Genomic DNA, 83592 nt, shown 5'->3' with positions numbered 1-83592 from the left:
GGGAAGAAATGACCTGCTTATTCGCACCTTCCATAGAATTAAAGAGAAATTAAAATGGTTCAGGTTTATTCTTTCGTCCAACTGACGCTATGATTTCATCATGGCGTAATACTTTTATATAAAAACGACTGGGAAGCGCGATGGTTGCGGGGGTTAAGGATGTACGCATACCTAAAAAATGGGGCTATCCTTCTGAAAGGGAAGTGTTAGTGTAGCGATACTTCTGCCGTGGAATCATCCCAAAAATCAAATTCTAAACTATTATAACCCTGTCAATCGTGTGTATTGGTACGTCACCACCGGCGCTTTATCTGCCATACCAGAAGCGTCACGATATTTTTAATATACCCAGAAAATAACAACAAACTTAATATGAAATTTTTAAAATCATGAGGTTATCAATGAACCATTATGATGATCTGCAGCGCTTTCAAGAAAAAACGCGGACGCAAAACCTCAAATTTCAGGATCTTTCTTCGCAAGCCGCCACGCGGGAACATGGGGATTGGGCGATCCTCAATCAGCTGAATCCCGACGCCGGGAAACCCGCTTCTCTGGCGCTGGGAGGGTCGGTCTCCGCGCCGCTGCCGCAGCCCGTGCCTGCGGATCTCTTCCAGCGTGTCGACCCTGTGGTCGCCGCGCCAGCATCACCTCCGGTTGCGCCAGTCCCCCCAGTTATTGCCGCGATCCCACTGCCGGTCGCAGAACCTGCAATGCCGGAACCTGTCGCTCCGGCGCCAGCGATGACGGCAGAGCCCTTGGCAGCGACGCCAGTACCTGAACCGGTGATGGCCCCGCCGCCGAGGATGGCCCCGCGGCCTGCGCCGGGCGCCGACAACTATGCCCACCTGTTCGCGGCAAAAACCGCGGAGCCGGTGGCGAAAAATAAAGACCAGCCTTTGAAATCTCTTCTGGAAAGGATCGCTACATGCCGTTGATTTGCGTCTGTTCACCGAAAGGTGGCGTGGGGAAAACGACCCTTGCGGCCAATTTAGCTTATTCGCTGGCGCGGACTGGCAGCAAAGTCCTGGCGCTGGATTTTGACGTCCAGAACGCGCTGCGTTTGCATTTTGGCGTGCCGCTGAGCGATGAGCGGGGCTACGTGGCGAAGGCGCTGGAACTGCATGACTGGAGCCAGTGTGTGCTGAGCGCCGGCAGCAATATTTTCGTCCTGCCTTACGGCGAAGTGAGCGAGGCGCAGCGTCAGGCGTTTGATGAGCAACTGACCCACAATGACCATTTTCTCCAGCGCGGTCTGTCGGCGCTGCTCAACTATCCCGGGCTTATCACCATCGCCGATATGCCGCCAGGGCCTTCACCGGCGCTGAAGGCCCTGACGGGGCTGGCGGACCTGCATCTGATCCCGCTGCTGGCGGATACCGCCTCGATGTCGACCCTGGCGCACGTGGAAAAACAGCGCCTGACCGGCGGGGCGCTGAATCATAAGCACGGGCACTATTTCGTCATAAACCAAAGCGATAGCCGTCGCCAGGTCAGCCGGGACGTCACCAGCCTGATGGAAGAGAAACTGGGCGAGCGACTGCTTGGCGTGATCCATCGTGATGAAAGCGTGGTAGAGGCTAATGCCTCGCAGAAGTCGATCCTGGACTTCAACGCCTCCTCCGCAGCGGCCTTTGATATTGAAATCATGGCTAAAAAAATATCTTCGCTGTTGGGTATCCACATTGGCGATGGCACGGTGCACAGCCAGCCACGCATGTCAGGGCTTTAACTTATTGCAGGGCTGCTGAATGAAAAAATCTCTTTTTTGGTTGCTGGCGCTGGTGCTGTCTCCCGTCGCCGTGCTGGTGGTGATCACGCCGATGGACAGCCAAAAGCAGTATATTTTTGGTCTGCTAAGTATCGGTATTCTCTTTCTGATGGGCTTCAGCAAGCGCCGCAGCGTATCGGTCATTATGGTCGTCACGTCGCTGCTGATGTCCACGCGTTATATGTATTTTCGCCTCACGCAGACCCTGCACTTCAACTCGTCCATTGAAGCCATTCTCGGAATGGGACTCTTTCTGGCGGAAGTTTATATCTGGGTGATGCTGCTGCTTAACTACCTGCAGACGGTCTGGCCGCTGAAGCGCGGCATTGTTCCGCTGCCGGATGATATGAGCAAGTGGCCGACGGTTGATATCTATATTCCGAGCTATAACGAACCGTTAGAGGTGGTGCGCGATACCGTCCTGGCGGCACAATGCATTGATTATCCAAAAGATAAAATGAAGATCTATCTTCTGGATGATGGCAAACGCAGTGAGTTTGCCGTGTTCGCCGCCGACGTCGGCGTGGGCTATATCACCCGTAACGACAACAAGCACGCCAAAGCGGGGAACCTTAACCATGCGCTGACCCTGACCCACGGGGAGCTTATCTGCGTTTTCGACTGCGACCACGTCGCCACGCGCGTCTTCCTGCAGGCCACCGTCGGCGGTTTCCTGAAAGATCCGATGCTGGCTCTGGTGCAGACGCCGCACTATTTCTATTCCCCGGACCCGTTTGAACGTAACCTCTCCGTCGGGCGCAACATCCCGAACGAAGGGATGTTGTTCTATGGCCCGATTCAGCAGGGGAACGACAACTGGAACGCCACCTTTTTCTGCGGCTCCTGCGCGGTGATCCGCCGCGAGGCGCTGGCGCAGATCGGCGGTTTCGCTGTCGAAACGGTGACCGAAGATGCCCATACGGCGCTGAAGTTTCAGCGTCTGGGATGGAAGTCGGCCTTTCTCGATATTCCGCTGGCGGCTGGTCTCGCCACCGAACGTCTGGTGGTGCACGTCATCCAGCGAACCCGCTGGGCGCGCGGGATGACGCAGATCTTTCGCGTCGATAATCCCCTGTTTGGTCGCGGCCTGACCTTCCAGCAGCGCTTGTGCTACCTGAGCGCCATGCTCTACTACCAGTTCGCGCTCCCGAGGGTGGTGTTTGTCACCGCCCCGCTGGCTTATCTGCTGTTTAACCTCAATATTATTTACTCTTCAGCGAGCCTGATTGTCTCCTATGCCCTGCCGCATCTGTTCCTCGCTATTTACGTTGGTTCGCGAATGAACGGCCGCTATCGCTACAGCTTCTGGGGGGAGATCTACGATATTGTGCTGGCCTTCCACCTGGTGCTGCCGACACTGGTGACGATGATTTTCCCCAAACGCGGCAAATTCAACGTTACCGATAAGGGCGGGCTGCTTGACGTCGGTTACTTCGATTTCACCGTGGTGCGGCCGCACCTGGTGGTGGCCTGCCTGCTGGCCCTGGGGGTGGTCGTCGGCATCGTCCGGGCGATAGGCCATGACTACTTTGGTTCGGATCCCAACGTTATCGCCCTCAACGTCGGGTGGGGGATCTACAGCCTGATCTTCCTGCTGGCGGCGATTGCCGTAGCGCGCGAAACGCGGCAGGTGCGAAAAACCATTCGTATCGATGTCGACATTCCGGTGGTGATCCATTACGCCAGCGGTATCGTTTCCCGCAGCCATACCGCGGACCTGTCGATGGGCGGCTGCCGCGTGGCCGCGCCGGATATGCGCCATCTGGAGGATGATATCGAAGAGATTGAGCTGATCCTGCAGTCCGGGGCTATCTCCATTCCGGCTCAGCTGGTCACCTCAGACGAGCGCTTCCTGCGCCTCAAGTTTGATGAAGATATTCCTCTCTCGCGCCGCCGTGAACTGGTGCGGGTGGTGCTGGCCCGCGCGGATGCCTGGATTAATCCGCCGCGCCCGCAGGATAACCCGTTCCGCTCCTTCTTCACCATTTTGCGCTGCGTGTTCGAACTGTTCTGGTTGACGTGGAAAACCCGTCGCAGCCAGCGCAGCCGGACGGCTGTGGCGAAAACGGCGCAGGAGGATGGGACGTTATGAAGCGATTAACGACGCTGGCGCTGCTGGCAGGGATGTTCTCTGCGCCTGCGCTGCACAGTGAAGAGCCGGCTACTGGCGCTTCAGTCCCGCTGAGTTTTCCGCAGCTCAACGGCGCGGCGGACAATGAGCCCGGTGACGAACCTCCGGCGGCCGCTCCGGAAGAGGCCACGCCAGCGGTAGCGCCCGCCCCCGCAGGCGATGCGGCGTTGACAACGCCTGTGCCTGAGATGCCCGCAGTAACCCCGCCGGTGAGCGACACGGTTGCGCCCGATGTCATCCCCGTTGCCCCGGTTTGGGGAGGCGATCTGAATCTGGCGCAAATGGGGATGCCGGACGGCATTATCCTCAGCGGCGGCCAGCGGCAGGGGGGCGTTAGCTTTACGCTGCCTTCCGACCAGGTGGTGATCCATTCCCAGCTCAGCCTTGCCGTCCGCGTATCGCCGGAAATGGCGAGCCGCAACGCCACCCTGCAGCTGATGCTCAACGGTCAGCCCCTCGGCACTCTGCCGCTGGGTGCCGATGGCGAGGATGTCTCCCATTATCAGCTGGATATTCCGCCCGCGCTGATGGTCTCCAGCAATAACCTGAGCGTGAAGATCAACGATGGCGATACCCTGCAGTGCCAGCGTGATATTCATGATTCGTCGCGGGTGACGGTGCTGCCCACGTCGCATTTCAGCTGGGAAAGCCAGCAACTGAACATCAGCGACGACCTGAGCCACTTCCCACGCCCCTTCTTTGACAGTATGCAGATGACCCCGGCGGACATCGCGGTCGCCTATGGGGCGAAGCCGTCGGCTGACGTCTTCAGCGCCGCGGCGCTGGTCTCTTCATGGCTGGGTATCCAGGCGGACTATCGCGGCATCGCCTTCAGCGCCCTGCGCGATCGCCTGCCGGAACGCCATGGTATTGTGATTGGCCATCCGGGCGAGCAGGTGGGCGGCATGACGCTGCCGGAAACCGATAAACCGCTGCTGCGCATCATCGCCAACCCCGCCAATCCGGCCTACAAACTGCTGCTGATTGTCGGTAAAAACGATACCGCGCTGCGCATGGCCGCCTGGCGGTTGACCCGCGGCAACTTCGCCCCGCAAACCGCGACGCTGGATGTCGAATCGCAGACCATCCCGGTTGGTAAAGCGTACGATGCGCCGCGCTGGATCCCCACCGATCGTCCGGTCAGGCTCAGCGAACTGTTGCGTAAGGATCAAAGCCCGACCGTCAGCGGCGTCTGGCATGAGCCTTTACGTATCGCCTTTCGCGCCGCGCCCGACCTCTATCTCTGGGATGGCGAGACGATCCCGCTGCAGGTTGGCTACCGCTTCCCGTCGGAAAGCTGGATTAATGAGGACAAGTCCCTGCTGAGCGTCACGCTCAACGGTACCTTCCTCAATAACCTGGCGATGAACAAGCAGGGGCCGCTGGAGAAAGTCTGGCGCCACCTCGGGGGCGATGCGCGCCAGGAGCGCTTTACCATCCCGCTGGCGCCCTATCTGATCTACGGCGATAACCAGCTGTCGATGTACTTCAATGTGGTGCCGAAGGATGATGTTCCGTGCTCGGTACTGCTGAATAACAATATCAAGAGCCGGATCACTGACGATTCCTGGATTGATTTGAGCAAAACGCGACACTTCTCGCTGCTGCCAAACCTCTCCTATTTCGTTGGCGCCTCATTCCCTTTCTCGCGACTGGCGGACTATTCGCAAACGACGCTTATGCTGCCGGCGGACCCGTCTGAGACCCAGGTGGCCACCCTGCTGAATCTGGCGGCGCGCTCCGGAAATGCGACCGGCACTGCGCTGGCGAATAACCGCGTCGTGCTCGGGATGCCGACCGGTGGCGCGGATCTGCAGTCGCTGCGCGAACGTGACGTGCTGGCAGTCACCGCTCTCGATCAGCAGGCCTTTAACCAGAGCCTGCTGGCTGATTCACCGTATCGTCCGGTGGATAACACACTGAGCGTCCGTGAGCCTGACCTGTGGCAAAAAGTGCAGCGTCGGCTCACCGGCGACTGGACCTCGGCCAGCCTCGATGCCGATCGCTACTTCTCGTCCAGCAGCGCCTGGCGCGGGTTCATCAGCTATCGTTCGCCGTGGAACGCGACTCGCCTGGTGGTGGTGGCGATGGCCAGCAATGATGACCAGCTGGCGCGATTGAAGACCGATCTGGACTCGCCGCGTATCAACGCCGGGATCCGTGGCGATACCGCGGTGATCACCAGTGATAACGGGGTGCGCAGCTTCCAGGTCAGCACGCCGTTCCCCAGCGGTCAGATGCCGTGGTACATGATGGCTGTCTGGTATGCCAGCCAGCATTCCGGTTTCCTGGCGGTGCTGGGGCTGATTGCCACCTCGATAATGGGACTGGCGCTGACCGCGATGTTTAAACGTCATGCCCGTAAGCGTCTGGGTTCGGGGGATAACTAATGAAAAGAAAGATAACAATAACGATGAAAACCTCCCGCCGGCTCACGACGTTCTGCCTCACCGGCGCGTTGACTCTCGGTGCTGCTGGCGGCGCGCTGGCGGCAGGTAACGACGCGGCGCTGCAGGCGCTGTTCGCCCAGGCCAACTACTGGCATGAGAAATCCCATGACGAACTGGCGATGGAGTCCCTGCAGAAGGTGCTTTCGGTCGATGCCAATAACACCCAGGCGCTGTATCTGATGGCGCTCTGGTCGCAGCAGGGTGGCGATATGCAGGCGGCGGCGCAGTGGCGCGCCCGGCTGGCGAAAGCGGCGCCGGACAGCCCGGGGCTGCAGGATTTAGACAACGCTAAAAAGATGTCGCAGGTGCCGCAGGGGCAGCTCAGTCTGGCCCGCCAGCAGGCGCGCGGCGGCAATATTCCCGGGGCGCTGGCGACCTGGCGCAGCATGTTTAATGGCAATACGCCGCCTGCCGGGCTGGCGGCGGAATATTACCTGACCATGGCCAGCGACAAATCGCTCTATCCGCAGGCCATCAGCGAACTGCGCCAGTACGTGGCCCAGCATCCGCAGGAAAATGCCCCGCGGGTGGCGCTGGGCAAAGCCTTAACCTGGCGGGAAGAGACCCGCCGGGAAGGGATCGCTCTGCTTGAGCCGATGGCCAGCGGCAACAAAGAGGCGGACAGCGGCTTGCGTCAGGCGCTGCTCTGGCTGGGCCCGCAGGCCGGCGATGAGCAGTATTATGATACCTGGATGCAGCGGCATCCGCAGGATAGCGAAGTCCAGAATTACTTTCGCGAACGGCGCAGTGGTCAGGCGCGTGGCCAGGGCTACGCCAATCTGAACAGCGGCAATACCGCCGCCGCGAAGCAGCAATTTGAAGAGGTGCTGCAGACCAACCCGCAGGATGCCGATGCGCTGGCGGGCATGGGTTATATCGCGCAGCGCAGCGGCGACTACCAGGCCGCGTCACAGTATTTGAGCCGGGCGGCGACGCCTCGGCGACCCGTCGTCAGCAGGCGGCCGATGCGCTGTTCTACGGCCAGCTGGCGCAGGCGCAGCAGGCCTATAAGCAGGGCAATATTAGTCAGGCGCTGGCGCTCTCCGCGCCGCTGGCGCAGCAGAGCGGGGCGCGGGGCGCCTCGGCGAAGCTGTTCCGCGCTGATGTACTGCGGCATAACAAAGATTTGCCCCAGGCGGAGCAAACGCTGCGCTCGCTGTTAAGCGACGATCCGCAGAACGCGGCGGGGCGGGAAAACCTCTATTACGTGCTGCGCGAGCAGAATAAATCCGCCGAGGCGCAGGCGATGCTGCAGACGCTCCCGCAGAGCCTGCAGCAAAAACTGCAGCCGCGGGTGGTGGCCGGTATGCCGGGCGATGCCGTGCGCCGTCAGGCCCAGGCGCAGGTCAGCAGCGGTAACCCAGGCGGCGCGATTGCCACTCTGCGCGAAGGCGTCGCCCGCTATCCGGACGATCCCTGGCTGCGCCTTGATCTGGCCCGGCTGTTGCAAAAATCGGGTAACGGCAGCGAGGCCTCTTCGCTGATGTCGGCGGCCTATCGCCCCGGCGCCAGCAACAATGCGCTGTATGCCGCCGCCCTGTTTGCCAGCGAAAACGGCGCATGGCAGCAGGCGCAGACGCTGCTGGCGCGCATTCCCGGCGGCAGCCAGACCAGCGACATGCGCGATTTACGCCAGCGGGTGAACTACAACCTGCAGCTGGCGACCGCCGAAAACTATCTGGCGCAGGGCAACCGCACTGCCGCCAGCAATACCCTGCGGGCGATGGCCTCCACGCCGCCGAAAGCCCCGGCGGACGCCGGCAAGCTGGCGCGGCTGCTGGCCGAGAGCGGCGATCTGACTACCGCGGTCTCGCTGGTGCGCAACAATATCAGCAGCGGGGTGTCCGGCAACGCCGGTGATTACGCCGATCAGATTGCGGTGCTGAACCAGGCCGGGCTGACCGGCGAGGCGCAGAACTTGCTCAGCAATCCACAGCTGCAGGCCAGCAGTACGCCGACGCAGCTGGCGAGTATTCGCAATGGCTATGTGATCAACGAAGCCGATCGCCTGCGCGAGCAGGGCAACTACGCCGCGGCGTATGACAAGCTGATCCGCGCCATGCAAAGCGACCCGCAGAATACCGATCTGATGTTCGCGATGGCGCGGTTGTACCAGAGCGGCAAAATGAATAAAGAGGCCGGGGTGGTTTATGACTACCTGATGACGCGTGATACGCCGAACCAGGATGCGCGCGCCGGGGCCATCGACGTGGCGCTGTCGGCGGGGAATAACGATCGCGCCGAACAGCTGGCCGGCGGCTTGCGTCAGGATAACTCCCCGGACCGCCTGCTGCTGCTGGCGAGAGTCGCAGAGGCGCAGGGCCATCATCAGCAGGCGATGACCTACCTGCGTAGCGCCCGCGGCAAACTGCTGGGTATGCAAAGCACCAACAGCAGCGAAACGCCAACCGTCGGCGGGGTGCTGGCGGCGGATAACCCCTTCATCGGCGTGTCGCAAACGTCGGCGCCGACGCGAACGGCCTCCGCCTACGGGCAGTATATGCCGTGGCAGGTCGCCCAGTCGGCCGCCGCGCCCGGTTCCACGCTGCCGGGGATCCAGCGCCCCGATCTGCCAGTGGACACCGCCGAGACGCGGATGCTGCGCCAGGTGGACACCATGATGGAGTCGCTGCAGGAGAAAACCGGCAGCTGGCTGCAGGGCGGTATGGACGTGCGCGGGCGCGACGGCGAATCGGGTACCAGCAAGCTGACGGAGCTCCGGACGCCGCTGACCTGGTCTTCTTCGCCATTTGGCGATTCGCGCTTTGACTTTACCGTCACCCCGGTGTCGTTGAACGCCGGAACCGCCAGCGGCGACGCCTGGCGTCGCTACGGCGCCAACCCGCTGGCTAACGCGGTCTCCAATATGGTGAGTACCGCCACCAGCGAGCAGGCGGCGATCGCCTCGATGACCGAGGCGGAGCGGACGGCCTATTTTGCCAGCAATCCGGGGGCCGAAGCCTTAAGCGGCCTGGGCACCCTGAATGCGGCAGATTTCAATCCGACCACCAGCAGCGGGATGGAAAATCTGGCGAAGCTCGGGAGCTATGATTCGGGACAGGTCGCCAGCTATCTGGCCTCTTCCAGCCGTAAGCCGAACGTTGACCAGACCAGCGGCTCAACTGATTCGCAGAAGGCTAACGGCGTCGAGTTGGCGCTGGCATTAAGCGGTGACGATTATCGCGTCGATATTGGCAGCACGCCGCTGGGCCAGGATCTCAATACCGTTGTCGGTGGGGTGAAATGGTCGCCTAAGCTGAGCAACTACCTGTCGCTGATCCTGACCGGCGAACGCCGCTCACTGACCGACAGCCTGCTTTCTTACGTTGGTCTGAAAGACGCCTATTCCGGTAAAACCTGGGGGCAGGTGACGAAAAACGGCGGCACCCTGCAGCTGAGCTATGACGACGGCGACGCGGGCTTCTATGTCGGCGGTGGCGGATACAGCTATCTGGGGCAGAACGTCGCCAGCAACACCAGCATTAACGCCAATGCCGGGGTCTATCTGCGGCCCTATCATGACGAATACCGCCAGTTACAGACCGGGTTGAGCATGAGCTATATGGATTATTCCAAGAACCTCAGCTACTTCACCTATGGCCAGGGGGGCTACTTTAGCCCGCAAAACTATGTCAGCGTGTCGCTGCCGGTCAGTCTGACGGAGAAATATGATAACTGGACCATGAAGCTTGGCGGCTCGGTGGGCTACCAGTCTTACAGTCAGGATAAGAGCGCCTATTTCCCGACCAATTCGGAGTGGCAGCAGACCCTGGAGACGGCGGTGAGCAATGGGTTTGCCAAGGAAGCCTACTATTCCGCGACCTCGAAGAGCGGCATCGGCTATACCCTGCGCGCCGGGGCGGACTACAAGGTTAACAAACAGATGACGCTGGGGGGCCAGATTGGCTATGACACCTTCGGGGATTATAACGAAAGTACCGCCGGGCTCTATATCCGCTATATGTTGGGAGATCATTGATGATGACGGAGAACAATAACCCGGTGGTCACGACCTGGTTCCAGCAACAGCAGACGCCTGCCGGATGGTTCGATCTGTTGGTGATTATGGTCGAAGGTATGTTAAATAATGCCGGCGAGCTGGAAAGCCAGCCCTTCCTGCGTCAGATGGGCGCCTCGCTGGCGGAGACCCATCCGCTGCCGGCGTCGGAGACGGTGGGAGAGCTGGAGGCGAATATCAACCGGCTGCTGACCCATTTCCACTGGGGCGTGGTGACGATTGATGTCGGTGAGGATGGCCTGCGCCTGCGCCATCAGGCGTTGCCGGTCAGCCGGGACGACGCGGGACGCGTGCGCTGGTGCAACGCGTTCTGTGCCATACTGGAGGGGTTATATTCTCGCTGGCTGCAGAGTCAGGGAGGCAGTGCTCATGTCGTTTTACAACGTGAGCGGGTGTTCTCTGTCTCTGACGTTCAGTTTCTTTACTACCATCCATAATGAGTGAATGTATGCCCCTGCGTGCTTTAGTGGCGGTGATAGTGACAACGGCAGTGATGCTGGTGCCCCGGGCGTGGGCGGATACGGCCTGGGAGCGCTATAAGGCCCGTTTTATGATGCCGGACGGCCGTATCATTGATACCGCCAATGGCAATGTGTCGCATACGGAAGGTCAGGGCTTTGCCATGCTCCTGGCGGTGGCGAATAACGATCGCCCGGCGTTCGACAAGCTGTGGCAGTGGACGGACAGCACCCTGCGCGATAAGTCTAACGGGATGTTTTACTGGCGTTATAACCCGGTGGCGCCGGACCCTATCGCCGATAAAAACAACGCCTCTGATGGCGATACGCTGATCGCCTGGGCGCTGTTGCGTGCGCAAAAGCAGTGGCAGGACAAGCGCTACGCGATTGCCTCGGATGCCATCACCGCCTCCCTGCTGAAATATACGGTGGTGACCTTCGCCGGTCGTCAGGTGATGCTCCCGGGCGTGAAAGGGTTCAATCTCAACGACCATCTGAACCTTAATCCCTCCTATTTCATCTTTCCGGCCTGGCGCGCCTTCGCGGAGCGGACGCATCTGACCGCCTGGCGGACATTGCAGACCGACGGACAGGCGCTGCTGGGGCAGATGGGGTGGGGGAAATCACACCTGCCCAGCGACTGGGTGGCGCTGCGGGCAGATGGCAAGATGCTGCCAGCCAAAGAGTGGCCGCCGCGGATGAGTTTCGATGCGATTCGTATCCCGCTGTATCTCTCGTGGGCCGATCCGCAAAGCGCTTTGCTCGCGCCGTGGAAGGCCTGGATGCAGAGTTACCCGCGTCTGCAAACCCCGGCGTGGATCAACGTCAGCACCAACGAGGTGGCCCCCTGGTATATGGCCGGCGGTCTGCTGGCGGTGCGCGATCTGACGCTGGGTGAACCGCAGGAGGCGCCGCAGATTGACGACAAGGATGATTATTACTCTGCCAGCCTCAAGCAGTTGGTCTGGCTGGCGAAACAGGATCAGCGTTAGAGACGGTGATTGATTTGCCGCCTTCCCCGCCCGTAGGCATGCGGGTGGGGAAGGGAGAATGGGAACGTCTCACGATGTAAGGCCGCCAGTTTGGGCGGCCTTGTCGCTTATTGCGGATAAGGCACCCAGCTACCGCCATTCAGCTGGACATAAGGCTTGCCCTGATACTGGATGACGATGGCGTTGGCGTTTTCGGACACCGCTGCGCTCTGCGGCAGGTTTGCGACATACTGCTGCCAGTTGACGCTGTCCTCGCTGAACATTTTGCCGTCGAGGGCACGCACCACCAGCTCCGACACCGCCAGGTAACTGCTGGGCTGATCGATGATAATCGGCGCCCCTTCATGCGGCGCTTTCATGCCGAAGAATTTTACCGCCGTCGGGACGTTAGTGATCGACGGGCTCGGGATATCCCGCAGGCCAGAGACCTGCATCTTATCGCCCTTCAGCGCGCCGCCGTGTTCCGGCACCACCACCACCATCACTTTCCGCCCCGATTTCTCCAGCTCGGTGAAGAAGTTATCCAGGTCATCAAACAGCTTCTGCGCCCGCACTTTGTAGTCTGCGGTTTTGCTTTGCCCCGGGAAGTGGTTGCCGTCATGCAGCGGCAGGGTGTTATAGAAGGTGGCGCTCCGCGGATTGCTGCTGGCCTCTTCGGTCTTCAGCCAGCGGTTGAGGACCGCCAGATCCTCATACACCGGGGAGCCGTCAAACGCCTGCAGGCTGACCGGCAATCCGGTCTGGTCCATCAGCGGGCTCTGCATGCCGCCCAGCGAACGCAGTTCTTTCAGGAAGTCGCCGAACAGACCGTTATGGCCGAGCATCAGCTGCTGGTTGAAGCCGAGTTTCGCCAGGTTTTCAAACAGGTAGCAATCGGCGCCGGACGGCTGATACAGGTTGGTATGCGACAGTTGGCCGCAGCTGGCGCGCAGCAGGCGCACCGCCGCCGGGCCGCTGTAGGAGGTCGCGGAGTTAAAGTTTTTGAAGACAATATCAAAATGCTTCCACAGCGGATGGTCCATCAGACCGGCGGCTTCAATATCCGACCAGGAGAGCGAGCAGATATTGATCACCAGCAGGTCAAACGGCTGGGCATCCGCCGGCAGCTGGTCCGGGAACGGCGTTTTGCGCTTCTGCTCGGCGGCATAGAAACCGTTCAGCCAGTTGGTGAGATTGGCTGACGTCGGCGGCTCGGTCTGCGGTGGAATATCGCTGCTGGCGGGGCTGGTCGCGGTGCCAGCGGCGGCGTTGGCCCCGGTATTGGCCGGCGCGGTCGTGGCGGCGGCCGTGGTGGGCTGACCGGCGGGCCACAGGGTAAAGGCCGGCAGCAGCGGGCTGACCGCCAGCCAGACGACCATCGCGGAGACAAACACAGTGACGCGCAGCCACTGACTGATAAACAGCCACAGGACCAGTAAAACAAAGAAGGCGCCGACCATGCTCCAGTTAATAAACCGGACGATCAGATCCCAGATATAGCTGGCGCTGAAGCCGGCGATTTGCGAACCCTGGCTAAGAAGCGTCTCCGGACCGGGCAGCCAGGTATCGTGCCAGAACAGCGCGAAGCCGAGCGGAATAGCGATCCAGTGGCGGATACGGTGCAGCTTTTCGCGCGGGATCGGCACCAGCAGAAAGGCGAGAAACACCAGGTTCAGCATCGGGTGGAAATTGAGATACCCGGCCCACAGCAGGGCAAATTTGACCAGAAAATATAAATTCCAGCCGCCAAGGCCGCGCCAGTACTGCCAGAGCGGAAGCGGTGTCGCGGTCGGTTTAGTGTTTGTCATTTGTTCGCTTTGCCTTGCTTAACCGTGGCTCCCCGGCGTAATACGCCTGCCGGTTTCACGTAACGGGGTTTAAAGAACATCAATCTTAACGTCGTGCGAATACGGCGCTGGTAATGGCGCGTCAGGTAACCCAGCGGGAAAAACAGCAGGGCGCAGAGCACCACCAGTTGCAGAATATCGGCGATAGACATCATCAGGCTTGCTCCTCGCGGGTGGTTAACCGGTGCGGCTCGGGGTAGCGTCGCCAGTGGCGTCCATCGTGGGTGGCGTTGATGGTCTCGTTTTTACCCACCGACAGCGGCAGCGGCGTGTTCCAGCGCGCCGGTTCGACGCCGCGCATGATCACGATTTCCGAGAGGATCTGCTTGTCTTCAAACCACACCATGCGGTTAGAAAAAATATCGCCGGTCGGCAGCGGGAAAATGTGGTTTAGCGCGGTATCGAGGTCATTAATCCGGCAAAACGACAAAAACAGCACCAGCCGGTTATTGCCGATGGTCATGATATCGCCCATCCGGTTGGGTTTGCATAACGTCAGCGCCTGCTCAACGCGCAGCCCTGGCGCCGGGCGCAGGGCCACCATCACGCCTTTGCTGTCGGCGGGCAGGAGGGTATTGGCCATCACGTTCTGTACCGCCTCGCAGAAAGCATCCCACTTCTGGTAGCCGCGCAGCTTTAACGGCTGGCTCCAGGTCAACAGCGTGGCGAAATCCTCCGGAATATGGCGGGAGAATTTTTGGTTCTGCACGCTTTCGATCAACGTCAGACAGCGGGAGAGCGACGCGCTGCTGGGGATCACCAGACTGGCGCCGCTGCTAAGCAGTAGCCGCTCATCCGTCGCGCGCAGGCTGGGCGTTTGTTCACGGACAATAATTTTCAGCGCCGTACCGCGCTGGCGACGCAGGGTATGAATATAGCGGCCCAGCTGTTCAATTTGCGTATTCTGGGTGATGGAGAAAAGTACCGTGGCCGCTTGTGCGGTGCGCCCGGCGTTGAAAACCTCGTCGTTGGTATCGAACAGGGTCCAGTATTCCGACAGCGGCGGGGCGCCTTCCAGCACGCGCATATTGCTGAGGATCACCTTCTCATCACTACGTGGCTGAACGCTGGTTTCCGTCTCCTGCGCCAGCCGCCAGCCGGCATCATCGTGTTGCACCATCAGCTGCTGCTGAGCGCTGATGCCTTTGTCGCTTCCCCACCAGGCAATATCAAAGAGATGCCGGTCGCCCTGGTAACGAATACTTGCCAGGCCGGAAAGGGAACGGTACTCGCGTAATAATGGGGTGAGCTGTCGATCGATATCCTGGGCGGAATTGATCGCCAGGAAAGCGCAACGGTGATATTGCGCCCAGCGGCTGGTCTTTTCCACCCACGCGCATAGCTTATCTTTATTTATATTTTGCCAGGTATTTTCAGCGCATAGCAGAATAAACAAGTAATTGCCAGGTTCGAGGGAGCAGACTAAATCACGATGTATTTCTTCCAGGGCTTCCGGACGATTCGGCAGGGTGAACAGCGCGATATTATCCGGGCCACCTTCATTATCTAATGAAATGATATTATTAGGTTTGTCTCCCATTACCAGCGCGGCGATCTTGCTGTTTTTCGCCTGCGCGGCCAGCGTCTGATTAAACAGACTGACGGCATCGGTATAACGGTCAACGTTGAGCCACCATACCCCACCGACCGGCATATGGCACACTTCATCCCATAATGATGAAATACCCAAAGTAAATACACTATCCACGGCATCCCTCGTGCGCCCTGATTGACACTGGATAAGTTTACTAGCGAAACCGGCAGAGTAAACCTAACATTGAAATTAAAGGTCATCAGTTTTAGCATGTACACCTGCTTTTAAGGATGCGCTGTATTCGTCCTCTGGTTTAATAATAAATTTCAAACGGACAGAGATATGCCAGCAAAAGATCCTGCAGTACCCACGGACGCCACGCTGGGGTACACCTTTCAAAATGATTTTCTGGCGCTAAGCCGGGCATTTTCCCTGCCGGATATTGATTATCATGATATTTCCCGGCGCGAGCAGCTGAATGCGGCGCTGAAGCGCTGGCCGTTACTGGCAGAGTTTGCAGAGAAAAAATAAGGAAGCCGGAGATGGCTATTCTGGGATTACAGGGCGTGCGCGGGGGGACTGGCGTCACGTCCATTACGGCTGCACTCGCCTGGGCGCTGCAATTGCTCGGTGAAACGGTGCTGGCGATCGACGCCAGCCCGGATAATATGCTGCGCTTTTTTTTCAATACCGATGTCCATCATCAGGACGGCTGGGCGCGGGCGCTGCTCGACGGCCGGGACTGGCGCGACGCGGGTCTGCGCTATACGCAACATATCGATCTGCTGCCGTTTGGCCAGCTCAGCGCCGGCGAAAGAGAAAATGCTGACCAGCTGCAGCCCGCGCTGGGGGCGATGGCGGAGGCTGTGCAGCAGCTGCAGAGCCAGTACCGCTGGCTGCTGCTGGATCTGCCGAACGGTTATTCGCCATTAACCCGCGAGCTGCTGACGCTGTGCGATCGCACACTGGTGGTGGTTCATCCCGACGCCAATAGCCATATCCGTCTACACCAGCAGCCCCTCCCGGCCAACAGCGACATTCTGATTAACGATCTGCGGGTCGGCAGCCAGCTACAGGAAGATCTCTACCAGCTGTGGCTGGAGAGCCAGCCGCGCATCCTGCCGGTGACGATTCACCGCGACGAGGCGATGGCCGAGTGCCTGGCGGCGAAACAACCTCTCGGGGAGTATCGTCAGGACTCCCTGGCGGCGGAAGAGGTGCTGACCCTGGCGAACTGGTGCCTGATCCACTATTCCGGCGGGAGGCCGGCATGATCCGCCTCAGCACGCTGCTGCTGGCTCCGCCGGTGGGGGAACGGCTGCGCGCGCGCTATGACGACTATCGGCAGCACGGGGCCTCCTGGCTTTCGGCGTCGCTTGGCTGTCTGTGGGCGTCGCTGGTCTGGGCGCTGATGCCGCTGGAGACGCCGCGCTGGCAGGCGATTCTGGCCCACCATGAAACCTATTTTCCCCATATTAATCCGCATCGCCCGCGTCCGCTGGATCCGCTGCGCTACCTGCTGCAATCCCTGTGGTTGCTGGCGACGCGCGTGCCGGAGCCGGAAAAAAAGGTCAACTGGCGCTCGCTGGCGGCTCTGGAAGGGGTGCACGGTCGCTATACGCAATGGCTGGAGAAACTGCCTGAACAGGTGAACGCCCGCACCGGCCATCTGGATAAACAGAAAGAGCTGGCGCACCTTAATCCAAAGCTGCGCCGGGTAATCCTTGGGGGGGTGACCTTCTGCTCGCTGGTGCTGGCGCTAATGTGTATTACGCAGCCCTTTAACCCGCTGTCGCAGTTTATCTTCCTGATGCTGCTGTGGGGCGTGGCGCTGCTGGTGCGGCGCATCCCGGGGCGTTTCTCGGCGCTGATGCTTATCGTGCTGTCGCTGACGGTGTCGTGCCGCTATATCTGGTGGCGCTACACCTCGACGCTGAACTGGAACGACCCGGTAAGCCTGGTGTGCGGGATCATTCTGCTGTTCGCAGAGACCTACGCCTGGGTGGTGCTGGTACTGGGCTACTTCCAGGTGGTCTGGCCGCTGAACCGCCAGCCGGTGCCGCTGCCGGAGGATATGGATCTGTGGCCAACCGTGGACATCTTCGTCCCTACCTACAACGAAGATCTCAACGTGGTGAAAAACACCATTTACGCCTCGCAGGGCATCGACTGGCCGAAGGACAAGCTGAACATCTGGATCCTCGACGATGGTGGACGGGAAGCGTTTCGCCAGTTTGCCAAAGATGTCGGGGTGCACTATATCGCCCGTACCAGCCACGAGCACGCCAAGGCCGGTAACATCAACAATGCGCTGAGATACGCTAAAGGGGAGTTCGTCTCGATCTTTGACTGCGACCATGTGCCAACGCGCTCGTTTCTGCAGATGACCATGGGCTGGTTCCTGAAAGAGAAAGAGCTGGCGATGATGCAGACCCCGCACCACTTCTTCTCGCCCGATCCCTTTGAGCGCAACCTTGGCCGCTTTCGCAAAACGCCGAACGAAGGGACGTTGTTCTACGGCCTGGTGCAGGACGGGAACGACATGTGGGACGCCACCTTCTTCTGCGGCTCCTGTGCCGTTATCCGTCGCGGCCCGCTGGATGAGATTGGCGGGATAGCCGTCGAAACGGTAACCGAAGATGCCCATACCTCTCTGCGTCTGCACCGGCGGGGACACACCTCAGCCTATATGCGGATCCCGCAGGCGGCGGGGCTGGCGACGGAGAGTTTGTCCGCGCATATCGGCCAGCGCATCCGCTGGGCGCGCGGGATGGTGCAGATTTTCCGGCTCGATAACCCGCTGTTTGGCAAAGGCCTGAAGCTGGCGCAGCGCGTCTGCTACGCCAACGCCATGCTCCACTTCCTCTCCGGTATTCCGCGCCTCATCTTCCTCACGGCGCCGCTGGCCTTTTTGCTGCTCCATGCCTATATCATTTATGCGCCCGCGCTGATGATCGCGCTGTTCGTGCTGCCGCACATGATCCACGCCAGCCTGACCAACTCGAAGATTCAGGGCAAATACCGCCATTCGTTCTGGAGTGAAATCTACGAGACGGTGCTGGCCTGGTATATCGCGCCGCCCACCTTTGTGGCGCTGATTAACCCGCATAAAGGTAAGTTCAACGTCACCGCGAAGGGCGGGCTGGTGGAAGAAGAGTATGTCGACTGGGTGATCTCCCGGCCCTATATCTACCTTGTACTGCTCAATCTGGTCGGCGTCGCGGTGGGGATCTGGCGATTTATGTATGGCCCGGAAAACGAAATTCTCACCGTCTGGGTGAGTATTGTCTGGGTGTTCTACAACCTGATTATTCTTGGCGGCGCGGTGGCGGTCTCGGTCGAAAGCAAGCAGGTTCGCCGTTCGCATCGTGTCGAAATGAGCATGCCGGCGGCGATTGCCCGCGAAGATGGCCATCTGTTCTCCTGCACGGTTCACGACTATTCCGACGGCGGGCTGGGGATCAAAATTCACGGCGACGCGCAGGTGCTGGAAGGCCAGAACGCCCGGCTGTTGCTCAAACGAGGACAGCAGGAATATGCCTTCCCGGTAAGGGTCGCGCGGGTCAACGGCAGCGAGGTGGGGCTCCAGCTACTGCCGTTGACCAACCAACAGCATATCGATTTTGTGCAGTGTACGTTTGCCCGCGCTGATACGTGGGCGCTTTGGCAGGATAGCTTCCCGGAAGACAAGCCGATGGAAAGCCTGCTGGATATCCTCAAGCTGGGCTTCCGTGGCTATCGTCACCTGGCGGAGTTTTCGCCGCCGTCGGTGAAGGTGGTTTTCCGCGCGCTCACTTCGCTGGTGGCCTGGATAGTGTCGTTTGTACCCCGACGCCCTGAACGCGCCGCGCCGACGCTCTCCGCAGACCCGGCAATGGCTCAACAATGATGATAATGCGATGAAAAGAAAACTTTCCTGGATGTGTGCAGTAGCGGTGGGCATGTGCAGCTGGTATCCGCTGGCCTCTTATGCGGCGCCGGCCGTCGTGGCGAACGCCGCCCCTGGCGTTCAGCCGCAGGTAGCGACCCCGGGCGCGCCGATCGTGGTGGGCGAGCCAACGGCGGCCCTTGCCGAACCGACCGCCCCGGCGGCGGTGGCCGAGAACGTCCCGCAGCGGGAGGTGAAGCTGACTTTTGCCACCATCGCGCCGCCGCCCGGCAGCATCGTGCTGCGCGGCTCACGGCCTGACGCGTCGGTCGAATTCGGCATGCGCAGCGATGAGCTGGTCGCCAACGCGCTGCTCAACCTGGAATACACCCCATCGCCTTCGCTGCTGCCCGTGCAGTCGCAGCTGAAAGTCTATCTCAACGATGAGCTGATGGGCGTCCTGCCCGTGACCAAAGAGCAGCTGGGGAAAAAGATCCGCGCGCAGTTGCCGATTGACCCGCTGTACATCACCGACTTCAACCGCGTACGGCTGGAGTTTGTCGGTCACTACCGCGATGTCTGCGAAAACCCCGCCAGCAGCACGCTGTGGCTGGACGTCGGGCGCGAAAGCTATCTGGATCTCACCTACCAGTCGCTGAAGGTGCATAACGATCTGTCACACTTCCCGGTGCCGTTCTACGATCCGCGCGATAACCGCCCGCTGACGCTACCGATGATTTTCCCGGGCTCGCCAGCGGTGGCCCAGCAGCAGGCGGCGGCGATTGTCGCCTCCTGGTTCGGCAGCAAGGCCGGCTGGCGCGGCCAGCAGTTCCCGGTCTATTTCAACGAACTGCCGGATCGTAACGCCATTGTCTTCGCCACCAACGACAAGCGCCCGGACTTCCTGCGCGATCATCCGCCGGTCAAGGCGCCGACCATCGAAATGATCGACAACCCGAACGATCCTTACGTCAAGCTGCTGGTAATTTTCGGCCGCGATGATAACGACCTGCTGCTGGCAGCGAAGGGGATTGCCCAGGGCAATATTCTGTTCCGCGGCAGCAGCGTCACCGTGGACGGCATCAAAACCCTGCAGCCGCGTCAGCCTTACGACGCACCGAACTGGGTGCGCACCGACCGCTCGGTCACCTTCGCTGAGCTGAAAACCTATGAGCAACAGCTGCAGTCCAGCGGGCTGGTGCCGGATGCCATCACCGTGGCGCTTAATCTGCCGCCGGATCTCTATCTGCTGCGGGCCAACGGCATCGATATGGATCTGAAATATCGCTACACCATGCCGCCGGTGAAGGACAGTTCGCGGATGGATATCAGCCTCAACGACCAGTTCCTGCAGTCGTTCAGCCTGAACAGCGCTCAGGACGTGAACAAACTGATCCTGCGCCTGCCGGTGCTGCAGGGGCTGCTGGACGGCAAATCAGAGGTCACCATCCCCGCGCTGCGTCTCGGGGCGGTCAACCAGCTGCGCTTTGACTTCCAGTACATGAACCCGATGCCGGGCGGCTCCATCGACAACTGTATTACCTTCCAGCCGGTGCAGAACCATGTGGTGATTGGCGACGATTCGACCATCGACTTCTCGAAGTATTATCACTTTATCGCCCTGCCGGACCTGCGCGTCTTCGCCAATGCGGGCTTCCCTTACAGCCGTATGGCCGACCTCTCCGACACGCTGGTGGTGGTGCCGAAAGCGCCGACCCAGGGCCAGGTGGCGACGCTGCTGCAGGCGCTGGGCGGTATCGGTTCGCAGACCGGTCTGGCGGCGATTAATCTGCAGATGACCGACGATGGCAACCAGATCAAGAACAAAGATGCGGATCTGCTGCTGATCGGCGCGATCCCGTCGTCCCTCAAGGACGACACCAAAATCAACCTGCTGGTCGAGGCGACCAAAAGCTGGGTGAAAATGCCGATGCGCCACTATGACCTGGCGAGCATTTATCCCGATGACGATGCCCGCACGCCCAATACCCGCACCGACATTACCTCTTCCGGGCCGATGGCGGCGGTGATTGGCTTCCAGTCGCCGTATAACGATCAGCGCAGCGTGGTGGCCCTGCTGGCCGACAGCCCGCGCGGTAATGAACTGCTGACCAACGCCCTCAACGACAGCGGTAAGCGGGCAGCAATGTTTGGCTCGGTAGCGGTGATCCGCGAGTCCGGCGTCAACAGTCTGCGGGTAGGGGATATCTACTACGTGGGTCATCTGCCCTGGTTCGAGCGCATCTGGTTCGCGCTCTCTAACCACCCGATACTGCTGGCGATCTTCGCCGCTATCAGTATTGTGCTGCTGGCGTGGGTGCTGTGGCGCATGCTGCGCATCATCAGTCGCCGCCGTCTTAGCCTGGATGATGAATAAACCATGATGAAAGTACTTTGTGGCGCGGTGCTCTCCGCGCTGCTGCTGGCGGCGGGCCCGGTGAGCGCCGCCTGCCAGTGGCCCGCCTGGGAGCAGTTTAAAAAAGCGTACGTCAGCCCTGAGGGACGGGTGATTGACCCCAGCGATGCGCGCAAAATCTCCACCTCGGAAGGACAGAGCTATGGCCTGTTTTTCGCCCTGGCCGCCAACGATCGCGCGGGGTTCGACAAACTGCTGACCTGGACGCAGAACAACCTGGCGGAAGGCGACCTGCGGCAACATCTGCCGGGCTGGCTGTGGGGCAAAAAGGACGATGAGCAGTGGACGTTGCTGGACAGCAACTCGGCCTCCGACTCGGATCTGTGGATAGCCTGGGCGCTGCTGGAGGCGGGCCGCCTGTGGCAGCAGCCGCAGTACACCGAGACCGGCAAAGCACTGCTGGCGCGGATTGTCGAGGAAGAGACGGTGGCGGTGCCCGGTCTTGGCACGATGCTGCTGCCGGGAAAAGTCGGTTTTGCCGATGACAGCGGCTGGCGGTTTAACCCCAGCTATCTTCCGCCGCAGCTGGCCACCTACTTTGTGCGTTTTGGCGCGCCGTGGCCTGCCCTGCGCGACAGTAACCTGCGCCTGCTGCTGGAAACCGCGCCGAAAGGCTTTACGCCGGACTGGGTGCGTTATGAGAAAGGGAAAGGCTGGCAGCTGAAAACCGAGAAACCGCTGATCGGTAGCTATGACGCGATTCGCGTCTACCTGTGGGTGGGCATGCTCCATGATGGCGATAAGCAGAAAGCGCGACTGCTGCAACGCTTCGCGCCGATGGCGGCGCAGACCACGGAGCAGGGGGTACCGCCGGAGAAAGTGAATATCGCCACCGGCAAAACCAGCGGCCAGGGGCCCGTGGGCTTCTCCGCGGTGATGCTACCGTTTTTACAGGACGACGAGGCCCGGTCGGTGCAACGCCAGCGCGTCGCCGATAACTATCCCGGCGCGGATGCCTACTACAGCGCAGTTCTGACGCTGTTCGGCCAGGGTTGGGATCAACACCGTTTTCGTTTCACTGCGGGTGGCGAATTACAACCTGACTGGAACCAGGAATGCGCAAGCTCTCACTAAGTTTACTCACGCTGTCCCTCGGCGTGGCGCTGCTGCCGTTAGCGCAGGCGGCGACGACGCCTGCCCAGGAGCATCTGCTGGAGCAGGTCCGCCTTGGCGAGGCCAGTAATCGTGAAGACCTGGTGCGCCAGTCGCTGTACCGCCTGGAGCTGATTGATCCCAACAACCCGGATCTGATTGCCGCGCGGATGCGCTACCTGCTGCGTCAGGGGGATGCCGCCGGGGCGCAAAAAGAGCTGGAACGACTGACAAAGCTGGCGCCGGACTCCCCGGAGCTGAAGGCGTCGCGCAATGAGATGAAAAGCAACACCGGCGAGGGCCGGCAGGCGCTGCAGCAGGCGCGACTGCTGGGCGTGGCCGGGAAGGTCGATGAAGCCATCGCCGCCTATGAAAAACTGTACGGCGGGGTGCCGGATGACGTTGACGTCGCCATTGAATACTGGACGCTGGTGGCGCGCCTGCCCGCTCGCCATAGCGAAGGCGTCAGCCAGTTGAAAAAACTGAACGCCAGCGCGCCGGGCAACGTCAGCCTGCTGACTTCGCTGGCGAAGCAGATGTTTGCCGATAACAAACCGCAGGAAGGGTTTGCCTATCTGGCGGAGATGGCCCGCTCGGCCTCAGGACGCGGCATCGCCGCCGACATGTGGTTCAGTGAAGTGAAAAGCATGCCGGTGAGCAAGGCCAGCGTGCAGGCGTTGCAGCAATTTCTCCTGCAGTTTCCCACCGGCTCGGTGGCGGCGAACGCCCGCGTTCTGCTCGACCAGCAGCAGGCGCAGCTGCAGGATCCGACCTTCCGCGCCCGCTCGGAAGGGCTGGCGGCGGTCAAGTCCGGGAATGCCTCGCAGGCGGTCGCGGATCTGCAGAAAGCCGTTCAGGCCGACAGCCGCGACAGCGATGCGGTGGGCGCCCTCGGCCAGGCCTATTCCCAGCGCGGCGATCGCGCGCGGGCAGTGGCGCAGCTCAATAAAGCGATTGCCATGGACCCCGACAGCCCGAACCGCGGCAAATGGGACAGCCTGCTGCAAACCAACCGTTACTGGCTACTGATCAAGCAGGGGGATAACGCCCTGAAAGCCGGCCAGCTTTCGCAGGCGCAGCACTATTATGCCCAGGCGCAGCGGGTCGATCGCACCGACAGTTATGCCGTGCTGGGATTGGGGGACGTCGCGGCGGCGCGCAAAGAGTCGGCAGCGGCGGAGCGCTATTACCAGCAGGCGTTGCGCCTGGATCGCGGTAATGATCTGGCGGTGCGCGGTCTGGCCAACCTCTATCGCGCCGAATCGCCGGAGAAAGCCAGCGCCTGGATCGCCGGCCTCCCTCCCGCTCAGCGGCGGAGCATCGATGATATTGAGCGCAGTCTGACCAACGACCGGCTGGAGAAACAGGCGCAGGCCCTGGAAAGTCAGGGCAACTGGGCGCAGGCGGCGGAAGTCCAGCGTCGGCGCCTGGCGCTGGATCCGGACAGCGTGTGGATAACCTACCGTCTGGCGCGCGATCTGGTTAGCGCCGGTGAACGCCAGGAGGCCGACGCGCTGATGCGGGCGATGGTCAACCGCCAGCCGCAGGATGCTGAACGGGTCTACGCCTCGGGGCTCTACCTGTCGGGAAACGACCAGGACGATCTGGCCCTGGCGCAAATCGCCGCTCTGCCGCGCAGCGCGTGGACGGATAATATTCGTGAGCTCGAAGCGCGTTTGCAAAGCGACCGGGTGCTGCGCCAGGCCAACCAGCTGCGCGACAGCGGTAACGAAGCGCAGGCGATCGCCCTTATCCAACAGCAGCCCGCCTCGGTGCGCTATGACCTGACGCTGGCCGACTGGGCGCAGCAGCGCGGCGACAGCCAGACGGCGATTGCCGACTATCAGCGGGTGCTGCGCCAGGAGGCCGACAATGGCGATGCGCGCCTCGGCCTTGCGGAAGTCTACCTGGCCGAGGGCGATAAACAGGCCGCCCGGGCGCAGGTCATGCAGTTGAAAGGCGCAGAGACCGAATCCATGAATATGCAGCGTCGGGTCGCGCTGGCGCGAGCCGGCCTTGGCGATACCGCTGATGCCCAACAGATTTTTAACCAGATTGTGCCGCAGGCGAAGGCGCAGCCGCCCTCGATGGAGAGCGCGTTGGTGCTGCGCGATGCCGCGCGCTTTGCCACCCAGACCGGGGCGCCGCAGCAGGCGCTGACGCACTACCGGGAGGCGATGGTGGCCTCCGGCATTACCCCCGCGCAGCCGCAGGATAACGATACTTTTACGCGGCTGACGCGCAACGACAGCCATGATGACTGGCTGAAGCGTGGGATCCGCAGCGATGCCGCCGACCTTTATCGTCAGCAGGATCTGAACGTCACCCTGGAACATGACTTCTGGGGTTCCAGCGGCACCGGCGGCTATTCCGACCTGAAGGCGCATACCACCATGCTGCAGGTGGATGCTCCGCTGGCGGATGGCCGGATGTTCTTCCGCACCGACCTGGTCAATATGGATGCCGGCAGCTTTTCCACCCACAGCGACGGGAGCTACTCGCCCAGCTGGGGCACCTGCGGGGAGATCGCCTGTACCAGCGGCAGTAAAAATCAGACCGACAGCGGGGCCAGCGTGGCGGTCGGCTGGAAGAATGACACCTGGAGCGGGGATATCGGCACCACCCCGATGGGCTTCAATGTCGTCGATGTGGTGGGGGGGCTGAGCTACAGCAGCGACGTCGGGCCGGTGGGGTACACGGTCAACGTCCACCGGCGGCCTATCTCCAGCTCGCTGCTCTCCTTTGGCGGGCAGAAAGACAGCAGCAGCCATACCGGCACCACCTGGGGCGGCGTCCGCGCCGACGGCGGCGGCCTGAGCCTCAGTTATGACCGGGGCGAAGCGCACGGCATCTGGTCCTCGCTGGGGGCCGATTCGCTGACCGGTAAAAACGTGGCGGATAACTGGCGCGTGCGCTGGATGACCGGGTACTACTACAAGGTCATCAACGAGAATAATCGTCGCGTCACCGTCGGCCTCAACAATATGATCTGGCACTACGACAAAGATCTCAGCGGTTACACCCTCGGCCAGGGCGGCTATTACAGCCCGCAGGAGTATCTCTCATTCGCCGTGCCGGTGACCTGGCGTCAGCGTACCGAGAACTGGTCCTGGGAGCTCGGCGGGTCGGTGTCATGGTCCCATTCGCGCACCCAGACGCAAGCCCGTTATCCGCTGCTGAACCTGATCCCGTCCGACTACCGCCAGCGCGCTAGCGAGCTGACGGAGGAGGGGAGCAGCAGTCAGGGATTCGGTTACACCGCCAGAGCGCTGGTGGAGCGGCGGGTGACCAGCAACTGGTTCGTCGGCGCCGCGGTCGATATTCAGCAGGCGAAGGATTACACCCCGAGCCATGCGCTGCTTTACGTCCGCTACTCGGCGGCCGGCTGGCAGGGGGATCTGGATATGCCGCCCCAGCCGCTGGTGCCCTACGCCGACTGGTAGCAGAATAGGCTGAATTACGTCACAGAGCGCCACTCCACGACGCGCTTCGCGTATACTCGTGAGGCATTGCCCACCGTCGGCCGCCGGGGCGATTTCCCCGGCGTCTGCGCCACCGCGCGGAAATATCCCGTCACTTCATCCCTCGCGGGCGTGGGCGAAGGATTTGAGTATATAATCAGCCTGAAACGACCGGCATTGAAGGATTGATACCGGGTATGCATTCAGTATCAGTGGAGAACACCGTTGCGCGTCAGCCGTTCACTTACAATCAAACAGATGGCGATGGTCGCGAGCGTGTCCATGGCCTTTGTATTGGTTTTTTGCACTATTTTGCTGTTTCACTTTGTGCAACAGAGTCGCTTTACCACGGCCACGCAGTTAGAAAGTATCGCGCGATCCGTTCGCGAACCGCTGTCTGCGGCTATTCTGAAAGCCGATATTCCGGAAGCGGAAGCCATTTTAAGCCGTATCCAGCCTGCTGGCATCGTCAGCCGGGCGGATGTGGTGTTGCCGAACCAGTTCCAGGCGCTGCGGATGCGATTTATCCCCGAGCGGCCGGTGCCGGTAACCGTCACCCGGCTGTTTGAGCTGCCGGTGCAGATTTCGCTGCCCATTTATTCGCTGGAGCGGCCGGCCAACCCGCAGCCGCTGGCCTATCTGGTGCTGCAGGCCGACTCCTATCGCATGTATAAATTCGTCATGAGCGCCCTTGCTACGTTAGTGACTGCTTACTTACTTCTGGTGCTGATGCTGACGGTGGCGCTCACCTGGTGCATCAACCGGCTGATGGTTCGCCCTCTGCGGCGTATCGCCCGCGAGCTGAACGATCTCTCCCAGCAGGAGCGTCTTGGCCATCAGCTGACCCTCCCGCGCCTGCACCATGACGACGAGATCGGTATGCTGGTGCGCAGCTATAACCGCAACCAGCAGAGCCTGGTCCGCCAGCATGATGAGCTGTCCATCCAGTCGACCCGCTTCCCGGTCTCCGAGCTGCCGAATAAAGCCTTTTTGCTGGCGATGCTGGAGCAGACGGTGGCCCGCCCGCAGAGCGCCGCGCTGATCGTCGTCGCCTGTGAAACCCTGCAGGACGCCGCCGGGGTCCTCAAGGAGAGTCAGCGCGAAATGCTGCTCCTGACGCTGGTGGAGAAGCTGCGGGCCGCGATCCCGCCGCAGATGGTGCTGGCTCAGGTGAGCGGGTATGACTTCGCGATTCTCGCCGATGGCCTTGCCGAACCGTGGCAGGCGGTGACGTTAAGTAAGCAAGTGCTCACTATTATTAATGAGCGTTTGCCGCTGCATGGGCTGCAGCTGCGGCCCTACGCCAGCGTCGGGATCGCCATGTTCCACGCCGGGCTCAGCGCCGAGCAGTTTTACCGGCGCGCGGTGTCGGCTGCCGTCACCGCACGACGTAAAGGCAAAAACCAGATTGAGTTCTTCGATCCCGAGCAGATGGAAAAGGCTCAGCGCCGTCTGATGGAAGAGCACGACATTATGACCGCCCTCGACAACCAGCAGTTCGCTATCTGGCTGCAGCCGCAGGTGGCCTGCGCCAGCGGCGAGATCTGCGGCGCCGAAGTACTGCTGCGCCAGCGGCAGGCGGATGGCAGCTGGTCGCTACCACCGTCGCTGATTGAGCGCATTGAGTCCTGCGGGCTGATTATCCCGGTCGGCTACTGGGTGATGGAAGAGGCCTGCCGCCAGCTGGCGGCCTGGCAAAGCCAGGGGATTATGCTGCCGCTGTCGGTCAATGTTTCCCTGCTCCAGCTGCTGGAACACGACCGTGGCGAGGAGATGCTAAAGCTGATCGCCCGCTACCGTATCGCCCCTGGCACCCTCATCCTCGAGGTGACGGAGAGCTGCCGGATGGACGATCCGCAGGATGTGATGGCGCGGTTGCGACCGCTGCGCGAGGCCGGGGTACAGATTGCGCTGGATGATTTTGGCATGGGTTATGCCGGGTTGCACCAGCTGCAGCAGATGAAAGCTCTGCCGGTGGATATTCTGAAAATCGATAAAGTATTCATCGATATGCTGCCGGAGGATGTCAGCATGGTGCCGGCGATGATCCAGCTCGCGCGCGGCCTGTCGCTGCGTATCGTGGCGGAAGGGGTGGAGAACGACGCCCAGTACCGCTGGTTGCAAGCCGCGGGCGTCGAGGTGCTCCAGGGCCATCTGTTCGGTTGCGCTTTGCCGCTGGAGGCATTCAGCGCGCGCTATCTCTCCCCGGTTCGTGAGGATGAAAATTTGTAAATGTTTTGTTGACTTGTGCGAGTCAGCTCAAAGATTTTAACAATTGCGTTGCACTTTCGGCGTTAGTTATTTCTGAAATGTTTCCAGGGTGTTATTTTTAAGCCACAGACGTCAAATATCCCTTCTTGCTCTGTGGTTATTCCCAAAGGACACCCTATGAAAACCTCTATCTTTAAAAGCCTCTATGTCCAGGTTCTGACGGCCATAGCGATCGGTATTCTGCTGGGCCATTTTTACCCGGAACTGGGCGCGCAAATGAAACCCTTCGGCGACGCCTTCGTTAAGCTGATTAAAATGGTGATTGCTCCGGTTATCTTCTGTACCGTCGTGACGGGGATCGCCGGGATGGAAAGCATGAAAGCCGTCGGCCGTACCGGGGCGGTGGCGCTGCTCTATTTCGAAGTGGTCAGCACCATCGCGCTGATTATCGGTCTGATTATCGTCAACGTGGTGCAGCCTGGCGCCGGGATGAACGTCGACCCGTCAACGCTCGATGCGAAAGCGGTGGCGGTGTACGCTGAGCAGGCGAAAGACCAGGGGGTGGTGGCCTTTTTACTGGATGTGATCCCGGGCAGCGTCATTGGCGCCTTCGCCAGCGGCAACATTCTGCAGGTGCTGCTGTTCGCCGTCCTGTTTGGTTTTGCCCTGCACCGTCTGGGCAGCAAGGGCCAGCTGATTTTCAACGTCATTGAAAGCTTCTCCCAGGTTATCTTCGGCATCATCAATATGATCATGCGCCTGGCGCCGATTGGCGCCTTCGGGGCCATGGCCTTTACCATCGGTAAATATGGCGTCGGCACCCTGGTGCAGTTGGGGCAGCTGATCATCTGCTTCTACATCACCTGTATTCTGTTCGTGGTGGTGGTGCTGGGGAGTATCGCCCGGGCTACCGGCTTCAGCATCTTCAAATTTATCCGCTATATCCGTGAGGAGCTGCTGATTGTGCTGGGAACCTCCTCGTCAGAATCAGCGCTGCCGAGAATGCTCGACAAGATGGAGAAGCTGGGCTGCCGCAAATCGGTGGTGGGCCTCGTGATCCCGACCGGCTATTCGTTCAACCTCGATGGCACCTCCATCTACCTGACGATGGCCGCGGTCTTTATCGCCCAGGCGACCAACAGCCATATGGATATTTTCCATCAGATCACCCTGCTGGTGGTGCTGCTGCTCTCCTCGAAAGGGGCGGCGGGGGTGACCGGCAGCGGCTTCATCGTGCTGGCGGCGACCATCTCCGCCGTCGGGCATTTGCCGGTGGCGGGCCTGGCGCTGATCCTCGGTATCGACCGCTTTATGTCCGAAGCCCGTGCGCTGACCAACCTGGTGGGTAACGGCGTCGCTACGGTGGTGGTGGCTAAATGGGTCAAAGAACTCGATGCCAAACAGATGGATGATGTTCTGAATAACCGTGTTCCAGCGAACAAATCGCACGAATTATCCTCTTAAATCCTCCTCTTAGGCCCGTACTCCCTTGCTGGAGTACGGGCTCCTGCGCATAATTAGAGGTCATTTCCGCTTGGCGGAAATGACACGAAATGATTATTTTGCGTTGTCATGCGACATTTTCGTCTCCGTGTGGTCTAACCGACGTATTTCACTCTCACTTTTTTTCGGCAGCCCGTCAGTGGGGTGCTGTTGTAACCAGGAATGTTCATCAGGGGTTCACATGCAGGGCACAACAATTAAACTCTTAACGGGCGGTTTGCTGATGGTAGCGGCGGCCGGTTATGTGCAGGCAGAAGCGCTCCAGCCTGATCCGGCCTGGCAACAAGGGACCTTAGCGAATGGTTTGACGTGGCAGGTGCTGGCCACGCCGCAGCGTCCCAGCGACCGTATTGAAGTCCGTCTGTCCGTGAATATTGGCTCGCTGAGCGAAAGCACTCAGCAGAGTGGTTTCAGCCGCTTTGTTCCTCGCCTGGCGTTGACGCAAAGCGGCAGCCTGCCGACGATGCAGGCGCGCTCTTTATGGCAGCAGAGTATTGACCCGAAGCGTCCTCTGCCGCCGGCCATCGTCTCCTACGATTACACAATGTTTAATCTCAGTCTGCCCAATAACCGCAACGATCTGCTGAAAGAGGCGCTGAGCTGGCTGGCGGACGCCAGCGGTAAGCTGACCATTACGCCTGAATCGATCAATCATGCGCTGCAGGGCAGCGACATGGTGGCGACGTGGCCGCTGGATACCAAAGAGGGCTGGTGGCGCTACCGCCTGAAAGGGTCCACCATGCTGGGCCATGATCCTGCCGCGCCGCTGAAGCAGCCGATAGACGTGGCGCAGCTGAAAGACTTTTATCATAAATGGTACACCCCCGACGCCATGACGCTGATTGTGGTCGGTAACGTCGACAGCCGCAGCGTCGCTGAGCAAATCAGCAAAACCTTCGGCGATCTGAAGGGCAAGCGGGAAACGCCCGCGGCGGTGCCGACCTTATCGCCACTGCCTACCGTGCCGGTCAGCATCATGACCAGCGCGGTGCGTCAGGACAAACTGTCCATCATGTGGGATGCGCCCTGGCAGCCAATCCGCGACTCCGCGGCGCTGCAGCGCTACTGGCGCGACGACCTCGCCCGCGAAGCGCTGTTCTGGCACGTGCAGCAGAGCCTGAGCAAAAATAACGTGAAGGATATTGGTCTTGGCTTTGACTGCCGGGTGCTCTATCAGCGCGCGCAGTGCGCGATCAACATCGAATCGCCGGGCGAGCGTCTGAACAACAACCTGAGCGTGGTCTCGCGCGAGCTGGCGAAAGTGCGGGACAACGGCCTGCCGCAGGAGGAGTTTGACGCGCTTATCGCCCAGAAAAGCCTCGAGCTGCAGAGGCTGTTTGCCACCTATGCGCGCACTGACACCGATATTCTGATGAGCCAGCGCATGCGCTCCCTGCAGAATCAGGTGGTGGATATCGCGCCGGAGCAGTATCAGAAGCTGCGCCAGGAGTTCCTCAACTCCCTGACGGTAGACATGCTGAACCAGTACCTGCGTCAGCAGCTGTCCCAGGATATGGCGCTGGTGCTACAGCAGCCGAAAGGCGAACCGGAATACAACATGAAGGAGCTGCAGGCCACGTGGGAAAAACTGATGGCGCCGAATCCGGCGGCCGCGGCGGTCAGCGGCAGCGCTGATACAGTTGACGCCCACAGCGAGGCCAGCGACATCCCGCCAGGGCAGTAACTAACGCCTCTCCGGCGCGCCAGCGGCGGCCGGAGAGCGCTTCCTGCGGAGAATTACTGCGGCATCGCTTCCCGCGGGATGATCGCCCCGCGATACTGGATCACCGTGCTGGCGGTCAGGTGTCCGCGTTTGGCGGCGGATTCAGCATCGCCGCCGGTCAGGCGAACGGCCAGGTAGCCGGCGCTGAAGGAGTCTCCGGCGGCGGTGGTATCCACCACCTTCTCTTTGGCCAGCCTGACAGCCGGCACTTCCTGTAGCGGTTGCCCGCTAACCGAGACCAGGCAGGCATCCGCCCCGCGCTTCACCACCACCTCTTCCACGCCGGCGGCATGCGTGCGGGCGATCACCTCAGCAACCGGTTTTTCCCCCCACAGCGCGTCTTCATCATCGAGCGTCAGAAACGCGATATCGGTGCAGGCAAGCATCTCCTGATAGACCTGCTGCGTCTCCGCCTGGCTGGCCCACAGGCGTGGACGATAGTTGTTGTCGAAGATCACCTTGCCGCCGTTGGCGCGGCACTCACGCAGCAGCGTGAACAGCTTGTCGCGGCTGGCCGGGCTGAGAATGGCGAGACTGATGCCGCTCAGATAGAGATAGTCGAAAGTGGCCAGCTCTTCGCAAATCGCCGCCGCGCGATCGCTCTCCAGCCAGAACTTTGCCGCCGCCTCGTTGCGCCAGTAGTAGAAGGTGCGCTCGCCGGTGTCATCGGTTTCAATGTAATACAGCCCCGGCAGGCGGTCGGCCATCCGCTGGATAAGATCGGTGTTGACGTTTTCCTGCTGCCAGCTGTCGAGCATCTGCTGGCTGAACGCATCGGTTCCCAGCGCGGTGACATAGTGGACGCTCAGTGCGCTGGCATCGGTCTGCCGCGCGATATAGACCGAGGTGTTTAAGGTATCGCCGCCAAAGCCGCGGTTAACGGCCCCGTTCTTCTCTGACAGCTCAATCATGCATTCGCCAATAACGGCAATTTTTTTAGACATAGCCAGAACCTGCAATGGAATCGATATAAGCGCTAGTGTGCGCTGCGCTGTTTTGCTGGTCAATCATATTAAAACATCGTTCCATTATTTTTTTGACCTGACGCGCGTAATGTGACGAAAAGCGCATTTCCAGGATAAACGCCGCGTTTTGACTATATTCAGGACTGACGTGATGCAAAAGGAGCGGAGTAGGGATGAGCAGAACCCGTAAAACGTTGGTTATCATCACAGGAACGATACTGTTGCTGATCGTTCTCTTCTTTATCGTGCTGGCCACCTTTGACTGGAACCGGCTGAAGCCGACGATCAATCAGAAAGTGTCCGCCGAACTTAACCGCCCGTTCGCCATCCGCGGCGATCTCGGCGTGGTCTGGGAGCGGCAGCCGGACGAGCGCGGCTGGCGCAGCTGGATCCCGTGGCCCCATGTGCACGCGGAAGATATCGTGCTGGGCAACCCGCCGGCCATCCCCCAGGTGACCATGATCCACCTGCCGCGGGTGGAGGCGACCCTCGCCCCGCTGGCGCTGCTGAGCAAAACGGTGTACCTGCCGTGGATCAAGCTGGAACAGCCCGACGTGCGGCTGATCCGCCTGGCGGAAGACAATAATAACTGGACCTTTCAGCTGGCTGGCGATCAGCGTACGTCGGGCGACAGCGCGCCCTCCAGCTGGTCCTTTCGCCTCGATAATATTCTCTTTGACCGCGGGACTATCGCCATTGATGACAAGATCACCCGCAGCGATATCACCATCCTTGTCGATCCCCTCGGCAAACCGCTGCCGTTCAGCGAAGTGACCGGCACGAAGGATCGGCATAGCGCGGCGAAAGTGGGCGATTACGTCTTTGGCCTGTCGCTGAAGGGCCGCTACAAGGACCAGCCGGTCACCGGTAACGGTAAAATCGGCGGCATGCTGGCCCTGCGCAGCGCAAGCACGCCTTTCCCGCTGCAGGGCGACTTCCACTCCGGCAACACCCGGGTGGCATTCAGCGGCACGGTCAGCGACCCGCTCAACGTCGGCGGTATTGACCTGCGGCTGAAATTCGCCGGCGACTCGCTGCGCGATCTCTACGACCTGACCGGTGTGCTGCTGCCGGAGACGCCATCGTTCTCTACCGATGGCCGCCTGCGCGCCGACTTTAAGCAGAAAAACCGCATGCGTTTTGACTACCAGGATTTTAATGGTCGGATCGGCGATAGCGACATTCATGGTTCCCTCACCTATACCACCGGCAAACCGCGGCCGAAACTCAGCGGCGATATGGAGTCGAAGCAGCTGCGGCTGGCGGATCTCGGGCCGTTAATCGGCGTCGATTCCGGCAAAGGGACGAAGAAAGGTGCTGCGCGCCAGGCGGGCGACCGACCGCAGCCGGCGGGTAAAGTGCTGCCGGCAGACCGTTTTGAAACCGATAAATGGCAGGTGATGGATGCCGATGTACGCTTTAAGGGCCGGAGAATTGAGCACGGCGGCACCCTGCCGATCAGCGATCTGTCGACCCATGTGATCCTGGAAGATGGCGACCTGCGCCTGCAGCCGGTGCGCTTTGGCCTGGCCAACGGGTCGATTGCCGGCAGCGTACACTTGCAGGGCGATAAAAAGCCGCTGCAGGGTGAGGCCAATCTGCAGGCGCGACGCCTGAAGCTGAAGGCGCTGATGCCGAACGTCGAGATGATGCAGAAAACCCTTGGCGAGATGAATGGCGATGTTCAGCTGCGCGGCAGCGGCAACTCGGTGGCGGCCCTGCTCGGCAACAGTAATGGCAACCTGAAACTGCTGATGAACGACGGCCTGATCAGTCGTAACCTGATGGAAATTCTCGGTCTTAACGTCGGCAACTACCTGATCGGCCAGATTTTTGGTGATGAGGAAGTTCGGGTGAACTGTGCGGCGGCCAATATCGACGTGACCAACGGCGTCGCCCGGCCGCAGATTTTTGCCTTCGATACGGAAAACGCGCTGATCAATGTGACCGGAACCGCCAGCTTCGCCTCCGAGCAGCTGGACCTGACCATCGATCCGGAAAGCAAAGGCTTCCGGGTGATCACCCTGCGTTCACCGCTGTATGTACGGGGCACCTTTAAATCGCCGCAGGCGGGAGTGAAGGCCGGGCCGCTGATTGTCCGCGGTGCGGTAGCGGCGGCGCTGGCGACCCTGGTGACGCCGGCTGCCGCGCTGCTGGCGCTGATCTCCCCGGCGGAGGGCGATAGCAACCAGTGCCGGACCATTTTGTCGCAGATGAAAAAGTAGGGGAGAGCCCTGACGCCAGCGGCGTCAGGGCGAAGGATCACAACGACTGGTGGCGGGTCTCGTGGGTCAGCAGCAGGGCGATCAGCGTCAGCGCCGCCATCGCCGCCAGATAGGTGCCGACCGCCGCCAGGCCGTAGTTGCCCTGCAGCCAGGCGGCAATGTACGGCGCGACCGAGGCGCCGAGAATCGACGACACGTTATAGGAGAACGACGCGCCGGTGTAGCGCACTTCCGTGGGGAACAGCTCCGGGAGCAGCGCGCCCATCGGGCCAAAAGTCAGTCCCATCAGGCTTAAGCCCAGCAGCAGGAAGGCGAAGACCAGCAGCGGGTTACCGGAACCCAGCAGCGGTTTAAAAGCGAACAGGGCGAACAAAATAATCATCGTGGTGATGACAATCATGCTCTTGCGACGGCCAAAGGCGTCCGCCAGCAGGCCGGCGACAGGCACCATCACGCCGAAGCCAATCACTGCCATCATCAGCATCCACAGCACTTCGTTACGCGGCAGGCCCAGGCCATTCGGCGCGGCGCCGGTGCTGAAGGTCATCGAGTAGACGGTCATGATGTAGAACAGGGTATAGGTTGCCAGCATGATGAAGGTGCCCAGCACCGTCACGCGGACGTGTTTGGTCAACAGGGTACCCAGCGGGATTTTGACCTGTTTTTTCGCCGCTGCCACTTTGGCGAAGACCGGCGTTTCGTGCAGCGAGACGCGCACGTACAGACCGATGATCACCAGCACCGCGGAGAAGATAAACGGCACGCGCCAGCCCCACTCCATAAACTGCTGATCGGTTAACAGCCAGGAGAGCAGCAGGAAGGTGCCGTTGGCGAAGAAGAAGCCGATCGGCGCGCCCAGCTGCGGGAAGGAGCCGTACAGGGCGCGCTTGCGCGCCGGGGCGTTTTCCGTTGCCAGCAGCGCTGCGCCGCCCCATTCCCCTCCGAGGCCAAGCCCCTGACCGAAGCGCGCCAGCGCCAGCAGCATCGGCGCGACAATGCCAATGCTTTCATAGCCGGGCAGCAGGCCGATCACCACGGTGGAGATCCCCATGGTTAACAGCGAGGCCACGAGAGTGACCTTGCGGCCGACGCGATCGCCAAAGTGACCAAACAGCGCGGAGCCGATCGGCCGGGCGACGAAGGCGATGGCGAAGGTGGCCAGCGACTGCAGGGTGGCCGCGGCGGCATCGCCCTGCGGGAAAAAGATATGCGGGAAGACGATGACCGCGGCAGTGGCATAGATGTAGAAGTCGAAAAACTCAATGGCGGTGCCAATGAGCGAGGCGACAACGACTTTGTTGCGTGAATTGACCGGGGCGGTTTCCTGCGAGTTTTCGAGTGTGGTGGCTGTGGCTTGCATAGATCTTTCTTATTTTTGCGCGAACGAAAAGCCATATAGCCACAGCCACAGGGACATTTCAATCTGTAACAAACGTGGAAAGTGGGTAAAAAACAGGCAAAAAGCGGATAATTTTTACACCAGTAAAAATGGTTCTATGAAATGCTTCACACAATTAAAAAGATAGAGGATAAAACCAGTTTTTGGTTAAATAAAAGTTAATGGGTGGATTTATCTACTGAAATAAAGCGCGAGGATGAATTTTGCCTCTTCAATTCATCCTCGCAATGCGTTAACGGTGGGTTTTGCCAGGCATCCGCCGGTCGTCTTTATACTCCGCGGTGGCGATCCATGCGGCGCAGAATAGCGTCAGGCGGGCAAAGAAATAGAAAAAAGCCATCAGCCCCAGCACCGAACCGAACGCCGCCCCGGAGGGGGATTTCACCAGCGCCGGCAGCGTCCAGGTCATGACGATTTTGATGATTTCAAAGCCAATCGCCGCGATAAGCGTGCCGCGAAACAGGGCTTTGCGCCGCGGACGATGGCGCGGCAGCCGCCAGAAGATCCAGAAAAAGAGCAGATAGTTGGCAAAAATCGAGATGGCGAGGCCGATCAGCCGCCAGGCGGGCTTCAGCCATTCAATGTTGTCGAGATACAGCGCGGAGATAATCAACTGCTGGGCGGAACCCGCGACAGAAGTGATGGACAGCGTAATAATCAGCGCCACCAGCAGACCGATCAGCGAGATAAGATCGCGGAAGTATTTTATCCAGATTTTCTCTTCGTCCTGCGGCCGGCGCTCCCAGACGTCGCGCGACTGGGCGCGGATCGCTTCGCGCAAATTGCCCATCCAGTTAATACCGGAATAGAGGGCGACCAGCAGGCCGACCAGACCGACGGCGGTGCGCTGCTGCACCGCGGTGTTGATGGTGTTTTTCAACGTCGCCGCCAGCGTCGGGTCGCTGACGTTTTGCAGAATCTTGTCGAAAATGTCCTGCAGCAGGGTCGGGTGCCAGGCCAGCACGAAACCGGCGGCGGCAAAGGAGACCATCAGGATTGGGATCATCGACAGGAACGAGAAGTAGGTGATGGCCGCGCCGAACTGATTGCCCAGCCGGTCATTGAAACGTTCTGCGGCGCGCAGTAAGTGGGCGATCACCGGGTTGCGCTGCACTTTGGCCGCCGTTCCGGTGACGGTCTTCAGCGCCTGGCTGGCTTTTTGCCCGACGGCCGTGTCATTGAGAGCGTCGAGGGGGCTTTTGTTTTTCTCCGGCTGAGTGTCCGGTTCCTGTGGTGGGCGTCGATCGTCGTTTTCCGGCGTCATACGTGATTTCTTCCTTTTTTACCGCGAGATTCAGCAAAAAGTATACCTTAAATGGCGTATCCTGCAGGAACGCACCTACCCGCCACCCGTTCACCATCCGCGGGGATCAATCGACATACGCTTTCATCAGCCCGCCCAGCCACTCCATAAACAGATGTACGCGACGGGAGAGATTGCGCCGATGGGGGTAGATAAGCGAGACCGGCAGCGGCTCGGCGCGGTACTGGGGCAGGATCTCCGTCAGGTCGCCGGCGCGTAACGCCTCGCGCACGCCGGTACGCGGCACCTGAATGATCCCCAGCCCGGCGATACAGGCTGCCTGATAGGTTTCCGTACTGTTGACTGTCAATATGCCGCCGGTTTTTACCCAGCGCACCGCGCCATCGATCACCACCTCAAAGCCGGGGGGACGGACCCCGAGGGTGCTGGCGTAGTGGATCAGGGCATGATCCGCCAGATCCTCAAGGGATTGCGGATAGCCAAATCGCGCAAGGTAGTCCGGGCTGGCGCAGTTAATTTGCGTCAGCTTGCCCAGTGGGCGGGCGATAAGCCCTGAGTCTTTGAGCGCGCCGACGCGTACCACGCAGTCAAACCCCTCGCGGATCACGTCCACCAGCCGGTCGCTGCTGCTCAGCTCCAGTTCGATGCCCGGATACTGCTGTAAAAAAGTCGGCAGATGAGGGATCACCAGTTTTTTAGCAAAACCGACCGGCATATCCACCCGCAGCCGGCCGCTGATGCTCGCCGGATCGTGCTGGAACATGCCGTCCAGTTCGTCGAGGTTGCTCAGCAGATCCTTCGCCCGCTCGTAGTAGACCATCCCATCCTGGGTGAGCTGAACCCGACGGGTGGTACGGTGCAGGAGCCGCACGCCAAGATGGCTTTCCAGGGCCTGAATCTGCCGCGAGACGCTGCCTTTCGGCAGCGCCAGGGTCTCGGCGGCGCGGGAAAAACTCTCCAGATCCGCTACGCGAATGAATAACTGCATTGCATGAATTTTATCCATGCCGATCGCCTATTGTTGTTATGAATGAAACAGTAAAACGTAATGTAGCGTATTTATTGTTTCACTGGCAGTTAATAAGCTAGAACACAATCACAACGCAACCTGAAAGGGGTTTTCTGATGACACAACGTATCGCTTTAGTGACCGGCGGCAGCCGCGGTCTGGGTAAAAACGCCGTGTTGAAGCTGGCGGCGAAGGGAACCGATATTCTTCTGACTTACCACAGCAACCGCCAGGCGGCCCTCGACGTGGTAGCAGAAATCGAGCAAAAAGGGGTCAAAGCGGCAGCATTAGCGCTGAACGTCGGGGATATCTCAAGTTTTGACGCTTTCGCCAGCGAGGTGGCACAGGTGCTGGCGCAGAAGTGGGGGCGAACCACCTTTGATTATTTACTGAACAACGCCGGGATCGGCCTTAACGTCCCCTTCGCCGAGACCAGCGAAGCGCAGTTTGACGAGCTGATGAACATCCAGTTCAAAGGGCCATTTTTCCTGACCCAGCGGCTGCTGCCCCTCCTGCAGGACGGGGGACGGATCCTCAACGTTTCCAGCGGCCTGGCGCGCTTTGCCCTGCCGGGCTATGCGGCCTACGCCGCGATGAAGGGGGCGATGGAGGTCCTGACCCGCTATCAGGCGAAAGAGCTGGGCGGGCGCGGTATTTCGGTGAATATCATTGCGCCGGGAGCCATCGAGACCGACTTTGGCGGCGGCGTGGTGCGCGATAACGCCGAGGTGAATCGGCATATCGCCGCCCAGACCGCGCTGGGGCGCGTCGGGCTGCCGGATGATATCGGCGACGCCATCGCCGCCCTGCTCAGCGATGAGCTGGCGTGGATGAACGCGCAGCGCGTGGAAGTCTCGGGCGGGATGTTCCTCTGAGCCAGACTGACGCCGGGCGGTGCGCTACGGCGCATCGCCCTCCCCACGCAGCCGACCGAACAGCCAGTCATTGTGCCAGCGGCCGTTCAGCCAGTAGTTCTCCCGCAGCTCCCCCTCCAGCCGGAAGCCGGCTTTGAGCAACAACTGCTTAGACGCCTCGTTGCCGGCGGTGACGCTGGCGGTCAGGCGGCGGACGCCGCCGGTGGTAAAGGCGTAGTCGCACAGCGCGCGCAGCGATTCGTAGCCGTAGCCCCGGCCCTGCGCCGCCGGAGCGAAGAGAAAGCCGACCTCGGCAATCTCGCGCCGATGATGCTGGTAACCGGTCAGGCCCAGCGGGGTATGGGTGAGCCTGTCGCGCACCACCAGGCACAGCCAGTGTTCATCCCCCGGCGCCCACGGCGGCAGCCGCGAATCGAACGCCTCGCGGATGGCCGCCTGCGGCCGGGGGTCGGCGACGTAGAGCATGACCTGCGGATCCTGCTGCAGGGAAAGAAAAAACGACCAGTCGTCCAGCTGCAGCGGTGAGCAGCGCAGGCGCGGCGTCAGGAGTTCAGGCATAAGCGTCATTCCAGGCAGGGCGAATCCTCTGAACATAGCAGGAGAAAGCCGCCGGGAACAGCCCGACTAGGTTGGCTCACCGTACAGGCCAATCAGTCGGCGCACCACGCCGTTGGTCCAGCCAAAGCCATCCTGCAGGGGATACTCCCCGCCGCCACCCTCATGCGGGACGCCGGTGGCAATATGGTATTTCTCAATCAGCTTGTGATGCTGCTTGTAAAAGTGATTGACCGTCTGCAGCCAGCTCCAGGCAATCTCATCCCCCAGCGGATCCTGGCCGTAACGTTTAAATCCCTGGATCGCCATCCACTGCAGCGGCGCCCAGCCGTTAGGTTTATCCCACTGCTCACCGCTTTCATATTCGGTGGCCATGATCCCCCCGGGGGTGAGCAGGCGGGCCCGCACCGCATCGGCAAGGCGTTCTGCCTGCTCGTGAGTCGCCAGGCCGACGTAAAGGGTGACAATGCTGGCCGCGGAAAACAGCGCCAGCTGTTCACGGCGCCAGTCATAATCGCGGAAACAGCCGTTCTCATCATCCCACAGATAGCGGTTGACCGCCGCCCGCCGATCCTGAGCCTTCTGGCGGAAGGCCGCCTCTGTCTCGCGATCGCCCTTCAGGCCGGAGAGATTGGCGATGGTCGTCTCCAGCTTGAACAGGAAGGCGTTCAGGTCGATGGGGATAAACTGCGTCGTGCGGATGCTGGCCAGCCGCGTGATATCCCGCAGCCAGCGGCTGGAGTAGTCCCAGCCGGACGCGGCGCCCGCCCGCAGGTCGCGGTACACTTCATTGGCGGGCCGCCCGGAGTGTCGGGCGGTCTCCACGTCCTCGCGCCAGGACTCATCCCGCGGCGTGTCCCGGTCGTCCCAGTAGCGATTGAGCAGGGAGCCATCCGGCATACGCACCACGTGGCGATACGCCTGGTGCGGGATCAACGACTCGGCGCCGTCCATCCAGAAGGCGTGCTCCATCTTCAGATGGTCCAGATAGCGCTTCGCGCCGCGCACGCCATCCTCTTCAAAGAGTTCGACCATCAGGGCAAACACCGGCGGCTGCGATCGGCTGAGGTAGTAGGTGCGGTTGCCGTTCGGAATGTGACCGTAGGTTTCAATCAGCCAGGCAAAGTTATCGGCCATGCATTTCAGCAGATCTTCCCGGCCGCTCTCCGCCAGCCCCAGCATGGTGAAATAAGAGTCCCAGTAATAGGTTTCGCTAAAGCGACCGCCAGGCACAATATAGGCCTGCGGCAGCGCCAGTAGCGACGACCAGGGGATATGATCCTGAGGCTCGCGGGTCAGCACCGGCCACAGCTTATCGATGTGCTCTTTCAGCGTCAGGCTGGGGTCCGAGGTGTAGACGTCGGTCTGGTTCTCCGGCAGCCAGAAGTTGTCTTCCACGAACTGTCGCAGGTCGAAGTCGGGCTGACGTTTGACCTTGCGGTAGTTGCGCAGGATGTCCAGCGGATCGTGTTTCGGCGCGCAGTCGGGGAAAGTTTTGCTGTCGGCAAAGATGCGTGATTTCTGCACGTTGGTAAACAGCTCAAGATAGCGATCCGCCGGGGTAAGGGCATCGGACGCCGGAAGCCCCTCGATCACCTCAGGCTCCGGTTCAGCGTCTATCATCTCATCCAGCTTTAATTCGTACGGATCGGCTTCGTAGCAGGGATCGATGTCGATCCTTAACTCGTCGTCTTCAACGTGGCGTAATTTCTGGCTGAACATAGCGATACGGACCTCCGGATAGCGTGAGTTCGGGGCCGGGCATACCCGGCCTTGTCTATTAAGCGTAGACAGTCGCTTCGGTGAGTGTGAAGCAAACTGTGCGTGAGATCACGCTTTTCCGCCGAGAAGAAAAGCTGTCATTTTAAAGTATGCTATTGATAAGTAATTAAAAATTGTACATCCTGGCACAGATGAAATTCGGAGCATTCATTATGCAACAAAATTTTATCCCGGCGCGCTCACTCCCACGCCGCCTCCAGCATCTCCAGCAGCTGTTCGCCGCTCAGGCTGACCGGATTGGCCTTCATTGATGAGGAGGTGCTGGCGGCCAGCGCCGCCGGTTCCAGGGCATCGCGCGCTACGCCGAGGTCGCGCAGGGTGCCAAGGCCGGCGCGATGGCTCCATTCCCGCAGACTGTCCCAGACCCGATCCACAGGGACGTCCAGCCCGTCGGCCAGCCAGCGGCGAACGTCGTTGAAGCGCTGGCGCAGGGCAGGGTCGCTTATCTGCGACTCATTGAGCGCCAGGCCAAACGGCAGCAGGCTGCCGCATAAAGCACCGTGCGAGGCGCAGCTCAGGCCGCCCAGCGGGCCGGCGAGGCCGTGGATCACCCCCAGCCCGGCGTTCGCCAGCGCCAGTCCACCGCACAGGCTGACCCAGGCCATCTCGTCGCGGCTGGTCGGACACTCTTGTTCCATCAGAATTTTCAGCGCGCGGATGCCCCGCGGGATCGCCTGCTGGCAGAGGGCATCGGTGAAGGGAGTGGCCCGGCTGCAGAGCCAGGGTTCGATCACCTGGGTCAGGGCATCGAGGCCGGAGCTCAGGGTGATGCTCCGCGGCGCGTTGTCGGTCAGCGCCGGGTCGACAATCGCCAGGTCAGGTAGCATTCGGTCGTCGCGCAGGCTCACTTTCCGCTGTCGTTCCGGGACGTTGATCACCGCATTTTTGGTGACCTCCGCGCCCGTCCCGGCGGTGGTCGGGATCGCCACGAACGGCAGCGGACTGGCTTCCAGCTGACGACCCGTTCCCACCACCTCCAGATAGTCGACCAGCGGGCCGGCGGCGGGGACCAGCGCCGCAATCGCCTTACCGGCGTCAATCACCGCGCCGCCGCCGAGGCTGACCACTGCCCGGACGCCTTTCTCGCGCGCCAGCTGGACGCCCTGCTCGATATCGATAAGCCAGGGTTCGCGGCTTATCGCCAGCATCGTGACCTCCAGCTGCAGCGCCTCCAGCTGATGGCGCAGAAACGCCGCCCGCTGCGGGCTGGCGCCATGCACCAGCAGAATGGGGCCGCCCTGCTGCGCCAGCCAGGGGGCAGCGCTCAGGGCCTGACCACGGCCAAAACGAATATTTGCGGGCATCAAAACGGTAAAAGGGGTCAACATGTCGGGTTCCTTTTCGGCAAACAGGCTGGAATCAACTATACACATTATCCACTACTCTGCCTTGTTGCTGGCTGGCAAGGCTGACAATAGAGTAGAGTGAAAGATCTCTCTTTTATGGCTGAGGAATCGCTGACAATGCTAACAATTCTGGGCAAACGCTCTTCAATCAATGTACGGAAAGTGTTGTGGACCTGCGAGGAAGCCGGGCTGGCGTACCAGCAGGAGGATTACGGTAGCGGATTTAAGCCTCTGGATACGCCTGAGTTTCAGCGCCTGAATCCTAACGGCCTGGTGCCGGTGCTGCTGGACGGTGACTTCGTGCTCTGGGAGTCGAACAGTATCTGCCGCTATCTGGCGCGGAAAGCGGAGCGCTGGGATCTGCTGCCCGCCGAGCCACAGCCCGCCGCCGAGGTGGAGCACTGGATGGACTGGCAGGCGACCGAGTTTAACACTGCCTGGCGCCATGCCTTTATGGGGCTGGTGCGTAAAGATCCGCGCTTTCAGGATCCGGCGGCGATTAAAGAGAGTATTGCCACCTGGACCCACTGCGTGCGCATTGTCGAAGCGCAACTGCAGCGAACCGGGGCGTGGATAGCCGGCGAGCGCTTCACCCTCGCCGATATCGTGCTGGGGCTGTCGGTGCATCGCTGGAAGATGACCCCTTTTGCCCATCCGGAGATGCCGGCCGTGGAACGCTGGTATATGGCGCTCAACCAGCGCCCGGCGTTTATGCGCCACGGCAATAACGGCGTGGCCTGAACATAAAAAAAGAAGCCCCTGGGGCTTCTTTTTATCATCCGGCGATCGCGTCTTAGCGCATGGTGACGAACTCTTCTGCCGCCGTCGGGTGAATGGCAACCGTGTTGTCGAAGTCTTTTTTGGTGGCGCCCATCTTCAGGGCCACCGCAAAGCCTTGCAGCATCTCATCCATCCCGAAGCCAATGCCGTGGATCCCGACAATCTTCTCTTCCGGGCCGACGCACACCAGCTTCATGCGGCACGGCTGGCGGTGCGAGGTGACGGCGGTGTACATCGCGGTGAAGGAGGATTTGTAGACCTTCACGGCGTCGTCGCCGTACTGCTCGCGCGCCTGCGGCTCGGTTAAGCCGACGGTGCCGATAGGCGGGTGGCTGAAGACCACGGTCGGGATGTTGCTGTAGTCCAGGTGCTCTTCCGGCTTGTTGTTAAACAGGCGTTCGGAGAGGCGACGGCCTGCGGCCACGGCCACCGGGGTCAGCTCGACCGCGCCGGTGTTATCGCCCACCGCGTAGATGCCCGGCACGTTGGTGTTCTGGAACTTATCAACGACGATGTAGCCTTTTTCGTTGGTTTTGACGCCAGTAGCCGCCAGGTTGAAGTTATCGGTCGCCGGTTCGCGGCCAATCGCCCAAATCAGGCAATCTACGGTCTGGCTGCGGCCATCTTCCAGCTCCAGCGTCAGGCTGCCGTCGGCATTCTTGACTACCGCTTTCGGGATCGCGTTGGTGTGGAGCTGCGGGCCTTCGGCGTTCATCACTTCCACCAGGGTCTCCACGATCAGCGGATCGAAGCTGCGCAGCGGCGCGTGTTTACGCACGAACAGGTGGGTTTCGGCGCCGAGGCCGTTAATCACCCCCGCCAGCTCAACGGCGATATAGCCCGCGCCGACCACCGCCACGCGCTTCGGCAGCGCCGGCAGTTCAAAGAAACCGTCGGAATCAATACCGTATTCCACACCCGGAATATTCGGGTGGCTCGGCCGGCCGCCGGTGGCGATCAGGATATGGTCAGCGGTGATCGTCTCGCCGTTCACTTCCACGGTATGGGCATCGACAAAGCGCGCGAAGCCTTTGATCACGTCGACGTTGTTCTTACCCAGTACGTTGTCGTAGGAGGTATGGATGCGGTCGATGTAGGCGCTACGGCTGGCGACCAGCTTCTCCCAGTCGAAATGGTTGATGGTGGTATCGAAACCGTAGTCCGGGCCGTAAAGATGAATCGCTTCGCGGATCTGCGCCGCATGCCACATTACTTTTTTCGGCACGCAGCCGACGTTGACGCAGGTGCCGCCCAGTTCTTTGGCTTCAATCAGCGCGCACTTCTGGCCGTACATGGCCGCGCGGTTAATCGAGGCGATACCGCCGCTACCGCCGCCGATGGCGAGGTAATCATAATGTTTGCTCATGCCCATATGTCCTTAATCGTTGATTGCCGCGATTGTAGCGCGAGGCTTAAAAGGTTCCACCGATGGTTGCGATTACTCCGGTACGATCCAACTGACGGTGGCGTGGCCGGTGCCGGCCGGAACCAGCTTGCTGTGCAGCCACGGCAGCACATTGTTCATCTGCTGCTCCAGCTTCCACGGCGGGTTGATGACGATCATCCCGGAGGCGGTCATGCCGCGCTGGTCGCTGTCCGGACGCACCGCCAGCTCGATTTGCAGAATTTTGCGAATGCCTGTGGCTTCTAACTCTTTGATCATGCGTTTGATCTGTGCGCGCAGCACGACCGGATACCACAGGGCGTAGGTGCCGGTGGCGAAGCGTTTGTAGCCTTCGTGGATCCCGGTTACCACCGCCTGATAGTCGGTTTTGATTTCATACGGCGGGTCGATCAGAATCAGACCACGGCGTGATACCGGCGGCAGTTTGGCTTTCAGCTGCTGGTAGCCATCGGCTTTATCGACGCGCGCGCGGCTGTCTTTCTGGAACTCGGCGCGCAGCAGCGGGAAGTCGCTCGGGTGCAGCTCGGTCATCTGCAGGCTGTCCTGCTCGCGCAGCAGCTGGCGGGCGATCAGCGGAGAGCCCGGATAGTAGCGCAGCTGGCCATTACGGTTGAAGTGTTCGACCACGGAAATATACGGCTCCAGCTCTGCCGGCAGGTCGTCCTGCTGCCAGATGCGGGCGATGCCTTCGAGATACTCGCCCGTACGCTCGGCGTGCTCGCCGCTCAGCTGATAGCGGCCCGCGCCAGCGTGGGTGTCCAGGTAGAGAAACGGTTTTTCTTTCTCTTTCAGCGCTTCGATGATCAGGCTCTGAACGGTGTGTTTGAGGACGTCGGCGTGGTTGCCTGCGTGAAAGCTGTGGCGATAACTGAGCATGGATACAGAGATTCCGGGAAGTAAACAAGTTAACCGATAGTTTACCGCAGATCGGCCGAGATTACCGCTGCGCCGCCGCGCTGTTTCATTTCTGCCAAAAGCGTTGCAAAACATAACGCTGTCATAAAAACGTCAAACGGCCGCGCTAGCGTCGGGTGCAGGCAAGGTAATTATCTGAATAAAAGGAAAAATAATGAAAAGGCAACTCTCACTGCTGGCCGTCGCGCTGCTGCTGGCGCAACCGGTTCTGGCCAAAGACATCCCGCTGGACAGGGCGGCGGCCCTCGCTAATAGCGTGACGCCGGCTGCCTCCAGCCAGGCGTATGACGATCTTGAGCAACAGGCGCTGACGCAGCTACGTCACGCTCTGCAGGGGGATGCCGCCACGCTGACCCGCGATCGGCTGGCGCACACGAAACAAAACAAAACTCAGGCCGATACCGCCTGGCTGAAGGCCAGCGGCTATGACTTCCAGACCCGGGCCAACCAGCAGGCGGGTATTGCGCTGTTGTCGGCGTTCAGCACCCTGCCGGAGACCGTCGTGAAGCAGAATCTGGCGACGGTGACTAGCATCAATCGCGATGCCGTGCAGACGACACGCCGTCAGGCGCTGGCCGATGCGGAAGGGATTAGCTACCTCTACTTCCTCAGCGATGCGCTGGGGCCGCGGCTGGGCAAAGCGTTTCTGACCGCCTATGACCAGGGCGCGCTGGGGAAAGCGGCAGCATTGATCAAAGCCTCGGAAGTCAGCACCGGCGAGGCGAAAAAGCACTTCAACAATCCGCGGCCGTTTCTGGTTCAGGGCAACACCATTCACCTGGTGCCTGACGACGTGGTGGTGAAGGATAACCAGCCCTATACCGCCGACGGCGGCTCGTTCCCCAGCGGCCACACCAACACCGGCTATACCGATGCGCTGCTGCTGGCGGCGATGATCCCGGAGCGCTACGACGCGCTGGTGGCGCGCGGCGCCCGCTATGGCTACTCGCGCATCGTGCTGGGCGTCCACTATCCGCTGGACGTGATCGGCTCGCGGATGGTGGCTGAGCGCAACGTGGCCCATTATCTTAACGATCCGCACTACCGGGTATTATTTAACGAAGCTCGCGATCAGCTGCGCGCCGCGCTGGCGAAAGCCTGCGGCACATCGCTTGCTGAGTGCGCGAAGAGCAGCGTGAAAGACGATCCCTGGCGCGATCCGGCGATGCGTGATTTCTCTCGTTTCACCATGACCTACGATCTGCCGCAGCAGAAGGGGCCGCAGCCACGTCTGCAGGTGCCTGAGGGGGCGGAAGTGTTACTGGAGGCTGCCCTGCCGCAGCTGTCAGCGGCCCAGCGTCGGGCGTTGATGGTCAACACCGCGCTGCCGGCGGGCTACCCCCTTTCCGGCGCCACCCCCGAACAGCAGTTCTGGCAGCGGTTGAATCTGTCGGCGGCCTGGGAGATGGCGCAAAAAAGGCATTAATGCGGTTTCCGGCACGCTGCACCGCGTGTCGGCCTTTTCCCGCAACGGGCGGACTTATCGCAGTAATACCCAGGATGACGCACCGCCCGTCATTGAAATTCCCCCAACTATCCCCCATTCTAGATCTCATGCATAAGCGCCGGACGCGCGCTTCATTCACCCTTTTCAACAGGACAGCGCATATGACCAATCCATTACTGACGCCTTTTTCCCTGCCGCCTTTTTCTGCGATCAAACCGGAACACGTGGTCCCTGCGGTCACCAAAGCGCTGGATGATTGCCGGGCCGCGGTGGAAAGCGCGGTGGCGCACGGCGCGCCGTATAGCTGGGAAAATCTTTGCCAGCCGCTGGCGGAAGTGGACGATGTGCTGGGACGCATCTTCTCGCCAGTCAGCCATCTGAATTCGGTAAAAAACAGCCCGGAACTGCGCGAAGCTTACGAACAGACCCTGCCGCTGCTCTCCGAGTACAGCACCTGGGTCGGCCAGCATGAAGGCCTGTATAAAGCCTACCGTGACCTGCGCGATGGCGATAACTACGCCACGCTGAATACCGCGCAGAAAAAAGCGGTCGACAACGCGCTGCGCGATTTTGAACTATCCGGTATTGGCCTGCCGCCGGAGGCGCAGAAACGCTACGGTGAAATCGCCTCGCGCCTCTCTGAGCTGGGTAACCAGTACAGCAACAACGTCCTCGACGCCACCATGGGCTGGAACAAGCTGGTGACCGACGTCGCCGATCTGGCCGGTATGCCGGAAAGCGCGCTGGCCGCCGCTCAGGCTCAGGCCCAGGCGAAAGAGCAGGAAGGGTATCTGCTGACCCTGGATATCCCGAGCTACCTGCCGGTGATGACCTACTGCGACAACCAGGCGCTGCGCGAAGAGATGTACCGCGCCTACTCCACGCGTGCCTCCGACCAGGGCCCGAATGCCGGTAAATGGGATAACAGCCCGGTGATGGCGGAGATCCTCGCTCTGCGCCATGAGCTGGCGCAGCTGCTGGGCTTTGACAGCTATGCCTTTAAATCCCTCGCCACCAAAATGGCGGAGGATCCGCAGCAGGTGCTCGACTTCCTCACCGACCTGGCCAAACGTGCCCGTCCGCAGGGCGAGAAAGAGCTGGCCCAGCTGCGCGCCTTCGCCAAAGCCGAGTTTGGCGTTGATGAACTGCAGCCGTGGGACATCGCCTACTACAGCGAAAAACAGAAGCAGCACCTCTACAGCATCAGCGATGAGCAGCTCCGCCCCTATTTCCCGGAAAACAAAGCCGTTAACGGCCTGTTCGAAGTGGTTAAGCGCATTTACGGCATTACCGCCAAAGAGCGTACCGATGTCGATGTGTGGCATCCGGAAGTGCGCTTCTTCGAGCTGTATGACGAACACAACGAGCTGCGCGGCAGCTTCTATCTTGACCTGTATGCCCGTGAACATAAACGCGGCGGGGCGTGGATGGACGATTGCGTCGGTCAGATGCGTAAACTGGATGGTTCCCTGCAGAAGCCGGTCGCCTACCTGACCTGTAACTTCAACCGCCCGGTCAACGGCAAACCGGCGCTGTTCACCCACGACGAAGTGATTACCTTGTTCCACGAGTTCGGCCACGGTCTGCACCACATGCTGACCCGCATTGATACCGCCGGCGTTTCCGGCATCAGCGGGGTGCCGTGGGATGCAGTCGAACTGCCGAGCCAGTTTATGGAAAACTGGTGCTGGGAGCCGGAAGCGCTGGCGTTTATCTCCGGTCATTATGAAACCGGTGAACCGCTGCCGCAGGAGCTGCTGGAGAAAATGCTGGCGGCGAAAAACTACCAGGCGGCGATGTTTATTCTGCGCCAGCTGGAGTTCGGCCTGTTCGATTTCCGCCTGCATGCGGAATACAAGCCGGAGCAGGGGGCGAAAATTCTTGAGACCCTGGCCGAGATTAAAAAGCAGGTCGCTGTGGTGCCGGGCCCGACCTGGGGCCGTTTCCCGCATGCGTTCAGCCACATCTTCGCCGGCGGCTACGCGGCGGGCTACTACAGCTACCTGTGGGCCGACGTGCTGGCGGCGGACGCCTTCTCACGCTTCGAAGAAGAGGGGATTTTCAACCGCGAAACCGGTCAGTCGTTCCTCGACAATATCCTGAGCCGCGGCGGTTCCGAAGAGCCGATGGTGCTGTTCAAACGCTTCCGCGGCCGTGAGCCGCAGCTGGACGCGATGCTGGAGCACTACGGGATCAAGGGTTAAGTCTGCGGTGAAGATCTGCTTAATTGATGAAACAGGCGCCGGAGACGGCGCCTTATCTGTTTTAGCCGCCCGCTGGGGGCTGGAGCAGGATGAAGATAACCTGATGGCGCTGGTGCTGACGACGGAGCATCTGGAGCTGCGTAAGCGCGATGAGCCCAAACTTGGCGGCATCTTCGTCGACTTTGTCGGCGGGGCGATGGCCCACCGGCGCAAGTTTGGCGGCGGCCGCGGTGAAGCGGTCGCCAAAGCGGTGGGTATTAAAGGTGATTACCTGCCGGATGTCGTCGACGCCACCGCCGGGCTGGGACGCGATGCCTTCGTGCTGGCGTCGGTCGGTTGCCGCGTGCGAATGCTGGAGCGTAATCCGGTGGTCGCCGCGCTGCTCGACGATGGCCTGGCGCGCGGCTATGCCGATGCGGAAATTGGCGGCTGGCTGGAGGAGCGGCTGCAGCTGATCCACGCCTCCAGCCTGACGGCGCTGACCGATATCACCCCGCGTCCGCAGGTGGTGTACCTCGATCCGATGTTCCCGCATAAGCAGAAAAGCGCGCTGGTGAAGAAAGAGATGCGCGTCTTTCAGTCGCTGGTGGGGCCCGATTTAGACGCCGATGGCCTGCTGGCCCCGGCGCGCCAGCTGGCGACCAAACGGGTGGTGGTGAAGCGCCCGGATTACGCGCCGCCGCTGGCGGAGGTCGCCACGCCGAACGCGGTGGTGACCAAAGGGCATCGGTTTGATATTTACGCCGGTACGCCGGAGTAATATTACGCCGTGGTGGTATCTCCCGGATAGCGGCGCAACGCGCCTTATCCGGGCTACCGAATTGTCGCCCGGCTCAGTGTAGCGTAAGCCGGGAACCGCAATATCTGAACAAACGGCGCCAGCGCGGATCGGCCGTCTTAAACGGTTACTCGGCGCTGGCCGGGGTATTAATCATCCGGTTCAGCCACGGCACCATTAGCGCCATCACCACCGTGACGCCCAGCGTCACCAGGCCAATTTTACTGAACACATTGGTATAGACCGGCAAGGTCTGCAGCGGATCGGTAATGTTTTCCGGCACTGCGGTGAAGGTCGCCACATAGCCGCCCAGCAGGAACGCGGCGGCCTGGGTCAGAAACCACATCCCCAGAATAAAGCCCATCAGATGCTGCGGCACCAGCGCGGCAACCATCGCCAGCCCCAGGGCGCTGATCAGCAGTTCGCCCAGGCTCTGGAACAGATAGACCAGCACAATAAACCACGGCGAGGTTAATCCCTGGGCGTCGGCAAACCACATCCCGGCGGCTGCGGCGGTCAGGAAGCCCAGCGCGCAGAGCAACATCCCGAGGGTAAACTTCACCGGCATGGTCAGGTCTTTCCCTTTGTGACCGAGATGGGTGTAGATCGCCGCCAGCACCGGACTGGCAACCACCACCCAGAAGGGATTGAGCGCCTGGAAGCTGACCGGATTGATGGTAAAGCCCAGGATCTCATGATGGACGTTGTTGATGGCGAAGAAGTTTAGCGAGGTCGGCATCTGGGCATACAGAATGTAGAACAACACCGCCTCGATCATCAGGATAAAGGCGACGAACATTTTGTTGCGTCCGGTTTTATCGAGGCGAAACGCTTCGCGGAAAAAGAACGCAATGACCACGATCGACAGGACAATCAGCATCAGGTTGGCGACCATCACGTTATGCATCAGCCAGGCGCAGAGAAAAATCATTACCACCGTCCCGGCCAGCACCAGCGCCAGATTGCGCAGGCTGAGGGGGCGATGATCCGGCTCGGAGCCAATATCTTTCACCATCCCACGGCAGGCGAAGTAGACCAGCAGCGCGATAATCAGCCCGGCGCCGCACAGGTTATAGGTCACGGCATAGCCAAACTTTTCGGCGATCACCGGCGCCAGCGAGAGCGACAGCAGTGAACCGATGTTTATCGACATATAAAACAGGGTAAACGCCCCGTCGAGACGGGCGTCTTTAGGCGGATAGCATTTTGACAACAGGCTCGCCGGGTTGGCTTTAAACAAACCGTTGCCGACGGCGATGGTGCCGAGAGCGATAAAGATCAGCTGCGGTTTCAGCAGCGACATCCCGGTCATAAAGTAGCCGATAGCCAGCACAATGGCGCCGAGCACCAGCGTGCGTTTGGTCCCCAGCAGATGGTCGCCCACGTAGCCGCCGATAGAGATCAGCCCGTAAACCAGCGCCGCGAAGGCGCCGAAGGTGATAAAGGCCTGTTCCTGAGAGAAGCCCAGCTGTTTGACAAAGAAGACCGCCAGGATCCCCTGAACGCCGTAATAGCCAAAACGTTCCCAGAGCTCCACAAAGAAGATCATGAAGAACGGACGAGGTTGCTGCAGCAAGCCCGTAGGTGCAGTTGTATTCATATTCCTTCGCCTTGTTTTACTTTCCCAAAAAGTATGAACGCGTATGCCAGAACGCGCCGAAAATGTCTGATAACTCGCCATGCTGCGGTTATTGGCTTAATGAATAGATTATTATATAGATGTTTTGGCGAATAACTGGTTGATCACACTAATTGAATGGCGATTTTATGGCTTTAATCTCTGCCATGCGGTGAGGGGAAAGCGAAAATAAAGACGCCCGCATCGGCGGGCGTCTTACGCGGATAAAACGGGACGGTTATTCGTCTTCTTCGTCGCGCAGCGGGACGATCAGCATGTCGACATGGACGGTGTTGATCAGCTGGCGGGCAGAAGACATCAGCTTGCTCCAGAAGTCCTGATGGTGGCCGCAGACCACCAGATCCATATCATATTTTTTAATCGCATCGACCAGCACCTGGCCGAGGTCGCCGCTGCCGCTCAGGGTCTCGGTGATCGGGTAGCCCGCGTTGGTGGAGAGCTCGGTCAGCGCGTGATGGGTCTCTTCGGAGATGCGTTTTTGCATGTCGCCGAGGTTAACGTCAATCAGCCCGGTGTAGAGGTCGGAGTAATTCACATCCACGTGGATCAGGGACACTTTTGCGTTATACGGGCGGGCCATAGAAACGGCTTTTTCAACCAGTACTTTACTCTCCGGGGACAGGTCTACTGCAATAAGAATATGTTTGTAAGCCATAGTGTTACTCCTTCCATAAGTTTGTCGATGACCATTGGACCTGACAGCTGGCGCTGCCGTTTCGCCCGCGTCCTGCGTGCTACATTCGCGGGAGGGTAGCCTTTAAGGACTTCATTGTAGAAGATATTTCCTACCTTATAGCGCCCCCCGCACTCCGTCAATGCACTGGGTTCACCTAAAAGTTAAACAAATTTATCCGTCTTACGTATTGATAACGAATAACCTTGTGGTAAAAAAATTAATGGATCTCCTACACTATTTAATGAGCCGGTCGGAAAAATAAATGTGATCGGAATCGCACTCTTTACGGTATCGTCGTGGGTTATTTGGGGAGCGGTAGCCGCGGAGGATTTCTCCGTGGGCGGGTCGCCGGGGAGGAGGTATGATCAGCACTATTGCGCTGTTTTGGGCCCTGTGTGTCGTTTGTGTGGTGAATATGGCACGCTACTTCTCATCGTTGCGTGCATTATTGGTGGTGCTACGTGGTTGCGATCCCTTGCTCTATCAGTATGTTGATGGCGGCGGCTTTTTTACCTCGCATGGGCAGCCCAGCAAACAGATGCGGCTGGTCTGGTATATCTACGCCCAGCGTTACCGTGACCATCACGATGATGAATTTATTCGTCGCTGCGAACGTGTCCGTCGTCAGTTTATCCTGACCAGCGCGCTGTGCGGTCTGGTGGTGGTGAGCCTGATTGCGCTGATGATCTGGCACTAACGACATCTTCGGGATAAAAAAACGGGCCAGCAAGCTGACCCGTTTTGATCGAATGACGTTTAAATCAGTTTCAGGGAGAGCCAGTAAAGGACGCCTGAAAGGATAATCGCTGCCGGAAGGGTCAACACCCAGGCCATCAGGATGCTGGTCACGGTCTTTTTCTGCAGACCACCGCCATCCACCAGCATTGTCCCCGCCACCGAGGAGGAGAGCACGTGGGTGGTGGAAACCGGCATTCCGGTGTAGCTCGCCAGGCCGATAGAAACCGCTGCGGTCATCTGTGCCGACATCCCCTGAGCGTAGGTCATGCCCTTCTTACCAATCTTCTCGCCGATGGTGGTCGCCACGCGGCGCCAGCCGATCATGGTGCCGATACCTAACGCCAGCGCGACCGCCATAATAATCCAGATTGGCGCGTACTCGATGGTGCTCAGCATATCGGTTTTCAGTTTCTTCAGCAGACGCTGGTCGTCAGCGCTGACGTCCGGCAGCTTCGCCACTTTATCAGTGGTGTCGGAGATGCAGAGCATAATGCGACGCAGCTGACCGCGCTGATCCGGTGACAGTGAATCGTAGGTTTCAACGCCGGTCAGCATAGTCTTCACGCGGTCAAGCGCGTTGATAGTATTTGCTGGATGGCAATGAAACTCACCGTTGGCCGCGGTATTGGTATCCGGAGACGGAACCAGTTGGTCAACACCGGTGGCTTTCTTCAGCAGATCAGGGCGCTGCTGGAAGAAGGTTTCCACGTTGTTGACCGCATCGCGGGTACGAGTGATTTCGTAACCGGAGGCGTTCATATTCACCACGAAGCCCGCCGGGGCGACGCCAATCAGCACCAGCATCACCAGACCAATGCCTTTCTGCCCATCGTTGGCGCCGTGGGAGAACGACACGCCGATAGCGGACAGGATCAGGGCAATACGGGTCCAGAACGGCGGTTTTTTCTTACCGTCTTTCTTTTCACGCTCTGCGGGGGTCAGGTGGATACGCGCGCGTTTTTTGGTACCGCTCCAGTAGCGACGGAGAATGAAAATCAGGCCGCCCGCAATCACCAGACCGACGATCGGCGAGATGATAAGCGAAGCAAAAATGCCGATGACTTTCGGGATATTCAGCGCATCAACCACTGAAGTACCGGTCATCAGCGCATTGGTTAAACCAATACCGATGATGGCGCCAATCAGGGTGTGAGAACTGGAGGCCGGGAGGCCGAAATACCAGGTGCCGAGGTTCCAGATGATCGCCGCCAGCAGCATAGAAAACACCATGGCGAGGCCATGTGCGGAACCCATGTTAAGCAGCAGATCGGTGGGCAGCATATGCACAATGGCATAGGCTACGCTGAGACCGCCCAGCAGAACGCCGAAGAAGTTGAAGAGCGCCGCCATCGCCACAGCAAGCTGCGACCGCATTGCGCGAGTGTAGATAACCGTAGCCACCGCGTTTGCGGTATCATGGAAACCGTTAATCGCTTCGTAAAACAGTACAAAAGCTAAAGCAAGCAATAATAATAGTCCGGTATGTAAATCCAGACCGGCAAATAAATGTAGCATAGGACGTTACGCCATTTTGAGGACATGAACGCGGCGCATTATCAGTGACTTTAGCGGCGCGGGCAAAGTGAAATATAGACTTTTTTTGATTTTCTTCCTGTTTAGGTTTTACCCTGTTGGGAGTAATCCTATATCTTTCAATGATGTATCTAATGCGGGATTTTTCCCGCTGGTGTGACCAGAGTGAAATATTTACAAAACCCGACAATTGGGGAACGAGGAACGCGGTGTGGAAAGGTTTGATGCCATTGTCGTTGGCGCCGGAGCGGCGGGAATGTTTTGCGCAGCGCAGGCGGGCCAGCTCGGCTGCCGCGTCCTGCTGCTCGATAACGGCAAAAAGCCGGGACGAAAAATTCTGATGTCCGGCGGCGGCCGCTGCAACTTTACCAACATGTATGTTGAGCCGGCGGCCTATTTGAGCCAAAACCCGCATTTTTGCAAATCTGCCCTGGCGCGCTACACCCAGTGGGACTTTATCGAGCTGGTCGGCAAATATGGCATCGCCTGGCATGAGAAGACGCTCGGCCAGCTGTTTTGTGATGATTCGGCGGAGCAGATCGTCAATCTGCTGCTCGCGGAATGCGAAAAGGGCGACGTGCAGATCCGCCTGCGCAGCGAAATTCTCAGCGTCGAGCGAGATGAACAAGGCTACCGGCTACAGGTGAACGGCGAAACGCTGATGACCAAAAAGCTGGTGATTGCCTCCGGCGGTCTGTCGATGCCGGGGCTCGGCGCCTCGCCGTTTGGCTACAAGGTGGCCGAGCAGTTCGGCCTGAAGGTACTGCCGACCCGCGCCGGGCTGGTGCCGTTTACCCTGCATAAGCCGCTGCTCGAGCAGCTTCAGGTGCTCTCCGGCGTTTCGGTGCCTTCTACCATTACCGCCGAGAACGGCACCCTGTTCCGCGAAAATCTGCTGTTTACCCATCGTGGCCTTTCCGGGCCGGCGGTGCTGCAGATATCCAGCTACTGGCAGCCCGGCGAGTTCGTCACTGTTAACTTGTTGCCGGACTGCAATCTTGAGGACTTCCTTAACGAGCAGCGCAGCGCGCATCCCAACCAGAGCCTGAAAAATACCCTGGCGATGCAGCTGCCGAAGCGGCTGGTGGAGTGTCTGCAGCAGCTGGGACAGATACCTGATGTAACACTGAAGCAACTGAACGTTCGCGATCAGCAGACGCTGGTGGAGACACTGACCGCCTGGCGCGTGCAGCCGAACGGCACCGAAGGCTACCGGACGGCGGAGGTGACCCTCGGCGGCGTGGATACCAACGAACTTTCGTCACGTACCATGGAGGCGCGTAAGGCGTCGGGTCTCTACTTTATCGGCGAAGTGATGGACGTCACCGGCTGGCTCGGCGGCTATAACTTCCAGTGGGCGTGGTCAAGCGCCTGGGCCTGCGCGCAGGCGCTGGTGGAAGGGTAACGGCGGTTTTATTCCGGCGGACAGGTTCGGTTTATCCGCTGATGTTATGTTGCTTCAGTTTACGCCACAGGGTGGTAGGACTGATGCCGAGGATGGCCGAGGCTTTGGTTCTGTCGCCATCCGTTTTTTCAATCACGCTCGCGATCAGCTGTTTCTCCTGTTTTTTTAGCAGATCGCTCTCATCCGCGACCACCGCGAGGTCAGTCACAAGAGACACGCCCTGGTGACAGGGCGATGAGAGGTGACTGATCTGCTGCAATACCGCTTTATCCACCGTATTACCCTCCAGCAAGACGATGAGGCGATAAATGACCGCCTGCAGCTCACGGATATTGCCTGGCCAGTCATAGTTCTGTAAGCAGTTCACGGCATCCGGGGTAAAGGTGAGGTGCTTGTTCTGTTGCTGCAGAAGATGGTGAATCAGCACCATAATATCTTCAGGTCTTTCGCGTAATGGCGGGAGCTGCAGTTCAAGGATATTGATTCGGTAATAGAGATCCTGGCGGAACTCCCCGCTGGCGATGAGCTGACCCAGATCTTTATTGCTGGCGGTGATCAGGCGAAAATCGGCTGAGAGCAGGCTGTCGCCACCAAGACGGGAAAATTGCTTCTCCTGCAATACGCGCAGCAGCTTCACCTGGACCGACAGCGGGGCCTCACTGATCTCATCGATAAATACCGTTCCGTTAGTGGCCATTTCAAAGACCCCGGGTTTGCCTCCCTTCCGCGCATTGGTAAATGCGCCTTCGGCATAACCGAAAAGTTCACTTTCCAGCAGGCTCTCCGGAATAGCCGCGCAGTTGATGGCGATAAAAGGACCATGGCTGCGGGCGCTGACGTGATGAATACTCTGAGCAAACAGTTCCTTCCCCGTGCCGGTATCCCCTAAGAGATGGACCGGAAGATCATGCTGAGCGCACAGCCTGGCTTTTCGTATCACCTGATGCATGATCGGCGATTGCGTAATAATATTGTCAAAAGAATAGCTGGTGGCATAGCCGCGTAATTTACTTTTTTTACTGTTAGTCTGCTGCCAGAGTGTGCTTTCCTGGCTTAAGCCAGTGATAATGGCATAGGTGTTTTGGCGATTGGAAAAATGACGGACTGAGATACAAACAAGTGTGCCATTAATTTCGATAGTTTGCTCTTTGATGTTGGACTCATTAATCATGCTGGCATAGATATCTTTAAAAGCTTCTTTTTTAAAGATTTTGTCACCCACCTGACATTGAAATAAGGTCATGCCGATAGCATTGATATTAATGATTTCACCCAGTTGATCAACACACATAATGCCTTCGCGTGATTGATTCAATGCCGCATGGCTCATGACTAACTTTAAATTTTCCCGATTAATATATTTTAGTAAGCCATGAGCTTCATTAATGGCTTGTTCAATGGAATTATTGTCGGCGTCGCCTTCAATAACGTTGAGATTGTATTTCTTGGCCATTTCGGCGACAGTCAAACCACCAATGACCATATGATAACCATTTTCTGACAGATTTTTTATAACATTTTCAATGTCATGGTGATTGTAGACCTGGCAGATTTTAAACTCGTCGTTGGTCATGCTTTGGTAATGCCGCAGCGCCCGGCAAAACTGAGGGAAACCAATGGCGGCAATTTTCTGTGATTTATTCTTGGCTTCCTGCAGGATGCGGTATACGCCATGAAAATCATGGGCAATTTCGATAACCGGAATAGGGATGTTATTGCGAAGCAGGGCCGCAGTGCCGCCCCGGCTAATAATGATTCTGGTGCCGGACTGGATCATTTCATTAGCTTTATTGAGAACGTCAGAATAACGAAATTCATAGACGGGGATTTCCAGTTTACGCTCAATAAGAACATTCATTATCCGTTGGGTAATGGTGCTGGAAACTGAGAAGATGACAATTTCATTATTCTTCATACATTATTCACTTATCGGCTCAGGATTGGCTAAAATCATTATAATTTTAAGGCGCAGATAAATAATGACGAAGGTCATAGAAGAGGGGTTTTATCATACCAGCCATACGCCTGGAAAGGCGTATGGCTGGTGGCTTGCGAATTAGAAACGCAGACGGCGATAAACAATCTGTCCGTTACAGATAGTGGCGCAGTTATCGAGGTAGCAATCACCCTCCAGGGTTTTTCCCCGGGTATCTTCAAAGGTGATCTTATCTTTGCGTAATTTCACAATGGAAATATCGGCAATAGCGTTTGCCGCCAGGGTACCAATCTGCCCCTGCATTTTCATCAGGCGAGCCGGCGTGGCGGTCACGGCGCGGATAACGTCAAAGAACGGCATGCCCATATTGAGATATTTCGACATCACATGCAGCAGGCTATAGACCTTATCAGTACGCAAGCTATTGCGCAGGGTTAAATCGGTACTGATGATATCAGGGTAGAATCCCTGCTCCATCGCCGATTGCGCCACCTTGAAATCAAAGTGGGCGACACCGTTTGAACAATCGAAGATCACCCCCCGGGACTGTGCTTCTTTGATGGCGGCATACACCTGCCCTTGTTCGTTGAGAATGGAATGACCGGTACCGTGGAAACAGTGCGCATAGATGTCGCCCTCTTCAAAATAGCGGATCAGTTCATCGGCGCACAACAGGGAGTCGGTGACATGCACGCAAATCGAGGTTTCCAGTTTGCGTGCGAGGGCGACCGTGGCTAACAGCGGATCGCTGGCATACTGTTTGCCTCGGGCGATATCCTGGCTATAGCGTAATTTCAAACCCAGGATGTTGTCTCTATTGTCATTCAGCGTCTGGGCAATTTTTTCCTCGTTGTAATTGGCCGGATTGGTATTTTCAAGGTAGCCGGTGGGCCCGCCGCCGAGGGTGGAGAGGCCAACATTGACCACGTTTAAATAGCTCTTAATTTTCACCATCGCCGGATGGATCACGCTATTACGAAATAGCGAATAGTTGACCCATCCGCTGCTCCCGGCATCGACCATGCTGGTGACGCCGTTGGGTAAACAGACGATATCAGGGTTAACGCTAATCGCCGTTCCGCCATGGAAAACATGGCCATGAAAATCGATGAGGCCGGGAAGAATGATACAGCCCGACGCATCAATAACGGTTTCAGCCTGCAGGTCGCTATGATGAGAAATATCAACGATGCGGTTACCCTTAATACCAATATCGGCGTTGATATAAGTACGGTTTTCAATATCGGCGATCTGGCCGTTTTTAATGACTATATCCAGTTTCATTTTATGCTCCTGTCAGATGCCGATAAGCTTCCAGTAAGGAATACCGATTAAGAAGAAGATTAACACGTTCACCACAACCATAATGGTGCCGAGCATCCAGAAGGTTTTCTGTGGCACGTAGCCGCTGGAGAACGTAAATACACCAGCCCCATTGCCATAGTGGGTCAATAACGCGCCATAGCCTGCGGAGAAGGCCAGGGAGAGCGCGACGTACATCGGATGTGCCTGCGTGGTCATACCCAGGGTAAAAAGTACCGGATAGAAAGAGACCACAAAGGCGCTGTTTGAGACGAAAAAATAGCGGACCGCCAGGCTGATAAACACCAGCACGGCAATCGCGCTGATTTCACTCAAATGCGAGAGATCGAGATAATTTTTAATCACGTCGACCAGGTAAACATAGAAGCCCCCTTTTGACAGCGCCACCGCGCAACCGTAGAAGGCGCCGTACCAGACAAAGGTCTGCCAGGCTGATTTTTCGCTGACCACGTCATTCCAGCTCAGGACGCCGAAAAGCAGCAGACAGGCGAGGAAGGCGAGCCCTACCGGAATAAAGGCAATACCGGTGATAGACCCGGTCATCCAGCCTAACACGCCGAGAATAAAGAACACGATCAACAGCTTCTCTTCGCGTTTTACCGGGCCTAATTCATTGAGGCCTTTTTCCGCAATTTCGTTCACGTTCTCAATAACTTTGAGTTCCGGGGCATAGATTTTATACAGGATCCAGGGCGCCAGAATGAGCACCAGTCCCGCCGGGACAACGGCGGCTTTAAACCAGGTCATCCACTCAAGATTGACCTTCATAATTTCATTGGCTAATGAAACGGTGATCGAGTTGGTGGCCATCCCGGTCAGGAACAGGCTGGAGGTCCCCATCGAGACGACGTACATCAGGATAGTCAGATAGGCACCGATTTTGCGGCTACCGTCGTCGGGCTTCGAGCCAAGCGCTTCGGCGATATTCCTGAAAATGGGGTAGGTGATCCCTCCCGAACGCGACATGTTTGAACCGGTCGCCGGGGCCAGTACGGTATCGGTGACCATCATCAGATAGCCGAGCGTCAGGGTATTTTTGCCGTAGCGTTTGAGTAACAGATAAGCAATGCGTTTACCTAACCCGGTAATGACAAACGCTTTGCAAATAATAAAAGCGCTGATAATAAACCATACCATCGGGCTGCCAAATCCAGCGAATAGCGGACCGGGGTCGAGTACCAGAGAGGCGAATCCCAGAATAATCAGCATAATCACCGCGTCGGTAAACGGGCGTAAGACCAGGCCACAGAGCATGGCCAGATAAATGCCAACCATATGCCATGTCGGGGCGGCAACGCCTTCCGGATGCGGTATTATCCAAAATAAAACAGGGAAAAAGATAATCGGCAAGAGTTTTAAATAAAGCATTTTTGTTACCTTTGCTTTAAGGCCACGGCAGATAAACCACCGTGGCTTATATTATTTAATCGAATTAACGGTACGTGTCGTCGATAAATTCGACGCCCGTTGCATCCAGCGATTTTTTAACCCATTGACGATTGGCGGTACCGTTTTTGGCGGCGTCCACTTTGCTGGCATCGAATTTGGCGTACTCTTTCGCTTTATCCAGCACCGTTTCTGCATCGCTTAGTGGGATGACAATGACGCCATCCGCATCGCCGACAATTAAATCGCCAGGGCAGACAGCGACGCCGCCCACGGCAATGGGGGTATTCACTTCCCCGGGTCCCATTTTGAAAGGGCCTGCCGGATTCGAGCCTGTGGCATAGAGCGGAAAATCAAGCACCGATAGGGCGTCGATATCGCGAATCGGCCCGTCCAGCACGATACCGGCAATTTTCTTCATGTGGTGGGCATACGCCACCATGATTTCGCCCATCAATGCCCGCGAGCGATCCCCTTCGTTGGAGACCACGATGACGTCATTTTCCCCCGCCATATCCAGGGCGGCATGGAGCATCAAATTGTCGCCGGCGCGAGCTTTTACCGTAATGGCGAAGCCGGCCATAATCGGTTTTTGAGGTGAGGAAATACGCTTGATGCCGTTGCCTAATACCGCGATACGGTTCATGGTGTCAGCAATATTTGCCGCCGGCAGGTGCTCATATTCTTTCAGCAGGGCAATATTTCCCACCGGACGTTTTAAAAATACACGGTTACCAATAGTCATCTCTTGCTCCTTAAAAACCTGGGACCGGCCAGGACGGTTTTTTACCCGATAACACTTCGTCAATGCCGATGGCGGAATGAAGAGACGCCCTGTCGGTTGCTTCGATAGTGGCGGCGCCGATATGGGGGCCGATGACGATATTGCTCAGCGCGAAAATAGGATCGTTGGCATCGAAGGGTTCTTTCTTCAAAACATCAACACCGGCGCCGGCGATAATTTGCTGGCTTAAGGCGTGATAAAGTGCGCGCTCATCGACGAGTTTGCCGCGGGCGGTATTAATGAAATAGGCGCTGGGCTTCATCATCGAGAACTGTTTTTCGCCGACGAAGTCGGTGGTTTCCGCTGTTGTTGGGCAGTGCAGCGAAATGAAATCACTCTCTTTGAAAATTCGGTCGAAATCGTCAGTCAGTTCGACACCCTCGGGGATCTGCTGCTGCGTTTTATAGGGATCATAGGCAATGACTTTCATATTAAAGCCGTGCAATGCTTTTAACGCGACGCGCGAGCCGATATTTCCTACGCCAATTAAACCCAGGGTTTTACCATCAAGTTCAACTTTCGGGGTGCGCAGTTTTGCCCAGTAATAATCTTCAAGCATTTTTTCTTCGACCAGCTTGAAATTACGTGAGCAGTGCAGCATATAAAATATGGTCAGTTCCGCAACTGACATACTGTTGGCTATCGGGGCATTTAATACCACAACGCCATGACGTTTGGCTGACTCCAGATCTACGGTATCGTAACCTGCGCCATGGCGGGCCACCACTTTGAGCTTTTTAGCCGCTTCAAAAACGCGGTCGGACATTTTTGACAGGCGCACGATGATACCGTCGCAGTCGCCGATATCGCGGATGATATCTTCCTCTTCCATCCCGGAACCATTAATTAGCTGATAACCCCGGCTTTCCAGATACTCTCTCCCTTCGGCCATGATCTCTTGCGGGAGTAGAATTTTATACGTCATGTCAATTTCTCCAGTGTTGTTTACGTGGAGATAAGTGCATGCCCTATGCCACAACTTATTTATAGTGTGATAATTTTTATAATATATTGAAATTAAAATGATTTTTATTTTGTTAATTAATGGTGAATTGTTTTTATGTTGATGAGTATCACAAATTTATATTAGGGGTTATCGTCGGGTTTTTTCATTATGAAATGGCTGGATTGCAAAATTAAATAACGGTGTTATGCATTTCACATTGTTGCTCGACAGGGCATTGGCAGCCAGTGATTGACATTTTGTTTGCGGTTAACTAAAACGATGGCGGAATGAATAAATAAAAAGGGGGTATTGACTATGAATAATGCCCAGATTGAAATGTTCAGTGTTATGGTACAAACGGGGAATATTCATCATACAGCACAACGTTTTGGTATCGATGCCGCGTCCATTACCACCAGTATTTGTGCGCTGGAAAACGAGATTGGTTTTAATCTCATCGTGCGAGGGAAAAATATCAGGAAGGTAATATTAACGGAAAAGGGAAAGGCTTTTTACAAACTCACGCCAGAGATCCTTTGTATCCTGAATGCTATCGCCACGATTCGTTGCGCCCAGAACCTGGTTGAATAAGCCCGGCGCAAATCGGCCGGGCTGTTACGTGATGTTAGTTCAACCCAAGAAAATACTGGGCGATTTTGAAATAGATAATCAGCCCGGTGCCATCAATCAGCGTAGCGATAAACGGCGCGGAAACCACCGCCGGGTCGATGCCGATCCGCTTAAGCACCATCGGAATGATCGACGAGACAATCGCGCTCCACAGGGTAATACATACCAGCGTCAGGCTGACGATCAGCGTGATTTCCATGCCAATCCCCATCATCCAGGCGCGCAGGCAGCCCGCCAGACCCAGGGTCAGGGCAATCAGAAACGAGGTCGACACCTCTTTGCGGATCACCCGCCCCATATCGCGCAGCCGCACTTCCCCCAGCGCCATCGAGCGCACCAGCGTCGAGGTGATCTGCGTTCCGCTATTGCCGCCGGTGCCGATGAGCAGCGGAATAAAGAAGGCGAGGGCGATGGCCGATTCCAGCGCCTCTTCGAAATGCTGCAGCACGCTGCTGGTATAGGCTTCGGCCACGAACAGCAGCAATAGCCAGACCGAACGTTTCTTCCACAGCGTCCACGGACTGCTTTCCAGATACGGTTTTTCCAGCGGTAGCGTCGCCCCCTGCAGCTGGGCGTCTTCGGTGACGTCATCCTCCAGCAGATGGGCGATCTCCTTTTCCATCAGGCAGCCGACCAGCTCGCCTTTATCGACAACCGGTACCAGGTCGAGGCCGCGCTCGCTGAGCTCGGCAATCACCTGCGGGCGCTCGTCGTCAGGTTTGACGCGAAACAGGCAGCTGTCCATCAGGTAGCGGATAGACTGCCCGACATCCCCTTCCTGCAGGAGCTTTTTGACCGACAGGCTGCCGCGCAGTTTCCTGCCGGCGACGACAAATACCTGGCCGGGAATATCATCACTGTCCAGCTGGGAGATAAAGTGTTCGCGCGCCTCATGGACGCTGAGATGTTCCTGCAGCGTAATAAAATCGGTACGCATGTACTGGGCGATCGCATCGCCGTCGAAGCCAGAGGTCGCCTGATGGGCGGCGCAGAGTTGAATGGAAGACATGATTAAAATCCCTATAAAAAATCACTCATAGGGGCGAACAAGACAGGGTTAGCGCAGGCAGATCCCTACGTCCTGGTTTTAGCACTGCATAACGTATCTGAACGGTCATGACCGCCAGAAGTTACCTTGGCAACACCTTGATTCGATGGAAGCCTGTATTTCCCTGAGTGGTCTCTCTCGATACCAACAGGGCGGTAACTTGTATTTATGCAGGAGCCTCGCCATAACGAGATCGTTAAATGAGGCGCCATTATTGGCGAAGAGGGATAATTCACAAAGCGTATAGTTTATGTGGTTTATCAACTGTTGATAAACCACCCAAGAATTTTCAAATAATTAATCATCCGCTAAACACTGCAAATGCCCATGCCGCACGCCGCGCTGGGCAATCACGTCGTCGGCAAAATGCTGTACCTCGGCCATGTCACCTTTCAGCACCGCAATCTCGAGGCAGTCGTCATGACTGATATGCACATGCAGCGTGGCGACGGAGAGATCGTGATGATGATGCTGGGTGGCCACCAGCCGGCTCGCCAGTTCGCGTTTCTCATGTTCATACACGTACGACAGGACGGCATACCCGCGCCGTGATTCCGGCGACGGAGGATCCTGGTTGAGGGCGTCGCGCAGAATATCGCGTACCGCCTCCGAGCGATTGTGGTAGCCACGGCGGGCGCTGAGCGCATCGAGGGCGGCCAGCAGGTCATCATCAAGGGTCAGGGTTACGCGCTGCATGGCATGGCCTCGTTTAGCAGAGTGGCAGGAAAAGGGGGGAGCACCGCTTGCTGGAGCGCCTGTCCGGCAGGGGAGTGCAGGCGCAGCGGTAAGCTGACCGTCGCGGTTTCGACGATGCGCCCGTGCTCCATCACCAGCACTCGCTGGCAAAAGCGCTCCACCAGCCGCAGGTCGTGGGTGATGAACAGGCAGGCGGTGTCAAACTGCGCCTGCAGACGCTTCAGCAGGGCGATAATCTCCGCCTGCAGCAGCAGATCGAGATTTGAAACCGCTTCATCCAGGATCAACAGCTGCGGCCGTACCGCCAGGGCGCGTGCCAGGCAGACGCGCTGCAGCTGTCCGCCGCTGAGCTGCGCCGGGCGCTTATCGAGCAGCGACGGCGCGAGGTCGACGGCCAGCAGCATCTCTTCCACCCGCCGCGAACGCGCCTCACGCGACAAGCGTAACAGATGGCGTAGCGGTTCGCTGACGATCTCGCGCACCGTTTTGCGCGGATTCACCGCGCTGAAGGCATCCTGAAATACCAGCTGAATATCACGGCGGAAGGCGCCGATGGCCTCGCCCTTGAGGGCAGTCAGCGGCGTGCCGCGCCAGGCAATATCACCGTGCTGCGGCGTTTCCAGACCCACCAGCATCCGCGCCAGGGTGCTTTTCCCACAGCCGCTGCGTCCGAGCAGGGCCACCGTTTCGCCGGGGGCGATGGCGAGATGGATCGCATGCAGGACCCTGCCGTGGTGAGGATAATCGTGACTCACTCCGGTGACGCTGAGTAAATTCATGGTGTTTTCTCCAGGCCGTACAGCGCCAGATGCGCGGCCAGCAGGCGCTGGCTGAGCGGGTGCCGCGGGGCGCTAAATAGCGTATTCACATCGCAGTGTTCAACGAGGCGACCGTTCTCCATGACCGTCACGTGATGCGCCAGCCGCGCCACGACGCCCATATCATGCGTCACCAGCAGCAGCCCCAGACCGCGCCTGGCGACGATATCCGCCAGCAGATCGAGAATGCGCGCCTGGGCGATGGCATCGAGATCGGTCGTCGGCTCGTCGGCGATGATAAAGGGCGCGCGGCTGAGCAGGGCGAGAGCGACCATCATCCGCTGCAGCATGCCGCCGCTCATCTCAAAGGGGTAGCGCTTCAGCAGCGCCCGTGGATTGTCCAGACCCACTTCCTCCATCGCAGCCAGCAGCACGGCGTCATTTGTTTCACGACCCGCTGCCCGGCAGGTTTCCCGGGCGTGCGCGGCCATGGTCTGCAGTGGATTAAAGGCGCTGCGTGGGTTTTGCATGATAGTGGCAATAGTCGTGCCGCGCAGTTGTTCGCCGTGCACCGGAATGCCGTCGAGCAGCACCCGGCCGGCGGTTTGCCTGACGCCAGGCGGCAACATGCCCAGCGCGGCGGCGCAGGTCAGCGATTTTCCGCAGCCACTGCTGCCGAGCAGCGCCAGCACCTGCCCGCGGCGCAGGGTGAAGGAAACGTCGCTGACCAGCGGTCGGTCAGCGGCAAGCGAGATCTGTTCCAGTTGGATCTTCTGCGGCATCAGTGGCTATGCTCCGCGATCAGGTGGGGATCGAGACGATCGCGCAGCGCGTCGCCCAGCAGGTTAAAAGCCATCACGCTGATGAACAGCGCCAGCCCCGGCCAGACCATTTGCAGCGGCTGGGTCCAGATATACTGTCGGGCGTCGTTGATCATTACCCCCCATTCCGCCGTCGGCGCGCTGACGCCGAGACCGAGGAACGACATGCCGGCCACGTGAAGCATCATATGTCCGATATCCAGCGAGGCGAGCACCAGCAGCGAGGGGATCACCGCCCCGGCCAGATGGTCGCTGAACAGCCGCCACTGGCTGGCGCCGCTCAGTCGGGCGGCGAGGATAAATTCGCGCTGGCGCAGGGAAACCACCAGGTTACGCACCATTCTGGCATACCAGGCCCAGTGCGACAGCGCAATGGCGAGGATCACGTTGGTCAACCCGGTACCCAGCACCCCCACCATAAAGAACGACAGGATCGAGGTCGGAAAGGTCATAAACAGTTCGGCGAGGCGCATCAGGCCGCGGTCGGCGCGGCCGCCCAGCAGCCCGGCGCTGCCGCCGACCGCCAGACCGATCAGCAGCACCAGCAGCAGACAAGCCATCACCGCCCCCAGCGAAACGCGGGTGGCGGCCAGCAGGCGTGAGAAAATATCCCGGCCGAGATGATCGGTGCCGAGCCAGTGCGCTGCGCCCGGCGGTAGCAGCCGCTGCTGAAGGTCAATCGCCGCTGGATCCCAGGGCAGCCACCAGCCACTGCCGATGGCGATGACTGCCAACAGCGCGATAACCAGCATGGCCAGTTTTACCGGCCAGCGAAAGCTTTGTAGCCATCTCATGCGCTCACCTCCTCGTGGCGGCGCAGGCGCGGGTCGAGCGCCGCGTTAAGCACATCTACCGCCAGATTAGCCAGCACGAACACCGTCACCATCATCAGGGTAAAGCATTGGATCACCGGGTAATCGCGATTGAAAATGGCGGAAACTGCGTAGCGGCCGACCCCGGGCCAGGCAAAGATATTTTCGATAATCATGGTGCCGCCGATCAGCTCGCCAATGTGCATGCCCATGGCGGTCACCACCGGCAGGGTGGCATTGCGCAGGATATGTCGGCGCTCCACCTGGCGCGCGCTCAATCCGCGTAGCCGCGCCCATATCACGTGACGCTGGCTGGCGGCGTCCAGCATGCTGGCGCGCAGCAGGCGGGCGTTGATCGCCAGCGACATAAAGGCGATGGAGACGGCGGGCAAAATCAGGTGCTGCCAGTCGCCATACCCCATCGCCGGGAGCCACTGCAGATGCACGGAAAAGAGCATCACCAGCAGAAAGGCCAGCCAGAAGTTCGGCATTGAGACGCCAAGAAAGGCAATCAGCCGTACCACATAGTCCGGCAGGCGATCGCGATGGCGCGCCGCCCAGATGCCCAGCGGCAGGGAGGTGACGAGGATCAGCGCCAGCGCCGCGCCGGTGAGCAGCAGGGTGGCTGGCAGGAAGTGCAGCAGGTCATCCAGCACCGGGCGCTGGGTGGCATAGGAGAGACCGAAATCCAGGTGCAGCGCCCGCCACAGCCAGTGCAGATACTGCATCGCCAGCGGCTGGTTGAGCCCCAGCAGCTCGCGGGTCGAGGCAACCATCTCTTCAGTGGGCGGCAGGTTCGACAGGCGTAAATAATCCAGCGCCGGGTCACCGGTGCCGAGCCGCAGCAGCAGAAAGATGATGGCGGAGGCGGCGAGCAGCAGCGGGATCAGCAGCAGCAGGCGGCGTAAAATATAGCGTAGCATTATGGCGTTACCGGGTTAATCTGATCGAAAGGGATCTCGGTGGTCACCGGGGCGAACGGGATCTCCCCGACCTCCTGGTGCGCAACCGACATCAGCGAGACATAGCTGATGGGCAGATACACCGCGTCCTGATGCAGGCGGGTCAGCACATCGTGGTACCGTTTTCTCCGCAGCGCCTCGTCCCCCGTGGTCAGTACTTCGCTAATCTCTTTATCAATCAGCGCCTTGTCCGGCAGGCCTCGCTGGGCCTGGTAATCCGCATGCGACGGGACGCGCATCGAGCTTAAAAAGGCATGCGGATCGTAGGGCGCGCCCCAGGTGCGATTGAAGATCATACCGAAGCGGCCTTCGCGCTGGCGGGCGTAAATGCTGCTCTCCTCCTCACCCACCAGGGTGACCTGGACGCCGACCTGCCGCAGATTGGCCTGAATAATTTCGGCCATTGATTTAGCCAGCGCGTCGGTGCCGATAAACGCCAGCTCAATCGCCAGCGGTTGCCCGGCTTTTTGTCGCCAGGGCTGGCCATCCGGCTGCTGCCAGCCAGCCTGCTCCAGCAGGGCGCGGGCTTTTGCCGGGTCGTAACGGCGCGGCGTCAGATCCTGCGGCGCGTAGGGGACCGAGGGGGCAAACAGGGTGTCGGCAACCTGCTGGGTGCCATACAACACGCTATCGACAAGGGTCTGTTTATCGACGGCGTAGTTGAGCGCCTCACGAACCGCCTGCTCGCGGGTCGGGCCCTGGCTGGCGTTCAGCGCCAGCATCACCGTTTCCACCGGGGCGGACAGGCGCGCCACGTAGCCGGGGTGATGGCGAAAACGTTCGAAGGTGTCCAGCGGCAGCAGCCCTTCGTCACCGTAGAGCATATCGATTTCCCCGGTTTCGAACGCCACCGCCCGGCTGGTGGCGTCGGGGATCACCTTGATGGTGATTTGCTGCAGTGCCGGTTTACGACCCCAGTAGCGCTCATTGCGTACCAGCACATCGCGCTGATTGAGCTGCGAGCTCGCCAGTCGCCACGGACCGGTGCCGATCGGGGCTTTAATGCCCCTGGCGGTGCCGCCATCGATAAACTGCGAGGGCGCGATGAAGCGGAACGGGCGGGGCAGGGCCAGCTCTTGGAGTAAGGGCGCGTAGGCGCTTTTCAGAGTGATCTGCAACTCAGTGGCGCTGAGCGCCCGCACGTCGGTGATCTGGTTGGCGAGCTCAAGCCAGGCATGGCGTTGGCGGTTGGCCAGCACCGCCTGGAAATTGGCCGCCGCGGCCTGGGCGTTAAACGGTTCGCCATTGGAGAAGGTCACATCGTCGCGCAGGGTGAACCACCAGGTTTTACCATCGGCGGCGTGACGCCAGCGGGTCGCCAGCCAGGGCTGTACGCTGCCGTCAGCCTGATACTTCACCAGCGGTTCATAAACCATGCTTTGGGCAAACATCTGGTTGGGCGTATAGAGATGGGGATTCAGCGGGCCGACGTTAACCGGCCAGGCGGTGGTGAGCTGGTGCGGCGCGGCCTGAGCCAGTAAAGGGACGCAGGCAACCAGCGCCAGCAGGGTGAGGCGGATAGTAGACAAGACGGCGATCTCAGCGACAGGAAAGTATGACGATTTTAGTGATTCATCATACTTTGGGAGTAACCTGGATCAATATTGCGCCGGAAAGTATAAGAAAATCGTATCATTACATACGGGCGGTAAACACCGCCTGCGCCTCTCAGGGCGCCCGGAATAAGCCCAGCAGCGTGGCCACCTGTTCGTCGATCGGCGCCAGGTCCCGCTTGACGATCAGATGCAGCGGCGTCGCGCGGCGCGCGCCGTGGCTGAGGGGCAGCCGCTTCAGCACGCCCTGGTCGAGATGGGGGCGAATGCGCTCTTCCGGCAGCCAGCCGAACCCGACCTGATACATCACCGCATCAATGGCGGCGTCAATGGTGGAGAAGGTCCAGGCGTCACGCGTCGCCTGACCATCGCCGGTCTGATCGGCAATGCGCACCAGCGGCCACGGCGCCAGCGTGCTGTCCTCCAGCGGCCCGTGGAGCGCGGCAAGAGGGTGGTCGCGGTGGGCGACGGCAATGAAATCAATATTCATCAGCCACTCTCCGCGGCCGGTAATATCCTGGCGGCGGGTCAGCACCATCACATCGGCTTCCGTCCGCGCCGCGCTCTCGTCATCAACGTTTTCCAGCACTTCGGTGAGTCTGACCTGGGTCTGCGGATAGCGCTGCTGAAACTGGCGTAAAATCGCGAATAGTCGCTGACGAGGGAAAATGCTGTCGACCACCAGATCCAGGCGGGTGCGCGCCCCGTTGCGCAGAGTGGCGGCGTGGGTCTCGACGTAGGCAAAGGCCTGCAGCAGCGGTTTGACCTGATTTAGCAGTAGTTCACCCGCGGGGGTGAGTACCGCCCGCCGGCCGGACGGCGCCAGTAGCGCCACGCCTAAGCGCTCCTGCAGCAGCGCGAGATTATAGCTCACCGAAGACTGACTGCGGTTGGTCTCCTCCGCCGCTCTGGCAAAGCTCCCCAATTCCACTACCTTTTCGAGTAACGCCCATTGCTCCAGGGTTGTCTTGTGCATAATCAATCTAAAATTTGGATGTATTTAATCCAAACATAGCGTTATTCATTCATTTTTTAAAGACGTATGCTGTCCTCAACAAAACAGAGGAGAATAAATGATGAGCACTTTCGACAAACATGACCTCAGCGGCTTTATCGGTAAACATCTGGTCTATACCTACGACAACGGCTGGAACTACGAGATTTACGTCAAAAATGGCCACACCCTCGACTACCGTATTCACAGCGGCATCGTCGGCAATCGCTGGGTGAAAGATCAGGAAGCGTACATCGTGCGGGTGGGGGAAAGTATCTACAAAATCTCCTGGACCGAACCGACCGGCACCGACGTCAGCCTAATCGTCAACCTGGGCGACAAACTGTTCCACGGCACCATTTTCTTCCCGCGCTGGATCATGAATAACCCGGAAAAAACCGTCTGCTTCCAGAACGACCATATTCCGCTGATGAATTCGTACCGTGATGCCGGCCCGGCCTATCCAACGGAAGTGATTGACGAGTTCGCCACTATCACCTTCATTCGCGACTGTGGCGCCGATAATGACGAGGTCATTAATTGCCCGGCGAGCGAATTACCTGCGGATTTTCCTGCAAACTTGTAATTCAGCAGAAATAACTTTGTGATCTGCGCTAACATTTTGTCATTAAGCGTGACGATCGCTAATTAAAGTATTGTGTATTGGTTTAATTCCCGTTTACTTTTTGCTATTGCGTTCCTGTTTCTTGCCGCTTAACAGGAACGCTTTCCTGTCATACCCCTGCCATAAAAAATTCCTATCATACTGTTTAGTAATGAGTTATTACTTATTCTGAGAAAATATTAATTTCTTAATATTATCCTAAGCAAGGTCGACTACATTAATAGTGGTCGAAATACCCTGAAATGGAATGCCGCGCTGAACTCACTTCATTTTAATTTCGTTTAAGTCCGCAGGCGCAGGATATTTTATTCTAACGACCCTGATTTGTGCGTGGGTCAACTACAGAACAGGATGATGATGAGCGATTTTTTGCCGTTTTCGCGCCCGTCGATGGGCGACGCAGAGCTGGCTGCGCTGCGTGAAGTTTTAGCGTCGGGCTGGATCACCACCGGACCGAAGAATCAGGCACTCGAAGCGGCATTCTGCCAGCTGACCGGCAACCGCCACGCGATTGCCGTCAGTTCAGCGACCGGCGGGATGCATGTGACCCTGATGGCTCTGGGTATTGGCCCCGGCGATGAAGTCATTACGCCGTCCCAGACCTGGGTCTCCACTCTCAATATGATCTGCCTGCTGGGCGCTACGCCGGTGATGATCGATGTCGATAACGACAATCTGATGATTACCCCTGACGCGGTGGAAGCGGCGATCACTTCGCGTACCAAAGCGATAATTCCCGTGCACTACGCGGGCGCGCCAGCCGACATCGACGCCATTCGCGCGGTGGGCGAGCGCCACGGCATTCCGGTGATTGAAGATGCCGCCCATGCGGCGGGTACCCATTATAAAGGCCGCCACATTGGCTGGCAGGGGACCGCCATTTTCTCGTTCCACGCGATCAAGAACATGACCTGCGCCGAAGGCGGGCTGATTGTCACCGACGACGACGAGCTGGCCTCCCGTATCCGCAGTCTGAAATTCCATGGTCTGGGCGTGGACGCCTATGATCGTCAGACCCACGGCCGCGCGCCGCAGGCGGAGGTGATCACCCCGGGCTTCAAGTACAACCTTGCCGATATCAACGCCGCTCTGGCGCTGGTCCAGCTGGAAAAACTGAGCCACGCCAATCAGCGCCGGACGGAGATTGCCCAGCGCTACCTGCGCGAGCTGGCGGACACGCCGTTTAAACCGCTGACCGTCCCGGCATGGGATCACCAGCACGCCTGGCACTTGTTTATCATCCGCGTCGATGAGGCCGCATGCGGCATCAGCCGCGACGCGCTGATGGAAAAGCTGAAGGCGATGGGTATCGGCACGGGTCTGCATTTCCGTGCGGCTCATACGCAAAAATATTACCGCGAGCGCTTCCCTGAGGTTTCCCTGCCAAATACCGAATGGAACAGCGCCCGCATCTGTTCTCTCCCGTTGTTCCCGGACATGACCGATGACGATGTCACTCGCGTCATTTCCGCACTGCGCCAGCTGTCAGGACGTTGATATGCTTACTTACCCTCCCGTGAAGAAGGTCTCGGTGGTTATCCCGGTTTATAACGAACAGGATAGTCTGCCGGAACTGCTTCGTCGTACGGATACCGCCTGCGCCACGCTGGGGCGGCAATATGAAATTCTGCTGATCGACGATGGCAGCAGCGACGATTCCGCGCGCATGCTGACCGAAGCCGCCGAGGCGGAAGGCAGTCACGTCGTCGCCGTGCTGTTAAACCGTAACTACGGCCAGCACTCGGCGATCATGGCCGGCTTTAGCCATGTGACGGGCGATCTGATTATTACCCTTGATGCCGATCTGCAAAACCCACCGGAGGAAATTCCGCGGTTAGTAGAGAAGGCTGATGAAGGCTACGACGTGGTGGGCACCGTCCGCCAGAACCGTCAGGACAGCATCTTCCGCAAAAGCGCCTCGAAGATGATCAACCGCCTGATCCAGCGCACCACCGGCAAAGCGATGGGCGACTACGGCTGCATGCTGCGCGCTTACCGCCGCCATATTATCGACGCGATGCTCAACTGCCACGAGCGCAGCACCTTTATCCCGATCCTGGCGAATACCTTCGCCCGTCGCGCGGTCGAGATCCCGGTGATGCATGCCGAGCGCGAATTCGGCGACTCCAAATACAGCTTCATGCGCCTGATCAACCTGATGTACGACCTGGTGACCTGTCTGACCACCACGCCGCTGCGTCTGCTCAGCATTTTCGGCAGCGTGATTGCCCTGCTGGGCTTCGCCTTCGGCCTGCTGCTGGTGGTGCTGCGCCTGGCCTTTGGCCCGCAGTGGGCGGCGGAAGGGGTGTTCATGCTCTTCGCCGTGCTGTTTATGTTCATCGGCGCCCAGTTTATCGGTATGGGCCTGCTCGGCGAGTATATCGGACGCATCTATAACGACGTTCGCGCTCGTCCCCGCTACTTTATTCAACGTGTTGTTCGCCAGCCGGAAACGGCATCTAAAGAGGAAGATCGTTCATGAAAGCCGTAGTCTTCGCTTATCACGATATGGGCTGCACCGGTATCCAGTCCCTGCTGGACTCCGGGTATGATATCGCTGCTATTTTCACCCACCCGGATAACCCTGGCGAAAACCATTTCTTTGGCTCCGTGGCGCGCCTTGCCGCCGAGCAGGGCATTCCAGTGTGGGCGCCGGAAGACGTGAACCATCCGCTGTGGATTGAGCGTATCCGCGAGATGAAGCCGGACGTGCTGTTCTCCTTCTACTACCGCAACCTGCTGGGCGATGAGATCCTCAATCTGGCGCCGAAAGGGGCGTTCAACCTGCACGGTTCGCTGCTGCCGAAATATCGTGGCCGTGCGCCGCTGAACTGGGTGCTGGTCAATGGCGAAAGCGAAACCGGCGTCACCCTGCACCGCATGGTGAACCGCGCGGATGCCGGCGATATCGTCGCCCAGCAAACCGTGGCGATTGGCCCGGATGACGCGGCCCTGACGCTGCATCGTAAGCTGTGCGCCGCCGCCACTGAGCTGCTGGGCCAGGCGTTGCCGGCGATCCTTGAAGGAAAAACCGCAGAGCGCCCGCAGGATCACAGCCAGGCGACCTACGTGGGGCGTCGTACCCCGGAGGATGGCCGCCTCGACTGGGAGCAGCCGGCGCAGACCCTGCACAATCTGGTGCGTGCCGTCTCGGATCCGTGGCCGGGCGCCTTCGGCTACGCTGGCGCGAACAAGTTCATCGTCTGGAAATCCCGCGTCCGCCACGATCTGCCGGCAGCCAAACCGGGTACCGTTATCTCCGTTGCGCCGCTGATCGTGGCGTGCCAGGACGGGGCGCTGGAAATTGTCACCGGCCAGACCGAACGCGGTGTGTACATGCAGGGCGCTCAGCTGGCGCAGGCGCTGGGCCTGGTGTCCGGGGCGGTGATCAGCAGCAAACCGGTGGTGGCGATTAAGCGTCGCACCCGCGTGCTGATCCTCGGCGTCAATGGCTTTATCGGTAACCATTTGACCGAGCGCCTGCTGCAGGACGACAACTATGAAATTTACGGCCTGGATATCGGCTCCGACGCCATCAGCCGTTTCCTTGAGAGCCCGCGTTTCCACTTCGTGGAAGGCGATATCAGCATTCACTCCGAGTGGATCGAGTATCACATTAAGAAATGCGACGTGGTGTTGCCGCTGGTGGCCATCGCCACCCCTATCGAATACACCCGCAACCCGCTGCGTGTGTTCGAGCTGGATTTCGAAGAGAACCTGAAGATCATCCGCGATTGCGTGAAATACAATAAGCGCATCATCTTCCCGTCGACCTCTGAAGTGTATGGCATGTGCACCGATAAAAACTTCGACGAAGATACCTCCAATCTGGTGGTCGGGCCGATCAACAAACAGCGCTGGATCTACTCGGTTTCCAAGCAGCTGCTGGATCGCGTGATTTGGGCCTACGGCGATAAGTACGATCTTAAGTTCACCCTGTTCCGTCCGTTCAACTGGATGGGGCCGCGCCTGGATAACCTCAACGCCGCGCGTATCGGTAGTTCCCGCGCCATCACCCAGCTGATCCTCAACCTGGTGGAAGGGTCGCCGATCAAGCTCATCGAGGGCGGCAAGCAGAAGCGCTGCTTCACCGATATCAGCGACGGTATCGAAGCGCTGTTCCGCATCATCGAGAACAAAGACGGCCGCTGCGACGGGCAGATCATCAACATCGGCAACCCGGAAAACGAAGCGAGCATCAAAGAGCTGGCCGAAATGCTGCTCGCCTGCTTCGAACGCCATCCGCTGCGCGATCGCTTCCCGCCGTTTGCCGGCTTCCGTGAAGTGGAAAGCAGCGATTACTACGGGAAGGGCTACCAGGACGTTGAGCATCGTAAGCCGAGCATTCGCAACGCCAAACGCTGCCTGAACTGGGAACCGAAGGTGGAGATGGAAGAAACGGTCGAACACACGCTGGACTTCTTCCTGCGTACAGTTGAACTGGTGGACGATAAAAATCCATGAAACAGGTCGGCTTACGCATAGATGTCGATACCTTTCGCGGAACGCGGGACGGCGTTCCACGGCTGCTGGACCTGCTGGGCCAGCACGGGATCCAGGCAAGCTTCTTCTTCAGCGTCGGGCCGGACAATATGGGGCGCCATCTGTGGCGCCTGGTAAAACCGAAGTTTCTGTGGAAGATGCTGCGTTCCAGAGCGGCTTCGCTGTACGGCTGGGATATTCTGCTGGCTGGCACCGCGTGGCCGGGACGCCGCATCGGCGCGGGTAACGAAGCGGTGATCCGCGCGACCGCCGAGTCTCATGAAGTCGGGCTGCATGCCTGGGATCACTACAGCTGGCAGGCGTGGAGCGGCGTCTGGCCGCAGGAACGGCTGACGCTGGAGGTTGAGCGCGGCCTGCTCGAACTGGAACGCATCATCGGCCGGCCGGTCACCTGTTCGGCTGTCGCCGGCTGGCGCGCCGATCAGCGGGTGGTCAAAGCCAAAGAATCCTTCGATTTTCTCTACAACAGCGACTGTCGCGGCACGCGGCCGTTCCTGCCCCAGCTCGGTAGCGGCACGTTCGGTACGGTGCAGATCCCGGTCACGCTGCCGACCTGGGATGAGGCGGTGGGCACGGCGGTCGATATCGCCGGCTTTAACCGCTACCTGCTCGACTGCATCCATCGCGACCCGGGCGTGCCGGTCTATACCATTCACGCCGAAGTGGAAGGTATTGCTTACGCCGATCAGTTCAATGAACTGCTGACCATGGCGGCGGAAGAGGAAATTCAGTTTTGCCCACTGAGCCAGCTGCTGCCCGCTGACTTTAGCGAGCTGCCGTCTGGCAAAGTGGTTCGGGGTGAACTGGCTGGCCGGGAAGGCTGGCTCGGACGTGAACAATTACTGACTTCGGGTGTTTGATGAAAAGCATTCGCTATGGCGTCTCTCTGATTGCGCTGTTTGCGCTGTATTACCTGCTGCCGCTTAATTTTCGTTTGCTCTGGCAACCCGATGAAACCCGCTATGCGGAGATCAGCCGTGAAATGCTGGCCACCGGTGACTGGGTGGTGCCGCATTTTCTCGGATTGCGCTACTTCGAAAAGCCGATTGCCGGTTACTGGATCAACAGTATCGGTCAGTGGCTGTTTGGCCATAATAACTTCGGCGTACGCTTTGGGTCGGTCTTCGCTATCACCATGACTGCCCTGCTGGTGGCCTGGCTGGCGTGGCGCGTCTTTCGCGACAAAAAGGTGGCTGTCCTGTCGCCGGTGATTTTCCTTACCGCGATGCTGGTGTATGCGATTGGCACCTATGCGGTGCTGGACCCGATGATCACCCTGTGGCTGGCGCTGGCGATGTGCAGCTTCTGGGGCGCGGCGCAGGCGCAGAGCCGCAGCGGCAAAATACTGGGCTACGCGCTGCTGGGCGTCGCCTGCGGTATGGGGGTGATGACCAAGGGCTTCCTGGCGCTGGCGGTGCCGGTGGTGGGCGTGCTGCCGTGGGTGATCGCCCGTAAACGCTGGCGTGAAGTGCTGACCTACGGCTGGCTGGCGGTGATCGTCTGTACGCTGGTGGTGCTGCCCTGGGGGCTGGCTATCGCCCAGCGCGAGCCGGACTTCTGGCGCTACTTCTTCTGGGTCGAGCATATTCAGCGTTTTGCCGAAAAAGATGCCCAGCACAAAGCGCCGTTCTGGTACTACATTCCGTTCCTGATCGCCGGCAGCCTGCCGTGGCTGGCCCTGCTGCCGGGGGCGCTGAAGCGCGGCTGGCTTGAGCGCGATGAGGCTCGCGGCGCGCTGTATCTGCTGGGTTGGGTGGCGATGCCGTTCCTGTTCTTCAGTATCGCCAAAGGCAAACTGCCGACCTATATCCTGCCGTGCTTTGCGCCGCTGTCGATTCTGATGGCCCGCTACGCGCTGGAGGCCGCAAAGACCGGCGCAAAAGCGCTGCGCATCAACGGGATGATCAACCTGGGCGTTGGCCTGCTGGGGCTGATCGCCGTGCTGGTGGTCTCACCCTGGGGCGTGATGCACAAGCCGGTGTGGACCAAGATTGAGCTGTATAAATGTCTGCTGGCGGCGATCGCCTTCGCCGTCTGGGCGCTGATGGGCTGGCTGGCGATGAAAAACCCTGGCCGCCGCTGGAGCCTCGCCGCGCTCTGTCCGCTCGGCCTGGCGCTGCTGGTGGGCTTCGCCATCCCGGACCGGGTTATCGACAGCAAACAGCCGCAGTTCCTCGTGGATATCGTCAGTGAATCCCTGCAGCCCAGCCGTTACGTCCTGACCAACAACGTTGGGATCGCCGGCGGCCTGGCCTGGGAGCTGAAGCGCAGCGATATTATTATGTTCGACAAACAGGGTGAGCTGAAGTACGGTCTCGACTGGCCGGATGCTCAGGGAAGCTTTGTCAGCCAGGCCGGTTTTGCCGACTGGCTGGCCACGCACCGTCAGCAGGGGCCGGTCTCGCTGGTGCTGTTGATGGATAAAGGAGAGAGTATGGTTGACTTACCGTTACCGAAGCCAGATAACGCCTACGAGCTGGGTCGGGTGGTCTTCCTTCAGTATCTGCCGCAATGAGCGTCTGGATCTGTCTGGTGTTCGCCAGCCTGCTGAGCTGCGCCGGGCAACTCTGCCAGAAACAGGCGACCCGCCCGTCCCGTCGCGGACGGCGGAGTCGCCATATACTCTTCTGGCTGGGGATGGCGCTGTTATGCCTGGGCTGCGGCATGCTGCTGTGGCTGAGCGTGCTGCAGTCTATTCCGGTCAGCATCGCCTATCCGATGCTGAGCCTGAATTTCGTCTGGGTTACCCTCGCGGGCTGGGGCATCTGGCATGAGCCGGTCGCTCGCCGTCACTGGCTTGGCGTCGGGTTGATCGTCGTGGGCATTGTCATTCTGGGGACCAGCGTCTGATGGGCTTTCTCTGGGCATTATTCAGCGTCGGCCTCGTCAGCGCCGCGCAGTTGCTGCTGCGCAGCGCCATGGTGGCCTTGCCGCCGCTGACCGATATTGTGGCATTTCTCCAGCATCTGCTGCATTTCCAGCCCGGGACCTTCGGCCTGTTTTTCGGCCTGCTGGGCTACCTGCTGTCGATGGTCTGCTGGTACTTTGCCCTGCATCGCCTGCCGCTGTCGAAAGCGTATGCCCTGCTGAGCCTGAGCTATATCCTCGTGTGGGCCGCCGCCATCTGGTTGCCCGGCTGGCATGAGCCGTTCTACTGGCAATCGCTGCTGGGCGTGACGATCATTGTCGCCGGCGTGTTGACCATCTTCTGGCCGGTCAAACGCCGCTAGCCGGGGAGCCGGCTTTTGGGACGGCCCGGGCCGAGCAGGATCGCCAGCTTGCTGCCTCCGACGGTGGTCTCCATCCAGATTTTACAGACGCTGGTTAACGGTACCGAGAGCAGCATCCCCACCGGCCCCAGCAGCCAGCCCCAGACCAGCAACGACAGGAACACCACCAGGGTCGACATTCCCAGCCGATGGCCCATCATGCGCGGCTCCACCATGTTGCCCAGCACCATATGCACCACCAGAAACAGCGCCCCGACCAACAGGCACTCATAAATGCCGCTAAACAGCAGCGCCTGCAGCATCGGGGGGATAGCGGAGATAGCGGAGCCAATGTTCGGCACATAGTTCAGCAGAAACGCCAGCACCCCCCACATCAGGGCGAACTGTACCCCCATCGCCAGCAGCCCCAGCCAGACAATCAGCCCGGTCCACAGGCTAATCAGCGTCTTCAGCGCCAGATAATGGGTGACGCCTTTCAGCGCCCGGTGCAAGCCGGCGATATGCAGGCGCGGGTTATTGAGGGCAAAACGCAGTTTATAGGGCAGGTGGCGAACCTCAAACAGCATAAAGATCACTGTCATCACCAGCAGCACGATGCTGGCCATCGCCCCGGAAAGCTGGGTCATTAGCGTCGTGGCCCAGGTCATCAGCCGTTCTGAATCCATGCGCTGCAGCATGCGCTCCGGATTGATATGCAGATTAAGGAAAGGGAGATACTCCTGGAGCTGGAGGATCTTGCGCGTCAGGGCGCGGTTGAAATCGGGGAGCATGGCGACAAAGTCATTGAGCGACGCCGCCAGTACGCCAAGCAGCGCGGTGAGCATCACCAACATCGCCGTCACCACCAGGGTAATGGCGAACGGACGCCGCACCCCGCGGCGAATGAACCAGGTGACCAGCGGGTTGAGAACAATAGCGAAAAACAGCGCCAGCAGCAGCTGCACCAGAATATCGGCGGCGGCGTGGATCCCGGCGAGGATAATCACTAACGCTGCCAGCTTAAGTAAAATATGGAGCCCGGCTTTATCAGCCTGCGGAGAGGACATAGGGATTCCTTTTATGAGTCGCGCCAGATAAGTGTAGCGGTTCGCCGACTGCCAATATTCCGAAAGGAGGGCTGCTTTTCCGCCGACAGCGTGGTAATAGTGAAAGCTGATTGTCGAAATCTGGTGGAACCTGATGCCCGAACCCGTCGCCGAGCCGGCGCTCAATGGACTGCGCCTCAATCTGCGGATTGTCTCTGTCGTTATCTTTAACTTTGCCAGCTATCTCACCATCGGCCTGCCGCTGGCGGTGCTGCCCGGCTATGTGCATGATGTCATGGGCTTTAGCGCTTTCTGGGCCGGGCTGGTGATTAGTCTGCAATATTTCGCCACGCTGCTCAGCCGCCCGCATGCCGGGCGCTATGCCGACCTGCTGGGGCCTAAAAAGATTGTCGTCTTCGGTCTCTGCGGCTGTTTTTTGAGCGGTTTGAGCTATCTGTTGGCGGCCTGGAGCAGCGGCTGGCCTCTGGTTAGCTTGCTGCTGTTATGCCTCGGACGGGTGATCCTTGGTATCGGCCAGAGCTTCGCCGGCACAGGCTCGACGCTGTGGGGCGTCGGCGTGGTCGGTTCGCTGCATATCGGGCGGGTGATCTCGTGGAACGGGATTGTGACCTACGGGGCGATGGCGATGGGCGCGCCGCTCGGCGTGCTGTGCTATTCACACATTGGCCTCAGCGGCCTGGCGGTAGTCATTATGGCGGTGGCGCTGGTGGCGATCCTCTGTGCGCTGCCCCGCGCGGCGGTGAAGGCTACCAAAGGTAAAGCGATGTCGTTTCGCGCGGTGCTTGGCCGGGTCTGGCCCTACGGTATGGCGCTGGCGCTGGCCTCCGCCGGCTTCGGGGTGATCGCCACCTTTATCACGCTGTTTTATGACGCTAAAGGCTGGGACGGCGCGGCTTTCGCTCTGACGTTATTCAGCTGCGCGTTCGTTGGCACGCGGCTGCTGTTTCCTAACGGCATTAATCGCCTCGGTGGACTGAACGTGGCGATGCTCTGCTTTAGCGTGGAGATTATCGGACTACTGCTGGTCGGCTTTGCCGATACGCCGTTGCTGGCGAAAATCGGTACCTTCCTTACCGGGGCGGGGTTCTCGCTGGTCTTCCCGGCGCTGGGGGTGGTGGCGGTCAAAGCGGTGCCGCAGCACAATCAGGGGTCGGCGCTGGCGACCTATACCGTGTTTATGGATTTGTCGTTGGGGGTCACCGGGCCGCTGGCCGGATTGTTGATGGCGTGGACCGGGATCTCGATGATTTATCTCGCCGCGGCTGGGCTGGTGATGGCGGCGCTGCTGTTGGGCTGGCGGCTAAAAAAACGGCCCCCGGTTAGCGAACCGGAGGCCATCGCACCAGGCCAGTAATTACTGGATGGTGAGGGTGTTGATGATGCTTTCTGCTTCGGTCTGCGCCTGCTGCTGGTTGTCCGCCGGCAGGGTCACCTGCAGGGTCAGCAGTTTGTCATCCACTTTGCCGAGGATCACTGAAGACCAGGCGGTCTGCCCCTTGGCAGAGATGATGCTGTCCAGCTGCTGCAGGGTATGGCCTTTCATCTCCAGCGATTTGTTGCTCACCACCTGCAGCTGCGGGTCGCGGCTACGCTGCTGATCTTCCAGTCGTTTCGCCAGTACCGCCAGATCTTCATTGGTGCTGTCGCCGACGATGACGATGACCGCTTTCTGGCCGGTAGCGTCAGAGTAGACGTGCATGTTGTTCGCCTGGGTACCCAGTTTGCCGCTCTGGTCGGCCATGCCCGCAGGCAGGGTGAAGCTCAGTTTGCCATCCAGCAGGCTGATTGCCTGGCCGCTGGCATTGCTCTCCGCTGCTGCGCCAACGGTTGGCGCTTTTGAATCGCTGTTATCGCAGGCGGCAAGCCCCATTACCAGCAGGCCAATACCGACATATTTAACCAAATTGCGCATTGACATCTTCCTTTCGATAAACGGCCACTAATGGCTCATCCGGCTATCTTAACACATCGGCCCGCGAGTACCTTTAACTCGGCTGTAATGCCGACAAATCAGATTTATCCGCCAGTCTTTTCAACAGCATATTTAACAGCACGCCGTACATCGGCAGGAAGAAAATAATGCTGATAAGCACTTTAAAGCTGTAGTCGACGAGGGCGATTTCCCCCCAGTGGGCGGCCATAAACGGGTCCGGGCTGCGCCAGAAAGCGATAAAGAAGAACGCGACGGTATCGCTGATGTTGCCGAACAGCGTCGAGGCGGTGGGGGCCAGCCACCAGTGGCGACTCTGCCGCAGGCGGTTGAAGACGTGGACGTCGAGGATCTGCCCCAGTGCATAGGCCATAAAGCTGGCGATGGCGATGCGCGCGACGAAGAGATTAAAGGTGCCCAGCGCGGCAAAGCCCTGCCACTCGCCCATGTAGAACAGCGCAGAGATGCCGTAAGAGATAACCAGCGCCGGGACCATCACCGCGAAAATGATGCGTCGCGCCAGCGGTGCGCCAAAAATGCGTACCGTCAGATCGGTGGCGAGAAAGATAAACGGAAAACTAAACGCGCCCCAGGTGGTATGGAAACCAAAAATGGAGATCGGCAGCTGAACCAGATAGTTGCTGGAGGTGATGACCAGCAGATGAAATAGCGAAAGCCAGACGAGCGCTTTTTTGCGCTGTACGGTAGTAAACGGATTCATATTGTGACCTTTTTATGCCCGTCATGCTTCAGGTGAATGAGCAATCGGCAGCGGAACGTTGGGGTGAGGGAACCCAATAAAAAACGGCTGCATGATACTGCGTTGTCGGCGTAATGCAATGGTTGTTTTTCGCGCAAACGTTAACCTGGCTTGCGTACTGGCGAACTGGGGGTAAACTAGGGCCGTTTTGTTAACGTGAGACTAAAATGAGCGAACTTTTCTCCACTCCTGACCATACCCTGGATGCCCTGGGGCTCCGTTGCCCGGAGCCGGTCATGATGGTGCGTAAAACCGTGCGGACGATGCCGGTCGGCGAGACGCTGCTGATTATTGCTGACGATCCGGCCACCACCCGCGATATCCCGGGATTCTGCCGCTTTATGGAGCATGAGCTGGTGGCCCAGGAAACCGAAGCCCTGCCGTACCGCTATCTGATCCGCAAAAGCCACTGAGCTTTTCCCGGATAGCGGCGCGTAGCGCCTTATCCGGGCTAC

The 83592-nt window shown here is 59.1% G+C and carries 64 protein-coding genes, 2 pseudogenes and 1 riboswitch; of the genes and pseudogenes, 35 read left to right on the top strand and 31 right to left on the bottom strand.

What is annotated here, in order from left to right:
• Positions 1-401 precede the first annotated feature (401 nt).
• The 7 genes and pseudogenes from HMPREF3096_RS06670 to HMPREF3096_RS06640 all read left to right on the top strand — a co-directional run bounded on the left by HMPREF3096_RS06670 (position 402) and on the right by HMPREF3096_RS06640 (position 11820).
• Positions 402-938, top strand: a complete 537-nt coding sequence (locus tag HMPREF3096_RS06670; RefSeq protein ID WP_008806904.1) for a cellulose biosynthesis protein BcsO — start codon at positions 402-404, stop codon at positions 936-938.
• A gap of 1 nt (position 939) precedes the next feature.
• A pseudogene (locus HMPREF3096_RS06665) lies at positions 940-1732 on the top strand (cellulose synthase operon protein YhjQ/BcsQ).
• Positions 1733-1751: 19 nt separating this feature from the next.
• Positions 1752-3863 carry a UDP-forming cellulose synthase catalytic subunit gene (gene bcsA, locus HMPREF3096_RS06660; RefSeq protein WP_008806906.1) on the top strand — a complete coding sequence of 704 codons (2112 nt, stop codon included), beginning with the start codon at positions 1752-1754 and terminating at the stop codon, positions 3861-3863.
• The gene (gene bcsB, locus HMPREF3096_RS06655) at positions 3860-6292 is read left to right on the top strand and encodes a cellulose biosynthesis cyclic di-GMP-binding regulatory protein BcsB (RefSeq protein WP_023340812.1); all 2433 of its coding nucleotides are present in this window, start codon (positions 3860-3862) and stop codon (positions 6290-6292) included. Before bcsA (HMPREF3096_RS06660) ends, bcsB (HMPREF3096_RS06655) begins: the two co-directional genes overlap by 4 nt.
• Positions 6292-10331: pseudogene (locus tag HMPREF3096_RS06650) on the top strand (cellulose synthase subunit BcsC-related outer membrane protein). Before bcsB (HMPREF3096_RS06655) ends, HMPREF3096_RS06650 begins: the two are co-directional and overlap by 1 nt.
• Positions 10331-10807 (top strand): cellulose biosynthesis protein BcsD, encoded by a 477-nt coding sequence (gene bcsD, locus HMPREF3096_RS06645; protein WP_008806909.1) that lies wholly within the window; start codon positions 10331-10333, stop codon positions 10805-10807. Before HMPREF3096_RS06650 ends, bcsD begins: the two are co-directional and overlap by 1 nt.
• 11 nt (positions 10808-10818) lie before the next feature.
• Complete coding sequence (locus tag HMPREF3096_RS06640; RefSeq protein WP_032731431.1) at positions 10819-11820, top strand: glycosyl hydrolase family 8; 1002 nt, start codon at positions 10819-10821, stop codon at positions 11818-11820.
• A gap of 107 nt (positions 11821-11927) precedes the next feature.
• Here the strand turns inward: HMPREF3096_RS06640 and bcsG are convergent, their stop codons facing one another.
• The 3 genes from bcsG to bcsE are packed head-to-tail and all read right to left on the bottom strand — an operon-like array spanning position 11928 to position 15354.
• Positions 11928-13607: a cellulose biosynthesis protein BcsG gene (gene bcsG, locus HMPREF3096_RS06635; RefSeq protein ID WP_012967087.1), complete on the bottom strand. Its 1680-nt coding sequence runs from the start codon at positions 13605-13607 to the stop codon at positions 11928-11930.
• Positions 13604-13801, bottom strand: a complete 198-nt coding sequence (bcsF, locus tag HMPREF3096_RS06630; RefSeq protein WP_008806912.1) for a cellulose biosynthesis protein BcsF — start codon at positions 13799-13801, stop codon at positions 13604-13606. The genes bcsG and bcsF overlap by 4 nt, the downstream gene beginning before the upstream one ends.
• Positions 13801-15354 carry a cellulose biosynthesis protein BcsE gene (bcsE, locus tag HMPREF3096_RS06625; protein WP_023323371.1) on the bottom strand — a complete coding sequence of 518 codons (1554 nt, stop codon included), beginning with the start codon at positions 15352-15354 and terminating at the stop codon, positions 13801-13803. The genes bcsF and bcsE overlap by 1 nt, the downstream gene beginning before the upstream one ends.
• Positions 15355-15522: 168 nt before the next feature.
• On the opposite strand from bcsE, the gene bcsR reads away from it, so the two are divergent.
• The 9 genes from bcsR to HMPREF3096_RS06580 all read left to right on the top strand — a co-directional run bounded on the left by bcsR (position 15523) and on the right by HMPREF3096_RS06580 (position 31415).
• On the top strand, positions 15523-15711 hold the full coding sequence (gene bcsR, locus HMPREF3096_RS06620) for a cellulose biosynthesis protein BcsR (RefSeq protein WP_002921513.1): 189 nt from the start codon (positions 15523-15525) through the stop codon (positions 15709-15711).
• A gap of 11 nt (positions 15712-15722) precedes the next feature.
• Positions 15723-16454 carry a cellulose biosynthesis protein BcsQ gene (gene bcsQ / locus HMPREF3096_RS06615; protein ID WP_022064695.1) on the top strand — a complete coding sequence of 244 codons (732 nt, stop codon included), beginning with the start codon at positions 15723-15725 and terminating at the stop codon, positions 16452-16454.
• Positions 16451-19069 carry a UDP-forming cellulose synthase catalytic subunit gene (gene bcsA / locus HMPREF3096_RS06610; protein WP_032731425.1) on the top strand — a complete coding sequence of 873 codons (2619 nt, stop codon included), beginning with the start codon at positions 16451-16453 and terminating at the stop codon, positions 19067-19069. The genes bcsQ and bcsA (HMPREF3096_RS06610) overlap by 4 nt, the downstream gene beginning before the upstream one ends.
• 10 nt (positions 19070-19079) lie before the next feature.
• Positions 19080-21425 carry a cellulose biosynthesis cyclic di-GMP-binding regulatory protein BcsB gene (bcsB, locus tag HMPREF3096_RS06605; RefSeq protein WP_008806916.1) on the top strand — a complete coding sequence of 782 codons (2346 nt, stop codon included), beginning with the start codon at positions 19080-19082 and terminating at the stop codon, positions 21423-21425.
• A gap of 3 nt (positions 21426-21428) precedes the next feature.
• A complete protein-coding gene (gene bcsZ / locus HMPREF3096_RS06600; RefSeq protein ID WP_023298318.1) occupies positions 21429-22538 on the top strand; it encodes a cellulose synthase complex periplasmic endoglucanase BcsZ in 1110 nt (369 codons plus the stop codon).
• Complete coding sequence (gene bcsC / locus HMPREF3096_RS06595) at positions 22520-25999, top strand: cellulose synthase complex outer membrane protein BcsC (protein WP_064169480.1); 3480 nt, start codon at positions 22520-22522, stop codon at positions 25997-25999. Before bcsZ ends, bcsC begins: the two co-directional genes overlap by 19 nt.
• A 243-nt stretch (positions 26000-26242) precedes the next feature.
• A complete protein-coding gene (gene hmsP, locus HMPREF3096_RS06590) occupies positions 26243-28249 on the top strand; it encodes a biofilm formation regulator HmsP (protein WP_032731420.1) in 2007 nt (668 codons plus the stop codon).
• A 156-nt stretch (positions 28250-28405) separates the two neighbouring features.
• Positions 28406-29692 carry a dicarboxylate/amino acid:cation symporter gene (locus HMPREF3096_RS06585; protein WP_008806920.1) on the top strand — a complete coding sequence of 429 codons (1287 nt, stop codon included), beginning with the start codon at positions 28406-28408 and terminating at the stop codon, positions 29690-29692.
• Positions 29693-29912: 220 nt separating this feature from the next.
• Positions 29913-31415: a M16 family metallopeptidase gene (locus HMPREF3096_RS06580; RefSeq protein ID WP_008806921.1), complete on the top strand. Its 1503-nt coding sequence runs from the start codon at positions 29913-29915 to the stop codon at positions 31413-31415.
• 53 nt (positions 31416-31468) lie between these two features.
• Here the strand turns inward: HMPREF3096_RS06580 and HMPREF3096_RS06575 are convergent, their stop codons facing one another.
• Positions 31469-32398: a 2-dehydro-3-deoxygluconokinase gene (locus HMPREF3096_RS06575; RefSeq protein ID WP_012967094.1), complete on the bottom strand. Its 930-nt coding sequence runs from the start codon at positions 32396-32398 to the stop codon at positions 31469-31471.
• A 194-nt stretch (positions 32399-32592) separates the two neighbouring features.
• On the opposite strand from HMPREF3096_RS06575, the gene HMPREF3096_RS06570 reads away from it, so the two are divergent.
• Positions 32593-34644 carry an AsmA family protein gene (locus HMPREF3096_RS06570; RefSeq protein ID WP_032731418.1) on the top strand — a complete coding sequence of 684 codons (2052 nt, stop codon included), beginning with the start codon at positions 32593-32595 and terminating at the stop codon, positions 34642-34644.
• A 37-nt stretch (positions 34645-34681) separates the two neighbouring features.
• On the opposite strand, the gene HMPREF3096_RS06565 is transcribed toward HMPREF3096_RS06570, so the two are convergent.
• From HMPREF3096_RS06565 to HMPREF3096_RS06555, 3 genes are all read right to left on the bottom strand, one after another.
• Complete coding sequence (locus HMPREF3096_RS06565; RefSeq protein WP_012967096.1) at positions 34682-36004, bottom strand: MFS transporter; 1323 nt, start codon at positions 36002-36004, stop codon at positions 34682-34684.
• Between the two features lie 271 nt (positions 36005-36275).
• Complete coding sequence (yhjD, locus tag HMPREF3096_RS06560; protein ID WP_008806925.1) at positions 36276-37307, bottom strand: inner membrane protein YhjD; 1032 nt, start codon at positions 37305-37307, stop codon at positions 36276-36278.
• Between the two features lie 106 nt (positions 37308-37413).
• Positions 37414-38313, bottom strand: coding sequence for a LysR family transcriptional regulator (locus tag HMPREF3096_RS06555; RefSeq protein WP_012967098.1), 900 nt, complete (start codon positions 38311-38313; stop codon positions 37414-37416).
• A 119-nt stretch (positions 38314-38432) separates the two neighbouring features.
• On the opposite strand from HMPREF3096_RS06555, the gene HMPREF3096_RS06550 reads away from it, so the two are divergent.
• The gene (locus HMPREF3096_RS06550; RefSeq protein WP_032731409.1) at positions 38433-39191 is read left to right on the top strand and encodes an SDR family NAD(P)-dependent oxidoreductase; all 759 of its coding nucleotides are present in this window, start codon (positions 38433-38435) and stop codon (positions 39189-39191) included.
• Positions 39192-39215: 24 nt separating this feature from the next.
• Here the strand turns inward: HMPREF3096_RS06550 and HMPREF3096_RS06545 are convergent, their stop codons facing one another.
• The 3 genes from HMPREF3096_RS06545 to HMPREF3096_RS06535 all read right to left on the bottom strand — a co-directional run bounded on the left by HMPREF3096_RS06545 (position 39216) and on the right by HMPREF3096_RS06535 (position 42856).
• Entirely contained in the window at positions 39216-39749 is a 534-nt protein-coding gene (locus tag HMPREF3096_RS06545) for a GNAT family N-acetyltransferase (protein WP_023340804.1), read from the bottom strand.
• 66 nt (positions 39750-39815) lie between these two features.
• Positions 39816-41468, bottom strand: a complete 1653-nt coding sequence (locus HMPREF3096_RS06540; protein WP_008806929.1) for an alpha,alpha-trehalase — start codon at positions 41466-41468, stop codon at positions 39816-39818.
• A gap of 239 nt (positions 41469-41707) precedes the next feature.
• Positions 41708-42856 carry an iron-containing alcohol dehydrogenase gene (locus HMPREF3096_RS06535; RefSeq protein WP_032731407.1) on the bottom strand — a complete coding sequence of 383 codons (1149 nt, stop codon included), beginning with the start codon at positions 42854-42856 and terminating at the stop codon, positions 41708-41710.
• A 135-nt stretch (positions 42857-42991) separates the two neighbouring features.
• Between HMPREF3096_RS06535 and HMPREF3096_RS06530 the strand changes: the two genes are divergently transcribed.
• Positions 42992-43615 (top strand): glutathione S-transferase family protein, encoded by a 624-nt coding sequence (locus tag HMPREF3096_RS06530; RefSeq protein WP_032731405.1) that lies wholly within the window; start codon positions 42992-42994, stop codon positions 43613-43615.
• A 52-nt stretch (positions 43616-43667) separates the two neighbouring features.
• Here the strand turns inward: HMPREF3096_RS06530 and gorA are convergent, their stop codons facing one another.
• Entirely contained in the window at positions 43668-45020 is a 1353-nt protein-coding gene (gorA, locus tag HMPREF3096_RS06525; RefSeq protein WP_012967102.1) for a glutathione-disulfide reductase, read from the bottom strand.
• Positions 45021-45092: 72 nt separating this feature from the next.
• The gene (locus tag HMPREF3096_RS06520) at positions 45093-45935 is read right to left on the bottom strand and encodes a 23S rRNA (adenine(2030)-N(6))-methyltransferase RlmJ (RefSeq protein WP_008806933.1); all 843 of its coding nucleotides are present in this window, start codon (positions 45933-45935) and stop codon (positions 45093-45095) included.
• Positions 45936-46128: 193 nt separating this feature from the next.
• On the opposite strand from HMPREF3096_RS06520, the gene HMPREF3096_RS06515 reads away from it, so the two are divergent.
• The 3 genes from HMPREF3096_RS06515 to rsmJ all read left to right on the top strand — a co-directional run bounded on the left by HMPREF3096_RS06515 (position 46129) and on the right by rsmJ (position 50385).
• Complete coding sequence (locus HMPREF3096_RS06515) at positions 46129-47400, top strand: acid phosphatase (protein WP_032731403.1); 1272 nt, start codon at positions 46129-46131, stop codon at positions 47398-47400.
• A 182-nt stretch (positions 47401-47582) separates the two neighbouring features.
• Positions 47583-49625 (top strand): oligopeptidase A, encoded by a 2043-nt coding sequence (gene prlC / locus HMPREF3096_RS06510; protein ID WP_032731401.1) that lies wholly within the window; start codon positions 47583-47585, stop codon positions 49623-49625.
• Positions 49626-49632: 7 nt separating this feature from the next.
• A complete protein-coding gene (gene rsmJ, locus HMPREF3096_RS06505) occupies positions 49633-50385 on the top strand; it encodes a 16S rRNA (guanine(1516)-N(2))-methyltransferase RsmJ (RefSeq protein ID WP_022066426.1) in 753 nt (250 codons plus the stop codon).
• A 145-nt stretch (positions 50386-50530) separates the two neighbouring features.
• On the opposite strand, the gene dtpB is transcribed toward rsmJ, so the two are convergent.
• Positions 50531-52003, bottom strand: coding sequence for a dipeptide/tripeptide permease DtpB (dtpB, locus tag HMPREF3096_RS06500; RefSeq protein ID WP_070544365.1), 1473 nt, complete (start codon positions 52001-52003; stop codon positions 50531-50533).
• 256 nt (positions 52004-52259) lie between these two features.
• Entirely contained in the window at positions 52260-52697 is a 438-nt protein-coding gene (uspA, locus tag HMPREF3096_RS06495; RefSeq protein ID WP_004145166.1) for a universal stress protein UspA, read from the bottom strand.
• Positions 52698-53079: 382 nt separating this feature from the next.
• Here uspA and uspB point away from each other — a divergent pair, with 382 nt between their 5' ends.
• Entirely contained in the window at positions 53080-53415 is a 336-nt protein-coding gene (gene uspB, locus HMPREF3096_RS06490) for a universal stress protein UspB (protein WP_002921203.1), read from the top strand.
• 59 nt (positions 53416-53474) lie between these two features.
• On the opposite strand, the gene pitA is transcribed toward uspB, so the two are convergent.
• Positions 53475-54971, bottom strand: coding sequence for an inorganic phosphate transporter PitA (gene pitA / locus HMPREF3096_RS06485; protein ID WP_008806938.1), 1497 nt, complete (start codon positions 54969-54971; stop codon positions 53475-53477).
• Positions 54972-55200: 229 nt separating this feature from the next.
• Here pitA and HMPREF3096_RS06480 point away from each other — a divergent pair, with 229 nt between their 5' ends.
• Complete coding sequence (locus HMPREF3096_RS06480; protein WP_012967106.1) at positions 55201-56394, top strand: BaiN/RdsA family NAD(P)/FAD-dependent oxidoreductase; 1194 nt, start codon at positions 55201-55203, stop codon at positions 56392-56394.
• 31 nt (positions 56395-56425) lie between these two features.
• Here the strand turns inward: HMPREF3096_RS06480 and HMPREF3096_RS06475 are convergent, their stop codons facing one another.
• The 5 genes from HMPREF3096_RS06475 to HMPREF3096_RS06455 all read right to left on the bottom strand — a co-directional run bounded on the left by HMPREF3096_RS06475 (position 56426) and on the right by HMPREF3096_RS06455 (position 62748).
• Positions 56426-58309: a sigma-54-dependent Fis family transcriptional regulator gene (locus tag HMPREF3096_RS06475; RefSeq protein ID WP_032731397.1), complete on the bottom strand. Its 1884-nt coding sequence runs from the start codon at positions 58307-58309 to the stop codon at positions 56426-56428.
• A 141-nt stretch (positions 58310-58450) separates the two neighbouring features.
• On the bottom strand, positions 58451-59614 hold the full coding sequence (locus tag HMPREF3096_RS06470) for a metallo-dependent hydrolase (RefSeq protein WP_012540369.1): 1164 nt from the start codon (positions 59612-59614) through the stop codon (positions 58451-58453).
• Between the two features lie 12 nt (positions 59615-59626).
• The gene (locus tag HMPREF3096_RS06465) at positions 59627-61021 is read right to left on the bottom strand and encodes a DASS family sodium-coupled anion symporter (RefSeq protein ID WP_004204936.1); all 1395 of its coding nucleotides are present in this window, start codon (positions 61019-61021) and stop codon (positions 59627-59629) included.
• Between the two features lie 64 nt (positions 61022-61085).
• On the bottom strand, positions 61086-61784 hold the full coding sequence (locus HMPREF3096_RS06460; RefSeq protein ID WP_004204935.1) for an RraA family protein: 699 nt from the start codon (positions 61782-61784) through the stop codon (positions 61086-61088).
• 10 nt (positions 61785-61794) lie between these two features.
• The gene (locus HMPREF3096_RS06455) at positions 61795-62748 is read right to left on the bottom strand and encodes a hydroxyacid dehydrogenase (RefSeq protein WP_032731395.1); all 954 of its coding nucleotides are present in this window, start codon (positions 62746-62748) and stop codon (positions 61795-61797) included.
• 336 nt (positions 62749-63084) lie between these two features.
• Here HMPREF3096_RS06455 and HMPREF3096_RS06450 point away from each other — a divergent pair, with 336 nt between their 5' ends.
• Positions 63085-63360 carry a LysR family transcriptional regulator gene (locus tag HMPREF3096_RS06450; protein WP_004204933.1) on the top strand — a complete coding sequence of 92 codons (276 nt, stop codon included), beginning with the start codon at positions 63085-63087 and terminating at the stop codon, positions 63358-63360.
• A gap of 34 nt (positions 63361-63394) precedes the next feature.
• On the opposite strand, the gene HMPREF3096_RS06445 is transcribed toward HMPREF3096_RS06450, so the two are convergent.
• The 8 genes from HMPREF3096_RS06445 to HMPREF3096_RS06410 form a co-directional block, all read right to left on the bottom strand.
• Positions 63395-64408, bottom strand: a complete 1014-nt coding sequence (locus tag HMPREF3096_RS06445) for a magnesium transporter (protein WP_032731393.1) — start codon at positions 64406-64408, stop codon at positions 63395-63397.
• Positions 64409-64464: 56 nt separating this feature from the next.
• Positions 64465-64646: riboswitch (M-box (ykoK) riboswitch) on the bottom strand.
• Between the two features lie 98 nt (positions 64647-64744).
• Positions 64745-65143 carry a nickel-responsive transcriptional regulator NikR gene (gene nikR / locus HMPREF3096_RS06440; RefSeq protein ID WP_002921188.1) on the bottom strand — a complete coding sequence of 133 codons (399 nt, stop codon included), beginning with the start codon at positions 65141-65143 and terminating at the stop codon, positions 64745-64747.
• Complete coding sequence (nikE, locus tag HMPREF3096_RS06435) at positions 65131-65922, bottom strand: nickel import ATP-binding protein NikE (RefSeq protein WP_012540373.1); 792 nt, start codon at positions 65920-65922, stop codon at positions 65131-65133. Before nikE ends, nikR begins: the two co-directional genes overlap by 13 nt.
• Positions 65919-66683 carry a nickel import ATP-binding protein NikD gene (locus HMPREF3096_RS06430; protein ID WP_008806946.1) on the bottom strand — a complete coding sequence of 255 codons (765 nt, stop codon included), beginning with the start codon at positions 66681-66683 and terminating at the stop codon, positions 65919-65921. Before HMPREF3096_RS06430 ends, nikE begins: the two co-directional genes overlap by 4 nt.
• Entirely contained in the window at positions 66683-67516 is an 834-nt protein-coding gene (nikC, locus tag HMPREF3096_RS06425; RefSeq protein ID WP_012967107.1) for a nickel ABC transporter permease subunit NikC, read from the bottom strand. Before nikC ends, HMPREF3096_RS06430 begins: the two co-directional genes overlap by 1 nt.
• Positions 67513-68457: a nickel ABC transporter permease subunit NikB gene (nikB, locus tag HMPREF3096_RS06420; protein WP_016161924.1), complete on the bottom strand. Its 945-nt coding sequence runs from the start codon at positions 68455-68457 to the stop codon at positions 67513-67515. The genes nikC and nikB overlap by 4 nt, the downstream gene beginning before the upstream one ends.
• Positions 68457-70025, bottom strand: a complete 1569-nt coding sequence (gene nikA / locus HMPREF3096_RS06415) for a nickel ABC transporter substrate-binding protein (protein WP_008806949.1) — start codon at positions 70023-70025, stop codon at positions 68457-68459. Before nikA ends, nikB begins: the two co-directional genes overlap by 1 nt.
• Positions 70026-70164: 139 nt before the next feature.
• Positions 70165-71025, bottom strand: a complete 861-nt coding sequence (locus HMPREF3096_RS06410) for a LysR family transcriptional regulator (protein ID WP_032731384.1) — start codon at positions 71023-71025, stop codon at positions 70165-70167.
• A 97-nt stretch (positions 71026-71122) separates the two neighbouring features.
• On the opposite strand from HMPREF3096_RS06410, the gene HMPREF3096_RS06405 reads away from it, so the two are divergent.
• The 8 genes from HMPREF3096_RS06405 to arnF all read left to right on the top strand — a co-directional run bounded on the left by HMPREF3096_RS06405 (position 71123) and on the right by arnF (position 79401).
• Positions 71123-71629 carry a phenolic acid decarboxylase gene (locus HMPREF3096_RS06405; protein ID WP_012540376.1) on the top strand — a complete coding sequence of 169 codons (507 nt, stop codon included), beginning with the start codon at positions 71123-71125 and terminating at the stop codon, positions 71627-71629.
• A 396-nt stretch (positions 71630-72025) separates the two neighbouring features.
• The gene (gene arnB, locus HMPREF3096_RS06400; protein WP_012540377.1) at positions 72026-73165 is read left to right on the top strand and encodes a UDP-4-amino-4-deoxy-L-arabinose aminotransferase; all 1140 of its coding nucleotides are present in this window, start codon (positions 72026-72028) and stop codon (positions 73163-73165) included.
• Position 73166: 1 nt separating this feature from the next.
• Positions 73167-74150 (top strand): undecaprenyl-phosphate 4-deoxy-4-formamido-L-arabinose transferase, encoded by a 984-nt coding sequence (arnC, locus tag HMPREF3096_RS06395; protein WP_008806952.1) that lies wholly within the window; start codon positions 73167-73169, stop codon positions 74148-74150.
• Positions 74147-76132: a bifunctional UDP-4-amino-4-deoxy-L-arabinose formyltransferase/UDP-glucuronic acid oxidase ArnA gene (gene arnA / locus HMPREF3096_RS06390; protein ID WP_032731382.1), complete on the top strand. Its 1986-nt coding sequence runs from the start codon at positions 74147-74149 to the stop codon at positions 76130-76132. The genes arnC and arnA overlap by 4 nt, the downstream gene beginning before the upstream one ends.
• Complete coding sequence (gene arnD, locus HMPREF3096_RS06385; protein ID WP_012967111.1) at positions 76129-77031, top strand: 4-deoxy-4-formamido-L-arabinose-phosphoundecaprenol deformylase; 903 nt, start codon at positions 76129-76131, stop codon at positions 77029-77031. The genes arnA and arnD overlap by 4 nt, the downstream gene beginning before the upstream one ends.
• Positions 77031-78686: a lipid IV(A) 4-amino-4-deoxy-L-arabinosyltransferase gene (arnT, locus tag HMPREF3096_RS06380; protein ID WP_008806955.1), complete on the top strand. Its 1656-nt coding sequence runs from the start codon at positions 77031-77033 to the stop codon at positions 78684-78686. The genes arnD and arnT overlap by 1 nt, the downstream gene beginning before the upstream one ends.
• Positions 78683-79021, top strand: a complete 339-nt coding sequence (gene arnE, locus HMPREF3096_RS06375; protein ID WP_008806956.1) for a 4-amino-4-deoxy-L-arabinose-phosphoundecaprenol flippase subunit ArnE — start codon at positions 78683-78685, stop codon at positions 79019-79021. The genes arnT and arnE overlap by 4 nt, the downstream gene beginning before the upstream one ends.
• Complete coding sequence (arnF, locus tag HMPREF3096_RS06370; RefSeq protein ID WP_008806957.1) at positions 79021-79401, top strand: 4-amino-4-deoxy-L-arabinose-phosphoundecaprenol flippase subunit ArnF; 381 nt, start codon at positions 79021-79023, stop codon at positions 79399-79401. Before arnE ends, arnF begins: the two co-directional genes overlap by 1 nt.
• Here the strand turns inward: arnF and HMPREF3096_RS06365 are convergent.
• Complete coding sequence (locus tag HMPREF3096_RS06365) at positions 79398-80447, bottom strand: AI-2E family transporter (protein WP_032731377.1); 1050 nt, start codon at positions 80445-80447, stop codon at positions 79398-79400. The genes arnF and HMPREF3096_RS06365 overlap by 4 nt on opposite strands.
• 133 nt (positions 80448-80580) lie before the next feature.
• On the opposite strand from HMPREF3096_RS06365, the gene HMPREF3096_RS06360 reads away from it, so the two are divergent.
• On the top strand, positions 80581-81801 hold the full coding sequence (locus tag HMPREF3096_RS06360) for an MFS transporter (protein ID WP_008806959.1): 1221 nt from the start codon (positions 80581-80583) through the stop codon (positions 81799-81801).
• Here the strand turns inward: HMPREF3096_RS06360 and HMPREF3096_RS06355 are convergent, their stop codons facing one another.
• On the bottom strand, positions 81802-82359 hold the full coding sequence (locus tag HMPREF3096_RS06355; protein WP_012540380.1) for a DcrB family lipoprotein: 558 nt from the start codon (positions 82357-82359) through the stop codon (positions 81802-81804).
• Between the two features lie 73 nt (positions 82360-82432).
• Complete coding sequence (locus HMPREF3096_RS06350; RefSeq protein ID WP_008806961.1) at positions 82433-83098, bottom strand: 7-cyano-7-deazaguanine/7-aminomethyl-7-deazaguanine transporter; 666 nt, start codon at positions 83096-83098, stop codon at positions 82433-82435.
• Positions 83099-83304: 206 nt separating this feature from the next.
• Here HMPREF3096_RS06350 and tusA point away from each other — a divergent pair, with 206 nt between their 5' ends.
• Complete coding sequence (gene tusA, locus HMPREF3096_RS06345) at positions 83305-83550, top strand: sulfurtransferase TusA (RefSeq protein ID WP_002920858.1); 246 nt, start codon at positions 83305-83307, stop codon at positions 83548-83550.
• The last annotated feature ends 42 nt before the right edge of the window (positions 83551-83592 follow it).

The sequence above is a fragment of the Klebsiella sp. HMSC25G12 genome (genome assembly GCF_001807705.1).
Taxonomy (GTDB): domain Bacteria; phylum Pseudomonadota; class Gammaproteobacteria; order Enterobacterales; family Enterobacteriaceae; genus Klebsiella; species Klebsiella variicola.
Note: the sequence above shows the minus strand (reverse complement) of the source record. Positions and strands in the feature narration are given on the sequence as shown.

Coding starts and splice junctions, on each gene's coding strand:
- HMPREF3096_RS06670 (WP_008806904.1), top strand. CDS start 402: ATGAACCATTATGATGATCTGCAGCGCTTTCAAGAAAAAACGCGGACG.
- bcsA (WP_008806906.1), top strand. CDS start 1,752: ATGAAAAAATCTCTTTTTTGGTTGCTGGCGCTGGTGCTGTCTCCCGTC.
- bcsB (WP_023340812.1), top strand. CDS start 3,860: ATGAAGCGATTAACGACGCTGGCGCTGCTGGCAGGGATGTTCTCTGCG.
- bcsD (WP_008806909.1), top strand. CDS start 10,331: ATGATGACGGAGAACAATAACCCGGTGGTCACGACCTGGTTCCAGCAA.
- HMPREF3096_RS06640 (WP_032731431.1), top strand. CDS start 10,819: ATGCCCCTGCGTGCTTTAGTGGCGGTGATAGTGACAACGGCAGTGATG.
- bcsG (WP_012967087.1), bottom strand. CDS start 13,607: ATGACAAACACTAAACCGACCGCGACACCGCTTCCGCTCTGGCAGTAC.
- bcsF (WP_008806912.1), bottom strand. CDS start 13,801: ATGATGTCTATCGCCGATATTCTGCAACTGGTGGTGCTCTGCGCCCTG.
- bcsR (WP_002921513.1), top strand. CDS start 15,523: ATGCCAGCAAAAGATCCTGCAGTACCCACGGACGCCACGCTGGGGTAC.
- bcsQ (WP_022064695.1), top strand. CDS start 15,723: ATGGCTATTCTGGGATTACAGGGCGTGCGCGGGGGGACTGGCGTCACG.
- bcsA (WP_032731425.1), top strand. CDS start 16,451: ATGATCCGCCTCAGCACGCTGCTGCTGGCTCCGCCGGTGGGGGAACGG.
- bcsB (WP_008806916.1), top strand. CDS start 19,080: ATGAAAAGAAAACTTTCCTGGATGTGTGCAGTAGCGGTGGGCATGTGC.
- bcsZ (WP_023298318.1), top strand. CDS start 21,429: ATGATGAAAGTACTTTGTGGCGCGGTGCTCTCCGCGCTGCTGCTGGCG.
- bcsC (WP_064169480.1), top strand. CDS start 22,520: ATGCGCAAGCTCTCACTAAGTTTACTCACGCTGTCCCTCGGCGTGGCG.
- HMPREF3096_RS06585 (WP_008806920.1), top strand. CDS start 28,406: ATGAAAACCTCTATCTTTAAAAGCCTCTATGTCCAGGTTCTGACGGCC.
- HMPREF3096_RS06580 (WP_008806921.1), top strand. CDS start 29,913: ATGCAGGGCACAACAATTAAACTCTTAACGGGCGGTTTGCTGATGGTA.
- HMPREF3096_RS06575 (WP_012967094.1), bottom strand. CDS start 32,398: ATGTCTAAAAAAATTGCCGTTATTGGCGAATGCATGATTGAGCTGTCA.
- HMPREF3096_RS06570 (WP_032731418.1), top strand. CDS start 32,593: ATGAGCAGAACCCGTAAAACGTTGGTTATCATCACAGGAACGATACTG.
- HMPREF3096_RS06565 (WP_012967096.1), bottom strand. CDS start 36,004: ATGCAAGCCACAGCCACCACACTCGAAAACTCGCAGGAAACCGCCCCG.
- yhjD (WP_008806925.1), bottom strand. CDS start 37,307: ATGACGCCGGAAAACGACGATCGACGCCCACCACAGGAACCGGACACT.
- HMPREF3096_RS06555 (WP_012967098.1), bottom strand. CDS start 38,313: ATGGATAAAATTCATGCAATGCAGTTATTCATTCGCGTAGCGGATCTG.
- HMPREF3096_RS06550 (WP_032731409.1), top strand. CDS start 38,433: ATGACACAACGTATCGCTTTAGTGACCGGCGGCAGCCGCGGTCTGGGT.
- HMPREF3096_RS06545 (WP_023340804.1), bottom strand. CDS start 39,749: ATGCCTGAACTCCTGACGCCGCGCCTGCGCTGCTCACCGCTGCAGCTG.
- HMPREF3096_RS06540 (WP_008806929.1), bottom strand. CDS start 41,468: ATGTTCAGCCAGAAATTACGCCACGTTGAAGACGACGAGTTAAGGATC.
- HMPREF3096_RS06535 (WP_032731407.1), bottom strand. CDS start 42,856: ATGTTGACCCCTTTTACCGTTTTGATGCCCGCAAATATTCGTTTTGGC.
- HMPREF3096_RS06530 (WP_032731405.1), top strand. CDS start 42,992: ATGCTAACAATTCTGGGCAAACGCTCTTCAATCAATGTACGGAAAGTG.
- gorA (WP_012967102.1), bottom strand. CDS start 45,020: ATGAGCAAACATTATGATTACCTCGCCATCGGCGGCGGTAGCGGCGGT.
- HMPREF3096_RS06520 (WP_008806933.1), bottom strand. CDS start 45,935: ATGCTCAGTTATCGCCACAGCTTTCACGCAGGCAACCACGCCGACGTC.
- HMPREF3096_RS06515 (WP_032731403.1), top strand. CDS start 46,129: ATGAAAAGGCAACTCTCACTGCTGGCCGTCGCGCTGCTGCTGGCGCAA.
- prlC (WP_032731401.1), top strand. CDS start 47,583: ATGACCAATCCATTACTGACGCCTTTTTCCCTGCCGCCTTTTTCTGCG.
- dtpB (WP_070544365.1), bottom strand. CDS start 52,003: ATGAATACAACTGCACCTACGGGCTTGCTGCAGCAACCTCGTCCGTTC.
- uspA (WP_004145166.1), bottom strand. CDS start 52,697: ATGGCTTACAAACATATTCTTATTGCAGTAGACCTGTCCCCGGAGAGT.
- uspB (WP_002921203.1), top strand. CDS start 53,080: ATGATCAGCACTATTGCGCTGTTTTGGGCCCTGTGTGTCGTTTGTGTG.
- pitA (WP_008806938.1), bottom strand. CDS start 54,971: ATGCTACATTTATTTGCCGGTCTGGATTTACATACCGGACTATTATTA.
- HMPREF3096_RS06475 (WP_032731397.1), bottom strand. CDS start 58,309: ATGAAGAATAATGAAATTGTCATCTTCTCAGTTTCCAGCACCATTACC.
- HMPREF3096_RS06470 (WP_012540369.1), bottom strand. CDS start 59,614: ATGAAACTGGATATAGTCATTAAAAACGGCCAGATCGCCGATATTGAA.
- HMPREF3096_RS06465 (WP_004204936.1), bottom strand. CDS start 61,021: ATGCTTTATTTAAAACTCTTGCCGATTATCTTTTTCCCTGTTTTATTT.
- HMPREF3096_RS06460 (WP_004204935.1), bottom strand. CDS start 61,784: ATGACTATTGGTAACCGTGTATTTTTAAAACGTCCGGTGGGAAATATT.
- HMPREF3096_RS06455 (WP_032731395.1), bottom strand. CDS start 62,748: ATGACGTATAAAATTCTACTCCCGCAAGAGATCATGGCCGAAGGGAGA.
- HMPREF3096_RS06450 (WP_004204933.1), top strand. CDS start 63,085: ATGAATAATGCCCAGATTGAAATGTTCAGTGTTATGGTACAAACGGGG.
- HMPREF3096_RS06445 (WP_032731393.1), bottom strand. CDS start 64,408: ATGTCTTCCATTCAACTCTGCGCCGCCCATCAGGCGACCTCTGGCTTC.
- nikR (WP_002921188.1), bottom strand. CDS start 65,143: ATGCAGCGCGTAACCCTGACCCTTGATGATGACCTGCTGGCCGCCCTC.
- nikE (WP_012540373.1), bottom strand. CDS start 65,922: ATGAATTTACTCAGCGTCACCGGAGTGAGTCACGATTATCCTCACCAC.
- HMPREF3096_RS06430 (WP_008806946.1), bottom strand. CDS start 66,683: ATGCCGCAGAAGATCCAACTGGAACAGATCTCGCTTGCCGCTGACCGA.
- nikC (WP_012967107.1), bottom strand. CDS start 67,516: ATGAGATGGCTACAAAGCTTTCGCTGGCCGGTAAAACTGGCCATGCTG.
- nikB (WP_016161924.1), bottom strand. CDS start 68,457: ATGCTACGCTATATTTTACGCCGCCTGCTGCTGCTGATCCCGCTGCTG.
- HMPREF3096_RS06410 (WP_032731384.1), bottom strand. CDS start 71,025: ATGCACAAGACAACCCTGGAGCAATGGGCGTTACTCGAAAAGGTAGTG.
- HMPREF3096_RS06405 (WP_012540376.1), top strand. CDS start 71,123: ATGATGAGCACTTTCGACAAACATGACCTCAGCGGCTTTATCGGTAAA.
- arnB (WP_012540377.1), top strand. CDS start 72,026: ATGAGCGATTTTTTGCCGTTTTCGCGCCCGTCGATGGGCGACGCAGAG.
- arnC (WP_008806952.1), top strand. CDS start 73,167: ATGCTTACTTACCCTCCCGTGAAGAAGGTCTCGGTGGTTATCCCGGTT.
- arnA (WP_032731382.1), top strand. CDS start 74,147: ATGAAAGCCGTAGTCTTCGCTTATCACGATATGGGCTGCACCGGTATC.
- arnD (WP_012967111.1), top strand. CDS start 76,129: ATGAAACAGGTCGGCTTACGCATAGATGTCGATACCTTTCGCGGAACG.
- arnT (WP_008806955.1), top strand. CDS start 77,031: ATGAAAAGCATTCGCTATGGCGTCTCTCTGATTGCGCTGTTTGCGCTG.
- arnE (WP_008806956.1), top strand. CDS start 78,683: ATGAGCGTCTGGATCTGTCTGGTGTTCGCCAGCCTGCTGAGCTGCGCC.
- arnF (WP_008806957.1), top strand. CDS start 79,021: ATGGGCTTTCTCTGGGCATTATTCAGCGTCGGCCTCGTCAGCGCCGCG.
- HMPREF3096_RS06365 (WP_032731377.1), bottom strand. CDS start 80,447: ATGTCCTCTCCGCAGGCTGATAAAGCCGGGCTCCATATTTTACTTAAG.
- HMPREF3096_RS06360 (WP_008806959.1), top strand. CDS start 80,581: ATGCCCGAACCCGTCGCCGAGCCGGCGCTCAATGGACTGCGCCTCAAT.
- HMPREF3096_RS06355 (WP_012540380.1), bottom strand. CDS start 82,359: ATGCGCAATTTGGTTAAATATGTCGGTATTGGCCTGCTGGTAATGGGG.
- HMPREF3096_RS06350 (WP_008806961.1), bottom strand. CDS start 83,098: ATGAATCCGTTTACTACCGTACAGCGCAAAAAAGCGCTCGTCTGGCTT.
- tusA (WP_002920858.1), top strand. CDS start 83,305: ATGAGCGAACTTTTCTCCACTCCTGACCATACCCTGGATGCCCTGGGG.